This window comes from Herbaspirillum sp. DW155 (assembly GCF_037076565.1).
In the GTDB taxonomy this organism is placed as follows: Bacteria; Pseudomonadota; Gammaproteobacteria; order Burkholderiales; family Burkholderiaceae_D; genus Herbaspirillum.
Genome location: NZ_AP029028.1, coordinates 1494984 through 1610326, shown reverse-complemented (window position 1 = coordinate 1610326; position 115343 = coordinate 1494984). Strand labels below are relative to the sequence as shown.

The following is a 115343-nucleotide window of genomic DNA, read 5'->3' as shown; positions in this document are numbered from 1 at the left end:
ATGCACAGCAGGCTCATGCCCTGCTGCAGGGCCGTCTGCAACAAGGCCAGCACCTCGCTGCGATGATCGGCATCCAGCCCCTTGGTGGGTTCATCGACAATCAGCAGCGGCGCACCGGCCGCATGCGTGGCCAGAAACGCCACGCGCTGGGCCATGCCCCCGGAGAGCATGAAGGGATAGCAGTTGGCGGCATCTGGCAGCCCGAGACTGGCCAATGCCTTGCGTGCCAGCAGGCGGGCACCGCTGCGGCCCGCGCGCAGGCTGTCGTTGTGGCCATCGGCAGCAGCGTGGCTGACCAGTTCGTAGGTCTCGGCCACCTGGTGCAGCACCGTCATGGTCGGGTCCAGCGCCAGCCAGGGCTCCTGCGGCAGCAACGCGATACGCCGGCCCCAGCCGCGCTGGCGGCTGCGGGCATCGGCGGCATCGCTGACCTCGCCGGCGATGCCGATACGGCCACTGCAACGCAAGCCGGCCGGCAGATTGCCCATGATGGCCTGGGCCAGCAGGGACTTGCCGGAGCCGCTTTCACCCAGCAGGGTCAGCACGCCGCCGGCAGGAATGGAAAAATGCATGTCCTGCACCAGGACTTGCTGGCCATGAAATACGGCCAGATTCTCCACCTGCAGGGCCGGTTCAGAAGACATTGACCTCATGCAGGCTCCTTGCCCGGCGACAGCAACAGCAGGGCCAGCAGCGTGACAAACAGCACCAGCACGGGCGCGCCGACCAGCCAGGGCGCCTCGCGGTAATAAGGCAGCAGTTCGATCATCATCACCCCCAGTTCCGGCGTGGGCGGCTGCAGGCCGACGCCGACGAAGCCCAGCGCCGACATCGCCAGCACCGCCCCCGCCAGGCCGAAACGCATCAGCGTAAACAGGCGCGGCAACAGCGCCGGCAGCAGGTGGCAGCGCACGATATAGAGCGGCCCGAACCCCAGCAGGCGCGACGCCTCTACCTGCTCACTGGCCAGCAGGATGCGGCTGGCCGCGCGCACCACGCGGAAATACTCCACCCACAAGGCCAGCGAGATCCCCACATAGAGCGGCCAGAAACCACCCGGCGCAAAGGCTGCCAGCAACAGCACCAGCAGCAGGCCCGGCAAGGCCAGTACCGCATCGGCCAGGGCCGCCAGAACGCGCTCGACCCAGCCGCCGCACCAGGCGGCCAGCAGGCCGATCACTACGCCCGGAATGGCCGCCGACAACACGCTCACCAGCGCCAGCGACAGCGACAAGCGCGTGCCGTGCGCCAGCCGCGCCAGCATGTTGCGCCCCAGTTGGTCATAGCCCAGCGGATGGGCCAGGCTGGGCGCTTCAAGAAATCGCGCCAGTTGCTGGCGGGCCGGATCGGCATCGATCCACAGCGGGCCCAGCCAGGCGAACAAGACGATCAACACCAGCAGCGCCAGGCCAACGGCCTGGGCCGGCGTCCAGCGTCGGGCCGCCGGTGCCGGCAGGTCATCGGAAGCGGACAGGCTCATGGTCGGCAGCGCGGATCGATGAAAGCGCAGGCCGCATCGACCAGCGCGTTGAAGAGAACGAACAGGAGCCCCAGCACCAGCGCCGTGCCCTGGATCATCGGCACGTCGCGCCCGAAGATGGCGTGCACCAGCGCGTGACCGATGCCGGGCCAGGCAAAGATGGTCTCGACCAGCACCACGCCCTCCACCAGCATCACCAGTTGCACGCCCAGATAAGCGGTCACCGGAGCGGCGACGTTGCGCACGCCATGGCGCAGCAGGGCCTGTGCCGGGGACAGGCCCTTGGTCAGCGCGAAGGCAAAATAGGCCGTGCCACGCACCTGCACCATGGCATCGCGCGCCACCCGGCAGGACACCGCCGCCAGCCCCAGCGCCAGGGTCAGCGCCGGCAACAGGATGCCGCCGTGGTCACCGTGACCGGCCGCTGGCAAGGCCCCCATCTGCACCGAAAACAGCAGCACCAGGACCAGCCCCAGCAGGAAGGACGGCAAGGCCCGCAAGAGCACAGACGTCGCCAGCGTTGCGCGGTCGAGCCAGCCACCGGGATGCAGGCCGGCCAGCACGCCCAGGGTCGGGCCGATCAGCAGGGACACGGCCATCGCCAGCCAGGACAGGCGCAGCGTGGGGCCCAGCTGGTGGCCGATTTCCGCCAGCACCGGCAGCGCCGTCACCTGCGACACGCCCAGGTCCAGATGCAGCAGGCGGCTCCACCATTGGGCGAGGGCCATGTACCAGGGCTGGTCCAGACCCAGTTCGGCGCGCACGGCCAGGGCCGCTTCGGTGCTCACCATGTCGTAGCCATAGCGGCCGGCCGCGATGCGGTAGGCCATGTCGCCCGGCAGCAGGCGCGTCATGAAGAAGCAGAGCGTACCGACCAGCAGCGCCACCAGGGCGGCTTGCAGCAGGCGCTGGCTGAGGGCGGCGGCCAGTTGCCGGCGTGTGGCCGGCGGCAGCGGCAGGAGGCGGGTCAGGTCCATTGCAGGGAAGCTATCCGGTAACTGCGTTCAAAGGGATCAATGCTGGCGCCGCGCAGGCGGCGGCTGACCGCACAGGTCTGGCGATACCAGACCACCGGGATCACCGGCAACTGCTCCTGCAATATCGCCACGATACGTTCCCGCTCGGCGCGGCCACGTTCAGCCTGGCCGGTGGCAGTGGCCGGAATGGCCGCCAGACGCGCCAGCAAGGCCGGCACTTCCTCGTTGCCCCAGCCCATGGCGCCCCAGTCGCCGCCTTGCCGACCGAAGTCCTGCAGGAGGCTGGCCACCGGGTCGGGCAGGTTGCCGTAGTTGCGCGCAGCCAGCGCCATCTGCAACTGTCCGCTGCGATGGCCGGCCGGGATGTCGCTGGAATTGCCGATGACGACGCGCACGGCCATGCCGATCTGACGCATTTCTTCCTGCAGGGCCGTGGCGATCAGGGGCAGTTCGGGACGGTCCACGAAGGTGGTCAGGCTCAGTTGCAACTGCTGGCCACCCTGCCAGCGCGTGCCATCGGCGCTGAGCCGCCAGCCGGCTTCTTCCAGCAGGCGGCGTGCCAGCCTGAGATCGGTATGCAGGGGGGCGAGACGACTGTCATGCCAGCGCGCCAGCGAAGGCGGCAACAGTTGCGTTGCGCCCAGCTCAGGATCGCGCAACAGGGCACGCGCAATCCCCGCGCGCTCGATGCACAGGGCAATGGCGCGCCGTACCCGTACATCGGCCAGAAAAGGATGGCCGGCGTTGAGCTTGAGAATGGTCGTGCGCGGCAGCATGGCCGACAGCAGGACCGCGCGCGCACTGTCCTGCAGCGCACGGATGCTGGGCGGATCGAGCGAGAAGGCCAGGTCGGCCTGGCCGCTCTGGACCAGCAGCGTGCGCGTTTCCGCACGGGAGACACTGATGTAGCGTGCCCGCTGCACCGCCCTGCCCGGCCCGGCCTGCACGCGCTCGACATCGAACTGCTGCGGCAGGCTGATGGAGCGGATGCGGAACGGCCCGCTGCCGATGATGGCCACCACCTTGCCCTGCGCATCGAAACTGGCCGGTGCCAGGATCTGCGTGGAGTAATGCGTCAGCAGGTAAGGCAGCGGACCAAAGGGCTGGCGCAGAGACAGTACCAGCTCACTTCCCTGTACAGTCATGTCCCTGATCCCGGCCAGTTGCAGTACACCTGGCCGGACACTCGCGCGCTGCAGGCAGGCCAGGATGCTCCCGGGCGTGACCTCGCTGCCGTCGTGGTAGCGGCGCCCTGCCGGCAAGGCAAAGCGCCACTGCAGTCCGTCGCCGCTGACCTCCCAGGCGCTGGCCAGGCCCGGCTGCAACTGGCCGGCATCGTCCACCTCCAGCAGGGTCTGCACGACTTCCATGCGGGTGAACATGTAGCCGGCGTAGGAGGGGTCCAGCCCGGTCAGTTCCCACGGTCCGACCACGGTCAGGACATCGCTCCCGGCCCCGGTGAGGGCGTGCACCTGGGCGCCGGAATCGTCGCCGTGCGCCCGGGCCAGCGGCCAGGGACAGGCCGCCAGCAGTGCCAGCAGGGCGCGCCGGCGCGGCGCAGGAGGTGAAGCGGCCAAGCGAAACTCCTTCAGAACTTGACGTTGAGCGCCAGTGTGGCAGTGCGCTCGTCACCCGGCATGATCCACACCGTATTGTAGGAACTGCTGTAGTAACGCTTGTTGAAGAGATTGTTGACGTCCAGCGACAGCTTCATCCTGGGCGTGAACTGCCAGTACGCCAGCGCACGCGCGATCACGTAGCCGGGCAGCCTGAAACTGCCGGCCTGGTCACCGGTACGCTCGCCCACGTAGTTCAGGCCACCACCGATACCGTAGGGCGAGCCACTTGCGGACACATCTTCAAACACTGCCAGTACACTTCCCGATACACGTGGCACGTTGATGAGCCGCGAACCGACGGCCAGGGTGTTGTCCTTGCTGACGTAAGCATCGGTATAGGCCAGGTTGCCGGTCAGGCGCCAGTGATGGCCCAGGCGCGCATTGGCATCGAGTTCCACGCCCTTGCTGCGCACTTCGCCGGCGGCAATCGAGAAGGAGGCATTGGCCGGGTCGGTGGTCAGCACGTTCTGCTTGGTGATGTCGAAGACGGCCAGGGTGGCGCCGCTGCGCTGGTCTTCGCTCTGGAACTTCAGGCCCACTTCGGCTGCGCGTGAGGTCTCGGGGCTGAAGGCATTGCCGCTGGCGTCGCTGCCGCTGTTGGGGCGGAAGGACTTGCTGGCGCTGGCATAGGCCGACCACGACGGCGTGAACAGGTAAGTGAGGCCCAGGCGCGGGGAATAGGCGCTCTTGTCCTGGCGCGTGGTGGTGACCGCACCAAGGATGCTGCGAGTGTCCAGCGTTGAACGGAATGTATCTGACCGGATCCCGGCCAACACTTTCCAACGCTCGTTCAGGCTCAGCTGATCCTGAACATAGAAGGCCGTGCTGATTTGTCGCTCACTGGTATTTGTCCTCGGAAGCGGATTCGGTTGCGCTTGACCATAGCTCGGCGCGTAGATGTTGATCGCATAAGGTGCTGCAGCAGTGGGATCAATACGCAGCATGCGCTGATCCAGCGTCAGCCAGTCCACCTCGGTCCCCACCAGCACCTCATGCTGAATGCCCCCGGTCTGCAACTTGCCGCCCAGCTCGGCCTGCAGCGAGGTATCGTGCCAGCTGTAATCGCGGTAGCGGCGCTGGCGGCGCAGCGTGGTGTTGTCGGCCTGCAGGGCCGAGGCTTCGGTGGAATAGCCATCCAGCGTGCCATCCTTGTGGAACAGGCCGGTACGCAGGTGCCAGTTCTCGTCGAGGCGATGTTCCAGTGTCAGCAGGTGGTTGGTGTTCTGCATCTTGATGTCGCCATCGCGCGGCTCACCCAGGAAGCGCGAGACCGGCAGCACCCCGAGATTGCCGTTGACTGCGACGATGCCACGGTCCAGCGGCGCCTTCTGGCGCAGGTATTCACCTTCGTAGTTCAGCACGGTGCTGTCGCTGAGCACCCAGGTGAAGGCCGGCGCAAGAAATTCCCGGTCGCTGCTCACGTTGTCGCGGAAGCTGTTCTTGTGCTCGAAGGCGGCATTGAGGCGATAGGCCACCTCGCTGTTGAGCGCGCCGGTGGAGTCCACCGCGCTGCGGTAGCTGCCACGGCTGTCCACCGACAGGTCCAGGCTGTTGGCGCTCTTGAACTGCGGTTTCTTGGTGACCACGTTGATGGTGCCGCCGGGCTCGCTGTTGCCGTAGAGCGCGGCCGCCGGTCCCTTGAGGAAATCGATGCTCTCCACGTTGGCCGTATCGCGCGGCGGCGCATAGCCGCGATTGGAGGCGAAGCCGTTCCAGAGAATGTTCATGCCGCCATTCTCGCTGCCGGAAAAACCACGGATCGAATAGTTGTCCCACAGCCCGCCGAAATTGTTTTGCCTGGCCACGCCACTGACGTAGAGCAGCACGTCATCCAGGCGCGTGGCGCCCAGGTCGTCCATCAGCTGACGCGAAACCACCTGCACCGACTGCGGCAGTTCCTGCAACGGGGTCTCGGTGCGGGTGGCACTGGAGGTGGTGCTCTGGCGGTATTGCTGGCGCTCGCCGGTGCCGGTGACAACGATCTGGCCCAGGCCGGTATCGGCAGCGCTGGTGGTATCGGCGCCCCAGGCCAGTGGCTGGCCCTGGCTCATGGCGAGTGCGCCCAGCACGGCCGCCCGCAGTGCGGTCATTTTCATCTTTTCCCTTGTGATGGTGTTGTGGGACGGCTGGGTGCGTGGCTGCCTTGCCGCCAAGAAATGACCGTCGTGGCGGTCAGCGCGGCATTTTATGCAACATTGTTGCAATTATCAAGAAAAATGAATCGTATTCACAACGCGAGTTCAACGTCTGGCGACATAATGCCTGCTGCCTATCGAGGCGTGCGCAGTGTAATGGCACAAACGAGCCGGCGGGTGCGACATTTTGCCGCACCCGCCGGTTTTCTTTACAAATGAGGGGAAGCGCAGTGGCTTATCAGAGCCACCCCGCCTTGCGCAGCCGCCGCCACAGCAAGGTACAGGCGGTGACGATACCGCCCAACACCAGCGGAAAACTCCACTCCCAGGACAGCCCCGGCATGTGCGCGAAGTTCATGCCGTAGAGGCTGAAGATCATGGTCGGGATGGCCAGGATGGCACCCCAGCCGGCCAGGGTCTGGACGATCTCGTTCTGGTGGATGGTGACCTGGGCCAGGTTGATCTGCACGGCCGACTCCACCATTTCACGCAGGCGGTCGCCGGTATCGATGAAGCGCACCACGTGGTCGTAGATGTCGCGGAAGTAGGCCTTGCCTTCCTTGGTGATGAGCCCTTCATGGAAACGCAGCAATTGCGTGCACACGTCCAGCAGGGGCGTGGCTGCCGAGCGCAGGCGGATCAGCTGGCGCTTCAACTGGTACAGCTCCTGCAGGTAGGCCTTGCCGCTCAAGGCGCCGGGGTTGAAGAGCTGTTCCTCGTACTGGCTGAACTTGGCTTCGAGGTCGTCCATGATGGGACGGTAATTGTCCACCACGAAGTCCATGATGGAATAGAGCACGAAGCTGGGCCCGCGCACGAGGCGCTCGGGCAGCATCTCGCAATGCTCGCGCACCTTGGCATAGCTGCGCGAGGCGCCATGCCGCACCGTGACCACGAAGCGCGGCCCGGTCAGGATGTGGGTCTCGCCGAAGAGCACTTCGCCACCGGCCAGCTGGGCCGTATGCAACACCACGAAAAGGGTGTCGCCATATTCCTCGATCTTGGGTCGCTGGTGGGCCGCGTAGGCATCTTCCACGGCCAGCTCGTGCAGCGAGAATTCTTCCTTGATCTTGTTCATCAGCTCGACGTTGGGCTCCAAGAGGCCCAGCCAGACGAAGGTGCCCTCCTCTTCCAGCACGTCGCTGATCTCATCGAGGCTGATGTCGCGCAGTTTCTTGCCCTTCTTGTAGACCGTGCAGTTGACGATCATGGCGGGGTCGATCATGTCTGTTTCCTGTTCTTGTGGATCAGCCGGTACGCACGCGCCAGCGCAGGCGCTGCCTGAAGACCTGGGCCATGATCACGCCGGCCAGCGTGATGATGCCGCCGATGGCGTGATAGCCGTGCAATTGCTCGCCCAGCGCGGCCACCGCAATGATGACCGTGAAGACCGGCATCAGGTTCACGAAAATGGCACAGCGGCTCGCACCCAGATGCGCCACGCCGCGCATCCACAAAAACTGCGACAGGATGGACGCGGCAATGCCCGCATAGAGCAGAATCGGCAGGTTATCACGCGTGATCGGCGAATGATGGCCCAGCAGGTAGCCGGGGAAAAGCAGCACCACCGCCATCAGCACCTGCATATACAGCAGCTGCCAGGTCCGCAGCGGCAGCGCCCAGCGCCGCAGCATGACGCCATACAGGCCATAGGCGATGGTGGCCAGCAGCATGAGCACATCGCCCGTGACCACGCCCTGCTCGAACAGCGCCAGCGGATGGCCGCGCCCGATCAGCACCGCCAGTCCGAAGAGTGACAGGATGCCACCGGCCAGCGTGCCCACCGTGGGCGGTTCCGAGAGCAGCTTGATGCTCAATATCAGCGTGAGCAAAGGCATCAGCGAAGCGATGATGCCCATGCTGGTGGCCGAGGCCGTGGCCGCAGCGAAATACGCCAGGCTCTGGAACAGCACCATGCCCAGCAGCGCCAGCACCAGGATCTTGCCCAGATGCGGGCGGATCTGCGCGCGCGCCGCCCAGGCCGGGCGCGCCAGGAAGGGCGACATCAGCAGCGCGGCCAACACCCAGCGATAGAAGGCAATATCTTCCGGCGCGATGACCCCGGCCGACATCTTGCTGATGACGGTATTGCCGGCCCAGATCAGGACCGCGCCCAGCGGAAACCACAGGGACTTGTACGTCATGGGCTGCATGGTTCTCCTCGTTGTGTCCCGGCCCGGCATGCTGGCCTCAGGCGGGCTTGTTCTCTTGCTGCCCCGCCATTTCGGCACCGGCGTTGGGTGGCAGCTGGCGCAGCATCAGCAGGGCCAGCGAGGCCACCGCGCCCACCACCAGGAAGGCCGGCCAGAAGTCCTGCGCCACCAGCGTGGCATGACCCTGGATTTCATTGGACATCTGCAGCGCAAACCCGGCCAGCACCACGCCCATGCCGATGGACAACTGCTGGGCCACGCTGGCCATGCTGGTGGCCTGGCTCAGGCGCAGCTTGTCGACGTCGGCATAGGAAATCGCATTGAGGCTGGTGAACTGCAGCGAACGGAAGCAGCCACCGATGAGCAGGACGATGACCATCACCAGATACGGCGTCTGCGGCGTGAAGGCACCGATGGCGCACAGGCCCAGCACGCCCAGCGCGCCGTTGACCAGCAGCACCCGGCGGAAACCGTGGCGGCGCAGGAAGCGCGCGGCGATGGTCTTCATGAACATCGCTCCGGCGGCCGAGGCGCAGGTCAAGAGGCCCGAATGGAAAGGCGTATAGCCAAAGCCCAGTTGCAGCATCAGCGGCAGCAGGAAGGGGACGGCGCCGATGCCCACGCGATAGAGCGAGCCGCCGAAGACGCCCGCACGCAAGGTCGGAATCTTCAGCAGCGCCAGGTCGATCAGGGGTGCGCTGGCGCGGCGCGCATGCCAGACGTAGGCGCACAGGAACAGCATGCCCGCCACCACGCAAGCCAGCGAAATCTCGCCCGAGACCAGATGCCGCCCGGCCGTGGCCAGGCCCATCATCAGCAGCGAGCAGCCCAGCGCCGAAAGAAGGAAGCCCATCAAATCGAGCGGCGCCACCTGCTCGGCCTTGAGATCAGGGATGAAGCGCGTGGCCAGATAGAGGCCCAGGATGCTGATGGGAATATTGATGAAGAAGATCCAGCGCCAGTGGAAATAGGTGGTGATGAAGCCCCCCAGCGGCGGCCCCAGCACCGGACCGAACAAGGCCGGAATGGTCAGATAGGACAGCGCCTTGACCAGGTTGACCTTCTCCACGCTGCGCAGAATCACCAGGCGCCCGACCGGCACCATCATGGCCCCGCCTATGCCTTGCAGGAAGCGCGCGGCGACGAACTGCGGCAAGCTTGAGGACATCCCGCAGAGGATGGAGCCCAGCATGAAGACGCAGATGGCGGTACGGAAGATGGTCAGCGAGCCGAAGCGGTCGGCCATCCAGCCGGAGATGGGAATGAAGACCGCCAGGCTGACCAGGTAAGAGGTCAGCGCCAGCTTCAGCGAAATCGGATCAACGTGCATGTCCAGCGCCAGCGCCGGCAGGGAAGTCGAGATGACAGTGGAATCCATCTGTTCCATGAACAGCGCACAGGCGACGATCAGGGGAATGATGAAGGTGCGTGGAATGGGCATCGGCAAGGTTGATGGATGAGACTACGGCGGCAGCGTACAGCGTCAGTGACCGGGAATTGAGCAGCAATTGAGCGGCCTTGCGTGCCGCCCGGCAAGCCTTCAAGTATACCTTTTACGCTATCATGCTGCCGACCGCGCGCCGCGACGGCTTGCCAGACGGCATCCCGGCCCTTGCGGTCTTCCCTGCTCTTCTGTTTGCACTGCCCTTCATGAACGATTGCTTCGCCCTCCTCGATGACCATCAGGCCAGCCCGGCCGAACCGCGCTCGCGTCTCTACACCGGGCATGTGCGCACGCTGGCCTGCACGGATGCGGCGCACTTCCCGGCGTTGCTCGAAGAGATGCAGACGGCACTGGCCGAGGGGCAGCACGCCGTGGCCTTGTGGAGCTATGAACTGGGCGCGGCGCTGCAGGGCTTGCCGCATCGTGCGCCGTGCGGCCCATTGGCGCGCGTGCTCATGTTTGCGCATTGCGCGCATCTGTCTTCAGCCGAAGTGGATGCATGGCTGGCTGCACAAGCACGATCCGACAGCGCCGGCCTCACCCGTCTGCGCAGCAGCGTCGACGAGACCGCCTTCAGTGCAGCCATCGCCCGTATCCGCGATTACATCGCAGCCGGTGATACCTACCAGGTCAACTACACCTATCGCCTGCACTTCGATGTGCTGGGCGATCCAATCACTCTTTACCGCCGCCTGCGCGCGCGCCAGCCGGTACCGTATGGCGCGCTGGTGCGCGATGAGCTGGGCGGCATGGTGCTGTCGTGTTCACCGGAACTGTTCGTCGCCCATCAGCAAGGAACGCTCAAGGCCAAGCCCATGAAGGGCACGGCGCGCGCCGTGCCGCCCCAGCAGGAAGGCGCGGAAACGATCAACGCCCAGCGCGCCCTGGCACTGGCGGCCGATGAAAAAAACCGCGCCGAGAACCTCATGATCGTCGACCTGCTGCGCAATGACCTGGGCCGTGTGGCCGTGCCCGGGTCCGTACAGGTGCCGCATCTGTTCGACGTGCGCCGCTACGGACAGGTGCTGCAGATGACCTCCACCATCCGCGCCCGCCTGCGTGAGGAGGCCACCCTGGCCGAGGCAATCAATGCGCTCTATCCCTGCGGTTCGATCACCGGGGCGCCCAAGCGCCGCACCATGGAAATCATCCACGAACTGGAGACTGAACCGCGTGGACTCTATACCGGCGCCATCGGCTGGTTCGAGGCGCCTCGCGCGGGGGGCCATGCCATCGGTGATTTTTGTCTGTCGGTGCCGATCCGCACGCTGGAACTGCAAGCCCCTCAGCAAGGCGTGCGCAGCGGCGTGATGGGCGTGGGCGCGGGTATCGTCTACGACAGCGAGGCTGCCTCCGAATTTGCGGAATGCCGGCTGAAGTCAGGATTTCTCACAGATCTGGCACAAAGCTTCACCCTCTTTGAAACCATGTATGCCAGCCGCACCGGCTGCCGCCATCTGGCGCTGCATCTGGCGCGGCTGAAGCATTCTGCTTCACAGCTGGGCTTTCCCTTCGATGCCACGGCGATCCGGCACAAGCTCGATACCGCCTGTACTGAACTTTCTGACCAGACCGCCTACCGCCTGCGCCTGGCGCTCGATGCCCAGGGCGGCATCACGGTGCAGCATGCGCCGCTGAGTGCGCTGGCCGGCCCGGTCAAGGTGTTCCTGGCCGATACCGCCACCGACAGCAGTGACCTCTTCCTGCGCCACAAGAGCAACCAGCGCGCGCGCTACGACGCCGCCTGGCAGGCGGCCGAACAGCGCGGCGGCTTCGATCTGCTCTTCTTCAACGAACGCGATGAACTGACCGAAGGCGGACGCAGCAACGTCTTCGTCAAGATCGCCGGCCGCTGGTGCACGCCGCCGCTGGACTGCGGCGTCCTGCCGGGCGTGATGCGGCAGGTGCTGCTGGCCGATCCGCAATGGGACGCGGTGGAAACCGTCATCACCCGCGCCGACCTGCTAGGCGCGCAGGAGATCGTAGTCTGCAATGCCTTGCGCGGTGCGCTGCCGGCCGTGTTGGTGACCGCCTGATCAACGCAGGGCCGCGTTCTCCTTCGCCGCCTGGGCCTTCGCGGCAGTCTGCTGCTGCAGCGGCCCCAGGTCATCCAGGCCGTGCGCATCCCAGCCGCCACCCAAGGCCTTGGCCAGCAACACGCTGGCCGCCATGCGGCGATTGAGGATGTTCAGGGCGCTGATCTCGGCCGACAGCGCCGTGGCCTGGGCCGTGATGACGTTGACGTAGCTCACCGTGCCTGCCTTGTACTGGTTCATCACCAGCGTGACCGCCTGGCGCGCCGCCTGCAGCGCCTCGCCCTGCACGGCCGCTTCCTGTTCCAGGATACGCAGTGCGGCCAGGTTGTCTTCCACCTCCTGGAAAGCGGTCAGCACGGTCTGCTTGTAGGTGGCCACGGTGCCGTCATAGGTGGCGATGGCCTGGTCAGTGGCGGCACTGCGCGCGCCGCCGTCGAAGATGGTCTGCGCCAGTTGCGGCCCCAGCGACCAGACGCGGCCCGGCAGCGTGAACCAGTCGGCGAAGGTGGAGCTTTGATAGCCCCCCGAGGCCGACAAGGTGAGGCTGGGGAAATACGCCGCCTTGGCCACGCCGATCTTGGCATTGGCCGAGGCCACGCGGCGTTCGGCAGCGGCCACGTCAGGACGGCGCTCCAGCAGCATCGAGGGCACGCCCTGCGGCACCGGCGGCGCCACCGCCGTCAAGGGTGCGCGCGGCAGCGAGAATTCGGCCGGGGTCTTGCCCACCAGCAGCGCGATGGCGTGCTCGACCTGGGCGCGCGTGACGCCATTGTCCAGCGCCGAGGCCTGGGCCGATTTCAGCTGGGTCTGCGCCTGGATCACGTCGGACTTGGCCACCAGCCCTGCGGCATATTGATTCTGCGTCACCTGCAACGAGCGCTGATAAGCCTGCACCGTGTCTTCCAGCACCTGCTGCTGGGCGTCCAGCACGCGCAGTTGCAGGTAGTCCTGCGCCAGTTGCGCCTGCGCCGACAGGCGCGCTGCGGCCAGATCCGCCGCACTGGCCTGGGCGCTGGCCTGGCTGGCTTCGACATCGCGCCGCACCTTGCCCCAGATGTCCGCTTCCCACGAGGCCGTCAGCGAGAAGGTATAAGCATTGCGCACGCTGCCCGAACTGGAACTGCTGCCGGAGGCACCGGAACTGCTGCTGGAGGAGCCGGCCGAGCCCGAGCGGCCCCGCGAGGCTCCGGCCGAGGCCGACAGCGTGGGTGAATAGGCCGCGCGCGAGCTCTGCACCAGTGCCACGGCACTGCGGAAATTGGCTTCGGCCAGCGCCAGATTCTGGTTGGAAATATCCACCTGGGCCACCAGCGCATTCAATTGCGCATCGCCGAACATCTCCCACCACTTGCCATCGGCAGCCAGATCGCGCGGCTGGGCTGGTTTCCAGTTCTGGCCTTCCTTGAACACGGCCGGGCCGATGTCCATCTGCGGACGCACATAATCGGGCCCCACCGAGCAGGCCGCCAGCGCGAAGCTCGCCGCCAGCATGGCCAAGAGCGGCTTGAGTTTGAACAGGTCTTGTTGCGTCATGCGTTTCTCCATGGCGGCAGCCTCAGGCCGCCGAGGTTTCTGTCTTGTTCTTGCGGCCGAAGCGGCGGCGGCCCCAGGCACTCAGGCGTTCCATGTACAGGTACACCACCGGGGTCGTATAGAGCGTGAGCAGCTGGCTCACCACCAGCCCGCCGACGATAGCGATACCCAGCGGCTGGCGCAGTTCGGCACCATCGCCGTGGCCGATGGCCAGCGGGATCGCGCCCAGGAGCGCCGCCATGGTGGTCATCATGATCGGGCGGAAGCGCAGCTTGCAGGCCTCGAAGATGGCGTCACGCGGCGACAGCCCGCGATTGCGTTCGGCATCGATGGCGAAGTCCACCATCATGATGGCGTTCTTCTTGACGATGCCGATCAGCAGGATCACGCCGATCAGCGCAATGAGGCTGAAGTCGGTGCCCGTCACCATCAGCGCCAGCAGCGCCCCCACGCCCGCCGAGGGCAGCGTGGAGATGATGGTGATGGGATGGATCAGGCTTTCGTAGAGAATGCCCAGCACGATGTAGACCGCCAGCAAGGCCGTGAGGATCAGGATGGGCTGGCTGGAGCTGGAGGACTGGAAGGCATTGGCCGTGCCCGCAAACGTACCCAGCACGCTGGTGGGCACGCCCAGCTGCGCCATGGCACGGTCGATGGCGGCGGTGGCCTGCGACAGCGACACGCCCTCGGCCAGATTGAAGGACAGCGTGGAGGCCACGAACTGGCCTTCATGGCTGACCGACAAGGCCGTCGTGGTCGGCTCGAAGCGCGAGAATGCCGCCAGCGGAATCTGGCGCGAGGCTGCCGTGGAGATGGTCTGGGCCAGCCCGGTGTTGGCATTCAACTTGCCCGAAGCCGACAGCGCCGGCGGTGTCGAGAGGCTGGAGGTGGTCGGCGAGAGGTTGGAGGAACCGGCCAGGCTGACATAGGTATCGCGCAGGGTCTCCGGACTCTGCCAGTATTGCGGCGCGGCCTCCATGACCACGTGGTACTGGTTCATGCCGCTGTAGATGGTGGAAATCTGGCGCTGGCCGAACAGGTCCGACAGGGTGGAGTCGATCAACTGCGGCGTGACGCCTGCGCGCATGGCGGTTTCGCGGTCGATGGTCAGCGTGGTCTGCAGGCCGTTGTCCTGCTGGTCGGTGCTGATGTCTTCCAGCTCCTTGAGGTTGGACAGGGCCAGGCGGATCTTCGGCTCCCAGATGCGTAAGAGGCCCACATCGTCGGATTTGAGCGAGTATTCATATTGCGAATCACTCTGGCGCGCACCGATGCGGATGTCCTGCACCGGTACCAGGAACACCCGCGCACCGGCGACTTTGGCGGTCTTGATGCGCAGCCGCGCCACCACCTTGTCGGCGCTGTCTTTTCGTTCAGTCAGGGGTTTCAGCGTCACATACATGAAGCCGCCATTGCGCCGCTGCCCTCCCGTGAAGGCCACCACATCGGAGACGGCCGGATCGGCCTTGACGATATCGATGAACTCATTGAGCTTGGTGCGCATGGCCTGGAAGGAAATGGCCTGGTCGCCCCGGATGCCACCCACCAGCCGCCCGGTATCCTGCTGCGGGAAGAAGCCCTTGGGGATGGCCTTGTAGAGGTACACGTTCAGGGCGATGGTAGCCAAGAGGATCAGCATCATCAGGGGGGCGGCGCGCAGCGCCCAGGCCAGCGTACGTTCGTAGGCCAGCAGCATGTCCTCGAAGATGGCCGCGCTCTGGTCGGCGATCTTCTGCAGCCAGGGATGGCGGCGCTGGCGGCGCTTCTCGTCGGCCTCGGGATCATGGCGCAGCAGCTGCGCGCACATCATCGGCGTGGTGGTCAGCGACACCACCAGCGAGACCAGGATGGCCACCGACAGGGTGATGGCGAACTCGCGGAAGAGCCGCCCGACGATGCCCTCCATCATCAGGATGGGAATGAAGACGGCAATCAGCGAGATGCTCATCGACAGCACCGTGAAGCCCACTTCGCGCGCGCCCAGCAGCGCGGCCTTGTAGGGCTTCATGCCGGCCTCCATGTGGCGCGAGATGTTTTCCAGCACCACGATGGCATCATCGACCACGAAGCCGGTGGCAATGGTCAGCGCCATCAGCGAGAGATTGTCGAGGCTGAATCCGGCCAGGTACATGACGCCGAAGGTGCCGATCAGCGAGACCGGCACGGCCACCGCCGGGATCAGCGTGGCCCGCGCATTGCGCAGGAACAGGAACACCACCATGATCACCAGCGCCACCGAGAGCATCAGGGTGAACTCGGTTTCCTTCAACGAAGCGCGGATGGTCGGCGTGCGGTCCAGCACCACCTTCATGTCGATGGCGGCAGGAATCGATGCCTGCAACTGCGGCAGCAGTGCGCGCACGCTGTCCACCGTTTCGATGATGTTGGCCCCGGGCTGGCGGTTGATGATGATGAGCACCGAAGGCTTGCCGTTGGCAGAACCGGCATTGCGCACATCAGCCACCGAGTCGCGCACCTCGGCCACATCCTGCACCCGGACCGGCGTGCCGTTGCGATAGGCGACGATCAGCGGCGCATATTCTTCGGCGGTCTTGGCCTGGTCGTTGGCATAGATCTGCCAGTTGCGGCCATCATCTTCCAACAAACCCTTGGGGCGATTGGCATTGGTGGCGGCCACCGCCGTGCGCACGTCGGCGCTGCCGATGCCGTATTTATTGAGGGCCGTGGGGTTCAACTCGATGCGCACCGCCGGCTGCGAACTGCCGCCCACGCTCACCTGCCCCACCCCGCGCACCTGCGAGAGTTTCTGCGCCACGATGCTGTCGGCGGCGTCGTACATCTGGCCCTGGGTCATGGTGTCGGACGTCATGGCCAGGATCAGGATGGGGGCATCGGCCGGATTGACCTTGCGATAGGTCGGATTGCTCGGCATGCCGGTGGGCAGCAGGTTGCGCGCCGCATTGAGCGCGGCCTGCACGTCGCGGGCGGCGCCATCGATGTCGCGGCTCAGGTCGAACTGCAGGGTGATGCGGGTGGAGTTCTGCGAGCTGGTCGAGGTCATCTCGGTCACGCCCGCGATCGCCCCCATGGCGCGTTCCAGCGGGGTGGCCACAGTGGCCGCCATGGTCTCCGGGCTGGCCCCGGGCAGCGAGGCCGAGATCGAGATGGTCGGATAATCCACCTGCGGCAGCGGCGAGACCGGCAGCAGGCGGAACGCCACCATGCCGGCCAGCGCAATGCCGATAGTCAACAGCGTGGTCGCGATAGGACGCTGGATGAAGGGAAGCGAGATATTCATGCGCGCATCCGCTTACACCGCCGGCGGCAGCGTGGCCGGCTTGCCGTCATCGTCATCCTCGCCGCCATGGCCCGGCGCGCGTTGCCCGAAGCGCGCGCGCAGGCGACGGCCCAGACTGTCGAAGGCGAGATAGATCACCGGCGTGGTGAACAGCGTGAGCACCTGCGACACCAGCAAACCACCCACCATGGTGATGCCCAGCGGCTGGCGCAGTTCCGAACCGACACCGGTGCCCAGCATCAGCGGCAGCGCACCCAGCAGTGCCGCCATGGTGGTCATCAGGATGGGACGGAAGCGCAGCAGGCAAGCCTGGTAGATCGCCTCGCGCGGGCTCTTGCCCTGGTGACGTTCAGCTTCCAGCGCGAAGTCGATCATCATGATGGCGTTCTTCTTGACGATGCCGATCAGGAGGATGATGCCGATGATGCCGATGATGCCGAGATCGGTCTCCGAGATCATCAGCGACAGCAGCGCACCCACACCCGCCGAGGGCAAGGTGGAGAGGATGGTGATGGGATGGATGTAGCTCTCGTAGAGCACGCCCAGCACGATGTACATGGTGACGATGGCCGCCAGGATCAGCCACAGCGTATTGGACAGCGAAGCCTGGAAGGCCAGTGCCGCGCCCTGGAAATTGGTGACGGTGGAGTCGGGCATGCCGATCTCGTCTTCAGCGGCCTTGATGGCCTTGACCGCCTCGCCCAGCGATGCGCCCTTGGCCAGGTTGAAGGAGACGGTGGCCGCCGGGAACTGGCCGATGTGGTTCACCACCAGCGGGGCCGTACGTTCGGTGACGGTGGCAATCGAGGACAGCGGTACCTTGCCACCAGCCGAGGTGACCAGGAAGATGCTGTCCAGCGCCTGCGGGCCGCGCTGGAATTCCGGCTTGACCTCCATCACCACGCGATACAGGTTCGATTGCGTGTAGATGGTAGAGATGAGGCGCTGGCCGAAGGCGTTGTAGAGCGCATTGTCGATGGCGGCCGTGGTAATGCCCAGCCGTGAAGCGGCATTGCGGTCGATCTCGATGTAGGCCTGCAAACCCTGGTCCTGCAGGTTGGTGGCCACATCAGCCAGTTGCGGCACCTGCTGCAGGCGCGCGATCAGCTTGGGCACCCAGGTGCTCAGGGTGGTCGGGTCGGCGTCTTCCAGCGTGAACTGGTATTGCGTGCGCGAGACGCTATCCTCGATGGTCAGATCCTGCACCGGCTGCATGTAGAGCGTCACGCCCGGCACCTGCTGCGCCAGCTTGGGCTGCAGGCGGCGGATCACGTCGGAAGCCGAGATGTCGCGCTCCTCGTGCGGCTTCAAGTTGATGAGCATGCGACCGCTGTTGAGCGTAGCGTTGGTACCATCCACGCCGATGAAGGAGGACAGGCTTTCCACCGCCGGATCTTCCAGCACCACCTTGGCCAGTTGCTGCTGCTTCTCGCCCATGGCACCGAAGGAGATCGATTGCGTGGCCTCCGAGATGCCCTGGATCACGCCCGTATCCTGCAGCGGGAAGAAACCCTTGGGCACGAACACGTACAGCAGCACGGTCAGGCCCAGCGTAGCGACTGCCACCAGCAGCGTCAGCTTCTGGCGTTGCAACACCCACTCCAGCATCACGCCATAGCGCGCAATGATGCGGTCGAAGAAGACCTGGCTTTTGTGATAGAACCAGCCCTGCTGTTCTTCCGGCTGGTGGCGCAACAGGCGTGCGCACATCATCGGGGTGAGGGTCAGCGAGACCACTGCCGAGATCAGGATCGACACCGCCAGCGTCACCGCGAATTCATGGAACAGGCGGCCCACCACATCGCCCATGAAGAGCAGCGGGATCAGCACGGCAATGAGCGAGAAGGTCAGCGAGATGATGGTGAAGCCGATCTGCTCGGCCCCCTTCAGGGCCGCCTGCATGGGCTTCATGCCCTCTTCGATGTAGCGCGAGATGTTCTCGATCATCACGATGGCATCGTCGACCACGAAGCCGGTGGCAATGGTCAGCGCCATGAGCGTGAGATTGTTGATCGAAAAGCCCGCCAGGTACATCACCGCAAAGGTGCCCACCAGCGACAGCGGCACCGCCACGCTGGGGATGATGGTGGCCGGCACATTGCGCAGGAACACGAAGATCACCATCACCACCAGCGCCACCGAGAGCAGCAGCTCGAATTTCACATCCGCCACCGAGGCGCGGATGGTGGTGGTGCGGTCGGTCAGGATGTGGACATCGATGGCGCCCGGCAGGCTGGCCTGCAACTGCGGGAGGATCTTCTTGATACTGTCGACGACCGCAATCACGTTGGCACCCGGCTGGCGCTGGATGTTCACGATCACGGCCGGCTGCTGGTTGGCCCAGGCGCCCAGGCGCACGTTTTCTGCGCCATCGATCACATCGGCCACATCCGAGACGCGAATCGGCGCGCCGTTCTTGTAGGCGATGATGAGGTTGCGGTATTCATCGGCCGAACGCAGCTGGTCATTGGCATCGATGGTGGAGGCGCGCGTGGGGCCGTCGAAACTGCCCTTGGCCTGGTTGACGTTGGCGTTACCGATGGCGGTGCGCACGTCATCCAGGTTCAGACCCAGCGCGGCCACCGCACGCGGATTCAACTGCATGCGCACGGCCGGACGCTGGCCGCCCGACAGGCTCACCAGACCGACGCCGGACAATTGCGAAATCTTTTGCGCCAGGCGGGTATCGATCAGGTCCTGCACCTTGGGTAGCGGAATGGTCTTGGAGGTGACCGCCAGCGTGATGATGGGCGTATCGGCCGGATTGACCTTGCTGTAGACCGGCGGCATCGGCAGGTCCGAGGGCAGCAGGTTGCTGCCGGCGTTGATGGCGGCCTGCACTTCCTGCTCGGCCACGTCCAGGCTGAGATCGAGATTGAATTGCAGCGTGATCACCGAAGCCCCGCCGGAGCTGGTGGAGGACATCTGCTTCAGGCCCGGCATCTGGCCGAACTGCCGTTCCAGGGGCGCGGTGACCGAGGAGGTCATCACGTCCGGGCTGGCACCGGGATAGAGCGTGACCACCTGGATGGTCGGGTAATCGACTTCGGGCAGGGCCGACAGCGGCAGGAGCCGGTAGGCGACGATGCCCACCAGCAGGATCGCCAGCATCAGCAAGGATGTGGCGACCGGCCGCAGGATGAACTGGCGCGAGGGATTCATGCGTGAGCCTTGTGCTGATTGCGCTTACTTGGCGCCATTGGCGTTGCCTGCATTGTTGGCGCCGGCTTCGCGCTGGCGACGCAGCTCCATCATTTTCTGACGGCGCTGGTCTTCGGGCAGCTTCTTGATCTCTTCGCCGAATTCACCGGCGTCGATGCGCTTGTTGATCTCGGCCCAGCGCTTCTGGCGTTCTTCCGGGCTCATGTTGCCCTGGCCGCCCTGCCCGGCCTCGCCACCCTGGTTGCGCTTGCCATGACGGCGCGCATCCGGGTTCTCGGTGGTGAGCTTGTTGGCCGGATCATCGGCGCCGCCACGGGTCACCGCTTCCACCTTGGCCCCTTCGCGCAGGCGGTCGATGCCATCGATGACCACGGTTTCACCCGCCGCGATGCCATCGGTGATGACGGTCACGTCATCCTGCACCGTACCGGTCTTGACCGGGCGCACGGTGACGGTGTTGTCTTCCTTGACCACATACACGAACAAGCCCTTGGCACCGCGCTGGATGGCGGCCGTCGGGATGACGGTGGCCCCCTCGTCGGTCTTGAGCTGCAGGCGGATGTTGACGAACTGGCTGGGGAAGAGCGCGTAATCGGTATTGGGGAACTGGGCCTTGAGCTTGACGGTGCCGGTGGTGGAATCGACCACGTTGTCGATAGTCAGCAGCACGCCATCGGCCAGTTTCTTCTTCTGCTCACGGTCCCAGGCCTGGGCCGGCAGCTTGCGGCCGCTCTGCAGTTGCTGCAAGACCTTGGGGATATTGTCTTCGGGGATGCTGAAGATGGCCGTAATCGGCTGCAGCTGGGTGATGATGACCAGGCCGTTGGTATCGCTCGTGGTGACGTTGTTGCCCACGTCGGCCTGGCGCAGGCCCAGGCGGCCGCTGATGGGTGCGGTCACGCGGGTGAACGACAACTGCAGGCGGGCGCTGTCGACGCTGCCTTCATCGGCCTTGACGGTGCCTTCATACTGCTTGACCAGGGCGGCCTGGGTATCGACCTGCTGGCTGGCAATCGAGTCCTGCGCCAGCAGGGTCTGGTAACGCTTCAAGTCCAGGCGCGCCGAGGCGAGCAAGGCGCGGTCGCGCGCCAGTTGCCCTTCAGCCTGGGTCAGCGCGGCCTGCAGCGAGCGCGGATCGATCTCGGCCAGCAGATCGCCGGCCTTGACCACCTGGCCTTCCTTGTAATGCAGCTTCATCAGTTGCCCATCGACGCGGGCACGCACGGTCGCCGTGGCCGTCGGGGTCACCGACCCCAGGCCATTGAGGAACACGTCCACGTTCTGCACCTGGGCCTTGGCGACGCCCACCGGCATGGTCTGGCCAGCGAAGGCGCCCGGGCCGGGACGACGTGCGCCGGGACCGCCGGGGCCGGGGCGTCCGCCCGGGCCGCCCATGGCTGCCATCTGTTCCTGTTCGGCCTTCTTCTTGGACCACCAGTGGTAGCCGCCCCCGGCCGCCAGTGCCGCCACCAGCCCCCAGAACCACCAGCGGCGCAGGATGCTCCCACGGGAGGATACGTTGGAAGAAGAAGGCTGGTGGGGATTGGGTGTATTTGTCATGTCAGGAAAATCAGTGGACCGATCACATCATCACGTAAGGCGGGCCGCCACCATGGCGACCTCGCCGGAATTTTTCTGCCTGCGGCCCTCTCGGGCTTGATTCGCCATGCCGGTGCCGGTCGGCCGCTATTGTCTCCGATCAGGCTTACATCTTTGCAACATCGTTGCTGCCTGGCCCGAATCCGGGCTGGCACGCAGTGTACCCAGCTATTGCTCCGCGTGCACGCGTGTAAAAAGTCGCCGAAGGACAAACAAGAACAGCCTTGCGCAAAGCGCGCAAGGCTGTCGGGTGGAACCGTCCGATGCGCCGGCCTCAGTCGCGCATCAGTCGCGCGCCGGCGCAGGAGCGGTACCTGCCTGGCCTGCCTTACTGGGCCGGCGCGGCATCCGCCGCAGGCTTGCCGTCACGCGGGGCGCCCTTGCGGCCGTCGTGGCGCATGTGCTCCATCATTTGATGGCGATGGCGTTCCATCCTGGCGTGCTCGGCGTCAAAGATCTTCTGCTGTTCCGGCGACAGGGTGGCGTAGAACTCCTTGGTGGCGGCGATGCGCTGCTCGGCGAAGGCTTCACGCTTGCGCATCATGTCGAGCTGCTTGTCCAGGCGTTCCGGGGTAGACAGCTTGGCCCATTCATCCTTGCTGGGACGGCCGGCCTGGTCGAACGGCACCGGCTTGGTCTTGTCGAGGAAGAGCTTCCAGGCGGCTTCCTGGGAGGCGGTGATCTTGAGCTTGTCGTGCAGCTCGGCCTGGTGCTTGGCGCGCATCTGCTCGAACCTGGCGATCTGTTCCGGGCTGGGCGAATGGCCCAGGGGGCCGCCCTGGCCGCCCGCAGGCATCTGGGCGAAGGCCGAGAGGGTCACGGCGCTGATGCTCACGGCGGCGATGCCGGCCAGGATACGGTTCTTGATAGTCAACATGGCTTGCTCCTTTCAGGGGGGTGGTGCTCTGTGATGCGTTGGGACAGCGACGTGCTGCCCTGGCACGGTTCCCATTAAACCGGCGGTGTGTATCCACGGTTTTTCTGCTGTGGCGTCATTTGTATCGTTTTGTATAGTCACTCGGGGGCGCAAGTATCGTTTTATTTCTACCCCGCTCCTTGTAAAGGCCCGATACAAATCCGCCCTGCACGGCCGGACAAGTTCGGCATAATGCGCAGCATGGATACAAATACTCACATCCTCGTCGTCGACGACGACCGCGACATCCGCACCCTGCTGGCCGAATATCTGGACAGCAACGGCCTGCGCACCCTGACCGCCACCAATGGCAGCGAGATGCGCCGCGTACTGGAAGAATCGCGGGTAGACCTGATCGTGCTGGACCTGACCCTGCCGGGCGAGGACGGGCTCACCCTCTGCCGCAACCTGCGCGCCACCTCCACCGTGCCGGTGATCATGCTGACCGCGCGCGGCGAGCCGCTGGACCGCATCCTGGGCCTGGAAATGGGCGCCGACGATTACCTGGCCAAGCCCTTCGAGCCGCGCGAACTGTTTGCCCGCATCCGCAGCGTCCTGCGCCGCACCCAGGCGCTGCCGCCCAACATGGTCCAGCCGGAAGTGGCCGCCATGCGCTTTGCCGGCTGGACCCTGGACCTGACCGCACGTCATCTGGTGAACAAGGATGGCGTGGTGGTGGCCCTCTCGGGGGCCGAGTTCCGGCTGCTCAAGGTCTTCCTCGACCATCCCAACCGCGTGCTCAACCGCGATCAGCTGCTGGAGCTGACCCAGGGCCGCGAGTCCGATCCCTTCGACCGTTCGGTGGATATCCAGATCAGCCGCCTGCGCCAGAAGCTGGGCGACGATGCGCGTACACCGACCATCATCAAGACCGTGCGCAACGAGGGTTACGTGCTGGCCACCGCCGTGACTGCAGAAGGCATGGGACGGCCGGCGTGAAGAATTTCCTTGGCTCCATCGGCAACCGCATCTTCTTCCTGCTGCTGGGCGGCATCGTGGTGGCGGTGCTGGTCACCAACTGGCTGGCCGACAACGAGCGCCGCAACACCTTGCGCGAACTGCGCTTCCAGCACCTGGCCGACCGCGTGGAGCAGATCGTGCAGGCGGTGGACGATATCCCGCCCGCGCAGCGCCCCATCGTATTGCAGGCGGCCGCCAACTTCGGTTTTGAAGCGCGCATGGTGGATGACATGAACGACGCCATCGGTCCCAATGCCAGCAACAGTCCTCTGGTCGACATGCTGCAGGCGCGCCTGGGTGAGGATCGCAAGGTCGCCGTGCAGCGCGAGAGCGAATGCCCGCCGTTGCGCAACGATGACGTCCGGGCGCCACGCCGTGAAACCTGCCGCGTCATCTACGTCAGCCTGCACGACCAGGCGCTCATGCGGCTGCGCCTGCACCAGCCGGGCGAGCCCCCGGTGCTGCGCGGACGCGGCGGCCACAGCGGACTGGGCAATCTGTTCGGCTTCCAGTACATCCTGCTGTTCCTGGTGTTGATCGCCATGCTGGCCTGGCTGGTGGCGCGCATGGCGACCCGCCCTATCCGCCAGCTGGCGCAGGCGGCCTCGCGCCTGGGCAGCGACATCGACCACGCGCCGCTGGCCGAGACCGGTCCCACCGAGATCCGCCAGGCGGCTCACGCCTTCAACGCCATGCAGGCGCGCATCCGCCGCCAGATCCAGCATCGCACCCATATGCTGGCGGCCATCACGCATGACTTGCAGACGCCGCTGACGCGTATGCGGCTGCGACTGGAAAAGGTCAGCGATGTCGCCCTGCAGCAGAAACTCATCGATGACCTGGGCGTGATGCACGGCATGGTGCGCGAGGGGCTGGATCTGGCGCGCAGCATGGATTCCTCCGAGAAGATCCAGGCGCTGGACATCGATTCCCTGCTCGACAGCGTGTGCGCCGATGCCGCCGACGCCGGTCAGGACGTTACGCTGGAAGGCAGCACCCGCGCCTTCGTACTGGCGCAGCCGGGCGCGCTGCGGCGCTGCCTGACCAACCTGATCGACAATGCCTGCAAATACGGCAAGTCGGCGCGCGTATGCGTCGCGCTGGAACAGCAGAAGATCGCCATCCGCATCCGCGACCAGGGGCCGGGCATTCCGGAGGCGGAGCTGGAGGCGGTCTTCGAGCCCTTCTATCGCCTGGAAGCCTCGCGCTCGCGCGATACCGGCGGGACCGGGCTGGGCCTGACCATTGCGCTCAATATCGCCGAAAATCACCACGGCCAGTTGCGCCTGCGCAACCTGCCCGAGGGCGGACTGGAAGTCCTGCTGGAACTGCCGCCGATGACGCCACCCAAAAATCGGTGAAAACCTTCACACAGATATGAAAAAACCGCCGCAAACCCGGATGGGATGCGGCGGTCTTCACATAGCGGGCAAAACCTCGTTAACCGAAGTAGTTCAGGCCCAGCGCGGCATTGACCTCAGCCATGGTCTGCGCCGCCACGGCGCTGGCGCGCTCGGTGCCGCGCTTGAGGATGGCCATCACTTCGCCGCGATCCTTGGCGAACTCTTCGCGGCGGGTGCGGATGGGTTCCAGCAGTTCTTGCAGGATGCCCTCCAGGCGGCGCTTGACCACGCTATCGCCCAGGCCGCCCCGGGTGTAGTGAGCCTTCAGTTCGGCCACGGCATCGCGGTCGGGATCGAAGGCGTCCAGGAAGGTAAAGACCACATTGCCCTCGACCTGGCCCGGATCATCCACACGCAGGTGGTTGGGATCGGTGTACATACGGTGCACGGCCTGCTTGATCTCGGCAGGTGTCGCGCCCAGGGCGATGGAGTTGCCCAGCGACTTGCTCATCTTGGCCTTGCCGTCGATGCCGGGCAGGCGGCCGGTTTCGGAGAGCACTTCCTTGCATTCGACCAGCACTTCGCGGTCCACGGTGGCGTTGAATTTGCGCACCAGTTCATTGGTCTGCTCGATCATCGGCAGCTGGTCGCTGCCCACCGGCACCAGCTGGCCCTTGAAGGCGGTGATGTCGGCGGCCTGGCTGACCGGATAGGTCAAAAAGCCGGCCGGAATATCGCGCTCGAAACCGCGCAGCCGGATCTCTTCCTTGATGGTGGGGTTGCGCTCCAGGCGCGAGACCGTCACCAGGTTCAGCAGCACCATCGACAGTTCATACAGCTCGCGTACCTGGGACTGGATGAAGATGGTGGACTTCTCGGGATCGATGCCTACGGCCAGGTAGTCCAGCGCCACTTCGAGCACGTTGTCGGTGACCTTCTGGTGGCGGCCCACATTGTCGGTCATGGCCTGGGTATCGGCCAGCAGCAGGAACTGGCGGGAGCTTTCCTGCAGTGCCACGCGCGACTTGAGCGAGCCGATGTAGTGGCCCAGGTGCAGCGGGCCGGTAGGACGGTCGCCGGTGAGGACGACGGGCAAGGTGGAGGGGGTGGTACTCGATGCGTTCGAAGGCATGGTCATTCCTGTCGTTAATCTCTGGAATGCCGCCGGTCCGAAGCTGAAGAAACAATGCCGCCGGAACCGGCGGCATCATGGTCACATGGTCAAGCTGTGTGAAAACGGGCCGCCTCGTTCAGGCGCGCCACCAATGCTGGGTTTTCGCAAGTTGATCTTTTAGGAAAAGCATGGCGGCGAGTATAGCACCGGGAGCCGGCCATGTTGCGTCGCATAATGAAAAACCGCCTTCGCAAAGACGGTTTTTGTGCGTGCGCTCAATAGGCGCCCGGAGGCGGACCGTAATACACCGGCGGCGGGCCGTAGTAGCCCGGGGGCGGCGGCGGTGCATAGTAGCGCGGGCGATAGGTATAGACGGTGGTGGTCTCCACCACCGGCTGCTGGACCTGGTTACCCTTGCTGACCATGCACTGGGTGTAGGTCATGTCGTAGCGCTGCTGCATCGAGTAGTTGCCACCGGCTGCCGCGTTGCTGCCGGCGGCACTGCCCACCAGCAAGCCGCCCCCGGCACCGATGGCCGCACCCGCCCCGGCATTGCCCGAGGCGGCACCGATGAGGGCGCCGGCCACGGCACCGACGGCGGTGCCGACGGCTGCGCTGTTGGCGGCATTGTTCTGGGTCTGCGCGGCCTGGCCGCCGATGGCGTCCTGGGCGTATTGCTGGCATTGCTGCTGGTCGGCGCGGAACTGCTCGTAGGTCTTGTCCTTGCCCGGCATGGCCATGACCGACGGGCCGGTCGGCACACTCACGCATCCGCCCAGCGCCAGCATGGCGCCCAGGGCAGAAACGGTGGCTACGGTCTTGTAGAGGGGTTTCACGATGTTTCCTTTATCGGCTGATATCGATGCTGACAGGCCAGACCGCCTGGCACTGCGGCAGGCAGGCCCGCAGGCCCGGATGCGTCTTATTGCGGCGGGGTGCCACCCGGCACGCCCGGGGTATTGGGCACCACCTTCATCCAGGGGCTGGGGCAATTCTGGACATAGGGGTAATAGGACTTCGTGTCAGAACAGTAGTACCAGTACTCCTGGCGCTGCGGCTCGACGTAGACCGGCGCCGGCACACGCTCCACGTAGACCGGGGGCGGGTAATAGACCGGCGGCGGATAGTAGACCGGGGGTGGTACCCACACCGGACCGCCGATGACCACGCCACCATAGAAGCGTCCATGCGCATAAGCTGATGCGCTGGCGACCAGGCCGGCTACCGCCAGCATGCCGCACAGGCCAATTGCCGCTAGTTTTTTCATGTTGTTGCCTTTGGGTGTGTCTCAGTATGTCTGGAATGCTCTTCCGGGCGCCTCGTGGCCGCCTTCCCCAGGCGGACCACATTGGCCGGAAAACCTTGCCGGATGCGGTTCAGACGCATCTGGTGCATGAAAACAATATACGCGCGGGCCACGTTGAAATCTTGAGATGTTTCAATTCGTAACCCTAATCAATAGAGATATACATGGGGTTGAAAAGGCTTTGCAGTCAGCGGCTTGCCGTGACAATCAGAAGCCTCCGACCGGCGCGCCATCAAAACAAAAACGGCCTTTTTCAAGGCCGTTCATGTCGCAGTCCCGGGTAGCTCAGGGCCTCCAGCGCCCCTGCGACCAGGAAACGATAGCGCGGATCAACCCGGCCGCGTCATCTGCTCCGGCTTGATCCACTCGGCGAATTGCGCTTCGGTGACATACCCCAGGGACAGCGCTGCCTGCTTGAGCGTGGTGCCGTCATGATGCGCCTGCTTGGCAATCTTGGCCGCCTTGTCATAGCCGATGTGCGGGGCCAGAGCGGTCACCAGCATGAGCGACTTTTCCATCAGTTCGCCGATGCGGCTGTGGTTGGCTTCGATACCACGTGCGCAGTGCTCCTCGAAGCTGGCCATGCCATCGCCCAGCAGGCGCACGCTCTGCAGGAAGTTGTGGATGATCACCGGCTTGAAGACGTTGAGCTCGAAGTTGCCGCTGGCGCCGCCGATGTTGAGCGCTACGTCGTTGCCGAACACCTGGGCGCACAGCATGGTCATGGCTTCGCACTGGGTCGGGTTGACCTTGCCGGGCATGATGGAGCTGCCCGGTTCGTTCTCGGGAATGGTGATCTCGCCCAGGCCGGAGCGCGGACCGGACGCCAGCCAGCGCACGTCATTGGCAATCTTCATCATGGCCGCCGCCAGGGTCTTCAGGCCGCCGTGCGCAGCCACCAGGGCATCATGCCCGGCCAGCGCGGCAAACTTGTTGGGTGCGGTCTTGAAGGGGAAACCGAAATACGTGGCCAGCTCGGCAGCGACGCGCTCGCCGAATTCGGGATGGGCATTCAGGCCCGTGCCTACTGCCGTACCGCCGGCAGCCAGTTCGGAGATGGCATTCAAGGTGGCGATGATGGCCGATTCGGCATGGTCCAGCTGGGCCACGTAGCCGGAGAATTCCTGGCCCAGGGTCAGCGGGGTGGCATCCTGCAGGTGGGTGCGGCCGATCTTGACGATATCGGCAAACTGCGCGGACTTCTCGGCCAGCGTGGCGCGCAGGGTATGCAGCGAGGGAATCAGGTGCGTGGCCACGGCCATGCAGGCCGCCACGTGCATGGCGGTGGGGAAGATGTCGTTGGAGGACTGGCCGCGGTTGACGTCATCATTGGGGTGGATCAGACGGTCCTCGCCGCGCACGCCGCCCAGCAGTTCCGAGGCGCGGTTGGCCAGCACCTCGTTCATGTTCATGTTGCTCTGGGTGCCGGAACCGGTCTGCCAGACCGACAGCGGAAACTCCAGCGGATGCTTGCCGGCGATGACCTCATCGGCCGCGGCGATGATGGCCTCGGCCTTCTTGCCGTCCAGCTTGCCGAGGTCGCGGTTGACCGCCGCACAGGCTCGCTTGACCGCCGCCAGGGCCACGATCAGCTCGGCCGGCATGCGTTCGGTGGAAATATGGAAGTGGTGCAGCGAACGTTCGGTCTGCGCGCCCCACAGGCGGTCGGCCGGGACTTCGATCAGGCCAAAGGTGTCGCGCTCCATGCGGTGGTTCATGATGCTGGTTCTCCGTGAGATGAGGGCTGAGGGCCGCAGGCGGCCCGGTGATCCCGTGAGACTCTGGCGGAAGCAGACGGCTGAGTCAGCGACGAGACCGGAAATGAAACGTCTAGTGTAGCTGCTGGCGCGGCTGCCCGCAGGCGGGGCGGCATGAAGCTGGCGGGGATTTGCGGCAATGATGCAAACTGACCGGGGCGGCGTAGGCCGCATCGGTCACGGTATGGCCTTAGCCGGCCTTGTTGTCCTTGGGCGGATCAGGCAGCACACAGGCTTCGATCACCTGCAGGTCGTTGTCCTTGGCGAAGTTGACCACGAAGTGATAGGCCAGCGGCTCCAGCTCGCGCAGGGCTTCGTTGACCACCACCGAGCGCACCCCGTCGATGTGGGTGGGCAGCACGTAGGGAGAATATTTCAGGTGTGCATTGCGACCGCCACTGCCTTCAGGACGGAAGCACGACATCACGCCGCACAGGCGCTCCGCCCAGTCGCTGGGGCGGAACTGCCGGCCATCCGAGGTCTTGCCGAGGATGATGAATTCTTTGGCCGGTGCGTTTGCGGGTTTGATGGGATCAGCCATACATGCAGTTCTTCTAAAGCGCTTGCAACCGAATGCCCTTGTCCTGGTGGGACCGGAGCCCTGGAGTCCGCGGTGCCTGGGCGATCCACTGCCTGGGTGCCTGCGGTACTGAGTATTATATCTTATAGAAGACTTGGCTTCTACCGGTCTCCCCGCTTGCCACCGATGATGTTGCCGGTGTTCATTGCTCCGGAAACATGATGGTCTTGTCAGACAAAGCCGGAAGTATACCGGGTTGGCGAGAAACGCGTTCCCAAAAACAAAGCGGGCCTGAGCCCGCTTCTTGAAAGACCGTAACTGGCCTAGCCCATCCAGACCGCCACCGACAGCAGCAGCAACAGGAACATCCACAGCAGCAAGGCGCGCCAGACCAGGCCCACGGTGCTTTGCAGGGTGCGTGGCGAGGGCGTGTCGCCGGGCAGGCCGTCGGTTTCCTCGGGCATGGAGTCCACCGTGGCAGCATCGGCGGGCAGGATGATGCCGGCAGCGGCCTCTTTCTCGGTGCCGAAGCGCACGCCCATGGCACCGCCACCGGCTGCCAGGATGATGCCGGCGGCCTCGTCTTCCCAGCGGTCGGCGAAGTTGCGCCAGGCGTAGATGGCGTCCTCGAAGTTGCCCACCACGGCAAAGGCGGCGCCGGTCAGGCGGGCCGGAATCCAGTCGATCCAGTAGAAGGCCTGGGCGGCAAAGCGGCCGAAGGCTTCGAACTTCATGTGATCCGGCTCGTTCCAGGCACGCGCCAGATATTCGGCGACGCGGTACATCACCGCCAGCGCCGGGCCGACCGGCATCAGGAACCAGAAGAACACGCCAAACACGTGGCGATGCGTGGTGATGAGCGCGCGCTCGGAGGCGATGCGCGAGATCTCGCTCACATCCATGCCAGCCGTATCCTGGTGGGTCCATTCGGCCAGCAGGGTGCGCGCGGTCATCTCGTCGCCACTATTGAGGGCCAGCTGGATGGAAGTGAAGTAATGGCTGTAATGGCGGAAGCCCAGGGTCATGTAGACCACCAGCACGTTCCAGGCGAAGGCCGCCACCAGGCTCACGTGCAGCAGCAGCCAGTAGACCAGCGCCACCGGCACCGTCAAAGCGCCCACCATCACCACCCAGCCCAGGCGGCCATGATGCACCTGCCCGGCATTGAACCAGCCCTCAATCGTGGCCGCCAAAGACTTGATCGACGCATACACCGGATTGTCTGCGCGCAGTGGTTTGAGTTGTTCGATTAACAGCGCAAAGAGAATGGAAAGAAATGTCATCAAGCAGCCTTAGGGGTCTCTATAGGCCGTACGATAGCGCAGTGCAAGATGGGAATCAAACAATTGATTCGCTGACCAGAATCCAGCACGCCATGTCACGGACTTTTACTTATTTGTACACTGGCAGCGACATTGCGTCGCTGTCGCGCGACATATTGCCCTGTCAGCTACGCAGGAAGTGGAACAGGTTGCGCAGCATGCCAGCGGTGGCGCCCCAGATGAAATAACGTTCATAGGGCATGGTGTAGAAGCTGCGCCGGCCCACCGGAGCGGGCAGCTCGACCGAGCGGCGCTGATGGTTCACGCCATCCATCAGGAAAGCCAGCGGTACCTCGAAGATCTCCGCCACTTCGCGCGGATCGCCCACGGCCTCGAAGGGGGGCTGGATCAATCCGGCCACGGGGGTGACGCGATAGCCGGTGCCGGTGAAGTAATCGGGGAGCGAACCGATGACCTCGATGTGATGTCGCGCCAGGCCGATCTCCTCTTCGGTCTCGCGCAGGGCGGTCTCGATGGCGGAGCCGTCATAGTCTTCCCGGCGACCGCCGGGGAAGCTGATCTGTCCAGCATGATCCTTCAGGTCGGCAGTGCGCTGAGTGAACAGAACCGTCATACCTTCGTCCCGCAGCACGATCGGAATCAGCACCGAAGCCAGCCGGAAGCGCCCCTTGGACTCGGCCAGGCGCGCCATCTGGTCGCCGCTGTGTTCGGGTTCCCAGCGCGGCGGATCGGCAAAGCGCTGACGCAGCCAGTCGGCATTCAGACGCGCCGCGTCCAGTGCGCTTTCACCGGCGACGGCATCCACAGGCAGATTGACGGGATCGAAACTGGCCACGTTGTGCTCGCTTGATCGTTAAGTTGGCAGGACTTCAACCTCAATAAAGCGTCGGAAACGAAAAAGGGGCGTCGCGAGACACCCCTTTTCCTGACGCATCAACCGGCGACCGATTACTCGGCAGCAGCAGCCTTTGCCGCACGGCTGGGCAGCTTTTCCTTGATACGTGCCGACTTGCCCGAACGTTCGCGCAGGTAGTACAGCTTGGCACGACGCACGTCACCACGACGCTTGACTTCGATCGAGGCGATCAGCGGCGAGTACAACTGGAAGGTACGCTCAACGCCTTCACCCGAAGAAATCTTGCGGACGATGAAGTTGGAGTTCAGACCACGGTTACGGCGGGCGATGACCACGCCTTCGTAAGCCTGAGCGCGCTTGCGGGTGCCTTCAACCACGTTCACGTTGACAATCACGGTGTCGCCGGGGGCGAAGTCGGGAATGTTCTTGGCGAGACGCGCGATCTCTTCTTGCTCGAGTTGCTGGATCAGATCCATTTTTTGCTCCTGTAACCATCTTGCCGGCGCCGTTGCCACGAGGGCTGATTGTGTAGCCCGGTAGAGGATGGGGTTTCAACAACGGTGACATCGGCCACCGCACGGTGCAGGTCCGTTGCCGGGCCTGCGGTACTGCATTTGCTACAACACTTCATGGGGCTGCCTGCCCGCCTGCCGCAACACGGCTGTATTACGACGGCGGCAGACTGCCCAGAAACTTTTCATCGGCCTTGCTCAGCAAGCCCTGCTCGCGGGCCCTGACGATGAGGTCGGGGCGCTTGCGCTGCGTGGCTTCCAGTGCCCGCTGCCGGCGCCATTTCTGGATCTCGGCATGGTGTCCACCCAAGAGGATGGGGGGCACCGGTTCACCTTCATAGACTTCCGGACGCGTGTAGTGCGGCGAATCCAGCAATCCATTGACGAAACTGTCTTCCACTGCCGAGGCACTGTCGTTGAGCGCACCCGGCAAGAGCCGGATCACCGCATCCATCAGCGCCATCGCCGGCAATTCACCGCCGGAGAGGACGAAATCGCCGATGCTGATTTCTTCATCCACGCACTTGTCGAGCAGGCGCTGGTCGATCGCTTCATAGCGTCCGCACAGCAGCACCGCCCCGCTGTCCTGCGACAGCCGCACCACGCGCTCATGCGTCAGCGGTGCGCCTTGCGGTGAAAGATAAATCACCCGCGGCCGGGCCAGGCCCAGCGCTTGCTGCCGCTGCTGCGCCGCCTCGATGGCAGCCTGCAGCGGCTTGGCCAGCATCACCATGCCGGGGCCGCCGCCATAGGGACGGTCATCCACGGTGCGGTGATTGTCAGTGGTGAATTCACGCGGATTCCACAACTGCAGGCCCCAGCGCTGCTGCTCCAGCGCCCGGCGGGTAATGCCGGATTGCGTCAGCGCGGCGAACATCTCGGGAAACAGAGTGACGACATCAAACTGCATCACGCCTCCATTTCCTGGTATCTCGTGAATCTCTTGCCATCAGCGAGCCGGAAAAGAAAAAACTGACCGAAGAGGTCAGTAATCCTTGTGCCAGTCGACGATGATCTTTTTTTCGCTCTGCTGCACCGTCTTGACGAACTGGTCGACGAACGGAATCAGCATCTCGGATGCCGCAGGGGATTTCTCCCTGGCACCCTTCTTCGGCTTTGCATCGGCATCCGGAAGAGGCTCGGGCGCAGTTTCCTGCACCGGGGCCGTCACCATCAGGATGGGATGGGCGCCGTTGTCCATCATGTCGGACACCACGCCCAGGTGTTCACCCTGGAGATTTTCCACCGCCGAGCCGATCAGATCGACCCAGTAGAATTCGTTGTCATCCAGCGCCGGGAAGTGCTTGCGGGAGATGGAAACCACCGTCCCCTTCATCGCTTCGGCCGCATTGCGGTCCGCTACCCCGGTCAGGCGCGCAACGACATCGCCGCTGTGCCCCTTGGACTGCATGACATCGACGTCCTGCTTGGGCTGGCCGGATTTCTCCAGCCACCAGGTCTTGGCATTCAACAAGGCATCCGCCTCGGAAGAATAAGGACGCACGCGAATCCAGCCCTGGATTCCGTAGGCTCCGGTCACATGGCCGACGGTCACGAGATCGTCGGGTGCGGAGAACCCCGCCTGGGCTGGATGAGTCATGGGTACGCCAGACCTGTTCTTCATCCTTGCGCCAGGAAACCTGACGCGGAATCAGACAGGAAAACCTGTATTAAGCAGCAGCCTTGGAACCGGCTTCTGCGACCAGGCGGGCAACGGTCGGCGACAGTTGTGCGCCAACGCCTTGCCAGTGAGCCAGACGGTCAGCAGCGATACGCACGGTTTCTTCCTTGCCGGCAGCGACCGGGTTGTAGAAGCCGATGCGCTCGATGAAACGACCATCGCGACGATTGCGCGAGTCGGTTGCAACGATGTTGTAGAAGGGGCGCTTCTTGGCGCCGCCACGAGCTAAACGAATAACGACCATAATGGTTCCAGTAAGAATACGGACACGGAAAAGCCGCAGATTATAACGGACTTCCGCCCACCCGGGCAAGTTGCTTGGTGCTTTTGTGCCGCAGACCAACGCCTAAAGCCCCGAGAACTCCCCAAAATACGGCAAAAGTGATGCCAAAAGACATCACTTTTGCCCCCATCCGGCCAGGACAGCCGGATTGCCGCCTGTCCTGCCGGAATGCCTGCACGTCGCGGGCTCGGCTATACTGCTCCGACCCATGACGACGAAATGGCCGCCAGCTTCACTTCCAGCGGCGCAAAACAGAATAAAGAGACAAGCAGCATGCCCCAATCACCCCGCCACAAGAACAAGACCCTGACGACCTTCCTGGCCACCGTCTTCGGCAGCATCGGCCTGCACCGTTTTTATCTCTACGGTGGCCGTGACCGCTTCGGCTGGCTGCACATCCTCGCCATCCCCCTGTCGCTGGCCCTGATGGCGGCGCGCCCGGAGGCCCCCAGGCTCTTCACCGGGCTGCCCTTCGTGCTGTCGGCCCTGATCGCCTGCCTGGAAGCACTGGTCATCGGTCTCACCCCCGACGAGAAATGGGACGCCCGCCACAACGCCGGCACCGGCAAGACCTCCGAATCCCACTGGATCCTGGCCCTGATCCTGGTACTGACCGTTGGATTGGGCGCCATGGGCGTGATCGCCCTGCTGGCCCGCAGCTTCGACCTGCTCTTCACCGGCGGCGCGTTCGGCTGATCCCGGCTCGGCCCAAAAGACCAGCCCGGAAAGCCGCCGCAACGGCCTTCCGGGCTGTTGTGTCAACCAACGCTCAGAACTGCTCTTCAGCCAGCGCCATGACTGCTGCACCACCATCGACGATGGCCGTGCGATAGGCCAGCGCCTGCGGCAGGATCTGCTCGGCGTAGAAACGCGCGGTCGCCAGCTTGGCTTCGTAGAACTTGCCGTCGCCTTCGCCGGACTTCAGCTTGCCCGCTGCAATGGCTGCCGCGCGTGCCATCTGCCAGCCGCCCAGCACGACGCCGGCCATCTTCAGATACGGCACACTGCCCGCGAAGACCGCCTTGATGTCGCTCTTGAGGTTGGCCACCACGTAATCCACTACCTGCTCCAGCGCATCGGCCGCTTGCGCCAGACGTGCGGCGATGGGCTGCAACTGCGCATCGCCCTGCAGCTCGGAGACAGTCCGGCGCACCTGCGCGAGGATGCCCTTGGCCACGGCACCGCCATCGCGGGCGGTCTTGCGACCTACCAGGTCATTGGCCTGGATGGCGGTCGTGCCTTCGTAGATCGGCAGGATGCGGGCGTCACGGTAATACTGGGCTGCGCCGGTTTCCTCGATGAAGCCCATGCCGCCATGCACCTGCACGCCGGTGGAGGTGACCTCGACGGACATCTCGGTAATCCAGCCCTTAACGATGGGCACCAGAAATTCATAGAAAGCCTGGTTGGACCTGCGGGTCGCCTCGTCATCGCTGAAGTGTGCCGCATCCGAGGTCGCTGCTGCCACATAGGCCAGCGCCCGCGCCGCCTCGATCTGGGCACGCATGGACATCAACATGCGGCGCACATCAGGCTGGTGAATGATGGCCACCGGACCGGGCGAACCGGCCAGGTCGCGCGACTGGATGCGGTCGCGGGCATAGGCCACAGCCTTCTGATATGAACGTTCCGACACCGACAAGCCCTGGATGCCGACCGCAAAGCGTGCCGCATTCATCATGATGAACATGTATTCCAGACCGCGGTTTTCTTCGCCGACCAGGGTACCGATGGCGCCGCCATGGTCGCCGAACTGCAGCACGGCGGTCGGGCTGGCCTTGATGCCGAGCTTGTGTTCGATGGAGACGCAGTGCACGTCATTGCGCGCGCCCAGCGAGCCATCGGCATTGACCAGGAACTTGGGCACGATGAAGAGCGAGATGCCCTTCACGCCTTCGGGCGCATTGGGCGTGCGGGCCAGCACCAGATGGACGATGTTCTCGGCCATGTCGTGCTCGCCATAGGTGATGAAGATCTTGGTACCAAAGAGCTTGTAAGTACCATCACCTTCCGGCACCGCGCGCGTGCGCACCAGCGCCAGGTCGGAGCCGGCCTGCGGCTCGGTCAGGTTCATGGTGCCGGTCCACTTGCCGGAGATGAAGTTGGCGATGAAGGTTTCCTTCTGTTGCTGCGTGCCGGCCGTCATCAGCGCTTCGATGGTGCCATCGGTCAACAGCGGGCACAGCGCGAAGGAGAGATTGGCCGAGTTCAGCATCTCGATGCAGGGCGTGGCCAACAGCTTGGGCAGGCCTTGTCCGCCGAACTCCACGGGATGCTGCACGCCTTGCCAGCCGGCCTCGCCAAACTGGCGGAAGGCTTCCTTGAAACCGGGGCTGGTGGTGACCTTGCCGTCGGCCCAGCTGCTGGGTGCCTTGTCGGCAGCATGGTTCAGCGGGGCGATCACTTCGCTGCAGAAACGGGCGTTTTCTTCGAGAATGGCCTCGGCCGTTTCAGGCGTCGCATCCTCGCAGCCGGGCAGCGCATTCACGGCGGCCAGACCGGCCAGTTCGTTCATGACGAACAACATATCCTTCACGGGCGCGGTGTAACTCATCTCCAACCTCCATTGGGAACGCTCTGCCGGCGTTCCTTGGGTACACGAAAATACCCCGGCCTGAGCCGGGGCGGGTATTGCTGTGTGCTGCCGATCAACCGAGCTGCCTGACCAGCTCCGGCACCACCTCGAAGAGGTCGCCCACCAGGCCGTAATCGGCCACCGAGAAGATCGGCGCTTCCTCGTCCTTGTTGATGGCGACGATGACCTTGGAGTCCTTCATGCCGGCCAGGTGCTGGATCGCGCCCGAGATACCGACGGCGATATACAGCTGGGGCGCCACGATCTTGCCGGTCTGGCCGACCTGCCAGTCGTTGGGCACGTAGCCCGCGTCGACCGCGGCGCGGGAAGCGCCCATGGCGGCGTTAAGCTTGTCGGCCAGCGGCTCCAGAATCTTGAAGCTCTCGGCCGAGCCCATGCCACGACCACCGGAAACGATGATCTTGGCAGCGGTCAGTTCCGGACGATCCGACTTGGCCACTTCACGGCCCACGAAGCTGGACTTGCCCGAATCGGCCACGGCCGGGATGCTTTCCACGGCGGCCGAACCGCCCTGCGCGGCCGGATCGAAACCGGTGGTGCGCACGGTGATGACCTTGATCGGATCGATCGACTGCACGGTCGCGATGGCGTTGCCGGCATAGATGGGACGCTCGAAGGTATCGGCCGACTCCACCTTGGTGATGTCGGAAATCTGGCCCACGTCCAGCTTGGCGGCCACGCGCGGCAGGATGTTCTTGCCGTAGGCGGTGGCGGGCGCCAGGATGTGGCTGTAATCCTTGGCGATGGCCAGAACCTGTTCGGCCACATTCTCGGCCAGGCCATCGGCGAACTGGGGGGCATCGGCCAGCAGCACCTTGGCCACGCCTGCCACTTGTGCAGCGGCGTCGGCAGCGGCCTTGGCATTGGCACCGGCGACCAGGACGTGGACATCGCCACCGGCTTGTGCCGCAGCGGTGATGGTATTGAGGGTGCTGCCCTTGAGGCTGGCGTTGTCGTGTTCGGCAATAACGAGTGCGGTCATGATCAGATCACCTTGGCTTCATTTTTCAGTTTGGCGACCAGGGTCGCGACATCCGGCACCTTCACGCCGGCGCTGCGCTTGGCCGGCTCGGCGACCTTGAGCGTCTTCACGCGCGGAGCGACGTCCACGCCCAGTTCCTCGGGCTTGACGGTATCGAGCTGCTTCTTCTTGGCCTTCATGATGTTGGGCAGCGTGACGTAACGCGGCTCGTTCAGGCGCAGGTCGGTGGTGATGATGGCCGGCAGGGTCAGGGCCAGGGTTTCCAGGCCGCCGTCCACTTCGCGGGTCACGGTGACCTTGCCGTCTTCCAGCACGACCTTGGAGGCGAAGGTGGCTTGCGGCCAGCCCAGCAAGGCAGCCAGCATCTGGCCGGTCTGGTTGCAGTCGTCATCGATAGCCTGCTTGCCGAGGATGATCAGCTGCGGCTGTTCCTTCTCGGCCAGGGCCTTCAGGATCTTGGCCACGGCCAGCGGCTGCAGTTCGACATCAGCGCCCACTTCAGCCAGGATGCCACGGTCAGCGCCGATGGCCATGGCGGTGCGCAGGGTTTCCTGGCACTGGGTCACGCCGGCGGAGACGGCGATCACTTCGGTCACCTTGCCGCCTTCTTTGAGGCGCACGGCTTCTTCCACCGCGATTTCGTCAAACGGGTTCATCGACATCTTGACGTTGGCGATATCGACGCCGCTGCCGTCACTCTTGACACGCACCTTGACGTTGTAATCCACGACGCGCTTGACTGGTACTAATACTTTCATCGCATGGCCCTTGCAAAAAGGAATTGACGTAAACGTAAACTTCCGCAGGATTATAAAAGCAAAACGGGGTGCCTACCGGTTTTTAGCACGATCGTTCTTTTTGATGTTCGAAGCATACACCAAAGATTCACGTGAGCGGAAGAGGAAATGAAGGGAAGGCGCAAAAATTCCGCGCAGCGGAACGGCAGCAGCCTGCCCGCAGGCAACACCGGGCTGTTTACACCGCCAGGTGGGGCAGCGGTTCGCCGCGCAGACCGGCCATGAGATTGCTTACCGCCAGTTCGGCCATCGCCAGGCGGGTTTCATGGGTGGCCGAGCCGATGTGGGGCAAGGCCACCACGTTGGGCAGTTGCAGCAGGGGAGAGTCCGCCGGCAGCGGTTCAACCTCGAACACATCCAGGCCCGCGCCGTAAATAGTCTTGTCCTGCAGCGCGGCGGTGAGGGCCGCCTCATCGACGATACGGCCGCGCGACGCATTGATGAAGATGGCGCTGCGCTTCATTAGCGCAAATTCGCGCGCACCGATGAGGCGTTCGGTCTCCACCGTCAGAGGCAGCATCACGCATACGAAGTCAGCCTGGCTCAGCAACTGGTCCTGACTGACGTAGCGCGCATCCAGTTCGCGCTCGGCCTGGGGATCGGGACGCCGGTTGTGATACAGGATGGGCATGCCGAAACCATGATGCGCCCGCCGCGCCACGGCGCTGCCGATGCGTCCCATGCCGATCAGGCCCAAGGTCTTGCCGTGTACGTTCACGCCGAACTGGGCTTGGCCGATACTGCCCTTCCAGCGTCCGGCCTTGACGTATTCGGCCAGCTCCACCACGCGGCGCGCAGTGGCAAGGATGAGTGCAAAGATGGTGTCGGCGGTGGCTTCGGTCAGCACGCCGGGCGTGTGCGCCAGCATCAGGCCGCGCTGGCGGAAGTAAGCGAGATCGAAATTGTCCACGCCCACCGAGATGGTGGAGGCGATCTTGAGTTGCGGCGCGCCCTCCAGCATGTCGTTGGTGATCGGCAGGCTGGCCCCGATCATGCCGTGGGCGGTCTTGAGTGCCGCGAGGAAATCCGCGCGATTGTCTGGCGTAATACGGTCGAAGAGCGTGACGTCACATTCCGCCTGCAGGCGCTGCAGCAGATGCTCGGGCAATTGCTTGTAGACGACTACGCGCGGCTTCATCGGTGTTCCCATCAAATCAAAAAGGACGGTGACGCAAAGCACATCCCAAATTACCGTTCGGACTGAGTAGCGGCGCAGCCGCGTATCGAAGGCGCTCCGGCAGCTGCGCCTTCGATGCGGCCCTGGCGGGCCTACTCAGTACGAACGGATTGCGGTGTGTTCAGACGGGCTTACGAGGCCGCCTCCAGCTCGGCCCGGGTAGGCAAGCCCTCCATGTCGCCTACCACCTGGATGGCCAAGGCCCCGATGCGGTTGCCGCGCATGACGGCTTGCGCCACCGGCAAGCCTTCCAGCATCCCGCTGATGACGCCCACCGCGAAGCCGTCACCGGCGCCCACGGTATCGACCACTTCCTTCACTGGCACCCCAGCCACCCTGCCCTCGCCTTCACCATTGCGCCAGTAAGCACCCTCGGCGCCCAGCTTGATGACTACCATCTTCACACCGCGCTCCAGGTAGAAGGCGGCAATCGCGCGCGGATCTTCATATCCGGTCAGAATCGTCCCTTCCGACAAACCCGGCAGCACCCAGTCGGCCTTGAAGGCCAGGGCGTTCAACTGCTGCGCCATCACCTCCCTGGACGGCCACAGCATGGGCCGCAGGTTGGGGTCGAAGGAAATCGTCTTGCCCGCACCGCGCATGAAATCCATCGCGTGATGGGCAAAGGCCAGGGTCGTGGGCGACAGGGCCGGGGCGATGCCGGTGGCGTGCAGGTGACGCGCCGCGCCGAAGTAGGCGGCATCGAAATCGTCCAGCGACAGATGGCTCGCCGCCGAGCCCTTGCGGTAATACTCGATGGCTGGATCAGCCCCGTCGACCGCCTTGGCCTTCAACTGGATGGCGGTGCGAAATTCCATGTCGGTCAGCACGCGGCTGACATCCACGCCCTCCTGCGCCACCCGCTTGCGGATGAAGCGGCCGAAGGCATCATTGCCCACGCGGCTGGCCCAGCCCACTTTCAAGCCCAATCGCGCCAGGCCGATGGCCACATTGGTCTCGGCACCGGCGAGGCGGCGCGTGTATTTTTCCACTTCCTCGAAGGGGCCGACTTCATCGGCTACCAGCAGCGCCAGGGCTTCGCCCCAGGTCACCACGTCCAGTTGCATCGTCATTGTGCTTGTCCTCAGACTGCCGCCAGCATCGCCACGTGGCGGCGTGTGGTCTCTTCAAGATCGCTGCCGATCAAGGGGAATTCGATGGCACGCAGGATGCCCGAGGGGAAATGTCCCAGCATGTCCTGCCAGTGGCTGTCCTGCGCCTGCAGCGGCACGGCCTTCAGTTTGCCGTGACTTTCCTGCACGCCCTTGCAATGCACATAGCGCACATGCGGCGCCAGCGAACGCGCGGCCGTCTCGGGATCGACACCCTGCCAGCGCCAGTTGCCCATGTCGAAGGTCATGCCGAAGGCATAGCCATTGCCGGTGCACAGCGCCAGGAAGCTCACGATGGGTTCGAGCCGCCCGCCTTGCGGGGTCTGGTCGTTTTCCAGCAGGACTTCGATGGGAGAATGCGAAACAAAGCGCAGCAGCGACTGCAGATCACTGCCCGCAGAGAAATGACCGAGCGACACCTTCAGAAAACGCGCGCCCACTTCTTCGGCCTCTTCCATCACCTGGCTCATCTGCGCGCGCTCAAAGCGCCCATTGGCGCCAAACAATTCCAGCGGCGCGGAATAGACCGAGAACAGCTTGTGCTGCCCCAGCAACTCCCGCAGCCCGCCCAGGTCCTTGGGACCGTCGAACAACTCGCGGCGTATCTCCAGCCCCGCTGCCCCGGCCGCCGCCACCATCGGGATCAGGTCGGCATGGCCGACCCGCCGCACCAGATCCGCCCCATAGGCCGAGGCGGCGACCAGGACCGGGCTCATTTGATCGACCCCGCGCCGATGAACTGCCGGGCTTCCGGCGTCTGCGGATCGGCGAAGAATTCCTCCGAGGGCCGTGCTTCCCACACCTTGCCCTGGTGCATGAAGACGGTGAGATCCGCCACCCGGCGCGCGAACTCCATCTCGTGCGTCACCAGCAGCATGGTCATGCCGCCGCGTGCCAGCTCTTCCATGACCTTGAGCACTTCAGCGGTCAGCTCCGGGTCCAGCGCCGAGGTCACTTCATCGAACAACATCACCTGCGGCTCCATCGCCAGCGAGCGGGCAATCGCCACGCGCTGTTGCTGGCCGCCGGAGAGCTGTTCGGGATAGGCATCGGCCTTGTGATCCAGGCCGACCTGCTTCAAGACCTTGAGCGCGGTCGCGCGCGCAGCCTCGGTGGCGGTCTTCTTGACGATGCGGGGTGACAGCATGATGTTCTCCTCCACGGTCAGGTGCGGAAAGAGATTGTAATGCTGGAACACCATGCCGACATCCTTGCGCAGCTCAATGAGGTGCTCATGCTTGTTGGTGAGCTTGTGCCCGGCCACGGTGATGCTGCCGCCATCGATGGTCTCCAGCCCGTTAATGCAACGCAGCATGGTGCTCTTGCCCGAGCCCGAACGACCGATGATGGCCACCACCTGACCGCGTTCGACCGACAGCGAAATACCGTTCAACACCTGGTTGCTGCCGAAGCGCTTGGTGATGTTGTCAATCTCAACGATGGGCATGGAATTTCCTCTCTAAGGCAAAGGCGAAGCGCGACAGCGGATAGCAGAAAACGAAATAGATACCGGCCACGATGGGGAAGACCAGGAAAGGCTGGAAGGTCGCATTGCTGACCAGCTTGCCGGCCTGCGCCAGTTCCACCAGACCGATGATGGAGGCGATCGAGGTGTTCTTGACGATCTGCACCAGGAAGCCCACGGTCGGCGGCAGCGAAATACGTACCGCCTGCGGCAGGATCACGTAGCGCAGCTGCTGCCAGCGCGTCATGGCCAGGGCGGTCGAGGCTTCCCACTGCGGCACCGGCACGGCCTCGATGCAGCCGCGCCAGATCTCGCCCAGATAGGCGCTGGAATAGATCGTCATGGCAATGGTGGCGGCCACCATGGGCGGGAGCTTGTAGCCGAAGATCGCCAGTCCGTAGAAGGACAGGAACAGGATGATCAGCACCGGCGTGCCCTGGATGATCTGGATGTACACCGCCGAGAGCAGCCGCAGCGGCGCGAGGTGCGAGGTCCGCATCAGCGCCACGATGAAGCCGGCGATGCCGCCACCGACGAAGGCCAGCGCCGACAGCAACAGCGTCCAGCGCGCCGCTTCGAGCAGGAAGAGGAAGTTGTCCCAGGAAAATTCAGCGAGCATCACATCCTCCTCGGACGAGCCACGCCCAGACGGCGACGGCGTTTGAAGACCACCAGCCCGATCAGCCAGAAGGCCAGGCGGAACAGCAGGGCCAGCAGGATGTAGAGCACCATCACCACCAGGTAGATCTCGAAGCTGCGGAAGGTTTCGGCATCCAGCAGATTGGCGGTGGCGGTCAACTCTTCCGCCGAGATCGCCGAGACGATGCTGGAGGCCAGCATCATCAGCGTGAACTGGCTGGCCAGCGCCGGGTAGACCTTTTCCAGCGCGGGCGTCAGGACCACGTGCCGGATCACCTGTCCACGCGTCATCGCCAGCGCCTGCGCCGCTTCGATCTGCGAGGGGTGGATGGCCATCATGCCGGCCCGCACGATCTCGGTGGAATAGGCTCCGAGGTTGACCGTCATCGCCACCAGCGCGGCGATGTTGGCATTGACCTGCACCCCGATGGAGGGCAGGCCGAAGAAGATGATGAACAACTGCACCAGAAAAGGCGTGCTGCGGATCAGCTCCACGTAGGAAGTGACCACCAGCCGCGCCGGTCTGCTGCCGTGGATGGAAATGATGGCGCCGAAAATACCGACGGCCAAACCGCAGATCATCGACAGCGCGCTCAGCCGTATGGTGAGCAGCGCCCCGACCAGCAACTGATCCAGATGCTGGAAGATGAACGCGAACTGAAAATCGTATTGCATCGTGTGCTCCTCCGACAAACCCGCGCCGTCCGTTCAAGCCATGCACGGCGCGCGATCTGTTCTACCCAGGCTGCGCATGCGCTACATCACGTGCATGCGCAGCCACTTCTGCAAGACAGTTTGCGTGGATCAGAACACCGGCAGGTTGGGCAGCGGACCGGCCCACTTGCGCGAGATCGCATCGAGTTCGCCGTTGAGCTTGACGTAGTAGATGAAGTTGTTGAGCCACTGCTGCAGCTCATAGGAACCCTTGCGCACGGTCATCGAATTGGGTTGCACCGAGTACGGGAACTTGACTTCGATCTTGCCCTGACCACGGCTCTTGACGATCTCATTGGCCATGGTGTTGGGAATGGAGATGGCATCGACCTGGTTCGACAGCAGCGCCTGGGTCACCGTGGAGTCATCCTCGAAGCGCACCAGCACCGTGCCGGCCGGGGCCAGGCGGGTCAGTGCGGTGTCGTTGGTGGAGCCACGCGAGACGCCCACTTTCTTCTTCACCAGATCATCCAGCTTCTTGTAGCTGGTGCCGACCGGACCGACGATGGACAACTCGAAACCGCTGTAGGGAATCGTGAACAGCACCGACTTGGCACGCTCGGGCGTGGGGGCGAGCGTGGCGGCCAGCATGTCGACCTTGCCCGACTCCAGCGCCGGGATGCGCGCCGGCGGCACCAGCGGCACGATCTCCACCGGCAGGCCGAGATACTTGCCGATCAGGTTGGCCACATCGACGTCATAACCGATGGGCTCGCCCTTGGCATCGACCGAACCGAACGGCGGCGTGCCACTGACCACGCCGATGGTGATCTTGCCCTTCTTGGTCAGCTCGGCGATGCTCTGCGCGCTGGCACTGGCGGTGGTGGCCACTGCGCAGGCGGCCGCCAGCGTCAGTGCGACGAGTTTTGCGTTGAAAATTTTCTTGATGCTCATCCTGGTCTCCTGATCATTGCCGTGTGGACGGCAGTCCGTTGGGTACGACAGGCGTCGGATCCTGCAGCGTGTCGGATGTCGCCGCGTGGAGTCCTGTGCCGCTCTTTGTTGCTGCCTGCTTGTGCTTGCTGTCTGCAGGTCTGTAGATGGCCCGTAGGCCGTGATGCTGATTCGTGCAGCTCTTCCGTCCTGTTCCGAGGTCTTACCACTGGTCGGTGGAAAGGCCTGGATCAGGTGGTACCGGTTTCAATCCTGCTCAGGCAGGGATGATCTGACCCGCCGCCGCGCTGATCCGGGCGGCGGTCTGCGCCACCAGGGCACGTGCGGGTTCCCCCTCGACACTGGCACTCGATCCACGGCAGATCAGCCGTGGATCCAGCAGGATTTCCATGCGCACCGAGCGCTCACCGCGAATGCGTACCAGCAGGCGCTCGATGGCCGTAAAGCCGATGTCATAGGTCGGTTGTTCGATGGTGCTGATGCCGCTGCCTACCAGCGGCGACCAGGCCAGTTCATCGAAGCACAGCAAGCCCACGTCATCCGGAAAGCGCAGCTGCATGCTCTGCAAGGCCAGCGCGATCTGCAGGGATACCATGCCGTTTCCCGCCAGCAGGGCCAGCCGCCCCGTGCTGCCCGCGGCCGCGCGGCCGAGGAAGAATTCGCGCAGTGCCGTGGCGACATGGCCGGGCTGGCGCACATCCACTTCCAGCGTCTGGCCGTGGCAATCGGGGCGCTCCGCCATCGCCTGCAGGAAACCGGCCTGCCGTCCCTGGCGCGAACTCACGCCCACCAGCGGCTGCACCACCAGAGCGATGTCGGTATAGCCCTGGGCCAGCAGGTGGCGCGTGCCCAGTTGCGCGGCCTTGACGTTATCCAGTCCGACCAGATCGAAATCACAGCCCTCCACGTGGCGGTCCAGCAGCACCACCGGAAAGGCCGCCTGCCCCAGCTCGCGCAGCGGCGTCACGTTGCGGCCCTGGGTATTGAACAGCAGGCCTTCCACACTGTAGGAATGCAGGGCCGCCAGCGACTGCTTCTCGCGCGCCTCGTCATTGCCGGTATTGCACAGCATGAGCGTATAGCCATGCTTCTGGCAGGCCGCCTCTGCGCCATGCAGCACGGCCACCGAATAGGGATTGAGAATGTCGGCCACCAGCATGCCGATGAGCCGCGTCCGTCCGCCCTTGAGCCCGCGCGCCATCTGGCTGGGCTGATAGCCCAGGCGCGCAATGGTCTTGCCGATCTGATCGCGCAGGCGTGCCGAGAGCGCGTCGAAATCGCCGCCCAGGTAACGCGATACGCTGGTCTTGGACACCCCGGCCTCCCGCGCGACCTGCGCGATGGTGACCCGGTCGGTGCCGGTCTTGGTGCTTTGTCTCACTATTGCCCGCCAAATCGTTGAACTGCGTCGGTGATTTGTGCTTCCAGTTCCGGGCTGCTCATTTATATGAATCTTTTGGAACCGGTTCCAAGATAGCAGCGGGATTGGGACGGGTCAAACTTATTTCAGATGAAATATTTGAGCGGCAGGGATGAGAGTAACTATCAGATTCCCGTGTATCGATATGAATGAATCAGCTTCCAAGAAAGATTTTTTCGGGAGCGCTTTTCCGCAGCCATCCCCTTCCCAAGTCTCTGCTCATGAGTCCCGCGACGCACCACCTCACGGACGCCAACCTGAGGCGACAAGATGCAAGCTATCAGTAAAAAATTGTTGCCAAGCACAAGAATGCGATATCATAAATAGCAATTATTCTCATTATTGATTGATTCATGCCCTCTCTCTCTCCCGGCGCCCTCGCCGTCCTGCTCGCTTTTTCCATCCTGCCCGCTTCGACCGCCCTGGCCCAGACCGCCACAACGCAAGGCAACACCACCTCCACCCAGCTGCCCACGGTCAACGTGGTCGCGGATGGCGTCAACGACACCCAGTTCAAGGCCACCCGCAGCCAGGTCAACAAATCCGACACGCCGCTGTCGCAGACGCCGCAATCGGTATCAGTGGTGACCCGGGCCATGCTGGACAGTCAGCAAGCCGTCTCCCTGGCCGATGCCCTGGAAAACGTCCCCGGCGTGGTAGCGCAGCAATACGGCCGGCGCGGCTGGGATGACCTGATCATCCGCGGCCAGGTGGCGTCCGATTCGCTGTATCTGGATGGTCTGCGCACCACGGCCAGCTCGCGCGTGGCCGAGCAGCTGTCCGGGTTGGAGCAGGTGGAAGTGCTCAAGGGACCGGGCTCGCTGCTCTATGGACTGGTACTGCCGGGTGGCCTGGTGAACATGGTCAGCAAGCGTCCGCAAGGGACCGATTTTGCCAACGTCGACGTGACCGCAGGCAGCCACAACTTCTACCAGAGCACGGTGGATCTCAACAAATCGCTGTCGGAAAACGGCAAGCAGGCCTTCCGCATCAATGGCCTGATTTCCAATTCGGACGATGCCACCGACAAGGTGTGGTTCAAGAACCGCTACATCGCGCCTTCGCTGTCGCTGGACCTGGGTGCGCGCACCGACTTCACCATCCTGACCAGCTATCAGGAGCGCAACTACGTGCGCCAGCAAGGCCTGCCGCTGTCCGGTTCCATCAACAGCAACGTCAACGGCGCACTGCCGCGCAGCCTCTTCATCGGCGAACCGGGCGCACGTCCTTATGCCGCCAACGAGACCCGCATCGGCTATGCGCTGACGCACCGCTTCGATGATGGCTGGACGCTCAACAACAACGTGCGTTATCAGCAGTTCGAGATGAGCGGGCAACTGGTGGCCAACAACGTCCTGTCGAGCACCGGCCGCAGTCTCACGCGCACAGGTACGGACCAGACCTATGAAGGCCAGACCTTCAGCATGGATACCAACGTCCAGCGCACTTTCAACACGGCGCTGGGCAAACACGCGATCACGCTGGGCACGGACTATCTCAATTCGCGCGAGGACACGCTCTCCTACACCTGTACGGTCGCCGCGCTCAACGTCTACAACCCGGTGTATGGCGCGCGCCTGAATTGCCCGACCAAACCCAACACCGCCACCTCGACCAGCATCCGCGATACCGGTCTGTATGCGCGCGACCAGATCAGCTTCGGCGAACGCTGGCAATTGCTGACCGGCCTGCGCTACGACAACGCCTCCACCTACTCCACCAACCTGAACACGGGTACGCACACCAACACCCCGTCCAGCGCCACGACGGGATCGGCGGCATTGATGGTTGAGTTGTTCCTCGGCGTGCGTCCATACATCAGTTATGCCACCTCGTTCTACCCGAACAGCGGCACCGATGCCAATGGCGGCACCTTCAAGCCCGAGACCGGCAAGCAGTGGGAAGCGGGCGTGAAGTTCGACCTGGACGAAGGCCGCACCAGCCTGAACGTAGCGGTCTTTGACCTGCGTCGCCGCAACGTGCTGGTGAGCGATCCCAGCAACACCGGCTTCAACATCGCCGTCGGTGAGCAACGTTCGCAAGGCGGCGAGATCAGCGTGACCTCTGACTTGCGCAATGGCCTGAGCCTCAATGCCGGCTATTCCTACACGGCGGCCATCGTCACCGACGACGGTGGTCAGCGCAGTACCACCGTGGGTCAGTGGCTGGACAACGTACCCCGTCACAACTTCACCACCAGCGCGCGCTACCGCTTCAAGGGCGCGCTGGCCGGATGGGAGTGGAATGGCGGCGTGCATGGCCAGAGCATGATGCGCACCAATGGCTATACCCTGCCCGGCTACGTGCTGGCCGATACCGGCGTGGCCTACAACGCCGAGCGCTGGCGCGCCGCGCTGAACGTGAAGAACATCTTCAACACGCATTACTATGCGGGCGGTCTGGCGCGTGCGGTGGCGTTGGGGGATGATCGGACCATTTTGCTGACGCTGGGGTATCGTTACTGATCCCGCATCGAGATTCGTGCGCATCAAGGTCGGCCGCTTCATGCGGCCGATTTTTTATCTCGACAAAGTTCGAGAACAACACTCATCTTTTTTAGACCAGGTTCACTTTCGAACCTTTTCGAATCGAAATTTTGTAACCTAGCGGCTCATTCCAAACGCCGCCAGCCCGCCCCCCCCGGCCAGTCAGCCCAGCGTCACGCGTGCTGAGCGCTGAACATTACATTTCCTGACACCTCACCGAATCTCCCTTTATAGCGGGCAGAATCAATGCGCGCCGCAGCAGGATGAATTCATCGCACGGACTCAGGAGATTGATCCCGAAGAGAACAAGGAAATCCAATGAACCAATCCCTCATCGCATTCTATGCAAGCACAAATCTCATTTCTTTTAACGCCCTGATCGCATACCTGCTCGCCAATTTCATGTGTCGGGCATTTGTCATTCCGTGGAAAAGCGCCGGGAAGGTGGCGATCATTTTTGCCTCGTTCGTTTTTTCGATACACATCTTCGTATCCACGTATTTTTTTAACGAAAGTGCTCTGAAGGTAGGGATGGCGATCGGCTTTTCCATACTCCCCTATCCGACCGCAGCACTGCTGCTGCGCGCAAGAAAAAGGGCGCACCAAAGCAATGACATCAAGTGCAGGTCCTAGACTTGATCACCACACTCATCTTGCAGTGAGTCGCCGTACCTCTGGCAGCGGTCGCACCACAGAACAAAGACTGATCCTGAACAATCTCTCCGCCCACCTGACAAGGAAAAATGTATACGCGATATCTGCTATGGCAATGGACAGCCCTCATCACGGTCTTAACTGTCTTGGCGATCTTCGCCACCCCTGTTTTTTGGGTATATCTGCGCTATTCATTACTGGCGATCTTCCTCTGCATGGCATTGGCTCGGTTCGTACCCAAAACCTACAGGCGACATTTCCAATCACGTAGCGTGTGCTGGGACGTAATATTCCCCATCAGCACCGCGTTGGTCTGTACGGTCTTGCGAATTAAGGGGAACGAGTTCCACTACCTGGAGTATGTGCTTCCAATACGAATAGGTTTGAACCTGTTGCATGGGTGGGTTCCGAATCGCGAAGCCAATAAGTCAGATGGAAAAACTAACTGAAATCAGCAGAGAAAAAGTGAGGACGCAATGAAGATCCCAAAGATTCTGTACCTTCCCTTGATGCTCACCTGCTCGCTTGCGGAAGCCTCTGCGCCCCCTGCCGATAATATGGCAGCTCTGAAACGCACACCCACCTTCGCCCTCGGCCAGGTCGGCTTCATCGGCCACATCAGCGAGAGCGAACAACGCTATCGCCGCTTGCTGCAATCCCCCGCCGCGCTGGCGCTCTTCACGCAACTGATCGACGACACTTCCGCCACCAAAGAAGCGCGGCTCTATGCGGCCTGTGCCCTCCACAAGCTGAGCGCGGCGCAATTTGAACAACTCACGAACGGACTGCGCAAGGAAGGCGGTCATGTCTCTGTCCTGCGTACAGACATCCTCCAACGCGAATCCATACAAGATCAATTGCAGAACATCGCGCAGCACGGCTGTGCCGATGTCCATTGGCCTTAGGCGTCGCGCCGCATCGGCAGACGCCATCAACAAGCCGCAGAAAAAAAGAAGACATTCCCCGTCCCATACCGACGACAGCGAAAGATAAAAGAAAAAGAAAAGTGGCGGACTCCCGAAGAAGTCCGCCCGAAATGAAGGCCAGAAGGAGCCTGTGACGAAACTGAACAGGTGTTCCCGTCAATTCCGGCCTTCATCGTAGTCAGCTCCTGCCCTGCATGGCAAATCCGCCCCGCCGATTAGCCCCATCAATACTGCAAATACTCCTCCACTCAGTGCACCAGCTCTCTCGCGTTTAGTGCAGGATGGCTCAAAACGCCCGTCCCGTGCGGCTTTCACGCATCATGCAGGTGCACCATGTACACGCCTGCGCGCAATCACGGAGCGGTCTAATCATTATTACTAATATTCATCCGGCGGATTCCTAAATAGAATTTGACCCTGCTTTGCCGCACGGACGACACTCAGCTACCTTCTTTCAACCAAAGTGGTGTGCCATGAATTCGATCACGCTCGATGTTTATCCCGTCCAGAAAAAAGTCGTCACCGCCACCCCGCCGCACGCCCACTCTCCCGAGATGGATGTCCTCATCGCCGAGGTGAGCGCGCGCCGCGATGAGTTCGATCAGTTGGGCCACGTGCCGCGCGATGTCGTCGCCACCATGAAGAAAGCCGGCATCTTCCGCAGCGGCACGCCGCGCAAGTTCGGTGGCGAGGCGCTGGCACCGGCGGCCTTCCTGGCAATGATCGAGCGTATCTCCATGGCCGATGGCTCGGCCGGCTGGGTCGCCGCCTTCGGCTCGGCCAACACTTACCTCGCGGCACTGCCCATCGACACGCAACGCCAGATCTACGCAACCGGTCCCGATCAGGTCTATGCGGGCGGCCTCTATCCGCTGCAAGAAGCCAGGGCCGTGAACGGCGGCTGGGAAATCACCGGACGCTGGCACTTCGCCAGCGGCTGCAAGGGCGCGGACTGGATCGGTGTCGGTATCAAGGACAGCAGCGGCCCCGACGATGGCACGCAAAAGCCCGCCCTCATGGCCGTGATGCCGGCCTCGGAAATCGAGATCATCGACAACTGGAACGTGGTCGGCATGCAAGGCACCGGCAGCCACGATACCCGCTTGAAAGACAAGTTCGTCGCCCGCGAATGGACCTGCGCGCGGGGCGCTGCCGGCCTCATCGACGAGCCGCTGTATCGCTACCCCGCCCTGGCCTATCAGGCCGAAGTGCACGCCGCCGTCAACATCGGTCTGGCGCGCACGGCGCTCGATATCGTCACCGACATGGCCGGTGGTGCCAAGATCATGCCGGGTGCGCTGCGCCTGGCTGACCGCGCCTACTACAAGATCAAGCTGGGCCTGTCCGAAGCCAAGTGGCGCAGCGCCCGCATGTTTTTCTATGACGCCTGCGAGCAGGCATGGGAGCAGATCGTGGCCGGCAACCCCGTCACCGAAGAGATCGACATGATGCTCAAGCTCTCGGCCACCTACGCGGCACGGGTCTCGATGGAGGTGGTCAACGACGCCTATCAGGCGGCCGGCATGGCGGCCATCCAGCGCAGCCACCGCCTGCAGCGCATCGTGCGCGATGCGATGGTGGTCACGCAGCACGCCGCGCTGTCGGAACTGAACTACGAAAGCGCTGGCGCGCTTTTTGCAAAGCTGGGCATCAAGCGCTGATGCGCCTGCCCCGCTGACGTCTTGCCTGCGCTCATGGCGCAGACGCATGCCTTCCGAAGTTTGCCTTTGTCATTGCCGTGCCTGCCAACTCCACTGGCGTTTCACCAACTTTACAAAGAGGACCCAGCCCGTGACCCACCCCACCGTCTCGCCACAACGCCGCAAGCTCCTGCTCGGCGCCACCTCCATGCTCGCTGCAGGCCTTGCGCCTGCCCTGCCAGCCCTGGCCCAGGGCGCGCCCGTCATCATCGGTGTCGGCGCCGATCCCGTCTTCACGGCCTTCTTCGTGGCCGCCAATGAAAAACTCTTCGCCAGGCATGGCGCGCCCAACGTCACAGTGCAGTCCTATACCGATGGCGGTGAAGCGCTCAATGCGCTGGTGGCCAACCAGGTGCAACTGGGCTGTGCCGGCGAACCCACGCACATCGTGCGTCTCTCGCGCGCCGAACTGCGCCCGCTGGCCGTGACCTATCAGTCCAAGACCTACGTCAAGCTGGTGGCGCGCAAAGGGGTGGCCTCGGTCGACAAGATCAGGAAGTTCGGCATCGTCGCCGGCTCGGTCTCGGAATACGTCACCGGCCTGACCCTGAAGACCCTCAACATCGATGCATCCAAGGTGGAGATGGTGCGCTCCGGTCCGCCCGAACTGCCTGCCCTGCTGGCACGCGGCGACATCGATGCTTACTTCGTGTGGGAACCGTGGCCTACGCTGGGCGTGCAGCAAGGCGGCCATATCCTCATGACTGCCGGCGACGTCGGCTACACCAGCACCCTGTGGCTCTCGGCCAATGCCAACTGGCTGGCCGCCAACAAGGAAGTGGCCGGCAACATCCTCAAGGCGCTGGCCGAAGCCTCCGAGATCACCCGCAAGGATCCGCCGCGCGCAGCGCAATCGGTGCAGGCCATCACCCGCATCCCGGTGCCGCAGACCTTGAATTCGCTCAAGGATATGGAACCGGTCGTGCGCGACTTCACCGACACCGATCTCAAGACCGCCAATGCCATCGGCGAATTCCTGCTCGCCAAACAGGCCATCAAGACGCCGGTAGACATGGGCAAGATCCTGCAGCGCGGTTTCTACAAGGGGTAGGTCATGGGACATGGATCTTCAGTTTCCATCAAGCGCGTCGGCCTGAGCATCGGCAACAACGAGATCATGGCGGGCATCGACCTCGACATCCGCGCAGGAGAATTCATCTGCCTGCTCGGCCCCTCCGGCTGTGGCAAGTCCACGCTGCTCAATGCCATTGCCGGCTTTCAGGAGGTGGCCGGAGAGATCAGCGTGGCAGGCCGGCGCGTCACCGGTCCGGGGCTGGATCGCGGGGTGGTGTTCCAGTCTTCCGAGGCGCTGTTCCCGTGGTTGTCCGTGCGCGAGAACGTCGAGTACGGTCTCAGGCTGCGCGGCATCCCGGCCGCTGAACGGCGTTCCGCAGCCGAGCGCTATGTCTCGCTGGTCGGCCTGAAACACGCCATCGACAAGTTCCCCGCCGAGCTTTCCGGCGGCATGCGCCAGCGTGCGCAGATTGCCCGCGTGCTGGTCAATGAACCCTCGGTAGTGCTGATGGACGAGCCCTTCGGCGCGCTCGATGCGCAGACCCGCGAAGTGCTGCAAAGCGAGCTGGACCGCATCTGGAAAAGCACCGGCTGCACCATCGTCTTCGTCACCCACGACATCTGGGAAGCCATCCTGCTGGCCGACCGCGTGGTGACCATGACGGCCGGTCCGCGTGCCCATATCAAGACCATCGAAGCCGTCGACCTGCCGCATCCGCGCGATCCGGCCGACCCTGCCTGCATGGCCCTGTATGCGCGCATCCGCGACGACATCGGCGCCGAAGTCACCCGCGTGCTGCGCGCACAAGGCCTGATCGAAGAGGAATCCCTATCATGAGCCAGCTCACCCAGACAGCCAGCCCGACCGCGCAAGCGTCGGCCATGCCCTCCAGCTTCGGACGCCGTATGAAAGCCGCCCGCCCCATCCTGATCCCGGTCATCGCCATCGTCGGCGGCCTGGTGCTGTGGCAACTGGTGTCGATGACGACCTCGCCGCTGTTCCTGCCATCGGTCCCGATGACCTGGGCCGCCGCACTCGAACTGATCGGCGACGGCACCCTGCAGCAATCGATACTGGCCTCGTCCGGGCGCATCCTGGCCGGCTGGGGCGCGGGCGTGGCCATCGGCGTGCCGCTGGGCATCTTCATGGGACGTTTTGATCTGGTGCGGCAGTTGCTCGATCCCTACATCGAGTTCTTCCGTTTCATCCCGCCGATTGCCTTCGTCACCCTGGCGGTGATCTGGCTGGGCCCGGGCGAACTGTCCAAGATCGCGCTGATCTTCTACACCACCGTCTTCATCGTCACGCTCAACACGATTGCCGGCGTGCAGTCGGTGAACCCGCTGCGCCTGCGGGCGGCGGCCTCGCTGGGGGCCGGGCAATGGAAGATCCTGAGCACCGTGATCCTGCCCTCGACCGTGCCTTACATGGTCACCGGTGCGCGCATCGCGATGGGCAATTCCTTCCTGACGGTGGTGTCGGCGGAAATCGTCTCGGCCCGCGAAGGCCTGGGCGCCCTGATCTGGACGGCGCGCAACTTCAGCCGTACCGAATGGGTCTTCGTGGGCATCATCGCGCTGGGCCTGCTGGGCTACCTGTTCGACCGCGTGCTGCGCATCGCCACCCGCAAGCTGCTGGCGCGCTACCTGTAAAACCGCTTTCGCGCGGCGATGCACTGATCGCCGCCGCCAACCATGTGCTTGTATGCATGGTTGGTTTTCCCTATCCCTACAAGATTACGAGATCACAAGAGACCAGATACCATGAGCGACTTCACCCAGGAAATCCAGCAACTCAAGCGCCGCCTCGACATCCTAGAAGCCGAAGCCGACATCCGCCGCCTGCAGGCGCGCTACATGTTCCTGTGCGACACACCCTGCCCCGAGCCGGTGGCCGATGATGATGAACGCATCGAGAAGATCCTCGAACTCTACGCCGAGGATGCCATCTGGGAAGGCGTGGGCGCGTACTACGAAGGCCAGTTCGGCCAGGCCGTCGGCAAGGACGCCATCCGCAAGCACTTCCAGGCGTTCTGGGGACAGAAGAAGGATCCGGCGCTGCTCTTGAACGTGCACTACCTGACCTCGGAGCAGATCCACGTCCATGCCGACTGCACCCGTGCCGATGGCCAGTGGGTCCATTGCCAGCCGTGGATTTTCGGCGATGGCTCATCGCTGCTGCGCTCCAGCCGTTTGAACAATCTCTTCACCCGGGTGGATGGCGTCTGGAAGATCGCCCGCACCCGCACCGAAAACGTCTTCGTGGCGCCGCTTGCAGCGGGCTGGGCCAACAATGTGCCGGGCTATTCGGTGCTGATGAAGGAATGATGTTTCATCTCGTCTGTAACCGCCGCCCCGCCTGCCTTTCCGGAGACCCGCATGGATACTGAGCCGCGTGCACTACGCCGACAATTCATCCAGACCACTGCCGGTGCGCTGCACGTAGCCAGCATGGGCGACGGCTTTCCGGTACTGCTGCTGCACCAGACGCCGCGCTCCTGGGATGAATACCGCGACGTGCTGCCTTTGCTGGGCCAGCGTTACCGCGCCATCGCCATCGACACCCCCGGCTTCGGCGACTCCTGCAAGCCGCCCTTGTCCACGCACAGCATCGGGCGCTGGGCGCAACTGGTGCGGGAAGTGATGGATCGTCTTGGCATCGCCAGGGCCGCCGTGGTCGGCCATCATACCGGCGCGGTCACGGCCATGGAAATCGCCGCCGCCGCACCCGCGCGGGTGGCGGCACTGGTGCTGTCCTCCTGCTCCTACAACGATGCCGCGCGCCGCAGCGCCCATGCCGGCAAGCGCGCCATCGACGAGGTGGAGGTCCGCGCCGACGGTAGCCATCTGCAAGAAATGTGGCAACGCCGCCAGCCCTACTATCCGCCGGGGGATACCGCACTGCTGTCGCGCTTGATGGTGGATGCCCTCAAGGCAGGCGAGATGGCCGCGCATGGCCACGTGGTGGTGCGCCACTACGTGATGGAAGAACGCATCGGCCTGGTGCGCGCGCCCACGCTGGTACTGCGCGCCGGGCGCGATCCGCATGCAGCGCCTTCTGCGCCACGCATCGCCGCTGCCATCGCCGGCAGCCAGTTGCACACGCTGGACGAAGGCATGGTGCCGATGCCCGATCAGATGCCCGAACAGTTTGCGCAGGCGGTGATGGATTTCCTGCTGCGCACTTGCTGAAGACCATGCCGCGTATCGCGGGAAGGATGGAACTCAGTCGCGGGTGAAGGCGTAATCGCGCTCGACCTTGCAGATACGTGTCTTGTAGGCCTGATACCACTGCTCGCGGCCCAGGCGCTGGGCCATCTGGTGGTCCAGATCGCGTTTCCAGGCGGCGATGGCTTCCAGGCTGGACCAATAAGACACCGTGATACCCACTTCTTCGCGCGCCGATTCCACGCCCAGGAAACCGGGCTGGCGCGAGGCTGCTTCCACCATGGTATCGGCCATCTGACCATAGCCATGATCGCCCTCGGTGCGCAGGGACGTGAAGATGACGGCGTAATAGGGAACGTCTCCGGTGACGGCAATGCTCATGGTGTGGCTCCAGTCAAAAAATGAACAATCAGTCGCGTTTCGGATCAGGCCGTCTCGGCCTCGCGTCCGAACATTTCGATCAACAGGCTGCGCAGCCACTGTATGCCCGAATCCGCCGCAAAGCGCGCATGCGTATAGAGGCTCACCGGAATGCGTGGCATCTCCAGCGGCAGGTCCAGCAGCACGCAGGCCTCATCGAGGTTGTGCCGCTCGGCGATGCTGCGCGGCAGGAACAGCGCCAGATCGGTATTGCGCACGATCTGCGGGGCCACCGTGAAATGCGGCATGCGCAAGGCGAAATCACGCCGCGCACCGGCGTTGCGCAGCACATCTTCGGCCAGCTGATGACCGGTGGTGTTGGTGCTGGCGTAGACGTAGCGCAGCTGCAGCAGGTTGTCCATAGTCAGCGGCTGGCCGGCCAGCGGATGGGTCTTGCGCAGCATGCAGACGTAATCATCGTAGAGCACCAGCTGGCTCTGGCAATCCTCGGGCAGGCCCGGCAGGTAGCCGAAGGCGAGATCGATGTCGCCGTTGCGCATGGCGGCACCGAGGTTTTCCATGGCCATCTGCTGCACCTCCAGGGACACATGCGGAGCGGCATGTGCCAGCTCTTCCATCAGCAGCGGCAGCACGTGACTGCAGGACATGTCCGACATCACCAGGTGAAAAGTGCGGGTAGCGGTAGCAGGATCGAAACTGGCGTGGCTATGCAGGGCCTCGTTGATGATGCCCAGGGCGCGGGCGATGGGTTCATGCAGGCGGATCGCGGTTTCGGTGGGCACCATGGCACTGGTGCTGCGCACGAAGAGCGGATCATCGAACATCTCGCGCAGGCGGCGCAGCGCGTGGCTGACGGCGGGCTGGGTGAGATGCAGGCGGTCCGCAGCGGCGGTGAGGCTGCGCAGCTCCCAGATGACGATGAAGGTCTTGAGCAGGTTCAGGTCCACTGCGCCGATATTCATTTGCTTCATGCGGAACATTCCAGACTATCATTTGACCCGCGATTTGCTCAGGGTCTATTGTTCATCCCAGGACGCAGGCTTTCATAGGCGATGCGTTCTCCCTCTCACCTGCTGATCGACATCCGCCTGACGGCGCCGCAGACCACATTGCTGATGGCGCAAAGGATACGAAGCCTTGTACCGGATGTCATCTCTTTTTTGGACGGACCTACCATGAAGCAAGACTTTCGCGACGCCATGGCGCGTCTCTCGGCGGCGGTGAACATCATCACCACCGATGGCCCTGCAGGACGCGCCGCCATGACGGTCTCGGCCGTCAGTTCAGTCTCCGACGACCCGGCCACGGTACTGGTGTGCATCAACGTCAAGAGCGCAGCCCATCCCATCCTGGTGGGCAACGGGCGCCTGTGCATCAACATCCTGGCCGGACATCACGAAGAAGTGGCGCGCATGATGGCCGGCATGACCGGGCTGGCGGCTGAAGAACGCATGGCGCAGGTGCAGTGGGAGAGCGGCGAGTATGGGCAGCCCGTGCTGCCGGATGCACTGGCGGTGCTGGAGGGCGATATCGTTTTGCAGCAGCAGGCAGGGACACATAGCGTGCTGTTCGTGGAGATCCGCCATATTCGCCTGGCGGCGTCGCAGGCCGATGGACTGGCTTACTTCGGGCGGCGGTTTCACCGGATTGCGGCGGAGGTCGCGTTGGCGGCGTGAGGCGAGCGCTGCCGGCACGATCCGCCATGAAAAAAACCGCCCAGCGAACTGAGCGGTTTCATCGAATTCACGGGAAGGCAGCCCTACACCGCCAACTGCTGCACATGCCGGTTGACCGCCTCCAGCACGATGGCATCGACGCCCTCCCCTTGCGTCTTCTCGATATGTTCCAGGAAGGCCTTGCGCATGCGCGGCTCCCAGAAGCGCTTCAGGTGCGTCGCCAGATCGGCAATGGCCTGGTCGCGATCGGGCATGGTGGAAAAGAAACTGCCAATCTGGTTGGCCATCTTGATCAGGTGTTCGGTATTCATGGGTCGTCTCCTCCTGCTCGGTTCGTCTATCGTTTCAATCAGCCAGCGTATCAGCGCAAGCGATGCGGCCGTGCATACACCACATGGCCCTGCTTGCGCACGAAGCCCAGCAGCGTCACATCGGTCTCTTCGGCCAGCCGGATCGCCAGCGCGGTCGGGGCCGAGACGGCGGCGATGAAGCCGATGCCGACCGTGGCCGCCTTCTGCACCATCTCGTAACTGGCACGACTGGTGATGATGGCCGCGCCATGCGCAAAATCGGCATCCTCTTCGGCCAGTGCACCGATGAGCTTGTCCAGCGCATTGTGGCGGCCCACATCTTCACGTACCAGCACGATGCGTCCGGAGGCATCCATCCACGCTGCCGCATGCGTCGCGCCGGTGGCCTGCTGCAACTGCTGCCCCGCCTGCATCTGCGCGAAGGCCGCATGGACCTGCTCCACCGAGAACGATGCGCCGCCCTGCACCGCCTGCGGATGGCGTACCGCCTGTTCCAGCGTCTCGGCACCACACAGGCCGCAGCCGGTGCGGCCGGTCAGGTTGCGGCGCTTTTCCTTTAGGGCGACGAAGCGCTCGGTGGCAATGCGCATCTGCACTTGCACGCCTTCACAGCCGGGGACGATCTCGCATTCATACAACTCGCCCGGGGAGGCCAGAATGCCTTCGGTGAGCGAGAAGCCCAGCGCAAAATCTTCCAGGTCGGCGGGCGTGGCCATCATCACTGCGTGCGAGATGCCGTTGTATTCGAGGGCGATGGGGACTTCCTCGGCGACCACATCCTCGACCGTCTCGCGCTGGCCATCGCGCCAGCGGTCCACTTGCACGCGGGCGAAGGTGGCGTAGTCGCCGGTGCTGTCGTCGATGAGGGGGCTGCTGTGCTTGCTTGTGTTCATGCTGTCCTGCCTGCGGCTTGATGGGTTGGGCTCGTGTCTGCGCAAATCATGGCAGCACGAGCCCGCTACGCCCATGCCGCTTACTTCGTCACCAGCGGTTCGGCCGGCACCTCGCCCTTGAGCAGATCGAGCTGCGCACGGTTAAAGCGCTCGTAGTGCTGCTGCCATTGCGAGGGCTGCGTCACCGGCATCACCTGCACCGCCGTCACCTTGTACTCGGGGCAGTTGGTGGCCCAGTCGGAGTTGTCGGTGGTGATCACGTTGGCGCCCGATTCCGGGAAGTGGAAGGTGGTGTAGACCACGCCCGGCTGCACCTTCTCGGTGACGGTGGCGCGCAGCACGGTCTGGCCTGCACGCGACTCCACGCCGACCCAATCACCCTCGCGGATGCCACGGTCCTCGGCATCGTGCGGGTGGATTTCCAGCCGGTCTTCGCTATGCCATTGCGAGTTCTCGGTGCGGCGCGTCTGCGCACCCACGTTGTACTGCGACAGGATACGGCCGGTAGTCAGGATCAGCGGGTAACGCTGCGTCACCTTCTCGTCGGTGGCGAAATACTGCGTGTTGATGAACTTGCCCTTGCCACGGATGAAGCTGCCCACGTGCATGATGGGCGTGCCTTCCGGCGCCGACTCGTTGCAGGGCCACTGGATGCTGCCGAGTTTTTCCAGCTTGTCGTAGCTCACGCCGTGGAAGCTGGGTGTCAGGGCGGCGATCTCGTCCATGATTTCCGAGGGGTGATTGTACGGCATCGGGTAACCCAGCGCTTCGGCCAGCGCCACCGTGACTTCCCAGTCGGACTTGCCGGCCTTGGGCGGCATCACCTTGCGCACGCGCGAGATGCGGCGCTCGGCGTTGGTGAAGGTGCCATCCTTTTCGAGGAAGGACGAGCCGGGCAGGAACACGTGCGCATACTTGGCCGTTTCGTTCAGGAACAAGTCCTGCACCACGATGCATTCCATGGCCTGCAGGGCCGCTGCCACGTGCTGGGTGTTGGGGTCCGATTGCACGATGTCCTCACCCTCGCAATACAGGCCCTTGAAACTTCCGTCGAGCGCGGCATCGAACATGTTGGGAATGCGCAGGCCCGGCTCCGGATTGAGCGTCACACCCCAGGCCTGTTCGAACTGACTGCGCACGGTGGAGTCCGAAATGTGGCGATAACCCGGCAGCTCATGCGGGAAGGAACCCATGTCGCAGGAGCCCTGCACGTTGTTCTGCCCGCGCAGCGGGTTCACGCCCACGCCTTCGCGGCCGACGTTGCCGGTGCACATGGCCAGGTTGGCGATGCCCATCACGGTGGTCGAACCTTGCGCATGTTCGGTCACGCCCAGGCCGTAGTAGATCGCGGCATTGCCACCGGTGGCATACAGGCGGGCCGCGCCACGGATGATCTGGGCGGGCACGCCGGTAATCGCCGCCATGGCTTCGGGAGAATTGTCTTCGCGCAGGACGAATTGCTTCCAGTCCTGGTAGGACTGCAGATCGCAGCGCTCCTGGATGTAGGCTTCGTTCTGCAAGCCCTCGGAGAGGATCACATGGGCCAGCGCGGTGATGATGGCGGTGTTGGTACCGGGGCGCAGCTTGAGGTGATAGTCGGCCTTCAGATGCGGTGACTTGACCATCTCGGTGGTGCGCGGATCGATCACGATCAGCTTGGCACCCTGGCGCACGCGGCGCTTGATCTGCGAAGCGAACACCGGATGGCCGGCCGCCGGGTTGGCCCCCATGATGAGGATGACGTCGGACTTCATCACCGATTCGAAGGTCTGCGTGCCGGCCGATTCACCCAGGGTCTGCTTGAGGCCATAGCCGGTCGGCGAATGGCACACGCGGGCGCAGGTATCGACGTTGTTGTTGCCGAAGGCGGCGCGCACCAGTTTTTGGACCAGATAGGTTTCTTCATTGGTGCAGCGGGACGAGGTGATGCCGCCGATGGAATCCTTGCCATGCTTGGCCTGGATGCGGCGGAACTCGCTGGCCGCGTACGACAGCGCTTCTTCCCACGACACTTCGCGCCAGGGGTCATTGATGCTCTTGCGGATCATGGGGTTGAGGATGCGGTCCTTGTGGGTCGCATAGCCCCAGGCGAAGCGGCCCTTGACGCAGGAGTGACCCTGGTTGGCCTTGCCGTCCTTGTATGGCACCATGCGCACCACTTCATTGCCTTTCATCTCGGCCTTGAAGGAGCAGCCCACGCCGCAATAGGCGCAGGTGGTGACCTTGCTGTGCTCGGCCTGGCCCAGCATGATGACGGTCTTTTCGGTGAGCGTGGCGGTCGGGCAAGCCTCGACGCAGGCACCGCAGGAGACGCATTCGGATTCCATGAAGGCTTCCATCTGCCCGGCCGAGACGCGTGATTCGAAACCACGGCCGTTGATGGTCAGCGCAAAGGTACCTTGGGTTTCTTCGCAGGCTCGCACGCAGCGGTTGCAGACGATGCACTTGGAAGGGTCATAGGTGAAGTAAGGATTGGATTCATCCTTCTTCATCTTGGTGTGGTTCTCGCCCTCGTAGCCGTAACGCACTTCGCGCAGGCCGACCACGCCGGCCATGTCCTGCAGTTCGCAGTTGCCGTTGGTGGGACAGGTCAGGCAATCCAGCGGGTGGTCGGAGATGTAGAGTTCCATTACGCCGCGCCGGATCTCGGCCAGCTTGGGGGTCTGCGTCTGCACCTTCATGCCCGCTTCGCAGGGCGTGGTGCAGGAAGCCGGATAGCCTTTCATCTTGCGGCCATCCTTTTCGATTTCCACCAGACACAAGCGGCAGGAACCGAAAGGTTCCAGGCTGTCGGTGGCGCACAGCTTGGGCACATTGATGCCGGCCTCGACCGAGGCGCGCATGACCGAAGTACCGGCCGGGACCGTCACTGCCACGCCGTCGATCTCCAGCGTGACCATCTGTTGCGAGGCACGTGCGGGGGTGCCGTAATCCGTTTCATTGAGCTGGTTCATGGTGCAACTCCTTGCATTCGCTGATGCGCTATTGCGCTGATTCGCTGATTCGCTGATGGGATCAGGCCGCCTGTTCGCCGGGCGCGCCGAAGTCTTCGGGGAAATGGTTCAGGGCCGACAGCACCGGGAACGGTGTCATGCCGCCCATGGCGCAGAGCGAGCCGTTGACCATGGTGTCGCACAGGCTCTTCAACAGATGGATCTGCTGCGCTCGTTCCTCGTTGGCGATGATCTTGTCGATCACTTCCACGCCGCGCGTGGAGCCGATGCGGCAAGGAGTGCACTTGCCGCAGGATTCGACGGCACAGAATTGCATGGCATAGCGCGCCTGACGGGCCATATCGACACTATCGTCAAAGGCCACCAGCCCACCGTGCCCGATCATGGCGCCTATTGCGGCGAAGGCTTCATAATCGAGCGGTGTATCGAATTGCGAAGGCGGCAGATAAGCGCCCAGCGGTCCACCCATCTGCACCGCGCGGATCGGCCGACCGGTGGCGCTGCCGCCACCGAAATCTTCCAGCAACTGGCGCAGCGTGAGGCCGAAGGCTTTCTCCACCAGTCCGCCCTGTTTGATGTTGCCGGCCAGCTGGAAAGGCAGCGTGCCATGCGAGCGGCCCACGCCGTAGTTCTTGTAGAACTCCGCGCCGCGCGCCAGGATCACCGGCACCGAGGCCAGCGAGATCAGGTTGTTGATGACGGTCGGCTTGCCGAACAGGCCTTCCAGCGCCGGCAGCGGCGGCTTGGCGCGCACCACGCCGCGCTTGCCTTCCAGGCTTTCGAGCATGGCGGTTTCTTCGCCGCAGATGTAGGCGCCTGCGCCCTTGCGCACTTCCAGATGGAAGGATTTGCCGGAGCCCAGGATGTTGTCGCCCAGGTAGCCGCGTGCATTGGCAATGGCGATGGCCTCGTTCATCGTGGCAATCGCGTGCGGATATTCCGAACGCACGTAAATGAAGCCCGCTGTCGCCCCTACCGCCAGACCGGCGATGGTCATGCCTTCGATCAGCGTGAAGGGATCGTCTTCCATGATCATGCGGTCCGAGAAGGTGCCGGAGTCGCCCTCGTCGGCATTGCAGACCACGTACTTCTGCGCCGACTGCGCACGCAACACGGTCTGCCATTTGATGCCGGTCGGAAAAGCGGCACCGCCCCGACCGCGAAGACCGGAGGCGATCATCTGCTCGACGATGGCCTCGGGCGTCTTGACCAGGGCATTCTTCAAACCGACAAAACCTTCATACGCCAGATAATCCTCCAGCGAGAGCGGATCGATGATGCCGACGCGGGCGAAGGTCAGGCGCTCCTGGTTCTTGAGGAAACCAATTTCTTCAGTCAGGCCCAGATGCAGCGTGTGCCGGCCTCCTGCGAGCAAGCCGGCATCAAAGAGGCCGGGCACATCTTCGGGGGTCACAGGACCATAGGCCACGCGCCCGGCCGGGGTGGCCACTTCCACCAGCGGCTCCAGCCAGAACATGCCGCGCGAACCGTTGCGCACCAGCTTGATGGACTGGCCGCGTTTTCCGGCTTCGGCGGTGATGGCGGCGGCCACTTCATTGGCGCCCAGGGCCAGCGCGGTGGAGTCGCGCGGGACGTAGATGGTCACAGCGTCTTGGGTGCTCATCATGCCTCCCGCTTGGCCTGAATCAGGCGCTTGAATTTGTCGGCATCGACGCGGGCGTGCAGTTCGTCGTCGAGGGTGAGGTTGGGACCGATGGTGCACTGGCCCAGGCAATACACAGGCTCCAGCGTGAACTGCCCATCGGCGCTGGTTTCATGGAAACCGCAGCCCAGCACGTTCTGCGCATGCTCGGCCAGGGCCTCGCTGCCGCGCGCCTGGCAGGCCTCGGCGCGGCAGACCTGCACGACGTGACGGCCGGCCGGTTCCTGGCGGAAGAAGTGATAGAACGAGATCACCCCGTGGACTTCAGCGCGCGAGACGTTCAACTCGCCCGCGATCATCGGGACCGCATCGGCCGGGATGTAGCCGATCTTCTCCTGAATGCCGTGCAGGATGGGGAGCATGGCACCGGCCATGTCACGGCGCTGGGCGATGATGTCGCGCACCGCCGCCACGTCGAAAACCTGTTGCCTCTTCATTGTTGCCTCCTGTGTTGCTGCGATGCGGACCTTGTCCTTCTCCCGGAGGATCTTCTGCGGACCGCGCAAATGACGAATGAAAGGAAATAGCCGCGCCTAGGGAGGTGCAGCCTGTGGAAAGCAGATCAAGGGACGGGAAGAACAATGCGGCGGCATGACGCAGACCCGGTGAAGGGCGCGCACGGCCGTGCGTGGTGAACCAGCTGGTCTCCGTTGTTGCATGTTCGCCCTGCCTTGATGGGTTGGTGTGAACACTGCGGATGCTGGCCTGCCCTTACCGGGGGACGGGCCATGCTCCTGTTTTTTGATAGTCGCTGACACAAGCCGCCCTGGTTCACGGGGCCATGGCAGCTTGTGTCAGCGGCTTTCGCCGCTGGGGTCCTGCGTGCAGGCCGGGTGGAGCCGGCCTGCGGATGAAACGAAACGACTGACTTGCGCGATCAGCGGAACAGCACGGCCGACTTCTGCAGCACCAGGGTGATACCCCAGATCAGCGGAATGCCGACGGCGGCCCATGCCAGGCCGATCATCACCGGGTTGCCGCCGGTGCCGATCTGCGACATGTCGCCCGAACCGGCCGTCGCCACTGCATCGGCGGCCGACTTTTCGTGGGCCAGCTGCTTTTCACGGGCCAGTTCTTCCGGCGTCATGAAGTGCTTGGCTGCGACCGGGCGGATCAGCAGGTTGCAGATCAGGCCCAGCACCAGCATGCCGGCCAGGATGTACATGGTGGTGTTGTAGACCTCGTTCTTGGGCATGCCCAGGGACAGCTGGTACTCACGCATGTAGTTCACCACCACCGGACCCAGGATGCCGGCGGTTGCCCACGCGGTCAGCAGGCGGCCGTGGATGGCGCCCACCATCTGGGTGCCGAACAGGTCGGCCAGGTAAGCAGGGACGGTAGCGAAGCCGCCGCCATACATCGACAGGATGATGCAGACTGCGCCGACGAACAGCGGGATGTTGCCGGCCTTAGCCGACCACGGCAGGCTCACGTACAGCACGAAGCCCAGCACGAAGAAGATGGCATAGGTCATCTTGCGGCCGAAGAAGTCCGAGCACGAAGCCCAGGCGAAACGACCACCGATGTTGAACAGCGAGATCAGGCCGGTGAAGCCGGCAGCCAGTGCAGCGATGGCCGCCTTCTGCTCGACCGACAGGTCATTGAAACCGATGTCCACACCCAGCAGCTTGCCGCCGAAGACTTCCTGCAGCATCGGCGAAGCGATGCCGATGACGCCGATACCGGCCGACACGTTCAGGCAGAGCACCAGCCACACCAGCCAGAACTGGGGAATGCCCCACACCTTGGAGACGTGCACGTGGTTCTGGGTGATCATGGTTGCCGAGGACTTGGCCACCGGCGGGGTCCAGCCAGCCGGCTTCCAGCCGGTCGGCGGCACGCGGTAGCCGAAGGCACCCGCCATCATGAAGACGAAGTAGATGATGGCCATGACCACGAAGGTTTCCCACACGCCCACGGAAGTGGGGGAGGCAAACTTCTTCATCAGCGCATCGGCCAGCGGGGTACCCACCAGCGCACCGCCGCCGAAGCCCATGATGGCCATACCGGTGGCCATGCCGCGACGGTCAGGGAACCACTTGATCAAGGTCGACACCGGCGAGATGTAGCCCAGGCCCAGGCCGACGCCACCGATGACGCCCGAACCCAGCCACATCAGCCAGATCTGGTGCGTCTTCACGCCCAGGGCCGAGATCAGCAGGCCGCCGCACCAGCAGATGGCAGCCACCACACCGGCCTTGCGGGGACCGGCGTGTTCCAGCCAGCCGCCCCACAGTGCTGCGGAGATGCCCAGCAGGACGAAGAACATGGTGTACATCCAGCCCAGCATGGAGATCTTCCAGTCACAGGAGGACGAGAAGACCTGGGCGAAGAAGCCGACATCGGCGCCACAGGCAATAGGCGCGGTGATGCCCAGGGCCTTGGACAGGGGCAGCCAGAATACGGAGAAACCGTAGGCCATGCCGATGCACAGGTGGATTGCGAGCGCTGCTGGCGGAACCAGCCAGCGGTTGAAGCCAGGCTTGGCGACTGTATGTTCCTTGTTCAGGAAATCGAAAGCCATTATTCCTCCGAAATTTTATGAGTGTGTGGGTAAATCGAAGGAAGGATTGCATCGCAAAGCCGGTAGGGCCGGATCGTGACACCAGCCCATCTTTGCGGCGATATCCTTCTCTTTTAATTTATTTATTTATGTACAACACCGCATATATTTCCTATCATTTATGCGGAGTGACGCGAAATTATCACCGATAAACGGCCGTTTCAATATGCTTTCTTTCACATAAATGTTCAAAGTCCACATCAAACCTCACTGGGAAATCGCCTATGACAACGAGGCGGCGCTGGACACGGCGAACCTGTTGACTCTGCTCACGGCGATCCAGCAGAGCGGCTCCATTGCGCGTGCCGCGCAATTGACTCGCTATTCCTATCGCCACGCCTGGGGCTTGTTGCGCGAGGCAGAGCGCCTGTTCGGCAATGCCCTGATCGAGAGCGGACGTGGCCGTGGCACCACACTCACCGATTTCGCCAGCAAGCTGCTGTGGGCGGACCGTCTGGTGACGGCGCGCCTGTCGCCCACGCTCGACAGCCTGGCCTCGGAACTGGAAGTGGAACTGGGCAAGACGGTCGAAGGCAAATCCGAGAAGGTGCGCCTGAACGCCAGCCACGGCTTTGCGGTGGCGGCGCTGCTGGACAAGATCAACGAAGCGCGCCTGCCGGTGGAGGTGCGCTACCGCCACAGCACCGATGCCGTGGCCGCGCTGTCGCGCCAGGAATGTGATCTGGCGGGCTTTCACGTACCGCTGGGTGAATTCGAGAAACCGGCCATCGCCGCCTATGCCAAGTGGCTCAACAAGCGCAGCGACTGCCTGATCCACCTGGCCATCCGCAACCAGGGCCTGTTCGTCGAACCAGGCAATCCGAAGGGCTTGCGCGGACTGGCTGACCTCACCCGCACCGACCTGCGCTTCGTCAACCGCGAAGCCGGCTCGGGCACGCGCATGCTGCTGGAACTGATGCTGGCCGGCGCCGGCATCAGCCGCAAGAATATCAACGGCTTCGAGAATACCGAGTTCACCCACTCGGCAGTGGCTGCTTTCATCGCCAGCGGCATGGCCGATGTCGGCTTCGGCGTGCAGACGGCGGCACATCGCTTCGGCCTGGCCTTCATCCCGCTGGTGCGCGAGCGTTATTTCTTCGCCCTGCCGGCCGGGTCGCTGCAGGATCCGCTGATCCGCTCGGTGATCGATATCCTGCAATCGGATAGCTTCCGCAAGGTCGTCAACAACCTGGCCGGCTACGATGCCAACGACATGGGCAAGATCCAGACCATCAAGGAAGCCTTCGGCTAAGCCTCACCCGCGCCACGAAGCACACTGCCCCAAGCGCCGCTTGTAGGCGCCCTTCGAAGAGGCTACACTCGCGCCCCTGGCCTGCTGCCGTCCTGGCGGCAGGCCGTTTCCTCTTCGCTGCCATCGCCTCATTGCGCCATGAATTCCGCTGCACGCTTTACCGCCCTCTTCCCTCCTGCCTTCTCCGCACTCGCCGGGATGGATGTACGCCTGCTGCGCCTGCTCGATGCCGTCCTCGATGAAGTCCATCTGGCGCGTGCCGCCGCGCGCGTAGGCCTGCCGTTGCCGGCCGCGGCCAGTGCGCTGGAGCGTTGCCGCCAGTTGCTGCGCGATCCGCTGCTGGAAGACGGCGGCGCCCAGATGCGCCTGACGGCCACCGCGCAGGCGCTGCGCGAACCGCTGCGCCTGGCGCTGGCCGGCGATGCGAATGCGCCGATGGCCAACCCCTCGCAGCAGTTGCCATCGCAAGGCGCAGTAGTGCAGCGTGTGCGCATCCTCATGCCGGACTATCCGGCGCAAGTGGTGGCGCATGCGCTGTATCAGGAGCTGGCCACGGCCGCGCCCTCACTGGACCTGGAATTCCAGACCTGGCTGGGCGATGCCGATGCGACCGCCCGCCTGGAACGCGGCCAGACCGATCTGGTGCTGGGCAGTGCTGCGCCAAGCGGCCAGGTGCGCGGGCGCGAAGTCCTGCAGGAGCGCTGCGTGGCCGTCATGCGGCGCGATCATCCCGCGGCCCATTCGCTGACGCTGGCGCGCTGGCTGTCTTATCCGCACCTGCAGATCGCCTGCCACGACACGCTCAACCGCATGATCGACGAACAGATCGCCATGCAGGGACTGCGCCGCCGCATCGGCATGGTGATCCCGAATTTCCTGATGGCCCCGGCGCTGCTGCAAGGCTCGGACCTGATCGCGGTCATGCCCATGCATTGCGTGCCGGCTGCTACCGCCGCACATCCGGTGGCGGTGGCACTGGCCTGCCTGCGCCCGCCCCTGCCGCTGGAAGCACCGCCGCTGCGACTGTTGCAGCATCGCCGTTACGCTGGCGATGCCGACGATGCTGCCGTGGCGCTGGTGGCGCAGGTGCTGGAACGCATCGTGCGCCAGCGCTTCGACGGGCGCTGAACGCAAGTCTCGCCTCTGTGTAGCGCAACATTTCCCCGTTCGGACTGAGTAGCCGCAAAGCGGCGTATCGAAGGCGCACCGTGCGCAGCGCCTTCGATACGCACCTCACGGCGCAACCCGGTCCGAACGTGGAGCGGAAGATGCAAAGAGGCTATCGCCCCCTCACGCCGTGGCCGAGGATGCCGTCACATCCAGATGCTTCTGCAGGAAGCGCACGCATTCGCGCACCTTGGCCGAATTCTTCAGCTGCATGGGATAGACCGCACACAGGTCGGCCTCCTGTGCATACTGCGGCAGCACCCGCACCAGCCGCCCGCGCTTGAGACTGTCGGCCACGTCCCAGATCGAACGCAGGATGATGCCGTGCCCGTCCACCGCCCACTGGTGGATGATCTCGCCGTGGTTCGACGCCAGCCCGCCCGAGACCTTCACCGTCTCCTGCCCCTTGGGCCCCATCATGCGCCAGATGCCGAAGGACTGGTTGCGCTCGCGGATCACCAGGCACTGGTGCTGACGCAGCGCGGCCAGGTCGGCCGGTGTGCCGTGCTTCTTGAGATAGGACGGACTGGCGCACAGCACCCGCTGGCTGGGCAGGATGCGCTTGGAAAACAGATGCGGCTCATGCCCCGCCCCCACGCGGATATCAAGATCGATCCCTTCGTTGACCAAATCGATCTGCCGGTCCACCAGCTCCAGCTGTATCTTCAATTCCGGATGCTCGCTGGCAAAGCGCGACAGCAAAGGCGAGACCACCTTGCGCCCCAGCCCGAAGCTGGTGCTGATCTTGAGCAGCCCGCGCGGCACCCGCTTGGCGTTGCTGACGGTTTCCATCATCTGCTCCACGTCATCGAGGATCTTGCGCGCCCATTCGTGGACGTTGCCACCCTCCTCCGTCATGACCACGCTGCGCGTGGTGCGGTGGAACAGCCTCACACCCAGCGCCTGTTCCAGCAGGGCAATGCGCTTGCTGATGTAGGCCGGCGAGGCACCGACCTCGCGTGCCGATTCGGCAAAGTTGCTGTGGCGCGCCACCACACAGAACAGGCGCAGGTCTTCCAGCAGAGGAGAATTGTTCACGATATGTAGTCATTAAAATCTACGATGTGTGGATTATAGCGCCGCCACCCACGCCTGTTTCAACGCTGGCGAGACGTGGCGCATCGCCGGCAAACCGCGCCGGATCTCCCGCAACGGCCCGAATTGTGGCAGTCTTGCGCAATCGCAATGTATTCCTTTGGAGTGACCGGCATGAGCCTCATCGACGAGCAGGAAGTCCCCCCCGATCTTCCCCATATCCAGCGTATCGAAGTCAATCAGCTGCAATGCCTGCGCGTGCAGACCGAACGGGCCGAACTGCTCATTGCCGAGCAAGGTGCCCAGGTACTGCGCTACCAGGTGCACGGCCAGGAGCCGGTGATCTGGATGAGCGAGGAAGCCGCCTTCGAGGCCGGCAACTCGGTGCGCGGCGGCATCCCGGTGTGCTGGCCGTGGTTCGGCGACCTCATGCGCAATCCGCCGCAAGTCCAAGCCCTGCACGCCGGTGGCCGCCTGCCGGCGCACGGCCTGGTGCGCGGCATCCCGTGGCTGCTGATGGAAAACGCCATCGAAGGCGACACCGTGCGCCTGGTGATGGCCATCCCGCCCACGACCGAATCGCCCGCGCTGCGCCACCTGCCGCCGGGCATCGAGCTGCGCCTGGAAATCCTGCTGGATGATCGCCTGCACCTGAAACTGACCACCCGCAACGGCAGCGAGCAGCACATCGCCCTCACACAAGCGCTGCACAGCTACTTTGCGGTCAGCAGCATCCACAACGTGACGGTCGAAGGCCTGGAAGGCCACCGCTACATCGAAACCCTGGAAGGCTGGGCCGAGCGCGAGCAGAAACGCGCCTTGGTCGTGAGCAGCGAAACCGACCGCATCTATCTGGACCTGCCGCCGCAACTGGCCATCCGCGACGAGGGCTGGAACCGCCGCATCCATATCGAAGCCAGCGGCTCGACCTCGGCCGTGGTCTGGAACCCCTGGGTGAGCAAGGCGCGCCGCCTGTCGCAGTTTGCCGATGACGCCTGGCAGCGCATGCTGTGCATCGAAACCGCCAACGTCATGGAAGACCTGGTAGAGCTGGAGCCGGGCGCCGAGCACACCATGGGCGTGAGCCTCTGGAGCGAGGCGCTGGGCGGCTGAGCCAGATCACTCCGCAGTCAGCAAAGGCAGTGCCGTGAAGCGGTCACTGCCTTTTTTCATGCCTTGACGTTTTCTGCACTGTTCACGAATCGTGTTTTATAAAATCACCAGTTCGTGGATGATCCTGTAGGCGAAGCGATTTATGATGGCCGCAGTTTTCCATTGAACGGTCATCCCTTTACCCCGGAGGAGCAGCAACGATGAGCAAGACCCACAGAATCGCCGTCATCGCCGGCGACGGCATCGGCCAGGAAGTCATGCCCGAAGGCTTGCGCGCGGTCGAGGCCGCCAGCAAGAAGTTCGGCATCGATATCGAATTCACCCATTTCGACTGGGCGCATTGCGGCTACTACGCCAAGCATGGCCAGATGATGCCCGATGACTGGTTCGAGCAGCTGAAGGGCTTCGAAGCCATCTTCTTCGGTGCGGTCGGCTGGCCGGCCACGGTGCCGGACCACGTTTCCCTGTGGGGTTCGCTGATCAAGTTCCGTCGCGACTTCGACCTCTACGTGAACCTGCGTCCGGTGCGCCTGATGCCGGGCGTGCCCTGCCCGCTGGCCAACCGCAAGCCGGGTGACATCGACTTCTACGTGGTACGCGAGAACACCGAAGGCGAATACTCCGCCATCGGCGGGCGCATGTTCGAAGGCACCGAGCGCGAGACCGTGATCCAGGAATCGGTGTTCAGCCGCAAGGGCACTGACCGCATCCTGAAGTTCGCCTTCGACCTGGCGCAGAGCCGTCCCAAGAAACATCTGACCTCGGCCACCAAATCCAACGGCATCGCCATCACCATGCCCTACTGGGATGAGCGGGTTGAAGCCATGGGCGCCAAGTATCCTGAGGTGCGCCGCGACAAGTACCACATCGACATCCTGACCGCGCACTTCGTGCTGAACCCGGACCGCTTCGATGTGGTGGTGGCGTCCAACCTGTTCGGCGACATCCTCTCCGACCTTGGCCCGGCCTGCGCCGGCACCATCGGCATTGCGCCCTCGGCCAACATCAATCCCACGCGCGAACTGCCCTCGCTGTTTGAGCCGGTGCATGGTTCGGCACCGGACATCTTCGGCAAGAACATCGCCAACCCGGTGGCCACCATCTGGTCCGGCGCGATGATGCTGGACTTCCTGGGCAATGGCCAAGGCAAGTACCGCCAGGCCCACGACGCCATGCTGGCGGCCATCGAGCATGTGCTGGTCAATGGCCCGATCACGCCCGACCTCGGCGGCAAGAGCAACACCACGGACGTGGGCAAGGCGATTGCAGCGGCCATCTGATCGCTGGCATCCTCTTGTGGTAGCAAACAATGGCTCGCCTGGTGCGAGCCATTTTCATGTTGTGCTGCGATGTTCAATCGTAAAGAGCATGTTAGGATGGCCGCACTTTCATTTTTCGCGATTGACGAGTTGGACATGGCTGCAAGCCTGCGCATGACAGCACACCGCTTGCTGGCGGAACTGCTCTTCTGGAGCATCACGCTGGTGCTGCTGCTGGAAGACGATGTCGCCATGCTGGCCATGATGCTGACCTGACGCGATGCCCAGCCCGACATGGATTCACGCTCCTTCTCACTTTCCCCGATCCGCTGCCTGTCCCTGCTGCTGGTCACTGCACTGGCTGCGGCCTGCCTGCCGGCACATGCCCAGTGGCAGCCGCTGGGAGAGAACAACATCGGCAGCTTCTTCATCGACAAGAGCAGCATCACCACCACGCGCGGCGTGCGGCAGGCGCAGATCCTGCTGAACTGGAACCGTCCGCAACTGCTGATGGGCCAGGGCAGCAAGATTTATTACCTCTCCGAAGTCTCTACGGCCTACTTCGACTGCAGCAGCCGCCAGCTCGGCTTTGGCAGCCGCAAGATGTATGCGCAGGCCGATGGCAAGGGCCAACTGCTGCTCTCGCCGCAGCTGGCCTATGCGGACGTGAAGCTGCAGGATCCCATTCCCGGCTCGACCGGGGAGCGGGCCATGGAGGCGGTGTGCGGTAAATAATTTTCTCTTGGCTTTATTCGGCGGCGTTGAGGACTTGCTCCGAAAAGCGAAATCGGTAATAATCGCTGGCTCGCGTCGCCGGGATGGCGGAATAGGTAGACGCACGGGACTCAAAATCCCGCGCCGCAAGGCGTGCCGGTTCGATTCCGGCTCCCGGCACCACAAAATTATTCGATGCTGTACAGAGATGTTTGAAAGCCCGCGTGTCTGGTGACACCGCGGGCTTTTCTTGTTATCTGACGCCCGGGAACGTGGCCTTGCATCCAGGATCAATTCGTTCAAAGACGGTATGTCCCTGACTGACTATCGATCACGCACGGCACATGTTCTACATTTTCCAGCCCTTACATCATCTAAACCGCATTTCGGAGTGGGTCAAATCCCCGCTTCTGATGATTGCTTCTTCAATACACCGCCCGGATTAACGGCGAGCCAACCCAAATCAGTAAAACTTATAAATCATTTTCTTTTTGCGGCGAGTTCACGAAGGTCACTCAACAATCACCCAACACGCAGAATCTCAGCGACGTCAATTTCAAGCACTTCATCATCGCCCCTCAATCCACATCTCGTAAATATTTGAAATCGTCAGCTTGCTGACCAACCCTGTAGATCCTGGGCGTTCTCTAACTTGTTCGAGAAACAGATCGGCAAATATCGATACTCATCCCACATAAATTCGAAGGTGCACAAAAAGCTGAAGACGAGTACTCCAAAGCGGCTTCGCGCATCGTATAGAAAAATCCGATGCCCACCGCCACAGTCTCGCGGTGGAGCCGCCTCACGCCGTCCAACATTCGATATGAAATTTCCGCCCCGCATACCGGCGGCATCGCGGCCGATTCCTCGCTCAAGGCACTACAAGATGAAGGCCCCTTCCTGACGGCGAATCCAATGCTGCAAAAGCAAACAGCCTTCTGGGCTGAACAGTGAAGCGCACGGCATCTACCCCTGATCCCATAGCGTTCCGACCAGCTCGAATTCAATCGTGTTCTTGACTATTGTTGTGGAACCGACTGCGGCTAACTCTTGACTTCCCCGACTCACTATCTTGGCGGACAGGAAGAGTGATGCAGGGAAATTGTAGGTTATTTGTCAGGGCGCTGTAATTTTGCGTGACAATTATTTGTACTAAAAATAAATATTAGTTAATTTGTTGTTCACATCGTGAGTCGCTCGCGGACCGTTTATGGTTAGCTTTGCAATGCCGTCATTGCTTGCTTTGAAACGCGTCAATACTCGAACGGCAAGCTCTACAATTGCAACTACCCTGCCGATCTTTCCGGGCGTTTGGCTGCCCGCTCCTGCCCGCTTGCCAACATTCTCTCCGCTCCTGAGAACTTTACGCCTGATTGCCTGTCCTTAAGGCGCTGACGCCAACACGGCGCACAGTGATTGCAACATCTGTCCTCGCGACGAGGCTGCGCAAACCACCCTTCGCCAGCCGATGAAGAAAATGACAACGACAATGGGGCCAAACGCATGATTTACTCATCCCTCACCTTCCCGGGCACAGGTCGGTTGCCATGAGCCTGCCCATTTCCGATGCACTCTCCAGGGTCATCTCGACCGTGTTCGGCGCCGGTCTGTCACAGCACGCGCGTCTTATCACCCTGCACTCGGCGCAATCTGGCGATTTGCCGGAGTCGCTGGTGGTAGAACGCTTCCACGGCCAGGAAAGCATCAACGACAACTTCCATTTCGACATCGATGCCCTGTCCCTTTCCACCGACCTGGACCTGAAGCAATTCATCGGCAGCGAGATCACCCTGCGCCTGCTGCAAGCCGACGGCAGCACCCGCGCATGGCACGGCTACTGCACCCAGGCGTGCTGGCTGGGGGCCGACGGAGGGCTAGCACGCTATCGCTTGCGCATGGAATCATTCCTGTCCTTGCTCGACTTGCGCCGCGACAGCTACCTGTTCCAGGACATGACGGTGACCTAGATCGCCGCCGAACTGTTCAAGGAATACCCGCAAGCCAACTTCGCACTTGACGTGAGCCGCTCGCTGGCCAGGCGTGAGATCTGCACCCAATACCGCGAAAGCGACCTGGCCTTCCTGCGCCGCATCCTGGCTTCGGAAGGCCTGAGTTTTCGCTTCGAGCACGAGCAGGATCAGCATGAACGCCCCCGCGATGAAGGCCAGGCGCAGGCGCGCCACAAGTTGATCATCTTTGCCCCAGATGCCGCGGCGCCTGCCATGCCGGGCGGCTATGACAGCATCCGCTTCCACCGCACCGCCGCCATGGAGGAGAGCGACGCCATCACGGACTTCAGCGCCGTGCGCAGCGTGCAGCCCAATGGCGTGGCCTTAGCGAGCTGGCATCCCGAAAAGATCTCCTCCCCGTCCGCCGAAGACAGCTCCGCACTGGAGGCCGGCGAACTGCCCTCCCTGCCCGTCTATGACGGCACCGGGCAGCAGGACTTCGCCGACCAAGACGCGGCCTCGACCCACGCACGGCTGATGCTGCAGGCCCTCGAGATGCAGAACAAGCGCTTCGAAGGTGCAGGTTCGGTGCGTCAGCTGGCAGCCGGAGCACGGTTCTCGCTGCTCCGGCACGAACGATATCCGGATGGCCAAAACAGCTTCAAGGTCATCAGCGTCAGTCACGCCGCCCGCAACAATTTCGACACCAATATTGCCCGCATCCTCGACGACATGGCGGCCCCGGCCGCGAGCGGCCTGTCCGGCAGCGCCGCCGCAGACGAACTCAAGTCCGGCACCTATCGCAACCGCTTCGTGGCCGTGCGCGCGGCGGTGCCGGTGGTTCCGCTGGCCATCACCCAGCGACTCAAGCCGACCGCGCGCGGTACGCAAACTGCGCTGGTGACGGGCTTGCCCGACGCTGCCGTCACCACCGACCGCAATCATAGGGTCAAGGTGCAATTCCACTGGCAGCGCGGCGAGGCCCCCAATCCCGGCGGCCTGCGCGAGACCGGCAACCTGGAGGATCAGAACGGCAACGCCCCCGGCAATGACGCTTCCGGCACCTGGGTGCGGGTGGCCGAGGCGCAGTCCGGCCCCAACTGGGGCAGCCAGTTCGTCCCGCGTGTGGGTAGTGAAGTCCTGATCGATTTCATCGAGGGCGATATCGATCGTCCGGTCGTGGTCGCCCAGCTCTACAACGGCCAGGATGCACCACCTTTCCCGGCCGGTATCGATTCCGATGCCAATCATGCCGGCACGATTTCCGGCTGGCACAGCACCGCGCACGACGGTAGCGGATTCAATCAATGGGTGGTCGATGATACGCAGTCACAACTGCGCATGCGACTGGCCTCCAGCCATGCCAAATCACAGCTAAACCTGGGCCACCTGGTCGAGCAGGCCGATACCGGTGCCCAGCGGGGCAGCTACCGTGGCCAGGGCTTCGAGATGCGCAGCGATGGCTGGGGCGTGGTACGCGGCGGCGAAGGCCTGCTGCTGTCGTCCACCGCACGACCTGCCAGCGGGGCCAGCGTCAGCGGCACGCAGATGAACGCCAGGGAAGCGGTCGCGCAATTGAAGGGCGCGCGCCAGTTGGTGCAGGCCATGAACGAGGCGGCCGCCGGGCAGCAGGTACTGCACAGCGCCGCTGCCTTGCAGGCCAAATCCGATTTCATCTCGGTCATCGACCCGGCCGACCTGGGCAAGCATCCGGCCAGCGTCAATGGTCAGGATGCCGTCAAGAGCGATGGCAGTTCCCGCCAGACCGATCCATCGCAAGCGGTCGAAAAATTCGCCAAGTCGGCGGTACTGATGGAATCCCCGTCCAACATCAACTGGGCCAGCAACGCCTCGACCCTGCTGTATGCAGGTGAAAACCTGCAGTGGACCAGCCAGGGCGACACGCATTGGACGGCCTCCGATACCATCAGCGCGGCCGCGGGCAAGGCCGCCAGTCTCTTCGCACATGATGGCGGGATCCAGGCCTTCGCCGGCAACGGGCCGGTGTCGCTGCAGGCGCACACCGATGCGCTGGAGGTGCTGGCCGACAAGGAAGTCGTGATCACCAGCGTCAACGACAGCATCGAGATCAAGGCCCGCAACAAGATCGTGCTGCAGGCCGGCCAGTCCTCGGTGACCCTGGAGGGCGGCAACATCACCTTCGCCTGCCCGGGGACGTTTTCGGTCAAGGGGGCAGGTCATGCGTTTGCGGGCGGGGCCAGCGCCCCTGCGATGCTGGGGGATTTGCCCGAGGGCGAACTGCCTCAGGACACTCTCTATCTCGACCACCGCTACCACGACGAACAGCCCCTGGCCGGTGCGAGCTACTTCGCCCGTCTGGCAGATGGCAGCACCCGCACCGGGCAATTGGATGGACAAGGGCGTGCGGTGGTCTCCGGTGTGCCGGCAGGCGCTGCGCAGGTGTCTTTCAGCCCCATGCCTGGTGCTTACGAACGCGTCGACAAGACGCCCATGCCCAACTATGACCCTCATCCATCGGAGAGCAAGATCGATAGCCTCATCAGGAAATACTACTCGGGCACTAACGGGGGTGATGGAGGCGACAGTGCAAGCTAAGGGGGAGCAACACCAATGAGCAACAAGCAAAGTCCACCTGCCGGGTGGACCTGGAGCCATTTTCGGGCCGTCTGCGCCGATGTCGGAAGCTGGACCTGGGGAACGGTCCAGGGCGCCTTCAATGAGAAAGCCAGCCTGTCGCAGATCATCGTCGACGCCATCGTCGGCATGATCCCCCTGCTGGGCGATGCCACGGCGGTGCGCGACCTGATCGCCGTCATCATGGGCATGGTAGACGAAGAAGAAAAACGTAATTCGACCTGGCAATGGGTGTTGCTGGTGGTCTTGCTGTTCGCCTTGATCCCGGTACTCGGAGGCGCCATCAAGGGCGTAGGCAGACTGCTCATCAAGGCAGCCGAAGAAGCGGCCCATCTGGCCGGCGCCGCCCGCCTGGCACACATGGGCCAGGCAGCCAAGGATATCGTCGCCTTTCTAAACCGCATCGGTTTCAAGCATGCAGAGAAGTGGCTGCTGTCGCTGCGCTTCAGCAGCTACCAGGCGCAGATCGTCAGCAGATGCCTGGACGTCATCGATACGTTCTCCAAGGCCCTCTTCAAAATCAAGAAGTCGATCGGCGCAGCCTTGCCCGGCAACCTGGTCCAGCGAATCGACGCAATCCAGCTGCAATTGGGCAAGATAAGAACCAAAGCCTCCGAAATGATCCCCACAGCGATCAAGGAACTGGATAACAAGCTGCGTGAGATCCAGACCTTCATCCGCACCGGCGGGGAGACTACCAGCCGCGTCGCCACGCGCGAGATCGCCACCGGTAAACGTGCGGTCACGCGTGCCGATGAGGCACGGGTCATCGAGAATGAAGTACCGCCGGTGCGCACCCGGCGCGGTGGTCTCAAGCAGAATCCGGCGCGTGCCGACAACCCGGATGCATGGAAAAAATACTACAAGAAGCCGCCCAAGGGTTCCGGTTATCCCGACCTGACCGAATGGGACAGCAACGGGGTGTTCAAGGACCTGCAGGCCTTTTCAGGGAAGGTAAGCAATCGCCCGCTCAGGGAGGGCGAGAGAATATTCCGCTTCTTCGGACCGGAGGGCCTCACACGTGGTGAACCGGTCGGGGCAGCCTCGGCAAAAGGCCGCTGGTGGGGCATCGGCCCGGCGCCGAGAACAGCCAAGGAATGGCGTCAGCAAGCCGCTGTGCTGGACGAATTCAATCGCGACGGTTTCGTGATCGAAGGAATCGTCAGGGCCAAGACTGGCCCCAAGGCCGCAGTAGGAAAAGTGTCCGAGCAGATGAGTTCGAAGATTCCCGGACAATATCTGCCCGGTGGGGCGACCCAGGCGGTCATGGACATGCATGCGCTCACGCGCGACAAATTGGCATCACTGGCCGAGCAAGTGATGAAAACCAAGAAGCCCGCTCACTATCTCGACCCTGCTTCGGGCATAGAATTCACCATCCGCCCCACCGGCTGGACCGACGCCAATGGCGTCTGGGGCTACGTGGAATCCGCGCACAGCCTGCAGACCACGGTGAGCCGACTGGGCGCCCGCGAACGGGCCCCCAAGACCAATGACGGAAAACCCTTACCATCACGATAATGCGTACCTCGACTTCCGCCGCCCCACTGCCTGATGCGCACGAGCGCCAACAGATCTTTTATCTGCTCAAGAAACTCAGTTCCATTACCGCCTGGCAGCGCATCTTCCACTTCTACCAGCAATGGGCCAACATGGCCGAGGCCAGCGTGAGGGATGCCGTCAACCAGGGCTGGGGCAAACTGACGGGCCTGCCCGAGCGTGACTATGGCCTGATCCTCAAGGGTCTGGCGCATTGCGAGGAAGGCGTGAACCGGCTGCGCCAGGGCAACAAGCTCGTCTTCCATTACGATGCCAACGGCGAATTCGTGATGGCACGTCGCCCGCTGACTTACTTCCATGAATTCGTCCATCGGGTGCAGACCGGAGACAGCGACATTGACCTGGCGCGTACCCCGCGCTGGGATGCATTCTGCGCCATGACGTCCATGCTCGACAGCGCCTGGTCTGAATGCGCAGCCCTGATCCTGGAGAGTCAGTACCTGGATCAACCAGCTCCGCTGGTATTCAACCAGACCTGGCGCGACAAGCTCAACAAGCTGCCTTTTCCGGACAGCCTGCCTCCCGTGCCCGAGCCCTTGCGCAATACCGTGGTGGCCAGTGGAAAGGCACTGCCGTGCTCGGGAATATGGGAACCGGTCGAACTCCCGATGCGCAAAAACGCACCCAGTCTTTTCTCGCGGTCAGCCGAGGCACCTGATGGCCCCTTGCCGCCATTCGGGTGCATGAACTACCTCCACGGCGGCTCCGACGCTCCCACCATCGAAGTATTCGATGCTGACGATGAGATCAAGGAGGTCGCTACCCAATGGCGGCTGATCTGGAAGGATGATCGCTATCTCGACGGCACCATTCCCGACGAAGAGTCTGCTTACACGTTCACCGAGCCGAGCCCGAATGCTGATGCGCCTGCCACTGCTGCACCTGCCGCCAGTGCAGATGGCATCCTCTGGGCCATGAGCGGCGACCCTGCGCCAGTATCAGGCCGCTGGCTGGTGGAATCGGACCTGGCAGCCAGCATCGACGCCAAGAGCGGTGACAGGCTACCCCTGCATCAAGGCCGCCAGGTGCGCTGGGTACTGGGCGATTGAGTGGCAGAGGTGCTCCTCTTCAAGAAGATCAACCTGGTCCGCTTGGCGCCGTGGGCGAGCCAGTGACGGTGGGGCTAGCACCAATCCGGCTATCCATTCATCCGCGAAGACCTGCCCTCCCCGGAGCGAAAATAATTTTCTGAAAGCAAGCAGTATCATTTTTCCGACGACGGCTATATAATCGCACCCTCTTCGAAAAAAGACCCCGCAAAAGCGCCCCTGAGCGCATGCCGTAAATGGGTTTTTGGACAAGATGCGAAGGCCGGTCAGAGCAACAAGTTGCGCCCCGGACTGCACAGAACAATCCACAAAAAGGCCCTCGCAAAGCGAGGGCCTTTTTTATGGCCAACGGATTTGCAAATAATTTGCGCAACCTCGCCAGAACCCGCTTCACAGCTGGAAACTTATCCCCGTTTTATGTGCATAAACTTGTGGATAAGCCACATCCGCCCGACGCAAGCACCGTCCCCGCCTGCCCTCCCAATAAACCGCACAAAATTTAAGCAGCAAGCGTTATCAGAAAATTATTTACGCGGCTTGCTGGCCATGGCTTCCCGCAGGGCTTGCGCCAGCGTCGCGGCAGCCGGTTTGAGCACCCGTCCCTTCAAGGTGATCAAGCCCATGGCCCGGCTCAAGACGGGGCTCGTGACCGGCCGCGCCACGATGCCCTTGTAGGGCGCGTTGCGAATGGCCAGCTCCGGCAGCAGCGCCACCCCAAGACCAGCCGCCACCAGGCTGATGGCGCCGGCCACGTGATTGGTTTCATACTGGATCACCGGCCGCTGCGGCACGCGCGAGAAGGCATTGTCGATCAGGCTGCGGTTGCCGCTGCTGGAGGACACCGACACCAGCTTCTCCCCCGCCAGTGATTTCCAGTGCAAGGTACTCTGCGCGGCCAGCGGATGATGGGACGGCATCACGGCCAGGTAGCGCTCGCGCGTCAATGCCTCGAAATCGATCTCGGCTTCCTGCGCGCCGATGAAATTCACGCCGAAATCAGCCTCGCCCTTGCGCACGCTCTCCAGCACGTCCGCCGCACTCTCGTCGATGATGCGCACCCGCACATTGGCATGAGTGCGCGCATAGGGCTTCAACACCAGCGGCAACAGGTTGTTGGCCACCGAGGGCACGCAGGCCACCGTCACCTGTTCGCGCCGGTGCGCCATGCCCTGCTCGACGCTCTTGACGGCCAGCTCCAGTTCCTCCATCACCGCCTGGGCGTGCACCAGGAACAGTTCGCCCGCAGGAGTGAGCGAGACGCGCCGGGTCGTGCGATCAAAGAGCCTTTCCTGCAAGGCTCGCTCCAGGTTCTCGATGCGGCGGCTCAGCGCCGGAGCGGTGATGAACAGGCCTTCGGCGGCCGCGCGAAAGCTCGACTGGCGTGCCACGGCGATGAAGGCCTGCAATTCGGCGGTCTCGATATTGATGCGCATTTTTTATCAATCCTCAGATTAATTGCAATTAACTTTTCAGCCGATTCTACGCAAACTGCCGGGTCTCATCCCCAAAACGTCGAAATAACACGCCAACAGGAGATCCGCATGATCCGTTCCGCTCCCACTGCGCGCACCCTGCGCACTTCGCTTTTCCAACGCAGCGTCCTGACCCTGGCCCTGGGCGCGATGACTTCCCTGGCCGCTGCCGCCGACCTCCACGTGGTCAGCTCCGGTGGCTTTGCCGCCGCCTACAAGGCACTGGCCCCTGTCTTCGAACAGAAGACCGGTCACAAACTCATCTCCGGCTGGGGCCCCTCCATGGGCGAAACGCCGCAAGCCATTCCCAACCGCATGAAGCGCGGTGAGCAGATCGATGTGGTCATCATGGTGGGCGACTCGCTGGACAAGCTGGTGGCCGAAGGCAAGGTCTCCAAGTCCGGGCACAAGCTACTGGCCCTCTCGCGCATCGGCCTGGCTGTCAAGGCGGGCGCGCCCAAGCCGGACATCTCCACGATCGATGCCTTCAAGCGTACGCTGCTGACCGCCCATTCTGTGGTCTACTCCGACAGCGCCAGCGGCGTCTTCCTCTCCACCAAGCTGTTCAAGCGTCTGGGCATCGACCAGCAGATGGCCTACAAGGGCCGCATGATCCCGGCAGAACCGGTAGGCGAAGTGATCGCCCGTGGCGAGGCCGAAGTGGGCTTGCAGCAGATCTCCGAACTCAAGCCGATCAAGGGCATCGACATCATCGGCCCCATCCCCGAGAGTGCCCAGCAGCTCACGCCCTTCTCCGCCGGTGTGGTGGTCGGCACCCATGAGCCCGAAGCGGCCAGGCAATTGCTGGACTTCCTCTCTTCCCCGGAAGCTGAGGCGGCCATCAAGGCATCCGGCCTGGATCCGGCGCGCCGCTGAAGAATGTGAAGGAACGCGTCGAAGTACTGCCTTAAAGAGAGAACGAGAGAGACCGACATGAACACAACAACCAAAACAAGCAGCACCGCCAAGCATTCCAAGCTGTCCACCGTCCTGCGCGTGACCAGCGGCAACTTCCTGGAGATGTTCGACTTCTTCCTGTATGGCTTCTATGCCAGCTACATCTCCAGGACCTTCTTCCCGTCGGACAACGAGTTCGTTTCGCTGATCCTGACCTTCGGCACCTTCGGTGCGGGCTTCCTGATGCGGCCGCTGGGCGCCATCATCCTGGGCAGCTACATCGACCGCGTGGGCCGTCGCCAGGGACTCATCGTCACGCTGGCCATCATGGCCATCGGCACCCTGTTGATTGCCTTCGTGCCCGGCTATGCCACCATCGGCATGGCGGCACCGATCCTGGTGCTCACGGGGCGATTGCTGCAGGGCTTTTCGGCGGGGGTGGAGCTGGGCGGGGTGTCGGTCTATCTGGCCGAGATGGCCACGCCCGGCAACAAGGGCTTTTACGTGAGCTGGCAGTCGGCCAGCCAGCAGGCGGCCATCATGGCGTCCGCCTTGATCGGCTATCTGGTCAGCCAGTGGCTCTCGCCGGCGCAGATCAGCGAATGGGGCTGGCGCATTCCCTTCTTCATCGGCTGCATGATCGTGCCGGCTATCTTCATCATCCGTCGCTCCCTGCAGGAAACGGAAGAATTCCTGGCCCGCAAGCGTCATCCGGGCTTTGGCGAAATCATGGCCTCCATCGCCCAGAACTGGAAGATCGTGGTGGCCGGCATGATGATGGTGGTGATGACGACCGTCTCGTTCTATCTCATCACGGTCTACACGCCGACCTTCGGCAAGAACGTGCTCAAGCTGTCGGCTTCGGACAGTCTCATCGTGACCTTCTGCGTGGGCTTGTCCAACTTCTGCTGGCTGCCCGTCATGGGCGCGCTGTCGGACCGCGTTGGACGCCGTCCGGTGCTGGTGGCCTTCACGCTCTTGACCTTGCTGACGGCCTATCCGGTGATGTCATGGCTGGTATCGGACATCAGCTTCAAGAACCTGCTGATCACCGAACTGTGGCTCTCCTTCCTCTACGCCAGCTACAACGGCGCGGCCGTCGTGGCGCTGACCGAAGTGATGCCGGCGCACGTGCGCACGGTGGGCTTCTCGCTGGCCTACAGCCTGGCCACCGCAATCTTCGGCGGTTTCACGCCGCTGGTCTCGACCTGGCTGATCGAAACATCGGGTGACAAGGCCGCGCCGGGTTACTGGATGAGCTTTGCGGCGGTCTGCGGCCTGATCGCTACGCTGGTGCTGTATCGCGGCAAGGAGCTGGCGACGGCTGCTCCCCGGAACGCCTGATCCCACAGCTTCGGCAAGAATGAAAAATGGCGGACCCGAGGGTCCGCCATTTTTTTGCTGCTGCCGGTCGCTGCTTACTTCTTGCGCTGCGGCGGCAAGTCCGTGCAATGCCCTTCTGCCACTTCCGCCGCCATGCCCAGGGACTCGCCCAGGGTCGGGTGCGGGTGGATGGTCTTGCCGATATCGACCGCATCGGCGCCCATCTCGATGGCCAGCGCCACCTCGCCGATCATGTCGCCAGCGTGCGTGCCGACGATGCCGCCACCGATGATGCGATGGGTCTCGGCATCGAAGAGCAGCTTGGTGAAGCCTTCCGAACGGCCATTGGCCACGGCGCGACCGGAAGCGGCCCACGGGAAGTGGCCCTTCTCGATCTTGATGCCCTTGGCCTTGGCTTCGTCTTCGGTCACGCCGACCCATGCCACTTCCGGATCGGTATAAGCCACCGACGGAATGACGCTGGCGTCGAAGAAGCTCTTCTCGCCGGCAATCGCCTCGGCTGCCACGTGGCCTTCGTGCACCGCCTTGTGCGCCAGCATGGGCTGACCCACCAGGTCGCCGATGGCGAAGATGTGCGGGACGTTGGTGCGCATCTGCTTGTCGACAGCGATGAAGCCGCGATCCGAGACGATCACGCCAGCCTTGTCGGCCGACAGCTTCTTGCCGTTGGGGCTGCGGCCCACGGCCACCAGCACCAGGTCGTACAGTTGCGGCTCGGGTGCGGTGGCACCGGCTTCAGCGGCTTCGAAAGTGACCTTGATGCCTTCGGGCAGGGCTTCCACGGCCACGGTCTTGGTCTTGACCATGACGTTATCGAAGCGCTTCTCGTTGAACTTCTGCCAGACCTTGACCATATCGCGGTCGGCGCCCTGCATCAGGCCATCCATCATCTCGACCACATCGATGCGCGCACCCAGGGTGGAATAAACGGTGGCCATTTCCAGACCGATGATGCCGCCGCCGATGACCAGCATGCGCTTGGGCACCTGACGCAGTTCCAGCGCACCGGTCGAATCGACGATGCGCGGATCCTGCGGCACGAAGGGCAGGTTCACCACCGAGGAACCGGCGGCGATGATGGCGTGCTTGAACTGCACCACCTTCTTGCTGCCATCCGCAGCGGTGACTTCAATATGGTTGGGACCGGCGAACTGGCCGTCGCCATTGACCACGGCCACCTTGCGGGCCTTGGCCATGCCGGCCAGACCACCGGTCATGGTGCCGATCACCTTGTCCTTGTAGGCGCGCAGCTTGTCGATGTCGATCTCGGGCTTGCCGAAGGTGACGCCATGCGAAGCCATTGCCGCCGTCTCGTCGATCACGGCGGCCACGTGCAGCAGCGCCTTGGAGGGGATGCAGCCGACATTGAGGCAGACGCCACCGAGCGTGGATTCACGCTCGACGATGACGGTGTTCAGGCCCAGGTCGGCGGCGCGGAAGGCGGCCGAGTAACCACCGGGGCCACCGCCCAGCACCATCACGTCACACTGCACGTCGGCGCTGCCGCCGAAGCTGGCTGCCGTCGGTGCGGCAGCGGGAGCGGCTGCCGGAGCAGGCGCTGCGGCTGCAGCCGGGGCTGGGGCTGGTGCTGCGGCCGGAGCCGGGGCTGCAGCGGCTTCGCCGGCCGCTTCCACCAGCAACAGCAGCGAACCTTCGGCCACCTTGTCACCGACCTTGACCTTCAGTTCCTTGACCACGCCGGCCTGGCTGGACGGGATTTCCATGCTGGCCTTGTCGGATTCGACCGTGATCAGCGACTGGTCCACCTTGATGGTGTCGCCGACCTTGACCATCACCTCGATGACTTCGACTTCCTTGAAATCCCCGATATCGGGGACCTTGACTTCAGAGAGACTCATTGTCCTGACTCCGTAATGTTCGGTGGTGGCTTAGAGGAGCGACTTGCGCAGATCGCCCAGCACGTCGGCCAGGTAGGCCGAGAAGCGCGCGCCCATGGCGCCGTCGATGACGCGATGGTCATAGGACAGCGAGGTCGGCAGCATCAGGCGCGGCACGAACTGCTTGCCGTCCCACACCGGCTTGGTGATCGACTTGGACAGACCCAGGATCGCCACTTCCGGCGCATTGATGATGGGCGTGAAGGCGGTACCGCCAATGCCACCCAGCGAGGAGATGGTGAAGGTCGCGCCTTGCATGTCGGCGGGCTTCAACTTGCCGTCGCGGGCCTGTGCGGACAGTTCGCCCATTTCGGTGGCGATCTGGCCGATGCTCTTCTGGTCGGCGTTCTTGATGACCGGGACCACCAGGCCATTCGGGGTATCGGCAGCGAAGCCGATGTTGTAGTACTTCTTCAGGATCAGGTTCTCGCCCTTCTCGTCCAGAGACGCATTGAAGGCTGGGAATTTCTTCAGGGCCGAGACGCTGGCCTTGATGACGAAGGCCAGCATGGTCAGCTTGACCGGCGACTTGGCCTTGGCGAAGGCGTCGTTGGAGGTCTTGCGGAATTCTTCCAGCTCGGTCACGTCGGCTTCGTCGAACTGCGTCACGTGGGGGATCATCACCCAGTTGCGATGCAGGTTGGGGCCGCTGATCTTCTTGATGCGCGACAGCGGTTGCAGTTCGGTTTCACCGAACTTGCTGAAGTCCAGCGACGGCCACGGCAGCAGGTTCATGCCCGAGCCGCTGCCATTGGTCGCCGGTGCGGACGCCGCCACCGGGGTGGAACCGGCCATGACGCCCTTGACGAAGTTCTGCACGTCCAATTGCAGGATGCGGCCCTTGGGGCCGGTGGCCGGCACGCGCGACAGGTCCACACCCAGTTCACGGGCGAACTTGCGCACGGAAGGCGAAGCGTGGGCCTTGCCACCGGTGCTGGTGGCCGAAGCGGTGGCGATGGCCGGCACGGCGGCAGCCGTTGCGGGTGCAGCGGCAGGAGCCGGTGCAGCAGCAGGGGCGGCTGCAGGCGCAGCAGCGGGAGCCGCGGGAGCCGCAGCAGGTGCACTGCCTGCAGCTTCGATGGTGGCGATGATGCTGCCCTTGGATACCTTGTCACCCAGCTTGACCTTCAGTTCCTTGATCACGCCGGCGTGGCTGGAGGGGATCTCCATGCTGGCCTTGTCGGATTCCACGGTCAACAGCGACTGCTCGGCCTTGACGGTATCGCCGACCTTGACCATCACTTCGATGACTTCGACTTCCTTGAAGTCGCCGATGTCCGGGACTTCGATCTCGACGGTACCGCCGGCAGCGGCTGCCGGTGCAGCGGCAGGGGCAGGTGCTGGGGCAGAAGCCTGCGCGGCGGCAGGCGCAGCAGCGGCGGCTTGCGGTGCGGCGGCGGGAGCAGCAGCGCCCTCGCCTTCGACGATCACCAGCAACGAGCCTTCGGCCACCTTGTCGCCGACCTTGACTTTGATTTCCTTGACCACGCCCGCCTGGCTGGACGGGATTTCCATGCTGGCCTTGTCGGATTCGACCGTGATCAGCGACTGGTCGACCTTGATCGTGTCACCGACCTTGACCATCACCTCAATGACTTCGACTTCCTTGAAATCGCCGATGTCCGGGACTTTTACTTCGACTTGACTCATCTGATGCGCTCCGTTGTTCTGTTCCCAGGCGCTGGGCCGGGAGAAGTATTCGCTTAGGGAAAGTGCTGCCGGGGCAGCGGACCTCCCCGTTGGGGTGGCAGTTCCAGACACGACACATCCCCGCGATCAGCAGGCTGAGGCGGGGATGGTCGGTCAGGCAGTCCTTACAGGGTCACCGGGTTCGGCTTGTTGGGATCGATACCGTACTTGGCGATGGCTTGCGCCACCACTTCCGGCTTGATCTTGCCTTCATCGGCCAGCGACTTCAGGGCGGCCACGGTCACGAAGTAACGGTTCACTTCGAAGAACTCACGCAGCTTGGCGCGGGTGTCCGAACGGCCATAGCCGTCGGTGCCCAGCACCTTGTACGAACGGCCCTTCGGCACGAAGGCGCGGACCTGCTCGGCGTAGGTGCGCATGTAGTCGGTGGAGACCACGATCGGACCTTCGCTGCCTTCCAGCGATTGCTCGAAGTAGCTCTTCTTGGGGGCCTCGGCCGGGTGCAGCATGTTCCAGCGTTCCACGTCCTGGCCATCGCGCGCCAGCAGGGTGAAGGACGGTGCGGACCAGACGTCGGCGTCGACCTTCCAGTCATCACGCAGCAGGTCGGCGGCGGCGATGACTTCGCGCAGGATGGTGCCCGAACCCAGCAGTTGCACGCGCAGCTTGTTTTCTTTGCCGCCTTCGTTCAACAGGTACAGGCCCTTGATGATGCCCTCTTCCTGGCCCGGCTTGATGCCGGGGTGGCCGTAGTTCTCGTTCATCACGGTGATGTAGTAGAACACGTCCTCCTGGTTGGCCACCATGCGGCGCAGGCCGTCATGGATGATCACGGCGACTTCGTGGGCGAAGGTCGGGTCGTAGGGGATGCAGTTCGGAATGGCCGAAGCGAACACGTGGCTGTGGCCGTCTTCGTGCTGCAGGCCTTCACCGTTCAAGGTGGTACGGCCGGCGGTGCCGCCGATCAGGAAGCCGCGTGCGCGCATGTCACCCGCTGCCCAGGCCAGGTCGCCGATACGCTGCAGACCGAACATGGAGTAGTAGGTGTAGAACGGAATCATCACGCGGTTGTTGGTCGAGTACGAGGTCGCCGCAGCGATCCACGAGCTCATGCCGCCCGCTTCGTTGATGCCTTCCTGCAGGATCTGGCCGGCCTTGTCTTCGCGGTAGTACATCACCTGGTCCTTGTCGACCGGTTCGTACAGCTGACCGACCTGGCTGAAGATGCCGATCTGGCGGAACAGGCCTTCCATCCCGAAGGTACGCGACTCGTCGACCATGATGGGCACCACGCGCGGGCCCAGGTTGGGGTCGCGCAGCAGTGCGGTCAGCACGCGCGAATAAGCGGCGGTGGTGGAGATTTCACGGCCTTCGGCAGTGGGTTCCAGCATGGCCTGGAAGGCCGACAGTTCCGGCACCGGCAGCTTTTCGTCGGCGTGCACGCGGCGTTGCGGCAGGTAACCACCCAGGGCCTTGCGGCGCTCGTGCAGGTACTGCATTTCCGGCGCGTCGTCAGCAGGCTTGAAGAACGGGATGTTCGGCAGTTCAGCGTCCGAGATCGGCAGCTGGAAGCGGTCGCGCATGGCGCGGATGGCTTCGTCGTCCAGTTTCTTGGTGTTGTGCGCGGTGTTGCGCGCTTCGCCGGCCTTGCCGAAGCCATAGCCCTTGATGGACTTGGCCAGGATCACGGTGGGCTGGTCCTTGGATTCCTGGGCGACCTTGAAGGCAGCGTAGATCTTGTGCGGGTCGTGGCCGCCACGGGTCAGGCGCCAGATGTCGTCGTCGGACATCTTGGAGACCATCTCCAGCAGCTTGGGGTGCTTGCCGAAGAAGTGCTTGCGCACATAGGCGCCGTCCTTGGCCTTGTAGTTCTGGTACTCGCCGTCGACGGTTTCCATCATGACCTTCTGCAGGATGCCGTCCTTGTCCTTGGCCAGCAGCTCGTCCCAGCCGCTGCCCCAGATGACCTTGACCACGTTCCAGCCGGCGCCGCGGAAGTCGGACTCCAGTTCCTGGATGATCTTGCCGTTGCCGCGCACCGGACCGTCCAGGCGCTGCAGGTTGCAGTTGACCACGATGACCAGATTGTTCAGTTTTTCACGGCCGGCCATGCCGATGGCACCCATCGATTCCGGCTCGTCCATTTCGCCGTCGCCGCAGAAGGCCCAGACCTTGCGGTTGTCGGTCTTGGCGATGCCGCGGGCGTGCAGGTACTTCAGGAAGCGCGCCTGGTAGATCGCCATCAAGGGGCCCAGGCCCATGGAGACGGTCGGGAACTGCCAGAATTCCGGCATCAGCTTGGGGTGCGGGTAGGAAGACAAACCCTTGCCGTCGGCTTCGCGACGGAAATGGATCAGCTGATCTTCGGTCAGGCGGCCTTCCAGGAAGGCGCGTGCGTAGATACCGGGCGAGGAGTGGCCCTGGATGTACAACAGGTCGCCACCGTGGTCTTCGGTCGGGGCGTGCCAGAAGTGGTTGAAGCCGATGCCCAGCATGTTGGCCAGCGAGGCGAAGGAAGACAGGTGGCCACCCAGGTCGCCATCCACACGGTTGGCCTTGACCACCATGGCCATGGCGTTCCAGCGCATCCAGGAGCGCAGGCGCTCTTCATATTCCAGGTTGCCCGGGCAGTGCTCGCCCTGGTCGGCCGGAATGGTGTTGACGTAGGCGGTGTTGCTGGAGAAGGGGATATGGGCGCCACGACGGCGGGCCAGATCGACCATGCGTTCCATCAGGTAGTGGGCGCGATCCGGGCCTTCCTTTTCGATCACTGCTTCGAGGGCGTCGAGCCACTCCTGGGTTTCCATCACATCGGGATCGTTGGCGGCCTGCGCCAGAACTTGATCGATTTGGGCTGACATGTCATGTCTCCTGGTTGTTGAGAGATCCGTCCGGTCGGGTGGACCAGCGGGTCGGTCGGTTCATTCGGTAGCAATGCCGCCGGCAGGTGATGCAGGAAAAGCCGTCATGTGTTGCCTGTGCCACAACCCTTCCCGGCCCGTGGGGCAAGGCCTTGGCGGCGCAGCAGGCTTAAATGTACGGTCTTCCAGCCGTGTGGACGACGAATTTTATCAGGGAATTTTTGATTTTCAAATTACGATAATCAATTTCATAATGCGGAAATATGCTGCAAAGCGGCATGGATGGCGGCTTCCAGGGCCTCGTATTTTTACGATATCGGCGTACGGGCGCGGTTTTCTTGCCCTGTTTGCAATGCGGCAAAGGGCTGTCGGAGCGCCTGAAACAGCATTTTTGGCGTACTAAAAGTGAACGAAAAGAATTGCACATCCAGCAACGACGGGCATTTCCGTCCGACCAGCAAAAACGCCTCGTCCAGGGACGAGGCGTTGCTTGTTGGCTATCTGTCGGCTATCTGTTCAACTATTGCGCTATATAAATGCAGGCAATTTAGATGGCGATGTTGCCCAGTGTGCTGGCGCGGTAAGCCGCGACGAAGGTATCGAAGTCGCCGACCTGAGTGCGCTCGATGTCGCGCTGGGCATCCAGCGAGGCCTGGGCGATGGCCACGAAATCGGCCGTCCGGGAGGGCGGCAGCGGACGGGCGATCAGTTCTGCGGCCTGGCGCTGGCTGTTGGCCAGGGTATAGGCGGGGAAGGAGTTTCCGGCTTCGCGGATCTCGCGCAATACCCGCGCCGAGGGCGTGCTGTCGGGATCGGCCAGCTTGACGCGCTGGGCGGCCAGGCTGTCGCGGTGCTGACTGCCGCCCAGATGGCGGTCCAGCAGCTCGGCCACCGGTGCCATGCGGTCCAGCAACTGATTGCCCCAGTCGGTCAGCAGGATGGACTCGCCCTTGCAGTGCAGTTGCAGGCCGGGACGGCGGCCGTCCTTGACGGTGGCGAGGAAGTTGGCGCGGTTTTCCGCGCCCTCCTCGTCCGAGGTCAGGCAGCTCGACTCCAGCGCCAGGAAGTGCAGGAACACATCCAGGAAGCGCGCCGCTTCCAGGCCGATGCCCAGCGGATTGAAGGGATCGATATCCATGCAGCGCACTTCCACATACTGCACGCCGCGCGCCGAAAGCGCCTGCACCGGGCGCTCGCCGCTGTTGATGACGCGCTTGGGGCGGATCGAGGAGTAGAACTCGTTTTCGATCTGCAGGATGTTGGTATTGATCTGCACCCACTGGCCGTCGCGCTTGGTGCCGATGGCTTCATAGGGCGGATAGGGCTCGCTGACCGCATGCGACAGGCTGCGGATGTAGGCCGGCAGGTTGTTGTAGTGCGGCGTGATGTTGGCCTGGGCGTGGTTCTGGTAACCCAGGTCGCTCATGCGCAGGCTGGTGCCGTGGGGCAGGTAGAGCGTGTCTTCCGAGAGCGTTTCCAGCTGATGCGGGCGGCCGCGCAGGAAATTGGTCGCCACCGCCGGCGAGGCACCGAACAGGTACATCAACAGCCAGCTGTAGCGGCGGAAGTTGCGGATCAGGGCGATGTAGCGCTCGGACTGGTAGTCGCGGCGCGACAGGGAAGGATCGACGGTATCGTCCTCGTCGCGCAGGACTTCCCACAGGTCTTCACTCAAGGAGAAATTGTAGTGAATCCCGGCGATGCACTGCATGGTGCGGCCATAGCGCAGCGCCAGGCCACGGCGGTAGACGTGCTTCAACATGCCGATATGGGAGCTGCCATACCAGGCGATGGGAATCTCGTCTTCCGGCGGCAGCACGCAGGGCATGGAGGCATTCCAGAGGAATTCGCCGTCCAGCTTGGCGTAGGCAAAGCGGTGGATTTCGTCCAGGCGCTGCAGGGCATCGGCGATGTCGGGCATGGCCGGGGTGATGAATTCCAGCAGCGCTTCCGAATAATCGGTGGTGATCAGGTCATTGGTCAGGGCCGAACCCAGCGCCGGCGGATGGGGCGTGCGGGCCAGATGGCCGTGGGCATCCACGCGCAGCGTCTCCCGCTCCACGCCGCGCAGGCCCTGCCCCAGCAGCGCAAGATGGTGCGGCTGGGAAAGCTGTTGCAGGCGGCGGGTCAGGAGATCGGTCATGCGGTAGTCCTTGTATCTGGGTGCTCTCTGTCGGGAGCGGAGTCCTCTGGATGCGGGAGCATAACCGAAATTGCAAATCGCCGTCGTGCGCTGGCCCAAAAGCCGACAGGAAGGAAAACGCCGGAATAATGTTTTCATTCCGGCAACAAGTTCTCACCCCCTTGCATGTCGTCCGTCCTGCCGCCTGGCCTTATAATCACGGGTTCTGGCGCCTTGCGCCCTTCAGTGGCCCGGCCTGTCCGGCGCCTTCCTCCCAGCCCTGCCTTTTATTTGCCTTATCTGCCATGTCTGCCCAACTGATCGACGGAAACCTGCTCTCCCAACAACTGCGCGCCGAGGTCGCCCGGCGCGCCGCCGCCCTCACCGCCCAAGGCAAGCAACCCGGCCTGGCCGTGATCCTGGTGGGCGACAGCCCGGCTTCCCAGGTCTACGTGCGCAACAAGGTCAAGGCCTGCCAGGACAATGGCCTTCATTCTGTTCTTGAAAAATATGAAGCCTCGATGACGGAAGCGGAGCTGCTGGCCCGCATCGACGCCCTCAACGCCGATCCCAAGATCAACGGCATCCTGGTACAACTGCCGCTGCCGGCCCACATCGACGCCCACAAGGTGATCGAAGCCATCGCCCCGGAAAAGGACGTGGACGGCTTCCACGTCAGCAACGCCGGCCTGCTGATGACCGGCCAGCCGCTGTTCCGCCCCTGCACGCCCTATGGCGTCATGAAGATGCTGGAATCGATCGACTACCCGGTGCGCGGCGCCAACGCCGTGGTGGTGGGGGCATCCAACATCGTCGGCAAGCCGCAGGCGATGTTGCTCTTGCAAGCCGGTGCCACCGTCACCATCTGCAATTCCAAGACCCGTGACCTCGGCCACCACACCCGCCAGGCCGACATCCTGGTGGTCGCCACCGGCAAGCGCAACATCGTCACTGCGGATATGGTCAAGCCTGGCGCGGTCGTCATCGACGTCGGCATGAACCGCGACGACAACGGCAAGCTGTGCGGCGACGTCGATTTCGCCAATGCGAAGGAAGTCGCCGGCTGGATCACCCCGGTGCCGGGTGGCGTGGGTCCAATGACCATCACCATGCTGCTGGTCAACACCATCGAAGCCGCCGAACGCAGCTGATCGGCACGCCTTTAGCGCAATCCCCTCCGGCAGCCTGGCTGCCGGATGTTTTCTGAGAAACGAGAGCCCATGACCACCACCGACATCGCCGCCAATCCCCTGCTCGATTTCTCGGGCTATGCCCAGTTCGATGCCATCCAGCCCGAACACGTCACCCCGGCCCTGGACAAGCTGCTGGCCGATGCCAGCCGTCTGGTCACCGAACTGGAAGCGCCGATGGCCGAAGTCACCTGGGACAACTTCGTCGAACCGCTGGAATCGGCCACCGAAAAGCTGGGCCGCGCCTGGAGCGTGGTCGGCCACTTGAATTCGGTCATGGACACCCCGGCCCTGCGCGCCACCTACAACGAGAACCAGCCGCGCCTGGTGGAATTCTGGACCTCGCTGGGCCAGAACCTGGCGCTGTTCGAGAAGTACAAGGCCCTGCAGGCCAGCCCGGCCTTCGCCTCCCTGTCGGCCGCGCGCCGCAAGGTGGTGGACAATGCCGTGCGCGACTTCCGCCTGTCCGGTGCCGAACTGGCCGACGACAAGAAGGAGCGCTTCGCCGAGATCCAGGAAAAGCAGGCCATGCTGACCACCCGTTTCTCCGAGAACGTGCTGGATGCCACCAATGATTTCGCTCTCTTCGTCGAGGACGAGGCCGAATTGTCGGGGATTCCGGCCGATGTGAAGCAAGCTGCACGTGCCGCCGCCGAGAAGGACGGCAAGCCCGGCTACAAGTTCACCCTGCACTTCCCCTCTTATTTCCCCGTTCTGCAATATGCAGATAATCGCGCGCTGCGCGAGAAGATCTACCGCGCCAACGCCACCAAGGCGTCCGAACTGGGCGCAAAGCCCGAATGGGACAACAGCGCCAACATCGACCAGATCCTGCAACTGCGCAAGGAAGAAGCGCAATTGCTGGGCTACGCCAATTTTGCCGAAGTCTCGCTGGTGGCCAAGATGGCCAAGTCGCCCAGCGAAGTGATCGCCTTCCTGGAAGACCTGGGCCAGCGCGCCCGCCCCTTCGGCCAGAAGGATTATGAAGAACTGAAGACCTTCGCCCGCGAAAAGCTGGGCCTGGACGAACTGAAGGCCTGGGACAGCACCTATGCCTCCGAAAAGCTGCGCGAGCAGCGCTACGCCTTCTCGGAACAGGAAGTGAAGCAATACTTCCCCGAGCCCAAGGTGGTCGGCGGCCTGTTCCAGGTGGCGCAGCAATTGTTCGGCGTGCAGATCAAGCCCGATACCGCACCGGTCTGGCACAAGGATGTGAAGTTCTTCCGCATCGAGCGCGACGGCCAGCTGGTCGGCCAGTTCTATCTCGACCTGTATGCCCGCTCCGGCAAGCGTGGCGGCGCCTGGATGGACGATGCGCGCGCCCGCCGCCTGACCGCGCAGGGCGTGCAGACCCCGATCGCCTACCTCGTCTGCAACTTCACCGAACCGGCCGTGGTCGATGGCGTGACCAAGCCGGCCCTGTTCACCCACGATGAAGTCATCACCCTGTTCCATGAATTCGGCCACGGCCTGCACCACATGCTGACGCAAGTGGATGAAGTGGGCGTGTCCGGCATTTCCGGTGTGGAATGGGATGCGGTGGAACTGCCTTCGCAGTTCATGGAAAACTTCTGCTGGGAATGGGATGTGCTGCAGCAGCTGACCGCGCATGCCGAGACCGGCGAACCGCTGCCGCGCGCGCTGTATGACAAGATGATCGCCGCCAAGAACTTCCAGTCCGGCCTGCAGATGCTGCGCCAGGTGGAGTTTTCGCTCTTCGACATGCTGATCCACCATGAATATGAAGTCGGAGGCAAGCAGACCGTGCAGCAACTGCTCGACAGCGTGCGCGACCGCATCGCCGTGATCCGCCCGCCGGAGTTCAACCGCTTCCAGCATTCCTTCTCGCACATCTTCGCGGGCGGGTATGCGGCGGGTTACTACAGCTACAAGTGGGCGGAAGTGCTGTCGGCCGATGCGTATAGCGCCTTCGAAGAGGCGGCAGCCAGCAGCGGCAACGTGATCTCGCTGGAAACCGGCCGCCGCTTCCAGCAGGAAATCCTGGCTGTCGGTGGTTCACGTCCGGCCATCGAGTCCTTCAAGGCCTTCCGTGGACGGGAGCCGAGCATTGATGCGCTGCTGCGGCATAGCGGGATGGCGGCATAAGCGGGACACTCCCTGCATGCAATGGTGTCCTGGCGTTTCTCAAACAATGCCGTTGAGCCCGAGGCTCAACGGCATTTTTCTTGTACTTCTGCGGCATCCATCGATCTGGGCGAGATATCTGGTCAGAGATTAAAAGCGGGGAACGGGAGGGTCGTCATAGGCCTCATCAATTCGCGCTCCCTTCGCGCGCCATTCCTTTTCAGCCCGCTGACGCTGTTGCTGCGACTCCTTGAGGACATCAGGAAGCAAGTCCCTCCAGCGATCCCGGTCTTTCGGCGCGACATACGTTCGGAAATGCTGGTTTTCTCCCATTACCGTATAGGTCAACAAATAAGAACCGGGCTTAACCGGGTCGCGCAGACCAGCCTCTCTTTTGAACGACACCGCCAAATAGGTGTGATCAGCATAGAACGTCCATTTGGAAAGATCTTCAAGGGCCATCCACTCAGTGAAAGTGGGCTCGTAATCAGGATCGAGACTGCTGGCCGACGAATTTTTCATTACATAGTCGAGCCGTTGCTCACCCCGGATTCTCGGATCATCACGCTCAATGAAGGGTGTCCAACCCGCCTTGCGGATCGCCTGCAAGAGAGCGAAGAGCTTCTGGCGCGCTTCGTCATGTCCGATCAAGTCCGGGGCGGTGATACCAGCGAACACTTCATATTGAACGATTCCTTCCGAAGGAGCACGAGACTCCGCCATCCCTTGAAAGCCCAGTACGTAGGGTATCGTGAACGAGTATTTACCATGCGCAATCGTGACGGAGCCGGGATTCTGCTGCGTCCAATGCGCCATGTAGAAATTCACGCCTGGCCCCTGCTGCGTCAGGTTGATCTGTCCGGCATTGTCACGGAGCAGTTTTTCTGGCGACTCATTGATGGAAACAGTAAGAGATGACATAGAGTGGCGTTCGGGAGATGACGGGGTGCAAGCCGACAGCAGACAAGCAAGGGACGCGAAAGCGAAGACGAATTTCATGGTTCAGAAGGGCGGTGCAAAGACCGGATCTGTTTCCAGTCCGGCATCGGACAAGTTGACCCACCCGGCGATGGTATTGAGTTCATTTTCCATATAAGCGGACTCTGTTTGCATGAGGTGATGAAACCGGTTCGCCGCAGCGGTAATCCAGGCCATCCTGCTTTTCAAGTTCTCCAGGACGGTATCATCAGGCGCGATCGATTTACGCAAGGCATTCTTGGTATCGCACGCATGACTGAAAACCAGTTGCAAATCAGGGCTGGCCCATTGAATCAGCACGCAGCGCTGACGCTCCACCCACTTGCAGAAGTCGGGGTCCTCATAAATCAGTGGCTGAAGGATGACGCCTTGTTCATGATCCGCGATGGCCAACAGATTCGCCATCTGGATCGCCGGACGTTTGGAAGGATTCTTTTGAGTTTCGAATTCTTTGGTCTTCTGGAATGCACGCTTGATGTGAGTGCATTCGCTCATATTCTTGATTTTTGGGAGCGCCTCATCTTTCCATGGATAGAAATTCATCTGAGCCTGAACTGGCTTCAGGTACCGGGCAGCATTGCGTTGATCGACGCAAAGATCAAAGCTCTGCGGATATTTATTATAGTAATAGTGCCAACCGCTGATGTCATAGAACAGCCAGAGATTACCTTTAGCCAGACCCTGGAAGACCGTTTGAAGCATCTCCACACGCAGCATGTCCAAGGAGCAGGCGACCGTTTTACTGGCAAACGCGCCCAGGGCCATCCAGTAGTGCCGTCCTTTGAGGTCGGAATTGCCACCGTCTTCGCTTTCCAGGTAAAAGCGAGCATAGGTCGCTGCAATTCGCTTGGCCCGTGTGCTGTAGGCCTGCAATATTTTCCCCTTACCTCTGCCGAGCAATTCACACAAACGGATCGTGCTGAATTGCTGAACGATGGACCACATTCCGTTGCAATCACAGTGAATGTCGACGCAGGATTTTTCTCTGCTATTGGTTTGCGCTACAGTCTTAACAAGATCGCCCATGGAAAACTTCTTTCATGTTGTCAGCCCATCCCCTGGCGGCGCGGCACGTCACCCGGCCGTTTTCTCCAAGCGCAGTGCCGCCCCCGTAACTGAAATGTTCCTGAGGATAGGAGCAAGCTCATTCTTATCGACTCTGCGAATTGCGGTAGATAAGTTCTGTAGAGAAAAGTTCTTGCCAGATGAGGCCCTTTCCGCGGCAGCTCCCTACTGTAGGTCACTTGCTCTTTCCCCGAATAGCACACTGCACCGCGACCAACTATACTGGCGGGATGACCCGAATCGACTTTCACAGCAACGTCCCGCAAAAGATCGCCTATGTGTGCCGTCTGGTGCGCAAGGCGCGTGCTTCGGGCGCCAATCTGGTGCTGCGCACGCCCGACCGGGCCGAACTGCAGCAGCTGGACCAGGCGCTCTGGAGCTTTTCCGAGCAGGATTTCCTGCCCCACGTGATGGCCGGCGATCCGCTGGCCGCGCAGACGCCCATCATCCTGACCGCCGACGACAACACCGAACTGCCGCACCACCAGATCCTCATCAACCTGGGCACGGACACCCCGGCGCACTTCGCCCGCTTCGAACGCCTGCTGGAAATCATTTCCGCCGACGATGCCGACAAGGCCGCAGGCCGTGACCGTTACCGTTTCTATAAAGAACGCGGCTACCCCCTCTCGCACCATGTGGCCGCCTGAGCCCGCCCCGCCCGCTCACGCAATGAATCACGACGACAACAGCATCCCGCTCCTCACCGAGATCATCCCCCTGGCCCCGGCCGCCCCGGATTACACCGCCCCGGCGCAGCCCGGCGCCTTTCACACCCAGCCTGCAGCGGCCACCTACCAGGCGCCCGCCACCGCGCCCCTGATGGCCTCCATGCCGGCCATCGCCCCGGTCACCCCGGCCGCCGAGCAATACCGCCAGTGGGAACAGGAAATCCGCGAAAACGTGCTGCAAAGCCTGCTCGAGCGCGTCGATACCGTGCTGCACCAACACCTGCAGGACCAGATGGCACTGGCCCTGGATCATCTTTCCGATATCGTGATGCAGCGCGTCAAGGAAGGCCTGCGCGATGCCCTGACCGAAACGGTCGAGCGCGCAGTGGCCGAAGAGATGGCGCGCTTCACATCTTCAAAAATGTAAATCCAGCCGGATTTTTCTTTTTATTTTGAATAAAAGTAGGCCCACCGCCTTTTTATTCATAAAAATTTGATCCGGTATTGATCACATCGGCAATCACGCTTTTCTTACAATGCTTGCATTGTTCGCATTCGAATCAGCCTGTGCGAACGTTCAGACAACCACCGCAAGTTCATGCAAAACCGGGAGAGCAAGATGAAAGTGATCGTATTGGGCGCAGGCATTATCGGAACCGCTTCCGCCTGGTTCCTGAAGAAGCAGGGCTACGACGTCACCGTCATCGACCGCCAGCCCGGCGCGGCGCAGGAAACCAGCTTCGCCAACGGCTGCCAGATCTCGGTCTCGCACGCCGAACCCTGGGCCAATCCGGCCGCCCCGATGAAGATCCTGAAGTGGCTGGGCAAGGAAGACGCCCCGCTGCTCTACCGCTTCCGCCCGGAATGGCTGCAATGGAAGTGGGCCGTGGCCTTCCTGCGTGAATGCACCGCCGCCCGCACCGACGAGAACATCCGCAACATCGTCGCCCTGTGCGAATACAGCCGCCAGACCCTGCAGGCCGTGCGCGCCGAAACCGGCATCCAGTACGATCACCTGACCCGCGGCATCCTGCACTTCTATACCGAAGAAAAGGAGTTCCAGGACTCCCTGCCGGCCGCCAAGCTCATGCGCGACCTCGGCTGCCCGCGCGAATCCATCGGCGCCGATGAAGTGGTGCGCATCGAACCGGCACTGGCCTCGATCCGCAACAAGATCGTCGGCGGCGACTTCACCGCCACCGATGAATCGGGCGACGTCTTCAAGCTCACCACGGGCCTGGCTAAGAAGAGCGAAGAAGCCGGCGTCGAATTCCGCTATTCCACCACCATCACCCGCCTCATTACCGAAGGCGCTGGCGCATCGGCGCGCGTGACCGGCGTGGAAATCATCAACCCGGACGGCCGCCATGAAGTCTTGAAGGCCGATACCTTCGTGGTCGCCATGGGCAGCTTCTCGCAACAACTGGTCAAGCCGCTGGGCATCGACCTGCTGCTCTACCCGGGCAAGGGCTATTCGGCCACCTACAAGGTCACCAACCCCGATGCCGCCCCCACCGTCTCGCTCACCGACGACGGTTACAAGCTGGTGGTCTCGCGCCTGGGCGACCGCCTGCGCGTGGCCGGCACCTGCGAACTGAACGGCTACACCCGCGAACTGAACACCACCCGCTGCGAAGCCATCACCCGCCGCACCCGTGAACTGTTCCCCGATGGCTGCGACTACGAGAACCCGACCTACTGGACCGGCCTGCGACCGCTGACGCCCTCCAACGTCCCCTACGTGGGCAAGACCAGATTCGCCAACCTGTACCTGAACACCGGTCACGGCACCCTGGGCTGGACCATGGGCTGCGGCTCGGGCCGCGCGATTGCCGAGATCGTCTCCGGCCACGTGCCGGAAATCGATTTCGCCTTCACCGGCCTGCCGCGCTCGCAACGGGCACGCCAGGTCGTGACCCAGGCCGCCTGAGCCTTTTGCTTCAGTAAAAATCAAGGACCGGGGATTCCCGGTCTTTTTTTGCCCGTTTGATCTGGATCAGCGCACCCTTTATTGCAAGAACATTCACATAGGGCAATAAGCGTCGCTTACAAACACTGACATCCCCTTGGTGTAGAATCGCCGCTTGCTCTGCGTTGCCGGCAGCTTGCCGGGGCTGCGCAGCCACCGGGAATTCAAGCTCATCATCAAGCATCTTGCGCCTTACGGCTGCCTTTACCTGATATCGGCATTGATCTCCCCGGCCCCAACCCCATATGGACGAATATCCGTCCCGGCCTTTTGCTTCACATGGAAAGGCCCGCAACATCAAAGGATCCTGCCATGAAGTGGGCTATTGTCTTCATATACCTGTTTTCCATTCTCTTCATCCATTTCCGCGGACGCGTGCGCCTGCCGTTCTTCCGGCAGTTCTTCGACCACTCGTCGATCATGTCGCCGATCAATCTCTTCATGTATGCCTTCTCGCGCGTACCGGCGGTGCCCTACCCCGCCGTGAAGCAATTCGAAGACCTGGCCCTCATCGATCAGAACTGGGAAGTGATCCGCGACGAAGCCGTGGCCCTGCGCGAGATGGCCAAGATCAAGGCGGCCGAAAAGAATGACGATGCCGGTTTCAATTCCTTCTTCAAGGCGGGCTGGAAGCGTTTCTACCTGAAGTGGTACAACGCCAGCCATCCGTCGGCCGAGAAGTTCTGCCCCAAGACCGTCGAAATCCTCAAGCGCATCCCCTCCGTGAAGGCCGCCATGTTCGCCGAGCTGGCCCCGGGCGGCACGCTCAATCGCCACCGCGATCCCTTCGCCGGTTCGCTGCGCTATCACCTGGGGCTGGTCACGCCCAACGACGACCGCTGCTTCATCGAAGTCGACGGCCAGCGTTACAGCTGGCGCGATGGTCAGAGCGTGGTGTTTGATGAGACCTTCATCCACTGGGCGCAGAACGGCACCGAGACGAACCGTATCATCCTCTTCTGCGACGTCGAGCGTCCGCTGCGCTATCGCTGGGCCGAAGCCATCAATGGTTTCCTGGGACGCACCATGATGACGGCAGCGTCCTCCCCCAACGAGACCGGCGACCAGACCGGACGCGTCAACAAGCTGTTCCGCTTCGTCTGGCTGGCCGGCCAGTATCGCCGCCGCTTCAAGAACTGGAACAAGACCGTCTACAAGATCACCAAATTCGGCCTCATCATCGCCGTCGCCTTGCTGATCATCTACGCCTGACCCGGTTGAGAAACTGCTGACAGTCGAAAATCCGGGTGCAGCGTAAACGATATAAATAAAAAAATCGCCGGTCCTGGATCGGCGATTTTTGTAAGTAAATCGCAAAACATGGCATATCATTTCCGCATGATGAGAACTGGCGCGGGAAATTGGAAACAGAGGCTCCGCCGCGCTCAACACCTTGACAGGACTGGCGTGCAGACTTGCCCGGCGATTCGCGACGCGGCCCTCTGACAGAAAAACTCACCAAGCCGGACGTAATTAAAAGTCACGCGAGACTTAAAGTTTCCATACGGAAATGAAAGCGGAAATTTTCTGTATTGAAATGTAGAAACTGCTTCTTTCCCATGCTTGCCGCCTGTAAAATCCTTGTGCTTCCGTGCTAGCTTGATGGCGTGAATCTTGCATCGGGATCGTCTTCATTCCGCTGCGACCATGCCTTGCTCATGACTGCGCGCCGGCCACTGGCTGCGTACCTGCTGATGGCATGTGAGCGAGCCCGTGGAAGAGGATACCGGGCAAGCACAGCCGAGTACCGACCATACAGAGAACATGGGCTCATGCAGGACATCGACCACGAGATGAAACAACCGCTGCTCAAGCATCTGGTAGAAATCACGGCCCACCGGGAGCATTCCCGCCTGGCCATCTCCGTCATCTCCGCGCTGTACCAGCTCACCGAAGTTCAGGCCATCCGCATGCTGGATATCTTCACGCTGCGCGACGAATACTTCGTGCAGGAAAAGATGGCGATCCGCGACGGCACGGTACATACCATCGCCGAGCTGACCAGCGATGATCCCAAGGAACCGCTGTCGGCCTATCCGGCCATGCTGGCCTGCATCCGCAACCACCTCAACGAATTCCAGGAATGTACCGCCACTGGCGAGCACGTGCTGTGGCTGCCGGTCTGGCTGCACGGCAAGATGAATTCCTGTCTGGAGATCCGTAGCCAGCGGCCCTTTGAGACGGCCATGCTGGACGTGATCCACGGCATCTTCCACGTCTACTGCAACTATCAGAGCCTGCTGGACTACAGCGAGCGCGATGCGCTCACGGGTCTGTTCAACCGCAAGACTTTCGACGAGCAGTTCACCCGCTACGCCTTTGCCATCGCCCCGCACGAATCGCATTCGCTGGACCGCGACGACCGCCGCCACGGCAGCCATGACGAGCCCAAGGGCCATTGGCTGGGCGTGGTCGACATCGATCACTTCAAGCAGGTCAATGACCGCTATGGCCATCTGTATGGCGATGAAGTGCTGATCCTGGTGGCCAACATCCTGCGGGCGTCCTTCCGCGCGCATGACCGCATCTTCCGCTTCGGGGGCGAGGAATTCGTGATCCTGCTGCGCTCGACCACACTCACCGATGCGCGCAAGATCTTCGACCGCTTCCGCCAGAACGTCCAGGAATACGATTTCCCGCAGGTCGGCAAGGTGACGGTGAGCCTGGGCTTCGTCAACATCGCGCGCGAGACGCCGGTGGTGATCCTGGGCCATGCCGACCAGGCGCTCTATCACGCCAAGAAGAGCGGCCGCAACCGCATCTGCTACTACCAGGAACTGGTCAATTCGGGCGTGCTGAGTTCGGGGATCACGACCAACGACACGGTGGAATTCTTCTAGGCGGCACACCGCCGCTTCCCTGTCCCATGGCCGCGCGTGCGGTCATTTTTTTCACCGGTATCCGCATCGCCCGCCAACCTCACGCCAACACCGGCTCACTGACTTCCGGAATCAACCGGATCGGAATCGACTTGGCCGCCGGCACCTTGCTGCCGCGTGCATGGTGGAACAGCGGGATGAGACGATTGAGTTCAGGGAAGTAACCCATCACGCAGCCCGCGGGAATATCGAAGGGTTCCACCCGCAGATGGTCGACGCGGCGCTCCACACCATCCCCCGCGACCGTCTCGGCGGTGACGAAATCGCCAGCGGCCAGACCGTGCGCCTGCAGATCGCGCAGGTTCATCAGCAGCACCCGTCGTGTGCCCCAGACCCCACGGAAACGATCATCCAGCGAATAGACGGTGGTGTTGAACTGGCTGTCGCCACGCGTGGTCATGAGGCGCAGTACATGGGGGCCATCGCCGGGCATGTCGGGATCGGGATCGAACCCTTCGGGCGTTTTGAAATTGGCCTTGCCGTTGGGGGTTTTCCATTGCCGCTCGCGCGCAGCCAACGGACGCGCGAAACCACCGGGAGTCCACATGCGCGCATTGAAGTCGCGGAAGATGTCGGGATAGGTGGCCTCGATGGCGTCGCGGATGCGGGCGTAATCGCCGACCCAGGCATCCCAGTCCACGTGGGGATTGAAGGGCAGCAAACGCCTGGCCAGTTCGGCCACGATGGCCGGTTCCGAGAGCAGGTGCGGCGAGGCCGGCTTGACGCGGCCGCGCGAGCCATGCATGCAGCCGGTGCTGTCCTCCACCGACACCGCCTGCTCGCCGCTGCGCTGGCGGTCGATCTCGATGCGGCCCAGGCAGGGCAGCACGTAGGAAGTCTTGCCGTGGATCACGCAGGAGCGGTTGAAGTGCGTGACTACCTGCACCGTCAGGGGCAGGTTGCGCCAGGCCGGCTCCATCACGCCATGATCGGGAATGGCCCGCACGAAATTACCGCCCAGCATGAAGAAGGCGGAGAGTTCGCCATCGCGGATCTTCTCGCAGGCTTCCACCGTGTTGAGACCCTTCTCCATCGGTGGTTCGAAATGGTAGAGCGCGCGCAGTTTGTCGTTGGGGACCATCTCCGGTTTTTCGGTAATGCCCACGGTGCGCTGGCCCTGCACGTTGGAGTGTCCGCGGATCGGGCAGATGCCGGCACCCGGCTTGCCGATGTTGCCGCGCATGAGCAGCAGATTGGTCAGCATGTGAATGGTACGTACCGCTTCACGATGCTGGGTCACGCCCATGCCGTACATGAGCATGGCGCGGCCCGCAGCGGCATAGGTGTCGGCGGCCAGTTCCAGTTCGGCGCGCGAGACGCCGGCATGGCGTTCCAGCTCGCTCCATTCGGCCGCGCGCGCCGCAGCGGCGAACGCCTCGAAACCACTGGTGTGCTCATCGATGAACGCCTGATCCAGCAAGCGCGGCAAGCCTTCCGTACGGGCGCGCTCATCCCGCTCCAGGATGCGCTTGGCCATGCCCAGGGCAGCGGCCGTATCACCGCCGATCCTGATCTGCAGGTATTGCGAACTGATGTCGGTGTGCGCCGGCGTGATCATTTCCTTGGGCGATTGCGGATTGACGAAGCGTTCCAGTCCGCGCTCGCGCAAGGGGTTGAAGGTGATCACCGGGACGCCGCGCTTGCGGGCCTCTTCCAGCGGATGCAGCATGCGCGGCGCGTTGGTGCCGGTGTTGTGGCCGAAGAAGAGGATGCATTCGGTCTGCTCGAAATCTTCCAGCGTCACCGTGCCGACCGGCACGCCTATGGTCTGCGGCAGCGCCACCGAGGTGGATTCGTGGCACATGTTGGAACTGTCGGGCAGGTTGTTGGTACCGTACATGCGCGCCATCAACTGGTACAGGTAAGAGGTCTCCAGAGAGGCGCGGCCCGACGCATAGAAGACCACCTTCTGCGGATCCATGGCGCGCAGCTGTGCGGCGATATCGTCGAAGGCCTCGCTCCACGACACCGGCAGGTAGCGGTCGCTGGCGGCATCGTATTTCATGGGCTCGGTGACGCGACCGATGGATTCCAGTTCGAGATCGTTCCAGCCTTCCATCTCCGTGACGGTGTGTTGTGCGAAGAACTCCGGCGTGGCGCGCTTGCCGGTGATCTCCCAGGCCGTGGCCTTGGCGCCGTTCTCGCAGAACTCGAACAGATGCGGATCGGCCGGCTTGGCCCAGGAACAGCTCACGCAGGCAAAGCCGTCGGGCTTGTTCTGCTTCATGAGGATGCGCGTGCCGGTGGCGATGACGTGCTCCTGCTGCAGGATGGCGCCCAGCGCCTTGACCGAACCCCAGCCGCCGGCGGCATTGTTGTATTCGTCGAAGTGGGCTTCTTCGGGGATGTCCTTGGTTTTCATGTCGCTTCTCCGAGCGTGATGCATTCGTGGGAGGGCGCCCTGCGTAGTCACGCGGGCAGCCTTTGGCGCGGCGCAGGAGGACTTGCTGCGGACTTGCGGCGGACTTCCTGCGTCCGGATCGCCATCATGAAATCTGCAGGAGGATTTGGCTGTAGGCCGCGCACGGATTTACAGCGCGCCGGATTCCTACAGCAGCTCTTGCCGCGAACAAGCCCGGCCGGAAAACCCATGCCCTGCCTGATGGCGCAGCGCGGCCATCGTAGCGCTTCAGCGGGCGTTGTCGCTGGCGCGCACCACCTGCTGAGCCTGCTCGATGCTCACGTGATGCTCTTCCACGGTATTGACCAGGCGCTGGCGCCGGGCGCGCGAGCCGAAGTTGTTGGCGTAGATCCAGGTGAATTCAGCGCCCAGCAGGAAGATCTGCGCCGAGTAGTAGATCCACAGCAGCAGCAAGGCGAACGAGCCGGCCGCGCCGAAGCCGGAGGTCATGCCGGTACTGCCGAGGTAGAGTCCGATGAGGTACTTGCCGATGATGAAGAGCACCGTGGTGGTGACCGCGCCGATCCAGACGTCGTGCCAGGACAGTGTGACGCGCGGCATGAATTTGTAGATCATCGAGAAGAGCGTGGAAAACACCACGAAGGACAGCGCGAAGTTGAGGATCTGCAGCATCAGCTGCCAGCCCTCGAACCAGCCGCCCCACCAACGTCCCAGCGCCGCCAGCGCGGCACTGACCACCAGCGAGATGATCAGCAGGAAGCCCAGCCCCAGGATCAGCCCGAAGGACAGCAGCCGCGTGCGCGCCAGTTGCCACACACCACTCTTGCGCTTGACGACGGGAATGCGCCAGATCCGGTCCAGCGCGCTCTGCAATTCGGAAAACACGGCGGTAGCACCGATGACCAGCGTCACCACCGAGATGCCCGCCGCGATCATGCCTTCGCGCGGATGGCTCACCGACTTGAGCAGGCCCTGAATGGCGAACGCGCCTTCGGTGCCCACGATGTCGCGGATCTGGTTGACGATCTCGCCCTGCGCCGCATCCTGCCCGAACAGCATGCCGGCCACTGCAATGGCGATCACCAGCATGGGCGCGATGGAGAAGATGGTGTAGTAGGCGATGGCCGCTCCCATGCTGGGAGCAAAGTCATCCATCCAGGCATTGATGGCGGCCACCGTCATCTGCCAGGCCTGCTGGGCGCGCGTGCCGCCCTTGAGCATCTTGACCTCGGCGGCCGGGTCCAGGTAGTCCGACGGCGCTGGCTCCAGCCTGGCCTTGACGATATCGATACGGGCTGGCGCATCCGGCGGCAAGGGTGTTTCGCTGGCAGCCTTGGCGGCAGCGGCGCTGGCGCGTGCCCTGCCTTTGCGCCAGGCGGCAATGAGCGGCATGACCAGCGTGACCACGCGCAAGGCGCGTTCCAGTCCGGGCGCCAGCGCGTGAGGGGAGCCCTCTGCCTGGGGTGCCACGCTGCTGCGGGGCGCACGCGGTGCAGCCGTACGCCGCTGGCGGTGCTTTCGACCCAGCCATATCCCCAGGCCGGCGCTGAGCACGGCACCTGCGATGAGCCCTGCGGCCGATGTGGCGCGATCATCTTCGTCGGCATGCCTGGCCGCAACATGGCGCTTGGAATGGATCGGGTCGAAAGAGCTGCTCATGAAGACCTCGCCTGGCGATATTGTTGTGGCCGTGTGACTGCTACGTATGAACGATTGTTCCTGTTCGCGGCCTGCCCGTCCAGCCTTGTAGGAAGCCGCTGTCGGCGTTTCAGTGGGCGGCGGGAAATGCGTACGCATGGTATAAAGTGAATCTTTGCGCAACAGCCTCCGAAGATGCTGAAGGCGCATGAACCAGAGCGGCGCAAGCCGGTCTGTCCGAATTCTCCCTGGCCGATGCGCCTGCCCGGCGTGACTCGCACATGCATGGCAACCAGCCCAACCGGGTAGCGCCGGCCCTTCCCCCACCCTGACGAACGAGGATTGCCCATGTATAAGGACGTACAGCTTTTCATCAACGGCGAATGGACCGCCAGCGCCTCCGGCCGCACCATCGATGTCGTCAATCCGGCGACCGAGGAAGTCATCGGCAAGATCGCCCACGCTGACCGCAGCGATCTGGACCGTGCACTGGAAGCGGCCAAAAAAGGCTTCGAGACCTGGCGCAACATGTCCGCCTTCGAGCGTTCCAAGATCATGCGCCGCGCAGCCGACCTGCTGCGCGAACGTGCCGATGAGGTTGCCCGCCTGATGACCCAGGAACAAGGCAAACCGCTGGCCGAAGCCAGGATGGAAACACTGGGCGCGGCCGACACCATCGACTGGTTCGCCGAAGAAGCCCGCCGCACCTATGGCCGCCTGGTACCGGCCCGCGTGCCGGGCGCGTATCAGATGGTCATCAAGGAGCCGGTCGGTCCGGTGGCCGCTTTCACGCCGTGGAATTTCCCGATCAACCAGGTGGTGCGCAAGCTGTCGGCCGCATTGGCGGCGGGCTGCTCCATCATCGTCAAGGCCCCCGAAGAAACCCCGGCTTCCCCGGCTGAACTGATCCGCGCCTATGCCGATGCCGGCGTGCCAGCGGGCGTGATCAACCTGGTCTATGGCGTGCCCGCCGAGATTTCGGAATACCTGATCCCGCATCCGGTGATCAAGAAGATTTCCTTCACCGGCTCCACCCCGGTGGGCAAGCAGCTGGCCGCACTGGCCGGCCAGCACATGAAGCGCGCCACCATGGAACTGGGCGGCCACGCACCGGCCATGGTGTTCGACGATGTGGATGTGGAACTGGCCGCCAAGACCCTGGCCACCGCCAAGTTCCGCAATGCGGGCCAGGTGTGTGTTTCGCCGACCCGCTTCCTGGTGCAGAAGGGCGTGTTCAATGCCTTCGTCGACAAGTTCGTCACCTATGCCGAGCAACTGAAAGTGGGCAATGGTCTGGACGCTGGCGTGAACATGGGCCCGGTGGCCAACAAGCGCCGCATCCCGGCACTGGAAGCGCTGATCGACGATGCCGTCTCGCAAGGCGCGCAACTGCGTACCGGTGGCAAGCGCATTGGTAACAAGGGTTACTTCTTCCAGCCGACCGTGCTGACCAACATTCCGCTGAACGCGCGTGTGATGAACGAAGAGCCCTTCGGTCCGCTGGCCCTGATCAATTCCTTCGAGTCGCTCGATGAAGTGATCGCCGAAGCCAACCGCCTGCCCTTCGGCCTGGCCGCCTATGCCTTTGCCAAATCGGCGCACACCAAGCACGCTCTGGCAGCGCGCGTGGAAAGCGGCATGCTGACCATCAACCACCTGGGCCTGGCGCTGCCGGAACTGCCCTTCGGCGGCATCAAGGACAGCGGCTACGGTTCCGAAGGCGGCACCGAGGCCATCGAGGCTTACATCAACACCAAGCTGGTGACGCAGCTCGATGTCTGATGCGGGGCAGGTCGCATGACCTGCCGGACTGATCGCCTCGCGTGATCAAAAAAAATCGGCGGGCCTGCAAGGGTCCGCCGATTTTCTTTTGGTGCTGCGCTTTTTATTCTTCGCCACCACCCGAGGGCGGCACCAGGATATCGCGGCTGCCATTGCGCGACATGGCCGAGAGTACGCCGGCCGTTTCCATCTGCTCCACCAGCCGCGCCGCGCGGTTGTAGCCGATGCGCAATTGCCGCTGCACCGAGGAGATGGAGGCGCGGCGCGTCTTGAGCACGAAGGCCACCGCCTCGTCGTAGAGCGGATCGGATTCCGCATCGCCGCCCTCGCCACCGGCGAACATGTCGGCCTGGACCGTATCTTCGGAGATCGGCGGGGCCAGGATTTCTTCGATGTAGCGCGGCTCGCCGAAGGACTTCAGATACTCCACCACGCGGTGCACTTCCTCATCGGACACGAAGGCCCCGTGCACGCGCTGCGGATAACCCGAGCCCGGCGGCAGGAACAGCATGTCGCCGTGACCCAGCAGCGATTCGGCGCCCATCTGGTCCAGCACGGTGCGCGAGTCGATCTTGGAAGAGACCTGGAAGGCCACGCGGGTCGGGATGTTGGCCTTGATCAGGCCGGTGATCACGTCCACCGAAGGACGCTGGGTGGCCAGGATCAGGTGGATGCCGGCCGCGCGCGCCTTCTGCGCCAGACGCGCAATCAGTTCTTCCACCTTCTTGCCGACCACCATCATCAGGTCGGCCAGTTCGTCGATGACGATGACAATCGTAGGCAGTTTTTCCAGCGGCTCGGGCGCATCGGGCGTGAGGCTGAAAGGATTGGGAATCTTCTCGCCGCGGGCAGCGGCCTCGTCCAGCTTCTGGTTGTAGCCGGCCAGGTTGCGCACACCCAGTTTGGACATCTTCTTGTAGCGGCGCTCCATCTCTTCCACCGCCCAGTTCAGCGCATGGGCCGCTTCGCGCATGTCGGTCACCACCGGCGCCAGCAGGTGCGGAATGCCTTCGTAGATCGACAGTTCCAGCATCTTGGGATCGATCATGATCAGGCGCACTTCCTCGGGCGTTGCCTTGTAGAGCAGCGAGAGGATCATCGCATTGATGGCCACCGACTTGCCCGAACCGGTGGTACCGGCCACCAGCATGTGCGGCGCGCGCGCCAGGTCGGTCACCACGGGCGTGCCGGTGATGTCCTTGCCCATGGCAATGGTGAGATGCGAGGCAGACTTGCGATAGGCCTGCGAATGCACGATCTCGGAAAGCTTGATCATCTGCCGGCGCGCATTGGGCAACTCCAGACCCATGCAGGTCTTGCCCGGGATGGTCTCGACCACGCGGATAGAGGTCAGGCCCAGGGCGCGGGAAAGATCCTTCATCAGGTTGACCACCTGGGCGCCGCGCACGCCTTGCGCGGGCTCCACTTCGAATCGGGTGATCACCGGACCGGCCTCGGCGCCCAGCACCGTGACCGGCACCTTGAATTCGCGCAGGCGTTGTTCGATCAGGCGGCCGGTTTCCTGCAATTGTTCGGGATCGACCTCGATGCGCGATTCGGGGACTTCATCGAGCAGATCCAGCGAAGGCAACGGGATGTCGACGCAGCGTTCGTCGTGGTAAGCCTCGCGGGCCATGGTCACGGGCTGCACATCGGCCGGCGCAGCATCGGGCATGCGCACCGTGAAGGAAGGGGCCGGCTGCGGTTGTGGCTCAGGATCGGGGAGCATGTCGAACCAGGGCGCGTTGAAGGTGCCGAGGTCGATCGGCTCCTGCACCGGCTCCGGGGCCACTGCCTCAGCTGCGGCCGGTGGCAGCATGGGCGACGGCGCAATGGCCGGGGCGTCCGGCTGCTGCGGCTGGGCCTGCGGTGCCAGCGGCATGATGGGCTGCGGCGGCGCGGCGGGCGCAATCTGCTCGGAAGCATCGTTCTGCTGCAAGGAACGCATCAGGCGCGTCGGCACCACATCGGCGCGCTCGGCCGGCTTGCTGGGGGCGCTTCCCGGCGCGGCGGCACGGCCCACGCTGCTGATGCGGATGCTGCGGGTGGCTTGCGCCGCGGGCGCGGGCGCCGGGGTGCCGCGCGCAATGGAGGGCGGAATCGGACGGATCGGCGGCGTCGGCGTGACCGCGCGCGAGAGGCTGGCATCGGCCGCCGCACTGGCAGCCGAGATGGCCCGGCTGGCGGCCGCGCGGGCCAGCATGGCTTCGGTCGGACGCAGGCTTTCAAAGGCAGCCCATTCGGATTCGGGACGCGGCTTGGCGGCGGCGCCGGTCTGGCGCGGATTGAGCGAAGGCCACTTGCCGCCCTGCCCCGTCCCGGGGGTGGCAGCCTGGCTGTTGCGATGGCCGCCAGTCAGGGCCGACAGCGGCACTTTCCAGTCGTCGCGCGGGGCGCCTTCGGCCGGGCGCTCGGGTGCCGGTGCGGGCGTCAGGCGTGCCGGGCGGGGACGCGGAGCGAAGGGTGAGGCGGCCGGCGCACGGCCGGCCGAATTGGTGGAGCTAACGGAAGAAGCACGCGGCATCGGCGCGCGGCGCTCGGCCCCTGCGGGGAAACTGCTGCGGGCGGCGCCGGCACTGCCGTGATGGCTGCTCATGCGCACCCGTTCACTCTCGATGCTGCCCCGGCGCGGCGGGCCCAGCTCCAGTTCCGGATGATCATCGTGCGCAGCCGCTGCGCCTCGCCCGAACATGGCGCCCAGCAGCCATTTCAGCCCCAGCGCCAGCAAACCCAGCATCAGTACGGCGGCGATGCCCCGGCTGATCTTGCCGCCCAGGGCATCCATCAGGGCGGCGCCGACCAGGGCCGCACCCGGCCCCTCGTCGCCCGTGACCAGTTGCGAACGCACCAGCGACTCCACCGCACTGCTGGCCCCCAGCAGCAACAGGCTGCCGCACCACAGGCGAATGGCGCCGCGCCCCCCGAAGATGGACTTGCGGCCGAGCGCGCGCGCCACCGTGCGCAGCAGCAGCGGCAGCAGCCAGAGGACCGACCAGCCAAACCATTTGACGAAAATCATGCTACTCCCAAACTTCACCGGCCTGGCAAGATGCCAGCCGGCCTCGTGACTTCATGCGGTGCAACGCGATGCTGCACCGCAGGCTGCGAGTGTAAACCAAACCTGCTTCCTGCCGCCTGACGATGGTCCGTCTTTTGGTACAGAGCCCCTCGCGCCTCAACGGCCGTGGCAATGACAATCGGCTATGTGGTCGTTGATCACGCCCACGCCCTGCAGATAGGCATAGATGATGGTGGAACCGACGAACTTGAACCCGCGCCTGGCCAGGTCCTTGGAAATGGCGTCCGACAAGGGCGTCTTGGCCGGACAATCCGCCAACGAAGTCCAGCGGTTGACGATGGGCTGGCCATCGACCTGGCCCCACAGGTAGGCATCGAGCCCGCCCACCTGCTCGCGCAGCATGAGATAGGCGCGCGCATTGCCGATGGTGGCCGCCACCTTCAGGCGATTGCGCACGATGCCGGGATTGGCCAGCAGCTGTGCCACCTTGCGTTCGTCGTAGCGGGCGATCTTCTCGGCATCCCAGCCGTCGAAGGCCTCGCGGTAACTGTCGCGCTTGTTGAGCACGGTCTCCCACGACAGACCGGCCTGAGCGCCTTCGAGGTTCAGCATCTCGAACAGGCGGGTTTCATCGTGGCAAGGCACACCCCATTCATGGTCGTGATAGTGCACGTAACGGGGATTGGCCAGGTTGACCCAGCCACAGCGGACAGGTGTTTGCGTCATGTTGCGGTATTTTCTTTCATATCGCCGGAATCAGACCGGCCATAGCGGCGGCTCATCCATCAGCGCGATCTGTTCGCGCAGCTCGAGGATGCGGTCTTGCCAGTAACGTTGGGTATTGAACCAGGGAAAGGCCACCGGGAACGCCGGGTCATCCCAGCGCCGCGCCAGCCAGGCGCAATAATGGATCAGGCGCAGGGTGCGCAGGGCTTCGATCAGGTACAGCTCGCGCGGCTCGAATTCGCAGAAACTTTCATATCCGGCCAACAGGTCGGCCAGCTGCCCGACCATTTCGCGGCGTTCGCCCGACAGCAGCATCCACAGATCCTGCACCGCCGGGCCGCTGCGACTGTCATCGAAATCGACGAAGTGCGGGCCGGCGTCGGTCCACAAGACGTTGCCGACGTGGCAATCACCATGCAGGCGCAGCGTGCGCACCTCCCCTGCCCGCTCGTAACAGCGCCGCACGCCTTCGAGTGCCTGCTCGACCGTAGTGCGCCAGGCCGTGGCCACGTCCATCGGAATGAAATCATGGGCCAGCAGCCAGTCACGTGGTTCTTCACCAAAGCTGGCGATGTCCAGCGCCGGACGCGCGCTGAACGGGCTGCGCATGCCGACCGCATGGATACGGCCGATGAAGCGGCCCAGGCGTTCCAGCGTGTCGGCATCGTCCAGCTCGGGGGCGCGGCCGCCGTGGCGGCGGAACACGGCGAAGCGAAAACCGGCATGGCGATGCAGCGTGGCGCCGTTCTCCAGACACATGGCCGGTACTACCGGCACCTCTTCGTCGGCCAATTCCTGCGAAAAAGCGTGTTCTTCGAGGATCTGTTCATCACTCCAGCGCAAGGGGCGATAGAACTTGGCCACCAGCGGCGGGCCGTCTTCCATGCCGACCTGGTAGACGCGGTTTTCGTAGCTGTTCAGGGCCAGCAGGCGGCCGTCGCCATACAGGCCCACGGCGTCGAGGGCGTCGAGCACCATGTCGGGCGAGAGGGTGGCGAAGGAAGTGGCGTCGGGAAGATCGGCAGATTGGGCGGGGGAATTCATCTGTCTATTGTACTGTCCGCCAGCCCCGGCGCCCCATCAGATTGCAGGCTTGCCGCCGGCAACACTCGCGCCCCCGGCGCAATGCCTTTACACTCCTGCCTTTAGTAATGTCATTGGACCCATCATCATGCATCTCGACCAGCCCCTTTCCGACGCCGAATTCGACGAACTCGACGACTTTCTCCTCTCCGATCGCTGCGCCGACGATGTGATGACCATGGACACCCTGCACGGCTACCTGACGGCGCTGGCCATCGGCCCGCAGGAAGTGCTGATGGCCGAATGGCTGCCGCGCGTCTGGGGCAGCCGTCCGGAAGACACCCCCAAGTTCAAGAACGGCAAGGAAGCCGAGCGCATCACCAGCCTGATTGCGCGCACCATGAACGAAATCGCCATCACCTTCGAAGTCGCCCCCAAGGAATATGAACCGCTCTTCTGCGAGCGCGAGCACGAAGGCAAGCCCCTGCTGGATGCAGAAGCCTGGGCCTGGGGTTTCTGGGAAGGCATCCAGCTGCGCGCGGCACAGTGGGACGAAATCTTCCACTCCAATCTGGCACCGCTGATGCGCCCCATCTATCTGCTGGGCTCGGAAGAACTGGAAGAGGAAGAAACCAGGCTCATCGACGATCCGGTCAAGACCCACAAGCTGGCCATCGAGATCGAAGCGGCCATCCCGCACATCCACCGCTACTGGGCGCCCAAGCGCAAGTCGGCGGTGGAACAGGTGCAGCGCGATGCGCCCAAGACCGGCCGCAACGATCCCTGCCCCTGCGGCAGTGGCAAGAAATACAAGAAATGCTGCGGCGCAGATTCGGAAGAATGAGGTAAAACGCCCCATGAAAAAGGCGCGCCAGAAGCCGGGCGCGCCTTTTTCGTTCATATAGGGCCGATTTTGCTGCCAACCGCCCTGCTGGCGTGAATCACTCCTTGATGAAGTGCTCGCGGTAGTAGTTCAGTTCTTCGATCGATTCCAGGATGTCGGCCAGGGCGGTATGCATCTGGCGCTTCTTGAAACCGGTGGCGATTTCGGGCTTCCAGCGCTTGCACAGTTCCTTCAGGGTCGACACATCCAGGTTGCGATAGTGGAAGAATTCTTCCAGCTTGGGCATGCCGCGCACCATGAAGCGGCGGTCCTGGCAGATGGAATTGCCGCACATGGGCGACTTGCCGGCCGGGACGTACTGCTTCAGGAAGGCGATGATCTGCTGTTCGGCATCGGCTTCGGTGACGGTCGATGCCTTGACGCGATCGATCAGGCCGGAACGGCCGTGGGTGCCCTTGTTCCAGGCGTCCATGCCGTCCAGCAGCTCGTCGGACTGGTGGATGGCCAGCACCGGGCCTTCGCCCAGCACGTTCAGTTCAGCATCGGTAACCACCACGGCCACTTCGATGATGCGATCCTTGTCCGGATCCAGGCCGGTCATTTCCATATCGACCCAGACCAGGTTCATTTCATTGGGCCGGACAGGGACGGCGGGGGCTTGTGACATAATTCTTCCTTATTGATGGGATGGGGCATGGCCCCATCTACTGCAGGGTTCATTGCCGGGTTCGCGCGCCCGGTGGAGGCCGGGCGGCATGGCCTTCAGTCCTGCCGGCGGCGCCCACCGGGGGCGGCAGCGGACTTGAGCCGTGACCGTCCGCCATTTTCGCACAGGGAAAGCATGTCTTCACTTTCGTTTTCGGTTTTGTTCGTCGTCTTCCTGGCCATCAGCCTGGGAGTACGCTTCTGGCTGGCCTCGCGCCACATCCGCCACGTGATCGCCCATCGCGCCGCCGTACCGGCCGAGTTCGCCGAGAAGATCCCGCTGTCGGCCCACCAGAAGGCGGCCGATTACACCGTGGCGCGCACCAAGTTCGGTCT

93 protein-coding genes, 1 tRNA gene and 1 pseudogene (2 of these 95 cut by a window edge) are annotated in these 115343 nt (G+C 63.1%); 37 read left to right on the top strand and 58 right to left on the bottom strand.

The window, feature by feature from the left end; all coding sequences use genetic code 11:
• The 8 genes from AACH55_RS07180 to AACH55_RS07145 form a co-directional block, all read right to left on the bottom strand.
• On the bottom strand, window positions 1-653 hold the 5' portion of the coding sequence (locus tag AACH55_RS07180; protein WP_338718759.1) for an ATP-binding cassette domain-containing protein. It extends 814 nt beyond the left edge of the window; 653 of the gene's 1467 nt are visible here — the first part of the coding sequence; the start codon lies at window positions 651-653; its stop codon lies off the left edge, out of view.
• Window positions 650-1480, bottom strand: a complete 831-nt coding sequence (locus tag AACH55_RS07175) for an ABC transporter permease (protein ID WP_338718758.1) — start codon at window positions 1478-1480, stop codon at window positions 650-652. Before AACH55_RS07175 ends, AACH55_RS07180 begins: the two co-directional genes overlap by 4 nt.
• Window positions 1477-2457, bottom strand: coding sequence for an ABC transporter permease (locus AACH55_RS07170; RefSeq protein WP_338718757.1), 981 nt, complete (start codon window positions 2455-2457; stop codon window positions 1477-1479). Before AACH55_RS07170 ends, AACH55_RS07175 begins: the two co-directional genes overlap by 4 nt.
• Window positions 2448-4034 carry an ABC transporter substrate-binding protein gene (locus AACH55_RS07165; protein WP_338718755.1) on the bottom strand — a complete coding sequence of 529 codons (1587 nt, stop codon included), beginning with the start codon at window positions 4032-4034 and terminating at the stop codon, window positions 2448-2450. The genes AACH55_RS07170 and AACH55_RS07165 overlap by 10 nt, the downstream gene beginning before the upstream one ends.
• Window positions 4035-4045: 11 nt before the next feature.
• A complete protein-coding gene (locus tag AACH55_RS07160; RefSeq protein WP_338718754.1) occupies window positions 4046-6172 on the bottom strand; it encodes a TonB-dependent siderophore receptor in 2127 nt (708 codons plus the stop codon).
• 277 nt (window positions 6173-6449) lie between these two features.
• Entirely contained in the window at window positions 6450-7436 is a 987-nt protein-coding gene (locus tag AACH55_RS07155) for a magnesium and cobalt transport protein CorA (protein ID WP_338718753.1), read from the bottom strand.
• 22 nt (window positions 7437-7458) lie between these two features.
• A complete protein-coding gene (locus AACH55_RS07150) occupies window positions 7459-8355 on the bottom strand; it encodes a DMT family transporter (protein ID WP_338718752.1) in 897 nt (298 codons plus the stop codon).
• 46 nt (window positions 8356-8401) lie between these two features.
• A complete protein-coding gene (locus tag AACH55_RS07145; RefSeq protein ID WP_338718751.1) occupies window positions 8402-9805 on the bottom strand; it encodes a DHA2 family efflux MFS transporter permease subunit in 1404 nt (467 codons plus the stop codon).
• Between the two features lie 209 nt (window positions 9806-10014).
• Between AACH55_RS07145 and AACH55_RS07140 the strand changes: the two genes are divergently transcribed.
• Entirely contained in the window at window positions 10015-11844 is a 1830-nt protein-coding gene (locus AACH55_RS07140) for a bifunctional anthranilate synthase component I family protein/class IV aminotransferase (protein ID WP_338720211.1), read from the top strand.
• Here the strand turns inward: AACH55_RS07140 and AACH55_RS07135 are convergent, their stop codons facing one another.
• From AACH55_RS07135 to AACH55_RS07115, 5 genes are all read right to left on the bottom strand, one after another.
• On the bottom strand, window positions 11845-13377 hold the full coding sequence (locus tag AACH55_RS07135) for an efflux transporter outer membrane subunit (RefSeq protein ID WP_338718750.1): 1533 nt from the start codon (window positions 13375-13377) through the stop codon (window positions 11845-11847). It lies immediately after the preceding gene.
• Window positions 13378-13399: 22 nt separating this feature from the next.
• Window positions 13400-16636: an efflux RND transporter permease subunit gene (locus AACH55_RS07130; RefSeq protein WP_338718749.1), complete on the bottom strand. Its 3237-nt coding sequence runs from the start codon at window positions 16634-16636 to the stop codon at window positions 13400-13402.
• A gap of 12 nt (window positions 16637-16648) precedes the next feature.
• Window positions 16649-19798, bottom strand: coding sequence for an MdtB/MuxB family multidrug efflux RND transporter permease subunit (locus tag AACH55_RS07125; protein ID WP_338718748.1), 3150 nt, complete (start codon window positions 19796-19798; stop codon window positions 16649-16651).
• Between the two features lie 24 nt (window positions 19799-19822).
• Window positions 19823-21358 (bottom strand): MdtA/MuxA family multidrug efflux RND transporter periplasmic adaptor subunit, encoded by a 1536-nt coding sequence (locus AACH55_RS07120; protein WP_338718747.1) that lies wholly within the window; start codon window positions 21356-21358, stop codon window positions 19823-19825.
• Between the two features lie 367 nt (window positions 21359-21725).
• Complete coding sequence (locus tag AACH55_RS07115; RefSeq protein ID WP_338718746.1) at window positions 21726-22274, bottom strand: Spy/CpxP family protein refolding chaperone; 549 nt, start codon at window positions 22272-22274, stop codon at window positions 21726-21728.
• Between the two features lie 240 nt (window positions 22275-22514).
• On the opposite strand from AACH55_RS07115, the gene AACH55_RS07110 reads away from it, so the two are divergent.
• Together AACH55_RS07110 and AACH55_RS07105 are read left to right on the top strand one after the other, a co-directional pair.
• Window positions 22515-23252: a response regulator gene (locus AACH55_RS07110; RefSeq protein WP_338718745.1), complete on the top strand. Its 738-nt coding sequence runs from the start codon at window positions 22515-22517 to the stop codon at window positions 23250-23252.
• On the top strand, window positions 23249-24634 hold the full coding sequence (locus tag AACH55_RS07105) for an ATP-binding protein (protein WP_338718744.1): 1386 nt from the start codon (window positions 23249-23251) through the stop codon (window positions 24632-24634). Before AACH55_RS07110 ends, AACH55_RS07105 begins: the two co-directional genes overlap by 4 nt.
• A gap of 79 nt (window positions 24635-24713) precedes the next feature.
• Here the strand turns inward: AACH55_RS07105 and trpS are convergent, their stop codons facing one another.
• The 11 genes from trpS to rpsP all read right to left on the bottom strand — a co-directional run bounded on the left by trpS (window position 24714) and on the right by rpsP (window position 33889).
• The gene (gene trpS / locus AACH55_RS07100) at window positions 24714-25748 is read right to left on the bottom strand and encodes a tryptophan--tRNA ligase (RefSeq protein WP_338718743.1); all 1035 of its coding nucleotides are present in this window, start codon (window positions 25746-25748) and stop codon (window positions 24714-24716) included.
• Between the two features lie 257 nt (window positions 25749-26005).
• Window positions 26006-26566: a glycine zipper family protein gene (locus AACH55_RS07095; protein WP_338718742.1), complete on the bottom strand. Its 561-nt coding sequence runs from the start codon at window positions 26564-26566 to the stop codon at window positions 26006-26008.
• A gap of 86 nt (window positions 26567-26652) precedes the next feature.
• Window positions 26653-26997 (bottom strand): hypothetical protein, encoded by a 345-nt coding sequence (locus AACH55_RS07090; protein WP_338718741.1) that lies wholly within the window; start codon window positions 26995-26997, stop codon window positions 26653-26655.
• A gap of 368 nt (window positions 26998-27365) precedes the next feature.
• The gene (gene fumC / locus AACH55_RS07085; protein ID WP_338718740.1) at window positions 27366-28754 is read right to left on the bottom strand and encodes a class II fumarate hydratase; all 1389 of its coding nucleotides are present in this window, start codon (window positions 28752-28754) and stop codon (window positions 27366-27368) included.
• 229 nt (window positions 28755-28983) lie between these two features.
• Window positions 28984-29334 carry a DUF3579 domain-containing protein gene (locus tag AACH55_RS07080; protein WP_338718739.1) on the bottom strand — a complete coding sequence of 117 codons (351 nt, stop codon included), beginning with the start codon at window positions 29332-29334 and terminating at the stop codon, window positions 28984-28986.
• A gap of 302 nt (window positions 29335-29636) precedes the next feature.
• Window positions 29637-30596, bottom strand: coding sequence for a CobD/CbiB family protein (locus AACH55_RS07075; RefSeq protein ID WP_338718738.1), 960 nt, complete (start codon window positions 30594-30596; stop codon window positions 29637-29639).
• Between the two features lie 163 nt (window positions 30597-30759).
• Window positions 30760-31431 carry a CoA pyrophosphatase gene (locus AACH55_RS07070; protein WP_338718737.1) on the bottom strand — a complete coding sequence of 224 codons (672 nt, stop codon included), beginning with the start codon at window positions 31429-31431 and terminating at the stop codon, window positions 30760-30762.
• A gap of 113 nt (window positions 31432-31544) precedes the next feature.
• Window positions 31545-31928, bottom strand: coding sequence for a 50S ribosomal protein L19 (rplS, locus tag AACH55_RS07065; protein ID WP_008327243.1), 384 nt, complete (start codon window positions 31926-31928; stop codon window positions 31545-31547).
• Between the two features lie 190 nt (window positions 31929-32118).
• Window positions 32119-32874 (bottom strand): tRNA (guanosine(37)-N1)-methyltransferase TrmD, encoded by a 756-nt coding sequence (gene trmD / locus AACH55_RS07060; protein WP_338718736.1) that lies wholly within the window; start codon window positions 32872-32874, stop codon window positions 32119-32121.
• Between the two features lie 75 nt (window positions 32875-32949).
• Window positions 32950-33564 carry a ribosome maturation factor RimM gene (gene rimM / locus AACH55_RS07055; RefSeq protein ID WP_338718735.1) on the bottom strand — a complete coding sequence of 205 codons (615 nt, stop codon included), beginning with the start codon at window positions 33562-33564 and terminating at the stop codon, window positions 32950-32952.
• 70 nt (window positions 33565-33634) lie between these two features.
• The gene (rpsP, locus tag AACH55_RS07050; protein ID WP_338718734.1) at window positions 33635-33889 is read right to left on the bottom strand and encodes a 30S ribosomal protein S16; all 255 of its coding nucleotides are present in this window, start codon (window positions 33887-33889) and stop codon (window positions 33635-33637) included.
• Between the two features lie 312 nt (window positions 33890-34201).
• Between rpsP and AACH55_RS07045 the strand changes: the two genes are divergently transcribed.
• Entirely contained in the window at window positions 34202-34624 is a 423-nt protein-coding gene (locus tag AACH55_RS07045; protein ID WP_338718733.1) for an NINE protein, read from the top strand.
• Window positions 34625-34697: 73 nt separating this feature from the next.
• On the opposite strand, the gene AACH55_RS07040 is transcribed toward AACH55_RS07045, so the two are convergent.
• From AACH55_RS07040 to AACH55_RS06990, 11 genes are all read right to left on the bottom strand, one after another.
• Window positions 34698-36482 (bottom strand): acyl-CoA dehydrogenase, encoded by a 1785-nt coding sequence (locus AACH55_RS07040; RefSeq protein ID WP_338718732.1) that lies wholly within the window; start codon window positions 36480-36482, stop codon window positions 34698-34700.
• Between the two features lie 94 nt (window positions 36483-36576).
• Window positions 36577-37506, bottom strand: coding sequence for an FAD-binding protein (locus tag AACH55_RS07035; RefSeq protein ID WP_338718730.1), 930 nt, complete (start codon window positions 37504-37506; stop codon window positions 36577-36579).
• Between the two features lie 2 nt (window positions 37507-37508).
• The gene (locus AACH55_RS07030; protein WP_338718729.1) at window positions 37509-38264 is read right to left on the bottom strand and encodes an electron transfer flavoprotein subunit beta/FixA family protein; all 756 of its coding nucleotides are present in this window, start codon (window positions 38262-38264) and stop codon (window positions 37509-37511) included.
• 217 nt (window positions 38265-38481) lie between these two features.
• Window positions 38482-39441: a D-glycerate dehydrogenase gene (locus AACH55_RS07025; RefSeq protein ID WP_338718728.1), complete on the bottom strand. Its 960-nt coding sequence runs from the start codon at window positions 39439-39441 to the stop codon at window positions 38482-38484.
• A gap of 170 nt (window positions 39442-39611) precedes the next feature.
• Window positions 39612-40553, bottom strand: a complete 942-nt coding sequence (locus AACH55_RS07020) for a sugar kinase (protein WP_338718727.1) — start codon at window positions 40551-40553, stop codon at window positions 39612-39614.
• 11 nt (window positions 40554-40564) lie between these two features.
• Window positions 40565-41308 carry a sugar phosphate isomerase gene (locus AACH55_RS07015; RefSeq protein ID WP_338718726.1) on the bottom strand — a complete coding sequence of 248 codons (744 nt, stop codon included), beginning with the start codon at window positions 41306-41308 and terminating at the stop codon, window positions 40565-40567.
• Window positions 41305-42039, bottom strand: coding sequence for an amino acid ABC transporter ATP-binding protein (locus tag AACH55_RS07010; protein ID WP_338718724.1), 735 nt, complete (start codon window positions 42037-42039; stop codon window positions 41305-41307). The genes AACH55_RS07015 and AACH55_RS07010 overlap by 4 nt, the downstream gene beginning before the upstream one ends.
• Complete coding sequence (locus tag AACH55_RS07005; RefSeq protein ID WP_338718722.1) at window positions 42026-42676, bottom strand: amino acid ABC transporter permease; 651 nt, start codon at window positions 42674-42676, stop codon at window positions 42026-42028. Before AACH55_RS07005 ends, AACH55_RS07010 begins: the two co-directional genes overlap by 14 nt.
• The gene (locus tag AACH55_RS07000) at window positions 42676-43371 is read right to left on the bottom strand and encodes an amino acid ABC transporter permease (protein ID WP_338718720.1); all 696 of its coding nucleotides are present in this window, start codon (window positions 43369-43371) and stop codon (window positions 42676-42678) included. Before AACH55_RS07000 ends, AACH55_RS07005 begins: the two co-directional genes overlap by 1 nt.
• Window positions 43372-43500: 129 nt before the next feature.
• Window positions 43501-44304, bottom strand: coding sequence for a transporter substrate-binding domain-containing protein (locus tag AACH55_RS06995; protein ID WP_338718718.1), 804 nt, complete (start codon window positions 44302-44304; stop codon window positions 43501-43503).
• Between the two features lie 256 nt (window positions 44305-44560).
• Window positions 44561-45685: a LacI family DNA-binding transcriptional regulator gene (locus tag AACH55_RS06990; RefSeq protein ID WP_338718717.1), complete on the bottom strand. Its 1125-nt coding sequence runs from the start codon at window positions 45683-45685 to the stop codon at window positions 44561-44563.
• A gap of 392 nt (window positions 45686-46077) precedes the next feature.
• On the opposite strand from AACH55_RS06990, the gene AACH55_RS06985 reads away from it, so the two are divergent.
• The 9 genes from AACH55_RS06985 (at window position 46078) to AACH55_RS06945 (ending at window position 55696) form a co-directional block, all read left to right on the top strand.
• Window positions 46078-48189 carry a TonB-dependent siderophore receptor gene (locus AACH55_RS06985; protein ID WP_338718715.1) on the top strand — a complete coding sequence of 704 codons (2112 nt, stop codon included), beginning with the start codon at window positions 46078-46080 and terminating at the stop codon, window positions 48187-48189.
• 339 nt (window positions 48190-48528) lie between these two features.
• On the top strand, window positions 48529-48843 hold the full coding sequence (locus AACH55_RS06980) for a hypothetical protein (RefSeq protein ID WP_338718713.1): 315 nt from the start codon (window positions 48529-48531) through the stop codon (window positions 48841-48843).
• A 497-nt stretch (window positions 48844-49340) separates the two neighbouring features.
• Window positions 49341-49769, top strand: a complete 429-nt coding sequence (gene mchS3 / locus AACH55_RS06975) for an MchS3 family protein (protein ID WP_338718711.1) — start codon at window positions 49341-49343, stop codon at window positions 49767-49769.
• A 494-nt stretch (window positions 49770-50263) separates the two neighbouring features.
• Window positions 50264-51451, top strand: a complete 1188-nt coding sequence (locus AACH55_RS06970; RefSeq protein ID WP_338718710.1) for an acyl-CoA dehydrogenase family protein — start codon at window positions 50264-50266, stop codon at window positions 51449-51451.
• Window positions 51452-51581: 130 nt separating this feature from the next.
• Entirely contained in the window at window positions 51582-52541 is a 960-nt protein-coding gene (locus AACH55_RS06965; RefSeq protein ID WP_338718708.1) for an ABC transporter substrate-binding protein, read from the top strand.
• Window positions 52542-52544: 3 nt separating this feature from the next.
• On the top strand, window positions 52545-53342 hold the full coding sequence (locus tag AACH55_RS06960; RefSeq protein ID WP_338718707.1) for an ABC transporter ATP-binding protein: 798 nt from the start codon (window positions 52545-52547) through the stop codon (window positions 53340-53342).
• A complete protein-coding gene (locus AACH55_RS06955; RefSeq protein ID WP_338718706.1) occupies window positions 53339-54157 on the top strand; it encodes an ABC transporter permease in 819 nt (272 codons plus the stop codon). Before AACH55_RS06960 ends, AACH55_RS06955 begins: the two co-directional genes overlap by 4 nt.
• 111 nt (window positions 54158-54268) lie before the next feature.
• The gene (locus AACH55_RS06950; RefSeq protein ID WP_338718705.1) at window positions 54269-54832 is read left to right on the top strand and encodes a nuclear transport factor 2 family protein; all 564 of its coding nucleotides are present in this window, start codon (window positions 54269-54271) and stop codon (window positions 54830-54832) included.
• 51 nt (window positions 54833-54883) lie between these two features.
• On the top strand, window positions 54884-55696 hold the full coding sequence (locus tag AACH55_RS06945) for an alpha/beta hydrolase (RefSeq protein ID WP_338718703.1): 813 nt from the start codon (window positions 54884-54886) through the stop codon (window positions 55694-55696).
• Window positions 55697-55729: 33 nt separating this feature from the next.
• Here AACH55_RS06945 and AACH55_RS06940 read toward each other — a convergent pair whose 3' ends face one another.
• Window positions 55730-56053: an antibiotic biosynthesis monooxygenase gene (locus tag AACH55_RS06940; protein ID WP_338718701.1), complete on the bottom strand. Its 324-nt coding sequence runs from the start codon at window positions 56051-56053 to the stop codon at window positions 55730-55732.
• 44 nt (window positions 56054-56097) lie between these two features.
• On the bottom strand, window positions 56098-57024 hold the full coding sequence (locus AACH55_RS06935; RefSeq protein WP_338718700.1) for a LysR family transcriptional regulator: 927 nt from the start codon (window positions 57022-57024) through the stop codon (window positions 56098-56100).
• A 204-nt stretch (window positions 57025-57228) separates the two neighbouring features.
• On the opposite strand from AACH55_RS06935, the gene AACH55_RS06930 reads away from it, so the two are divergent.
• Window positions 57229-57729 (top strand): flavin reductase, encoded by a 501-nt coding sequence (locus AACH55_RS06930; RefSeq protein WP_338718699.1) that lies wholly within the window; start codon window positions 57229-57231, stop codon window positions 57727-57729.
• An 83-nt stretch (window positions 57730-57812) separates the two neighbouring features.
• Here the strand turns inward: AACH55_RS06930 and AACH55_RS06925 are convergent, their stop codons facing one another.
• The 6 genes from AACH55_RS06925 to AACH55_RS06900 form a co-directional block, all read right to left on the bottom strand.
• Window positions 57813-58040 (bottom strand): formate dehydrogenase subunit delta, encoded by a 228-nt coding sequence (locus AACH55_RS06925; protein ID WP_338718697.1) that lies wholly within the window; start codon window positions 58038-58040, stop codon window positions 57813-57815.
• A gap of 50 nt (window positions 58041-58090) precedes the next feature.
• On the bottom strand, window positions 58091-58933 hold the full coding sequence (fdhD, locus tag AACH55_RS06920) for a formate dehydrogenase accessory sulfurtransferase FdhD (protein ID WP_338718695.1): 843 nt from the start codon (window positions 58931-58933) through the stop codon (window positions 58091-58093).
• Between the two features lie 80 nt (window positions 58934-59013).
• Window positions 59014-61887 (bottom strand): formate dehydrogenase subunit alpha, encoded by a 2874-nt coding sequence (gene fdhF / locus AACH55_RS06915; protein WP_338718693.1) that lies wholly within the window; start codon window positions 61885-61887, stop codon window positions 59014-59016.
• Between the two features lie 61 nt (window positions 61888-61948).
• A complete protein-coding gene (locus AACH55_RS06910; protein WP_338718691.1) occupies window positions 61949-63511 on the bottom strand; it encodes an NADH-quinone oxidoreductase subunit NuoF in 1563 nt (520 codons plus the stop codon).
• Window positions 63511-63987, bottom strand: coding sequence for a formate dehydrogenase subunit gamma (locus tag AACH55_RS06905; protein ID WP_338718690.1), 477 nt, complete (start codon window positions 63985-63987; stop codon window positions 63511-63513). Before AACH55_RS06905 ends, AACH55_RS06910 begins: the two co-directional genes overlap by 1 nt.
• Before the next feature lie 440 nt (window positions 63988-64427).
• A complete protein-coding gene (locus AACH55_RS06900) occupies window positions 64428-66074 on the bottom strand; it encodes an OFA family MFS transporter (protein WP_338718689.1) in 1647 nt (548 codons plus the stop codon).
• Between the two features lie 223 nt (window positions 66075-66297).
• Here AACH55_RS06900 and AACH55_RS06895 point away from each other — a divergent pair, with 223 nt between their 5' ends.
• Complete coding sequence (locus AACH55_RS06895; RefSeq protein ID WP_338718687.1) at window positions 66298-67365, top strand: substrate-binding domain-containing protein; 1068 nt, start codon at window positions 66298-66300, stop codon at window positions 67363-67365.
• Window positions 67366-67503: 138 nt separating this feature from the next.
• Window positions 67504-68493, top strand: a complete 990-nt coding sequence (locus tag AACH55_RS06890; protein ID WP_338718686.1) for a LysR family transcriptional regulator — start codon at window positions 67504-67506, stop codon at window positions 68491-68493.
• 162 nt (window positions 68494-68655) lie between these two features.
• On the opposite strand, the gene AACH55_RS06885 is transcribed toward AACH55_RS06890, so the two are convergent.
• A complete protein-coding gene (locus tag AACH55_RS06885; protein ID WP_338718685.1) occupies window positions 68656-69570 on the bottom strand; it encodes a LysR family transcriptional regulator in 915 nt (304 codons plus the stop codon).
• A gap of 171 nt (window positions 69571-69741) precedes the next feature.
• Here AACH55_RS06885 and AACH55_RS06880 point away from each other — a divergent pair, with 171 nt between their 5' ends.
• The 9 genes and pseudogenes from AACH55_RS06880 (at window position 69742) to AACH55_RS06840 (ending at window position 79827) form a co-directional block, all read left to right on the top strand.
• Window positions 69742-70680 (top strand): D-hexose-6-phosphate mutarotase, encoded by a 939-nt coding sequence (locus AACH55_RS06880; RefSeq protein WP_338718684.1) that lies wholly within the window; start codon window positions 69742-69744, stop codon window positions 70678-70680.
• Between the two features lie 200 nt (window positions 70681-70880).
• Window positions 70881-71960, top strand: coding sequence for a tartrate dehydrogenase (locus AACH55_RS06875; protein ID WP_338718683.1), 1080 nt, complete (start codon window positions 70881-70883; stop codon window positions 71958-71960).
• A gap of 273 nt (window positions 71961-72233) precedes the next feature.
• Window positions 72234-72674, top strand: a complete 441-nt coding sequence (locus tag AACH55_RS06870; RefSeq protein WP_338718682.1) for a surface-adhesin E family protein — start codon at window positions 72234-72236, stop codon at window positions 72672-72674.
• Between the two features lie 77 nt (window positions 72675-72751).
• Window positions 72752-72836, top strand: a tRNA-Leu gene (locus AACH55_RS06865).
• Window positions 72837-73421: 585 nt separating this feature from the next.
• Window positions 73422-73607, top strand: coding sequence for a hypothetical protein (locus AACH55_RS06860; RefSeq protein WP_338718681.1), 186 nt, complete (start codon window positions 73422-73424; stop codon window positions 73605-73607).
• 593 nt (window positions 73608-74200) lie between these two features.
• Window positions 74201-75241: pseudogene (locus AACH55_RS06855) on the top strand (type VI secretion system Vgr family protein); the annotation flags it as partial.
• 93 nt (window positions 75242-75334) lie between these two features.
• A complete protein-coding gene (locus AACH55_RS06850; protein WP_338720209.1) occupies window positions 75335-77179 on the top strand; it encodes a DUF2345 domain-containing protein in 1845 nt (614 codons plus the stop codon).
• A gap of 15 nt (window positions 77180-77194) precedes the next feature.
• Window positions 77195-78739: a hypothetical protein gene (locus tag AACH55_RS06845; protein WP_338718680.1), complete on the top strand. Its 1545-nt coding sequence runs from the start codon at window positions 77195-77197 to the stop codon at window positions 78737-78739.
• Window positions 78739-79827 carry an Imm71 family immunity protein gene (locus tag AACH55_RS06840; RefSeq protein WP_338718678.1) on the top strand — a complete coding sequence of 363 codons (1089 nt, stop codon included), beginning with the start codon at window positions 78739-78741 and terminating at the stop codon, window positions 79825-79827. The genes AACH55_RS06845 and AACH55_RS06840 overlap by 1 nt, the downstream gene beginning before the upstream one ends.
• Window positions 79828-80351: 524 nt before the next feature.
• Here AACH55_RS06840 and AACH55_RS06835 read toward each other — a convergent pair.
• The gene (locus AACH55_RS06835; RefSeq protein ID WP_338718677.1) at window positions 80352-81260 is read right to left on the bottom strand and encodes a LysR family transcriptional regulator; all 909 of its coding nucleotides are present in this window, start codon (window positions 81258-81260) and stop codon (window positions 80352-80354) included.
• A 108-nt stretch (window positions 81261-81368) separates the two neighbouring features.
• Here AACH55_RS06835 and AACH55_RS06830 point away from each other — a divergent pair, with 108 nt between their 5' ends.
• Together AACH55_RS06830 and AACH55_RS06825 are read left to right on the top strand one after the other, a co-directional pair.
• Window positions 81369-82175 carry a substrate-binding domain-containing protein gene (locus AACH55_RS06830; protein WP_338718676.1) on the top strand — a complete coding sequence of 269 codons (807 nt, stop codon included), beginning with the start codon at window positions 81369-81371 and terminating at the stop codon, window positions 82173-82175.
• A gap of 57 nt (window positions 82176-82232) precedes the next feature.
• Window positions 82233-83540: an MFS transporter gene (locus AACH55_RS06825; protein WP_338718675.1), complete on the top strand. Its 1308-nt coding sequence runs from the start codon at window positions 82233-82235 to the stop codon at window positions 83538-83540.
• 74 nt (window positions 83541-83614) lie between these two features.
• Here AACH55_RS06825 and lpdA read toward each other — a convergent pair whose 3' ends face one another.
• The 4 genes from lpdA to gshA all read right to left on the bottom strand — a co-directional run bounded on the left by lpdA (window position 83615) and on the right by gshA (window position 92092).
• Window positions 83615-85399 (bottom strand): dihydrolipoyl dehydrogenase, encoded by a 1785-nt coding sequence (gene lpdA, locus AACH55_RS06820; protein ID WP_338718674.1) that lies wholly within the window; start codon window positions 85397-85399, stop codon window positions 83615-83617.
• A gap of 30 nt (window positions 85400-85429) precedes the next feature.
• Window positions 85430-87088, bottom strand: a complete 1659-nt coding sequence (aceF, locus tag AACH55_RS06815; RefSeq protein WP_338718673.1) for a dihydrolipoyllysine-residue acetyltransferase — start codon at window positions 87086-87088, stop codon at window positions 85430-85432.
• 164 nt (window positions 87089-87252) lie between these two features.
• Window positions 87253-89949, bottom strand: a complete 2697-nt coding sequence (gene aceE, locus AACH55_RS06810) for a pyruvate dehydrogenase (acetyl-transferring), homodimeric type (RefSeq protein ID WP_338718672.1) — start codon at window positions 89947-89949, stop codon at window positions 87253-87255.
• A gap of 547 nt (window positions 89950-90496) precedes the next feature.
• Window positions 90497-92092: a glutamate--cysteine ligase gene (gene gshA / locus AACH55_RS06805; protein ID WP_338718671.1), complete on the bottom strand. Its 1596-nt coding sequence runs from the start codon at window positions 92090-92092 to the stop codon at window positions 90497-90499.
• Between the two features lie 284 nt (window positions 92093-92376).
• On the opposite strand from gshA, the gene folD reads away from it, so the two are divergent.
• Together folD and AACH55_RS06795 are read left to right on the top strand one after the other, a co-directional pair.
• Window positions 92377-93222: a bifunctional methylenetetrahydrofolate dehydrogenase/methenyltetrahydrofolate cyclohydrolase FolD gene (gene folD / locus AACH55_RS06800; RefSeq protein ID WP_338718670.1), complete on the top strand. Its 846-nt coding sequence runs from the start codon at window positions 92377-92379 to the stop codon at window positions 93220-93222.
• Between the two features lie 69 nt (window positions 93223-93291).
• A complete protein-coding gene (locus tag AACH55_RS06795; protein ID WP_338718669.1) occupies window positions 93292-95367 on the top strand; it encodes a M3 family metallopeptidase in 2076 nt (691 codons plus the stop codon).
• A 129-nt stretch (window positions 95368-95496) separates the two neighbouring features.
• On the opposite strand, the gene AACH55_RS06790 is transcribed toward AACH55_RS06795, so the two are convergent.
• Together AACH55_RS06790 and AACH55_RS06785 are read right to left on the bottom strand one after the other, a co-directional pair.
• The gene (locus tag AACH55_RS06790; RefSeq protein ID WP_338718668.1) at window positions 95497-96345 is read right to left on the bottom strand and encodes a hypothetical protein; all 849 of its coding nucleotides are present in this window, start codon (window positions 96343-96345) and stop codon (window positions 95497-95499) included.
• 3 nt (window positions 96346-96348) lie between these two features.
• Window positions 96349-97350 (bottom strand): hypothetical protein, encoded by a 1002-nt coding sequence (locus AACH55_RS06785; RefSeq protein WP_338718667.1) that lies wholly within the window; start codon window positions 97348-97350, stop codon window positions 96349-96351.
• A 269-nt stretch (window positions 97351-97619) separates the two neighbouring features.
• Between AACH55_RS06785 and AACH55_RS06780 the strand changes: the two genes are divergently transcribed.
• From AACH55_RS06780 to AACH55_RS06770, 3 genes are all read left to right on the top strand, one after another.
• Window positions 97620-98039 carry a DNA polymerase III subunit chi gene (locus AACH55_RS06780; protein ID WP_338718666.1) on the top strand — a complete coding sequence of 140 codons (420 nt, stop codon included), beginning with the start codon at window positions 97620-97622 and terminating at the stop codon, window positions 98037-98039.
• A 22-nt stretch (window positions 98040-98061) separates the two neighbouring features.
• Window positions 98062-98487, top strand: a complete 426-nt coding sequence (locus tag AACH55_RS06775; RefSeq protein ID WP_338718665.1) for a hypothetical protein — start codon at window positions 98062-98064, stop codon at window positions 98485-98487.
• A gap of 192 nt (window positions 98488-98679) precedes the next feature.
• Complete coding sequence (locus tag AACH55_RS06770) at window positions 98680-99990, top strand: D-amino acid dehydrogenase (protein WP_338718664.1); 1311 nt, start codon at window positions 98680-98682, stop codon at window positions 99988-99990.
• Between the two features lie 10 nt (window positions 99991-100000).
• Here the strand turns inward: AACH55_RS06770 and AACH55_RS06765 are convergent, their stop codons facing one another.
• On the bottom strand, window positions 100001-100213 hold the full coding sequence (locus AACH55_RS06765; protein ID WP_338718663.1) for a hypothetical protein: 213 nt from the start codon (window positions 100211-100213) through the stop codon (window positions 100001-100003).
• Window positions 100214-100341: 128 nt separating this feature from the next.
• Between AACH55_RS06765 and lpxO the strand changes: the two genes are divergently transcribed.
• On the top strand, window positions 100342-101241 hold the full coding sequence (lpxO, locus tag AACH55_RS06760; RefSeq protein WP_338718662.1) for a lipid A hydroxylase LpxO: 900 nt from the start codon (window positions 100342-100344) through the stop codon (window positions 101239-101241).
• Window positions 101242-101801: 560 nt separating this feature from the next.
• Complete coding sequence (locus AACH55_RS06755; protein ID WP_338718661.1) at window positions 101802-102869, top strand: GGDEF domain-containing protein; 1068 nt, start codon at window positions 101802-101804, stop codon at window positions 102867-102869.
• A gap of 79 nt (window positions 102870-102948) precedes the next feature.
• Here AACH55_RS06755 and AACH55_RS06750 read toward each other — a convergent pair whose 3' ends face one another.
• Both AACH55_RS06750 and AACH55_RS06745 read right to left on the bottom strand, forming a co-directional pair.
• Entirely contained in the window at window positions 102949-105270 is a 2322-nt protein-coding gene (locus AACH55_RS06750; protein WP_338718659.1) for an FdhF/YdeP family oxidoreductase, read from the bottom strand.
• 267 nt (window positions 105271-105537) lie between these two features.
• Complete coding sequence (locus tag AACH55_RS06745) at window positions 105538-106929, bottom strand: YihY/virulence factor BrkB family protein (protein WP_338718658.1); 1392 nt, start codon at window positions 106927-106929, stop codon at window positions 105538-105540.
• Window positions 106930-107256: 327 nt separating this feature from the next.
• Here AACH55_RS06745 and AACH55_RS06740 point away from each other — a divergent pair, with 327 nt between their 5' ends.
• On the top strand, window positions 107257-108690 hold the full coding sequence (locus AACH55_RS06740) for an NAD-dependent succinate-semialdehyde dehydrogenase (protein WP_338718657.1): 1434 nt from the start codon (window positions 107257-107259) through the stop codon (window positions 108688-108690).
• A gap of 103 nt (window positions 108691-108793) precedes the next feature.
• Here AACH55_RS06740 and AACH55_RS06735 read toward each other — a convergent pair whose 3' ends face one another.
• From AACH55_RS06735 to AACH55_RS06725, 3 genes are all read right to left on the bottom strand, one after another.
• Window positions 108794-111709 (bottom strand): DNA translocase FtsK, encoded by a 2916-nt coding sequence (locus AACH55_RS06735; protein WP_338718656.1) that lies wholly within the window; start codon window positions 111707-111709, stop codon window positions 108794-108796.
• A gap of 156 nt (window positions 111710-111865) precedes the next feature.
• Window positions 111866-112435, bottom strand: coding sequence for a DNA-3-methyladenine glycosylase I (locus AACH55_RS06730; protein WP_338718655.1), 570 nt, complete (start codon window positions 112433-112435; stop codon window positions 111866-111868).
• A 30-nt stretch (window positions 112436-112465) separates the two neighbouring features.
• Window positions 112466-113479 carry a serine/threonine protein kinase gene (locus AACH55_RS06725; RefSeq protein WP_338718654.1) on the bottom strand — a complete coding sequence of 338 codons (1014 nt, stop codon included), beginning with the start codon at window positions 113477-113479 and terminating at the stop codon, window positions 112466-112468.
• A 127-nt stretch (window positions 113480-113606) separates the two neighbouring features.
• Here AACH55_RS06725 and AACH55_RS06720 point away from each other — a divergent pair, with 127 nt between their 5' ends.
• A complete protein-coding gene (locus AACH55_RS06720; protein ID WP_338718653.1) occupies window positions 113607-114302 on the top strand; it encodes a UPF0149 family protein in 696 nt (231 codons plus the stop codon).
• A gap of 97 nt (window positions 114303-114399) precedes the next feature.
• Here the strand turns inward: AACH55_RS06720 and orn are convergent, their stop codons facing one another.
• A complete protein-coding gene (gene orn / locus AACH55_RS06715) occupies window positions 114400-114969 on the bottom strand; it encodes an oligoribonuclease (RefSeq protein WP_338718652.1) in 570 nt (189 codons plus the stop codon).
• Window positions 114970-115143: 174 nt separating this feature from the next.
• Between orn and AACH55_RS06710 the strand changes: the two genes are divergently transcribed.
• Window positions 115144-115343 carry the start of a M48 family metallopeptidase gene (locus AACH55_RS06710; RefSeq protein WP_338718651.1) on the top strand. The gene runs 1093 nt beyond the window's last position, so only the first 200 of its 1293 coding nucleotides appear in the window; its start codon is at window positions 115144-115146; its stop codon lies off the right edge, out of view.

Excerpts from the sequence above, each read along its gene's own strand:
- AACH55_RS06945 (WP_338718703.1), top strand. The coding sequence starts at position 54,884 with ATGGATACTGAGCCGCGTGCACTACGCCGACAATTCATCCAGACCACT.
- AACH55_RS07080 (WP_338718739.1), bottom strand. The coding sequence starts at position 29,334 with ATGGCTGATCCCATCAAACCCGCAAACGCACCGGCCAAAGAATTCATC.
- AACH55_RS06895 (WP_338718687.1), top strand. The coding sequence starts at position 66,298 with ATGTTCAAAGTCCACATCAAACCTCACTGGGAAATCGCCTATGACAAC.
- rimM (WP_338718735.1), bottom strand. The coding sequence starts at position 33,564 with ATGACTCATCCAGCCCAGGCGGGGTTCTCCGCACCCGACGATCTCGTG.
- AACH55_RS06780 (WP_338718666.1), top strand. The coding sequence starts at position 97,620 with ATGACCCGAATCGACTTTCACAGCAACGTCCCGCAAAAGATCGCCTAT.
- AACH55_RS06995 (WP_338718718.1), bottom strand. The coding sequence starts at position 44,304 with ATGAGCATCAAGAAAATTTTCAACGCAAAACTCGTCGCACTGACGCTG.
- AACH55_RS06875 (WP_338718683.1), top strand. The coding sequence starts at position 70,881 with ATGAGCAAGACCCACAGAATCGCCGTCATCGCCGGCGACGGCATCGGC.
- AACH55_RS06720 (WP_338718653.1), top strand. The coding sequence starts at position 113,607 with ATGCATCTCGACCAGCCCCTTTCCGACGCCGAATTCGACGAACTCGAC.
- AACH55_RS07130 (WP_338718749.1), bottom strand. The coding sequence starts at position 16,636 with ATGAATATCTCGCTTCCCTTCATCCAGCGTCCTATCGCGACCACGCTG.
- AACH55_RS07035 (WP_338718730.1), bottom strand. The coding sequence starts at position 37,506 with ATGACCGCACTCGTTATTGCCGAACACGACAACGCCAGCCTCAAGGGC.
- AACH55_RS06785 (WP_338718667.1), bottom strand. The coding sequence starts at position 97,350 with ATGGGCGATCTTGTTAAGACTGTAGCGCAAACCAATAGCAGAGAAAAA.
- rpsP (WP_338718734.1), bottom strand. The coding sequence starts at position 33,889 with ATGGTCGTTATTCGTTTAGCTCGTGGCGGCGCCAAGAAGCGCCCCTTC.
- lpxO (WP_338718662.1), top strand. The coding sequence starts at position 100,342 with ATGAAGTGGGCTATTGTCTTCATATACCTGTTTTCCATTCTCTTCATC.
- AACH55_RS07160 (WP_338718754.1), bottom strand. The coding sequence starts at position 6,172 with ATGAAAATGACCGCACTGCGGGCGGCCGTGCTGGGCGCACTCGCCATG.
- AACH55_RS07155 (WP_338718753.1), bottom strand. The coding sequence starts at position 7,436 with ATGATCGACCCCGCCATGATCGTCAACTGCACGGTCTACAAGAAGGGC.
- AACH55_RS06880 (WP_338718684.1), top strand. The coding sequence starts at position 69,742 with ATGAGCCTCATCGACGAGCAGGAAGTCCCCCCCGATCTTCCCCATATC.
- AACH55_RS06835 (WP_338718677.1), bottom strand. The coding sequence starts at position 81,260 with ATGCGCATCAATATCGAGACCGCCGAATTGCAGGCCTTCATCGCCGTG.
- aceF (WP_338718673.1), bottom strand. The coding sequence starts at position 87,088 with ATGAGTCAAGTCGAAGTAAAAGTCCCGGACATCGGCGATTTCAAGGAA.
- AACH55_RS06840 (WP_338718678.1), top strand. The coding sequence starts at position 78,739 with ATGCGTACCTCGACTTCCGCCGCCCCACTGCCTGATGCGCACGAGCGC.
- AACH55_RS06905 (WP_338718690.1), bottom strand. The coding sequence starts at position 63,987 with ATGAAGAGGCAACAGGTTTTCGACGTGGCGGCGGTGCGCGACATCATC.
- AACH55_RS07145 (WP_338718751.1), bottom strand. The coding sequence starts at position 9,805 with ATGCCCATTCCACGCACCTTCATCATTCCCCTGATCGTCGCCTGTGCG.
- AACH55_RS07025 (WP_338718728.1), bottom strand. The coding sequence starts at position 39,441 with ATGAAGCCGCGCGTAGTCGTCTACAAGCAATTGCCCGAGCATCTGCTG.
- trmD (WP_338718736.1), bottom strand. The coding sequence starts at position 32,874 with ATGCAGTTTGATGTCGTCACTCTGTTTCCCGAGATGTTCGCCGCGCTG.
- AACH55_RS07115 (WP_338718746.1), bottom strand. The coding sequence starts at position 22,274 with ATGTTGACTATCAAGAACCGTATCCTGGCCGGCATCGCCGCCGTGAGC.
- mchS3 (WP_338718711.1), top strand. The coding sequence starts at position 49,341 with ATGAAGATCCCAAAGATTCTGTACCTTCCCTTGATGCTCACCTGCTCG.
- AACH55_RS07175 (WP_338718758.1), bottom strand. The coding sequence starts at position 1,480 with ATGAGCCTGTCCGCTTCCGATGACCTGCCGGCACCGGCGGCCCGACGC.
- AACH55_RS06930 (WP_338718699.1), top strand. The coding sequence starts at position 57,229 with ATGAAGCAAGACTTTCGCGACGCCATGGCGCGTCTCTCGGCGGCGGTG.
- rplS (WP_008327243.1), bottom strand. The coding sequence starts at position 31,928 with ATGGATCTGATCCAGCAACTCGAGCAAGAAGAGATCGCGCGTCTCGCC.
- AACH55_RS07005 (WP_338718722.1), bottom strand. The coding sequence starts at position 42,676 with ATGCTCGCTGAATTTTCCTGGGACAACTTCCTCTTCCTGCTCGAAGCG.
- AACH55_RS06735 (WP_338718656.1), bottom strand. The coding sequence starts at position 111,709 with ATGATTTTCGTCAAATGGTTTGGCTGGTCGGTCCTCTGGCTGCTGCCG.
- AACH55_RS07140 (WP_338720211.1), top strand. The coding sequence starts at position 10,015 with ATGAACGATTGCTTCGCCCTCCTCGATGACCATCAGGCCAGCCCGGCC.
- AACH55_RS06870 (WP_338718682.1), top strand. The coding sequence starts at position 72,234 with ATGGATTCACGCTCCTTCTCACTTTCCCCGATCCGCTGCCTGTCCCTG.
- folD (WP_338718670.1), top strand. The coding sequence starts at position 92,377 with ATGTCTGCCCAACTGATCGACGGAAACCTGCTCTCCCAACAACTGCGC.
- AACH55_RS06910 (WP_338718691.1), bottom strand. The coding sequence starts at position 63,511 with ATGAGCACCCAAGACGCTGTGACCATCTACGTCCCGCGCGACTCCACC.
- AACH55_RS07090 (WP_338718741.1), bottom strand. The coding sequence starts at position 26,997 with ATGAAAAAACTAGCGGCAATTGGCCTGTGCGGCATGCTGGCGGTAGCC.
- AACH55_RS06770 (WP_338718664.1), top strand. The coding sequence starts at position 98,680 with ATGAAAGTGATCGTATTGGGCGCAGGCATTATCGGAACCGCTTCCGCC.
- AACH55_RS06925 (WP_338718697.1), bottom strand. The coding sequence starts at position 58,040 with ATGAATACCGAACACCTGATCAAGATGGCCAACCAGATTGGCAGTTTC.
- AACH55_RS06960 (WP_338718707.1), top strand. The coding sequence starts at position 52,545 with ATGGGACATGGATCTTCAGTTTCCATCAAGCGCGTCGGCCTGAGCATC.
- AACH55_RS07150 (WP_338718752.1), bottom strand. The coding sequence starts at position 8,355 with ATGACGTACAAGTCCCTGTGGTTTCCGCTGGGCGCGGTCCTGATCTGG.
- AACH55_RS06830 (WP_338718676.1), top strand. The coding sequence starts at position 81,369 with ATGATCCGTTCCGCTCCCACTGCGCGCACCCTGCGCACTTCGCTTTTC.
- AACH55_RS07075 (WP_338718738.1), bottom strand. The coding sequence starts at position 30,596 with ATGACATTTCTTTCCATTCTCTTTGCGCTGTTAATCGAACAACTCAAA.
- AACH55_RS07045 (WP_338718733.1), top strand. The coding sequence starts at position 34,202 with ATGCCCCAATCACCCCGCCACAAGAACAAGACCCTGACGACCTTCCTG.
- fdhF (WP_338718693.1), bottom strand. The coding sequence starts at position 61,887 with ATGAACCAGCTCAATGAAACGGATTACGGCACCCCCGCACGTGCCTCG.
- AACH55_RS06745 (WP_338718658.1), bottom strand. The coding sequence starts at position 106,929 with ATGAGCAGCTCTTTCGACCCGATCCATTCCAAGCGCCATGTTGCGGCC.
- trpS (WP_338718743.1), bottom strand. The coding sequence starts at position 25,748 with ATGCCTTCGAACGCATCGAGTACCACCCCCTCCACCTTGCCCGTCGTC.
- AACH55_RS06775 (WP_338718665.1), top strand. The coding sequence starts at position 98,062 with ATGAATCACGACGACAACAGCATCCCGCTCCTCACCGAGATCATCCCC.
- AACH55_RS06985 (WP_338718715.1), top strand. The coding sequence starts at position 46,078 with ATGCCCTCTCTCTCTCCCGGCGCCCTCGCCGTCCTGCTCGCTTTTTCC.
- fumC (WP_338718740.1), bottom strand. The coding sequence starts at position 28,754 with ATGAACCACCGCATGGAGCGCGACACCTTTGGCCTGATCGAAGTCCCG.
- AACH55_RS07120 (WP_338718747.1), bottom strand. The coding sequence starts at position 21,358 with ATGACAAATACACCCAATCCCCACCAGCCTTCTTCTTCCAACGTATCC.
- AACH55_RS06980 (WP_338718713.1), top strand. The coding sequence starts at position 48,529 with ATGAACCAATCCCTCATCGCATTCTATGCAAGCACAAATCTCATTTCT.
- fdhD (WP_338718695.1), bottom strand. The coding sequence starts at position 58,933 with ATGAACACAAGCAAGCACAGCAGCCCCCTCATCGACGACAGCACCGGC.
- AACH55_RS07015 (WP_338718726.1), bottom strand. The coding sequence starts at position 41,308 with ATGAGCCCGGTCCTGGTCGCCGCCTCGGCCTATGGGGCGGATCTGGTG.
- lpdA (WP_338718674.1), bottom strand. The coding sequence starts at position 85,399 with ATGAGTCTCTCTGAAGTCAAGGTCCCCGATATCGGGGATTTCAAGGAA.
- AACH55_RS06860 (WP_338718681.1), top strand. The coding sequence starts at position 73,422 with ATGCCCACCGCCACAGTCTCGCGGTGGAGCCGCCTCACGCCGTCCAAC.
- AACH55_RS06935 (WP_338718700.1), bottom strand. The coding sequence starts at position 57,024 with ATGAAGCAAATGAATATCGGCGCAGTGGACCTGAACCTGCTCAAGACC.
- AACH55_RS07010 (WP_338718724.1), bottom strand. The coding sequence starts at position 42,039 with ATGCCCATCGTTGAGATTGACAACATCACCAAGCGCTTCGGCAGCAAC.
- AACH55_RS07030 (WP_338718729.1), bottom strand. The coding sequence starts at position 38,264 with ATGAAAGTATTAGTACCAGTCAAGCGCGTCGTGGATTACAACGTCAAG.
- AACH55_RS06970 (WP_338718710.1), top strand. The coding sequence starts at position 50,264 with ATGAATTCGATCACGCTCGATGTTTATCCCGTCCAGAAAAAAGTCGTC.
- AACH55_RS07110 (WP_338718745.1), top strand. The coding sequence starts at position 22,515 with ATGGATACAAATACTCACATCCTCGTCGTCGACGACGACCGCGACATC.
- AACH55_RS06750 (WP_338718659.1), bottom strand. The coding sequence starts at position 105,270 with ATGAAAACCAAGGACATCCCCGAAGAAGCCCACTTCGACGAATACAAC.
- AACH55_RS06890 (WP_338718686.1), top strand. The coding sequence starts at position 67,504 with ATGAATTCCGCTGCACGCTTTACCGCCCTCTTCCCTCCTGCCTTCTCC.
- AACH55_RS06725 (WP_338718654.1), bottom strand. The coding sequence starts at position 113,479 with ATGAATTCCCCCGCCCAATCTGCCGATCTTCCCGACGCCACTTCCTTC.
- AACH55_RS06765 (WP_338718663.1), bottom strand. The coding sequence starts at position 100,213 with ATGCTTGATGATGAGCTTGAATTCCCGGTGGCTGCGCAGCCCCGGCAA.
- AACH55_RS06825 (WP_338718675.1), top strand. The coding sequence starts at position 82,233 with ATGAACACAACAACCAAAACAAGCAGCACCGCCAAGCATTCCAAGCTG.
- AACH55_RS06790 (WP_338718668.1), bottom strand. The coding sequence starts at position 96,345 with ATGAAATTCGTCTTCGCTTTCGCGTCCCTTGCTTGTCTGCTGTCGGCT.
- AACH55_RS07000 (WP_338718720.1), bottom strand. The coding sequence starts at position 43,371 with ATGCAATACGATTTTCAGTTCGCGTTCATCTTCCAGCATCTGGATCAG.
- AACH55_RS06900 (WP_338718689.1), bottom strand. The coding sequence starts at position 66,074 with ATGGCTTTCGATTTCCTGAACAAGGAACATACAGTCGCCAAGCCTGGC.
- AACH55_RS06740 (WP_338718657.1), top strand. The coding sequence starts at position 107,257 with ATGTATAAGGACGTACAGCTTTTCATCAACGGCGAATGGACCGCCAGC.
- AACH55_RS07020 (WP_338718727.1), bottom strand. The coding sequence starts at position 40,553 with ATGACGATGCAACTGGACGTGGTGACCTGGGGCGAAGCCCTGGCGCTG.
- AACH55_RS07135 (WP_338718750.1), bottom strand. The coding sequence starts at position 13,377 with ATGACGCAACAAGACCTGTTCAAACTCAAGCCGCTCTTGGCCATGCTG.
- AACH55_RS06755 (WP_338718661.1), top strand. The coding sequence starts at position 101,802 with ATGCAGGACATCGACCACGAGATGAAACAACCGCTGCTCAAGCATCTG.
- AACH55_RS06845 (WP_338718680.1), top strand. The coding sequence starts at position 77,195 with ATGAGCAACAAGCAAAGTCCACCTGCCGGGTGGACCTGGAGCCATTTT.
- orn (WP_338718652.1), bottom strand. The coding sequence starts at position 114,969 with ATGTCACAAGCCCCCGCCGTCCCTGTCCGGCCCAATGAAATGAACCTG.
- AACH55_RS07170 (WP_338718757.1), bottom strand. The coding sequence starts at position 2,457 with ATGGACCTGACCCGCCTCCTGCCGCTGCCGCCGGCCACACGCCGGCAA.
- AACH55_RS06730 (WP_338718655.1), bottom strand. The coding sequence starts at position 112,435 with ATGACGCAAACACCTGTCCGCTGTGGCTGGGTCAACCTGGCCAATCCC.
- AACH55_RS07040 (WP_338718732.1), bottom strand. The coding sequence starts at position 36,482 with ATGAGTTACACCGCGCCCGTGAAGGATATGTTGTTCGTCATGAACGAA.
- AACH55_RS06940 (WP_338718701.1), bottom strand. The coding sequence starts at position 56,053 with ATGAGCATTGCCGTCACCGGAGACGTTCCCTATTACGCCGTCATCTTC.
- gshA (WP_338718671.1), bottom strand. The coding sequence starts at position 92,092 with ATGACCGATCTCCTGACCCGCCGCCTGCAACAGCTTTCCCAGCCGCAC.
- aceE (WP_338718672.1), bottom strand. The coding sequence starts at position 89,949 with ATGTCAGCCCAAATCGATCAAGTTCTGGCGCAGGCCGCCAACGATCCC.
- AACH55_RS07125 (WP_338718748.1), bottom strand. The coding sequence starts at position 19,798 with ATGAATCCCTCGCGCCAGTTCATCCTGCGGCCGGTCGCCACATCCTTG.
- AACH55_RS06850 (WP_338720209.1), top strand. The coding sequence starts at position 75,335 with ATGGCGGCCCCGGCCGCGAGCGGCCTGTCCGGCAGCGCCGCCGCAGAC.
- AACH55_RS06955 (WP_338718706.1), top strand. The coding sequence starts at position 53,339 with ATGAGCCAGCTCACCCAGACAGCCAGCCCGACCGCGCAAGCGTCGGCC.
- AACH55_RS06795 (WP_338718669.1), top strand. The coding sequence starts at position 93,292 with ATGACCACCACCGACATCGCCGCCAATCCCCTGCTCGATTTCTCGGGC.
- AACH55_RS06950 (WP_338718705.1), top strand. The coding sequence starts at position 54,269 with ATGAGCGACTTCACCCAGGAAATCCAGCAACTCAAGCGCCGCCTCGAC.